Below are 111,730 nucleotides of genomic sequence, written 5' to 3' on the forward strand. Positions count from 1 at the left end.
CAGGCCACCGACCAGACCGGCACACAGATCCGACAGGATGTCGCCGAACAGGTTGGTGGTCACGATGACGTCGAACTGCTCGGGCTTCATCACCAGCTGCATGCAGGCGTTATCCACGATCATCTCGTTGAACTCGATCTGCGGGTATTCCTTGGCGATCTCACGAGCCACGTTGAGGAACAGGCCCGACGCCGTCTTGATGATGTTGGCCTTGTGCACTGCCGTCACCTTCTTGCGGCCCTTCTTCACGGCCAGCTCAAAGGCATAACGCACGATGCGGCTACTGCCCTTGCGGGTATTGCGCACCATCGAAATTGCGGTCTCGCCATCCTCGGATAGCGTCTGGCCTTCGGACAGGTACGCGCCTTCGGTGTTCTCGCGCACCGTGATGATGTCGATGTTCTCGAAGCGCGCCTTGGTGCCCGGGAAGCTGATCGCCGGACGCACATTGGCGTAAAGGTCGAAATGACGACGCAGGGTGACGTTGATGGAGGTGAAACCACCACCCACCGGCGTGGTCAGCGGGCCCTTCAGTGCCACCTTGTGCTTGGCAATGGAATCCAGCGTCGACTGCGGCAGGAGGTCGCCATGCTTCTCCAGCGCGACCATGCCGGCCTCGACGAACTCGTAGGACAGACCGCAGTCCAGTGCGTCGAGCACGCGCAGCGTAGCGTTCATGATTTCGGGGCCGATGCCGTCGCCCGGAATCACGGCAATGGTCTTGCTCATGGGGACACTCCTTGAAATAAGAATCGAGCATCCCTGCAGCGGGGGGCTTGCAGGGTGATAAATCCTGTCAATTATCGCCCATGGCCTGCGTCACGGCCAGTAAAAAGCACGTCACCGCCGTTGCAAATCCTCGCACGCTGCATTGCATAAACTCGTATGCGTCAAGGTGGCGACAAGGAGAGGGTCGCCACCCGGACTTTCACTCACGCATGGCTGGCACAGTCGGCCGCGGGCTCCGCCGCCTCACCCGACTCAAGCTGGTCGAGGAAATCCACCGCGCGCCGCAGGTGCGGAATGACAATGGAGCCGCCCACCACCAGGCCTACGCTGAACGTCTCGAAGAACTCCTCGCGCGTGACGCCGACTTCCTTGCATTGGGCAACGTGATAGCTGATGCAGTCGTCGCAACGCAGCACCATGGACGCCACCAGACCCAGCAATTCCTTCGTCTTCACGTCCAGTGCGCCGGCCTTGTAGGTCTGCGTATCCAGCGCAAAGAAACGCCGCACTACCTGGTTGTCCTCCGACAGGATGCGTTCGTTCATGCGATGACGAAACGCCGTGAACTCGGCAACCCGATCCTTGCTGCCCTGCTCGTCGATGGGCTTGCTCATGCGCTGGTCTCCAGCAGCTCGGCAAGTTTTCCGTTGCGGTCGGCGGCGACCAGATCGTCAAAACCGCCCACGTACTGGTCGTTGATGAAAATCTGCGGCACCGTACGACGGCCACCGCTACGCGCCAGCATCAAGTCCCGCTGGCCCGGGTCGATGTCGATGCGCACTTCGCTCCACTCCAGCCCCTTGGACTTGAGCAGGTTCTTGGCGGACACGCAGTAAGGGCAAACAGCAGTTGAATAGATCTCGATCTTGGACACGGGAAACTCCGGAACCGAAAAAATACGGCCGCTTCAAAATGGGGATAGCCCACCCCGGAAACAAGCCGCGGGATCACTGAACCGACGCTATAAGTGACGGTCACAAGTGGTATTGTCGCTGACCTATGCGCATGTCACCACGTATGCCCAACGCCTCTTCAGCCACCCCTCACAGTCCCCGCCTGGACCATCCGGTCCCCGGGCTCGAAAAACGCAAGAAGATGCGTGGTGGCGCGCGAGCGATGGGCGGGCTTTCGTGCTCCCGCCTGCTTGCCGCGCTGCTCTGCGCCGGCCTGACGCTCAGCGCGAGCGCCCAGGACAAGGATGTGCGCCTGCCCGACCTGGGCAGTTCGGCCAACGCCCTGATTTCACCGCAGGAGGCCCAGGATTACGGCGCCTCCATGCTGCGGCAGATGCGGGCGCTGGACATGATGGTGGAAGACCCGATGCTGGACGACTACATCAACGACCTCGGCTATCGCCTGGTCGCCGGCAGCGAGAAACCCAAGGACCACTTCGTCTTTTCCATCGCAAAAGATCCGGTCATCAACGCCTTCGCGGCGCCAGGTGGCTATATCGTGGTTAATTCCGGCCTGGTCATCATTACCGACAGCGAAAGCGAGCTGGCCGGCGTGATTGCCCATGAAATCGGGCATATCACGCAAAACCATCTGGAGCGCGCGTTCGAGGCCTCCAGGAAGGACACGCCGCTGATGGCGCTCGTCTTGCTCGGCGCCATCGCCGCGGGCGCCGGAGCCGGCGCCGGCGATGCCGCCGGTGCGATCCTGCTGGGTGGCCAGGGCCTGTTGATGCAGCGCCAGATCAATTTCACCCGCAAGGACGAAACCGAGGCCGACCGAGCGGGCATCCAGACACTCGCCAACGCCGGCTACGACCCCAATGCCATGGCCTCATTCTTCGGGCGCATGGAAGACACCATGCGTGTCGGCTCGGGTGGCGACCTGGGCGGTGTGCCCTCGTTCCTGCAGGACCATCCGGTGACACAGTCGCGCATCAGCGATGCCAAAGCCCGCGCCGCCGCACTGATCGCCGAGCAGAAGCGGCGCCCAGCGGGCTCCACCCTGGACAAGACCCAGTGGGAGAAAAGCACCGCGCCGATCCTCTACGTGAAGGACCCCACCAGCCTGTCCAGCAATACCCGCAAAGGGGATCTGGACACCTACCTGCTGATGCGCGAACGCGTTCGCGTGCTATCCGGCGACGCACTGCAACTGTCCACGTACTACGCGTCCAACCTGCAATCGAATCGCGACTTCAACACGCCATCGAACCACTATGGCTACGCCCTCGCGCTTATTCGCACCAATCGCGGCGCCAAGGCCATGGACGAGCTGCAGCCACTGCTGACCGCCCATCCCGACAGCCAGGTCCTGCGCCTGGCCATGGCCGACGCCAAGAACCAGGCCGGTCGTCGCGCGGAGGCACTGTCCCTCTATGCGGAGCTGAACACGCAGTCTCCTCGCAACCGCGCCATCGCCATGAGTTACGCCAAGGCCCTTACCGAAGGCGGTACCCAGGACGAAGCCAAGCAGGCAGCCACCATGTTGCTGCCAATGCTGGACAACAACGAGGAGCCCGAGCTCTACCGCACCTTTGCCCGGGCCAGCGACAAGGCCGGCGACCCCATACGCGCCGGCGAAGCCTTTGCCGATGCCTCGTACCTCTCCGGGCGTCCGTTTGACGCCATGGAGCAGCTAAAACGCCTGCTGCAGCGACCTGACCTGGACTACTACGCCCGAGCCCGCATCCAGGCCCGCATCAGCGACCTCACCCCGCTGGTGATGGAGCTGCGCAAGCGAAGGGTGCAGACCGACGACAACCCGGATGGCCGCAGCCAGCAACCCTTGCAGAACGGTGCCGCCTGCCAGGGGCGGCTCTGTTTCAGCGCCAACCAGGGCGGTTATTAACCTCCCCAAGTGACCTAAAGACGACACTGTCACGTTGTGACTGTGTGAATTGTCATCGCGGCGTAACAATATACCGCTGCAATAAATGCGTCATAGGCCATACAAAGCGGACTCACGCGTGCATAAACGCATACTGATCGTCGAAGATGAAGCTTCGATCCGCGACATGGTCGCCTTTGCCTTGCGCAAGGCCGGCATGGACGCCATTCACGCCGCTGATGCACGAGCGGCTCAACTGGCCATCGCCGAACAAGTGCCGGATCTGATCCTGCTCGACTGGATGTTGCCGGGCACCAGCGGCCTGGATCTGGCCCGACGCCTGCGCAAGGAAGAGCTGAGCCGGGAAGTCCCGATCATCATGCTCACGGCGCGCGGCGAGGAGATGGATCGCGTCAACGGCCTGGAGGCCGGTGTCGACGACTACGTGGTCAAGCCTTTCTCCACCCGCGAGCTGGTCGCACGCATCAAGGCCGTGCTGCGTCGCAGCCAGGGTGATGATGGCTCGGGCATGGTGGAACTCGGTGGTCTGCGCATTGACGGCCCTGCGCATCGCGTGTTCGCCGGTGACGAGCCAGTGACGATCGGGCCCACCGAATATCGCCTGCTGTACTTCTTCATGACCCATCCGGAACGCGTCTATTCGCGCGCCCAGCTGCTCGACCATGTCTGGGGCGGTAGCGTGTACGTGGAGGAGCGCACGGTGGACGTACACATTCGCCGCCTGCGCAAAACGCTTGAACCATGGAAGTTCGACGACATGGTGCAAACGGTGCGTGGCGCGGGTTATCGCTTCTCCGCCAGCGTTTGACGCACCCGCCTCTCTTGCGGGCGCGCCGGCTTTTGCCGATGCTGGGGAATCGCCAGCCGGCACGCTTGCCCTAGACGCCCATGCCAAAGCCTTTCGACCGCTCCTTGATGCTGCCGGCCGCACTCGCTGCCGGCTTGCTTGCGGGCGCCAGTGCCGGCTGGCTTGCAGGAGGCCATGTAGCGACGGGTGTGGCCTTGGTCGCGATCGCCGAAATCGTCTTGCTACTGACCCGAATCCGTCATCAAGCACGGCTCATGATGACCACGGGCTCCACGGTGACTTCTCTCCAACATGACCGCTTCATGACGCGCTCCCGCCGCATTGCCTCCAGTTTGCGCGATCTGCGCAGTGCCGCCGGCAGTCTGCCGGATGCGGTCGTCCTGCTCGATAACGAGCAGCATGTCCGCTGGTTCAATCACGCTGCTGAAGAACTACTCGGCCTGCGTCGCCCGCAAGACCGCGGCGCACATCTGGATGAGCGGCTGGGCACGACCGAGCTCGCCACCTGGTTGCAGGAAGGTGCGCGCGAGCCGCTCAACGATGTCGCGGCACCTGGCCATCCGAACCGGCACATCAACGTCACCTTGCTGCCATTCGGTCGCCGCCAACGTTTGCTGCTGGCGCGGGACATCAGCCACCTCACGCGACTGGAGCAGATTCGCCGCGACTTCGTTGCCAACGTGTCCCACGAACTGCGCACCCCGCTTACGGTGATTCATGGCTATCTCGAACTGATTGATCCGGAAGATGTGCCGGAGCTAGCGCCTGTACTGAACGAAATGCGCGCGCAATCCAAGCGCATGGGACAGATCGTCGAGGACCTGCTCACGCTGTCCCGCCTGGAAACCCAGGAGCACGTCCAGGACGAGCGCGTACCGATGGCGCCGCTGCTGGCTACCCTGCGCAAGGAAGCCGAAGCGCTCAGCCAGGGCCGCCACCAGGTCACCCTCGAATCCGCGGCCGATGTCGACCTGCTGGGTTCGCCCAAGGACCTGCACAGCGCCCTTTCCAACCTGGTCAGCAACGCGGTGCGCTACACGCCGACCGGCGGGCGCATCATGATTCGCTGGCGACGCACGACCGACGGCGCGGTGTATTCCGTGACCGACACCGGCTACGGCATCCCCGCCTCGCACCTGGCGCGTCTCACCGAGCGTTTCTATCGGGTGTCGTCCAGTCGCTCGCGCGAGAGCGGCGGCACGGGCCTGGGCCTGTCGATCGTCAAGCACGTCTTGAACCTGCATCAGGCTCGCCTGGACATCCAGAGCGAACCAGGCCGGGGCTCCACCTTCTCCTGCTGGTTCAACAACGAACGCCTGCTCGCACCGGGCGATCCGGAGTAAGCACGACGCGTAGGCGTAGCCGCGACTGAACCGCCGTCACGCTACGCGGCAGTGCGCCATGTACTAAGCCGCTGCTTGGGCCAGAATGGACGGATGCGCCGCAAACCCGCCACTCCCTTGCCTGTCCCCGATCGTGCCGCTCCCGAGCTGTACTTCAGCCGCGAACTGGCAGCGCTCGAATTCAATTTCCGCGTGCTGGCGCAGGCGCGAGACGCTCGCGTACCCCTGCTGGAGCGCCTGCGTTATCTGAGCATCGTCGCCAACAATCTCGACGAGTTTTTCGAGGTGCGCGTGGCCATGCTCAAGCATCACCACATGTTCGGCTCGGCTGCACCGGGGCCGGACGGACTGCCCTCAGGCGAACTGCTGACCCGCATCCGCAAGCGCGTGCTGGATCTGGTCACGGAACAATACGTGGCATGGCAGGAAGAGGTCGGCCCGGCGCTCGATGCCGAGGGCATCCACTTCCTCACCCGCCAGCGCTGGACGACGCGCCAGCGCCGGTGGCTGCAAGGCTATTTCGAGAACGAGGTCTTGCCGGTGCTTTCACCGCTGGGGCTGGATCCGGCGCACCCGTTCCCGCGCATCCTCAACAAGACGCTGAATATCGCGATCGTATTGAAGGGCCGCGATGCCTTCGGGCGCGAGGGCCACATGGCGCTGGTGCGCGCACCGCGATCGCTGCCGCGCATCGTGCGACTGCCCGATGAAGTCTGCGATGGCGGTGACAATTACGTCTTTCTCGCCGAGCTGCTGCAGGGCTTCGTCGATCTGATGTTCCCGGGCTTCAAGGTGGCCGGCTCGTATCAATTCCGCGTCACCCGCAACAGCGAGCTGATGGTGGAGGAAGCCGAGGTCGACAATCTCGCCCGCGCCCTGACCGAGGAGTTGGTGGGACGCGGCTATGCGCGCCCGGTTCGACTGGAGATCAACAACGATTGCCCTAAGGCGATCGTGGCCATGCTCATCGCCAATTTCGAGCTGGAGGAGACGGACGTCTATCGCTGTGACGGCCCGGTCAACATCATCCGGGCCGGCACCATCTATGACGGGCTGGATCGCCCGGAGCTGAAGTTCCCTCGCTTCATTCCGCAGCTCCCGGCGGCATTCAATGCCAGCCGCTGCAAGTTTGAAGTGCTGCGCCAACGCGACGTGCTGCTGCATCACCCCTACGAATCCTTCGCCGCCGTGGTGGATCTGCTGCGCCAGGCTACCCAGGACCCTGCCGTACTGGCGATCAAGCAGACGCTCTACCGCGCCGGCGTCGATACGCCCCTGGTGGATTTGCTGGTGGAAGCGGCGCGCAACGGCAAGGACGTCACCGTGGTGATCGAATTGCGTGCGCGCTTCGACGAGGAGGCCAACATCCGCCTCGCCACTCGCCTGCAGGAAGCCGGCGTGCAGGTGGTCTACGGCGTGGTCGGCTACAAGACCCATGCCAAGATGCTGCTGATCGTGCGGCGCGAGGACGATGTTCTGCGCCGCTATGTCCACCTCTCCACCGGCAATTACCACCAGGCCAACAGCCGCACCTACACCGATATCGGCCTGATGACGTCTCACCCCGGCATCGGCGAAGACCTGCACAAGGTGTTCCAGCAGCTGTCGGGCCTGGGGCCGGTGATCGAGTTGAAGCACCTGCTGCACTCGCCCTTCACGCTCTATCGCAGCGTGCTGGAGAAGATCGAGCGTGAGACCGCCCACGCGGAAGCCGGGCGTCCAGCACGTATCGTGGCCAAGCTCAATGCGCTCAACGAGGCGCATGTGATCCAGGCGTTGTACCGCGCGTCGCAGGCAGGCGTCGAGATCGACCTGATCGTGCGCGGCGCGTGTACCCTGCGCCCCGGCCTGCCCGGCATATCCGAGCGCATCCGCGTCCGCTCGATCGTCGGCCGCTTCCTGGAGCACAGCCGTGTCTACTGGTTCGCCAACGATGGTGCGCCGGAGATTTATTGCGCCAGCGCGGACTGGATGGAGCGCAATCTCAGGCGACGCATCGAGGTCGCGTTTCCGATACTTGAACCGGCCTTGGCCCAACGTGTCTACGACGAAACGCTGGCGAACTACCTGGCTGACAACACCGAGGCGTGGCTGCTCGACGGCGATGGTCGTTACGCCCGTGCCGAACCGGGCGATGAGGCACCGCACAGCGCCCAACAATGGCTGCTGTCCCTACTGATACCCACCGTAAAATGACGCCGGGGAATGCTCGCGTGAGTGAGCATCTCGCCTCAGCGCCCCACGAGCCATGCCCGAAACTCGACGCCAGGAAATAGCTCCCGCATACAATCAGCGCTTCGCGCATCCGGTGCTGCATGAGAGAATCCGCATTCAGCAGCCCGAAACGAGCCCCGCATGAGCCAAGGCGATCAGACCCAGATCAAGGACGGCGAGCTGATCGCCGCCGTGGACATGGGGTCCAACAGCTACCACATGGTGGTAGCCAGGGTCGAGCACGGCGAGCCACGCGTGATCGACCGCCTGCGTGAGACCGTTCGCATGGCCGCCGGCCTGCGCGCGGACGGCACGCTCGATGCGGAGCATCGTGCCCGTGCGCTCAATTGCCTGGCCCGCTTCGGCCAGCGCATCGCCGGTGTCCCCACGATTCGCGTGCGTGCCGTAGCGACCAATTCCGTGCGCCGGCTGGCCTCGCCGCAGTCCTTTTTGACGGCCGCGGAAACGGCGCTGGGACATCCGGTGGAAATTGTCTCCGGCCGCGAGGAAGGCCGCCTGATCTTCCTTGGTTCGTCGCACGACCTGCCCGCTTCGCGGGAAAGCCGGCTGATCATCGACGTCGGCGGCGGCAGTACGGAGTTCATCATCGGACGCGGCTTCGCACCATTGCACACAGAAAGCGTGCAGGCCGGCTGCATCGCCTCCACGCTGCGCTTCTTCCCCGGCGGCAAGCTCAATCGCAAACGGTGGCAGCGCGCGAATGGCGAAATCGGCGTCTTGCTGCAGCAGTTTGCCGAGGACTTCCGGGAATCCGGCTGGCTCGAAGCCTATGGCTCCTCGGGTACGGCCAAGTCCATCGGCTCGGTCGTGCAGGCGATGAAGTTTTCCGACGATGGCATCACCCCGGCCTCGCTTGCCCAACTGCGCGATGCCTTGCTGGCGCAGGGGCAAATCGGTGCACTGAAACTTCCGGGGCTGGGGGAGGACCGCGCGCCAGTCATCGCCGGCGGTGTAGTGATCTTCGAGGCCGCCTTCGAAGCGCTTGGCATCGAACGCATGCGTGTATGCCAGAGTTCGATGCGCGAAGGTCTGTTGTGGGACCTGATTGGTCGCGCCGGTGGTACCGACCCACGCACCGCCAGCATCGACTCGCTCGCTAATCGCTATGGCGTCGACCGCGCCCAGGCGCGTCGGGTGGAATCCACGGCGCTGATGTTCTTCGACCAGATCGCACGCTCCTGGAAACTCGATGGCGAGGCGCGCGAGTGGCTGTCCTGGGTGTCGCGCGTGCACGAGATCGGCCTGGCCATCGCGCACAGCCAGCACCATCATCATGGCGCTTATATCCTGCGGCATGCCGATCTGGCGGGCTTCTCCCGGCAAGAGCAGCAACTGTTGGCCGCCATCGTCGAGTCGCACCGACGCCGGCCCGACAAGGCCGTGTTCTCCTCGCTGCCGCAACGCTATCGCCAGTTGGCGCGTTACATCACGGCCCTGCTGCGACTGGCCGTGCTGTTCCGCCGTGCGCGCCGCGCCGAATCGATACCCCAGATGCAACTGGCCGCCACCAGCCATCGCATGCGCCTGACCTTGCCCTCGTCCTGGCTGGACCAACATCCCCTCAGCGAAGCCGATCTGGAGCAGGAACAGGCGCCCTTGAACGAACTCGGCCTGTTGCTGGAAGTCCATCCGTCCTGACTGTTTCCAGCACGTCCGGCCGAGCTCGCGAGCCATGCCACGCCTCGGCCGCGTATGATGTCCCGATGCCACATGCCGCCCTGACTACCATGTCCCGATTCCTGCTCGCCGCTCTCCTGCTGATTTCGCCGCTTGCGCTCAACGCGCAGACCGCCAAGCCTGCAACCGCGCCCGCCCCGCAGCCTCACCCGCAAGTGGTGCTGCACACGTCGCAGGGTGACATCACGATGGAGCTCTATCCGGACAAATCACCGAAGAGCGTGGCCAACTTCCTGCAATACGTGCGCGACGGCTTCTACAGCGGCACGGTGATGCATCGCGCGATCCTGGGTTATCTGGTGCAAGGAGGGCTGTATACGCGCGACCTGCAGCCCAAGCGGACACGCTCGGCCATTCCCAGCGAAGCCGACAACGGCCTCTCCAATCTGCGCGGCACGGTGGCGGTGGCGCGTGGCGCCGACCCCAACTCGGGCACCTCCCAGTTCTTCTTCAACCTGGTGGACAACCGCCGCCTCGACTTTGTCGGCAACCAGAGCGGCCTGACCTGGGGTTACGCCGTATTCGGCAAAGTCATCAAGGGCATGGATGTGGTAGACAAGATTGCCGGGTTGCCGACGCGCGGCCTCGGTCCGTTCTCCGGTGACGTACCCAACCCATTGGTCGTGATCGACGGCGCCAACGTGGTTGGCGAGGAAGCGCCGGCTGCGGCAAACAGCGCCGCCCAGCCCACCGCCCCCGCCGCCGACAAGGCTGCGAAGAGCGACAAGTCGCATGGCAAAGCCAAGAGTTGAGCACGCCGATGGCAACGCTGTTTATCTCTGACCTGCATCTGGACGATAGTCGCCCGCAGATCACTCGCCTGTTCGAGGACTATCTTGCGGGTGACGAAGTACGCTCCGCCGATGCCGTCTACATTCTCGGCGATCTGGTCGAAGCCTGGATCGGTGACGACGACGATGCCGAACTTCCCGGCCGCATTGCCAGCGCCACGCGTGCGCTGCGCGAAAGCGGCGTGCCGGTGTACTTCATGGTGGGCAATCGCGACTTCCTGCTCGGCGCGGATTTCGCGCAACGTGCAGGCTTCACCCTGCTCGACGACGGCACCGTGCACAACCTTTACGGCCGCCCCACCCTGCTGATGCATGGCGATGTGCTCTGCACGGACGACGTGGCCTACCAGGCCGTGCGTAAACAGCTACGCTCGCCGGAATGGAAGGCACAGGTTCTCAACATGCCAATGGATGCACGCCGCGCCTTGGCTGCCAAGGCGCGCGCGGAGAGCCGCGCGCACACCGGCAGCGCCATGGAAGCCATCATGGACGTCAATGCCGACGCCGTGGCCGAGACCATGCGCAAGGCCGGCGTGACCCGGTTGATCCACGGCCACACACATCGCCCGGCAACGCACCGCTTCGATCTGGACGGCCATCCGGCCGAACGCATCGTGCTGGGTGACTGGTACGAACACGGCTCCGTGCTTCGCGTCACGCCAGAAGGCACCGAATTGCGCGGATTAGCGCTGGCTTGAACCTGGCCCTCGCGGCCCACGACATCGACGCTGCACAAGCAGCCGCCGCTCACCCTGCGATGCGTCGGTTTTTTTATCCGCGAATGGATGCCTGGTGGAATCCCAGCACGTGGCGGAAACCCCATGCTATCGAGCACACCATGACTCCCCTTCAGCAGCGCCTGGGAGAAGGTCTCGTAACCGTTGCCCGGCCGGCAAGGACTCACCGTCTTCAGTGATGACCACCAGCATAAGCATGTCCGCCGCCGGCCGCCTGGACTGGGTGATTTGCGGGTGTCGCGTGCACAGCGGGCATTCGATAAGCGACCGGGCCGCTCATGGGACGGTTCGCATAGCCAGGAACTGTTCGTGTGTAGCTCGTAGCGCCATTTGCACCTGACGAAAAACCTCCTGCGACCCGTGCTACCGATGAGCGCGAGGTGCTGGAAGCGTACGGCACAGAACCCGCTGTGCTCAGCACCATGCCGCGGCGAAAGACCGGCACCTGCGGAAGCGTGCGCTGTGAGTTCACCGAGAGGCGAGCCGCCTGTCCGGTTACACCGCGCGTACTGGCCGCACCCAGCCCATCCGTCGCACTTGCCGGTGCCGCCACGACCAGCGGCGCTCCATGGTTGGCGGAGGTTCGCATCGATGGATTCTGGCTGGCCGCCGTTACGTGCTGGATTTGCGTGGCAACGGGTGCTACATGCGCCTCTCGTGCAACCGCCTCATCCTGCACGGACGGACGGGCAGTGACGCCGCCCTGGCCGCCATTGAAACTCGTTCGAACGAGCGCGCCGTTGTTCGCCGCCGCCCCGCCATAGACGTTCGTAATGCGAGGATCATTGATCCGATTGACCGAGCGGTTGTAGTAGAAGCCGCCAGCCCCCCAACGACCACCGGTATAGCCCTTGCCCGGATAGCCGGATCCATAGTTGATACCTCCGTAGAAGCCTACATGGCGCGCCCAGAACCCGCGGTGGAAGATACAGACACGTCCAAACCAGCCCCAATATCCCGGCGTCCATAAAGCGCCAACGAAAGGTGGCAGCTCCCAGTAACCCGGAACCCAGTAATAGCCATCCTCGCTCCAGGCCCAGTACCCCGGTATCCAAATGTAGCCAGGCCCGGGAATCGGTGACTGGTCGTCGAGCGGCAAGGGTGGTGGCGGGTAACCCACGAAGACACCCATGTCGGCCGATGCGTCGGCCCTGGCGATGGACGGCATTCCGGCGCCTACCGCCAGCACGATGGCCATCGCGACCAGGCCAGAAAATCGACGGCCTTTCCGCGAGGCTGGATGATCAAGCCGGAGCTTGTCCATGGCGCACCCTCCGCGAGGGTTGGGGTAGCTAAATTAACGCTGGAGGCCTCGAAAAGCGCACATGGATGCGGGGCTGGTTCTTCGGCGTTCAGCACGCGCTGACTGGTGCGCAAGAGCCGGGGCTTGGGATCTCGTCGGCCGGGGACGCGGTTACATGGAGTCTGAGATTGTTCGTGCGCACCTAACTCTCTCCGCCAGATGCGCTAGATCCCTGCTACTGGGCTTCGTCAGGCGGACGATTAGTCGCGTGAAGGCTGGGGGATCGTTCGGCCCATCCTTGGGCCTCACCCTTCCGCGCTTCGCGCTCCAGGGCCAGCCTGCGGCTGTCCTTGTTGTTCCTGACAAATTTGTCGAACCGGAGGGTTCGTCCACAACTCTCTCTCCGCCAGATACGCAAAAAGCCCCACTAGGGGGCTTTTTGCGTATCTGGCGGAGAGAGAGGGATTCGAACCCTCGATAAGGCTTTTGACCCTATACTCCCTTAGCAGGGGAGCCCCTTCGGCCTCTCGGGCATCTCTCCGGTTTTGTCCGCATCTCTGCGGAGCCGGCAAGGATACTAACCGGCACGCTCGAGGTAAAGCTTTAATTGATCGTCAGTGCTCGCCAGACTCACTGGAGGCGCTGCCATCCGGCTCGTGCTCGTTCTTGATCCGTTGATAGATCTCTTCGCGATGCACAGCCACGGTTTTGGGCGCGTTGATGCCGATACGCACCTGGTTGCCCTTCACGCCTAGGACGGTAACGGTCACCTCGTCACCGATCATCAAGGTTTCACCGACCCTGCGGGTCAGAATCAACATGTTTGCCACTCCATGAATACTTTGGTCATAGGCCAACAGACGGTTATGCCTCACCCCTGAGCTTCACCGTCTGGCAGTTCGACGATCTTACCCGTCGAAGGCCCTACCGCCTTCCCCGGTTTCACAGACCAGGCATCCCTCTGTAGATGCCATGTCGAGCGACACCGTCGCAACACTTCGGTGCCGGCAGTGTTTGGATACTAGCCGAGCGTCCGAGGGCAGCGCAATGCGTAAACGGGACCGTCGGCTTAATGGTTGACTGGCCTCAGGAGGCCAGCCGCTCGCCAATCCAGCCTGTCAGGCCACTTAGAATCCGCGGCAGTTCGCTGGTGTCGTTGCCACCACCCTGAGCCATGTCGGGACGACCACCGCCCTTGCCGTCGATCTGTCCGGCCACATGGGCAACGACGTCGCCGGCCTTGACTCGGCCCAAAGCCTTGCCATGCACGCCAGCCACCAACGACACGCGACCATCCACCGCACCGGCCAGCAAGATCACGCAGTCGGCAAGCTGCTGCTTGAGCTGATCCACGCTGTCACGCAAGGCCTTCGCATCCAGGCCTTCGAGGCGGGCGGCAACGATCTTGATCCCGTGAATGTCATGGGCCGTGGAAGCCAGATCGGCCGTGGCCGAACCGGCGGCCTTGGAACGCAGCGACTCCAGTTCGCGTTCCAGTTTCTTCTGCTTGTCGAACAGTTGGCGCAGTTTCTCGACAGCGTCGTCGCCATGGGCAGACAGCAGCTGCGAGAGTTCGCCAAGTCGACGCTCCTCTTCGGCCACATAACCCAATGCACCTGCGCCACTCACGGCCTCGATGCGGCGCACTCCGGACGCCACGCCCGCTTCGCTCACGATCTTGAACAGGCCGATATCACCCGTGCGGCCGACATGCGTGCCACCACACAGCTCCGTGGAGAACTCACCCATCTTGAGCACGCGCACTTCGTCGCCGTACTTCTCGCCAAACAAGGCCATGGCGCCGAACTCTATCGCGGCGTCGTAGGCCATCTGATGCACTTCGGCGGGCGCGTTGCGCCGCACTTCGGCATTCACCAGGGCTTCGATCTCACGCAGTTCGTCCGCGCTGAGCGGCTTGAAGTGCGAGAAGTCAAAGCGCAGACGCTCCGGCGCCACCAGCGAGCCCTTCTGCGTGACGTGCTCGCCCAGCACCTTGCGCAAGGCGGCATGCAGCAAATGGGTGGCCGAATGGTTGAGCACGATGGCCTGACGACGTGCCTGATCCACCGTTGCCTCGACCACGTCGCCAACGCGAAGCGGTCGCGCGCCGCGCCATTGACCGGCATGACCGAAGAACACGCCGCCCATCTTGAGCGTGTCGCCGACGCCGAAGCGGCCGGCGCCGTTCACCAGCGCGCCCGTATCACCCACCTGGCCACCGGATTCAGCGTAGAACGGCGTGCGGTCGAGGATAACCAGGGCCTCTTCGCCATCGCTCAGTTGATCAAGCTGTTTGCCGGCACGCACGATGCCGATGACCTTGCCCTCACCCGCCAGCGCTTCATAACCGAGGAATACCGTCGGCGCCAGCTGACTTGCGAGTTCGGCCGGCATCTGGCCCTTGGCTTCGAAGCGGCCGCCCTCGCGGCTGCGCTCCTGCTGTTCCTTCATGGCCAGCTCGAAGCCGTCCATATCCACCGACATGCCACGCTCGCGCGCGATATCGGCCGTCAGGTCCACCGGAAATCCATAGGTGTCATAGAGCCGGAACGCGTCGGCACCCGGAATCGTCTTCTCGGCCTTGGCGGCCACCGTGTCGAACAGACGCATGCCGTTTTCCAGCGTCTCGCCAAAGCGCTTTTCTTCCGTCCGCAGCGCTTCCTCGACGAAGGACTGCTTGGCCACGAGTTCGGGATAAGCCTCGCCCATCTCTTCGACCAGCGGCTGCACCATCTTCCAGAAGAAATCGCCACGCACGCCCAGCATCCAGCCATGACGCAGCGCGCGACGGATGATGCGGCGAAGCACGTAGCCGCGACCTTCGTTGGACGGCAGCACGCCATCGACGATGAGGAACGAACAAGCTCGAATGTGATCGGCTATCACGCGCAACGACTTGTTGGCCAGGTCGGCGGTGCCGGTCAGTTTGGAAGCCACCTTGATCAGGTGCTGAAAGAGGTCGATCTCGTAGTTGGAGTGCACGTGCTGCAGCACGGCGGCGAGGCGCTCCAGGCCCATGCCGGTATCCACGCATGGTGCCGGCAGCGGCGACAGCGTGCCGTCGGGCGCGCGGTCGAACTGCATGAACACCAGGTTCCAGATCTCGATATAGCGGTCGCCGTCTTCATCAGGCGAACCCGGCGGGCCGCCGGCGATGTCGGCGCCATGGTCGTAGAAGATCTCGGTGCACGGACCGCAGGGACCCGTGTCGGCCATCTGCCAGAAATTGTCGGAGGCGAACGGTGCGCCCTTGTTGTCACCGATGCGCACGATGCGCTCGGCAGCCACGCCCATGTCCTTGTTCCACAGGTCATAGGCCTCATCATCGGTGTGGTACACCGTGACCCAGAGCTTGTCCTTGGGCAGTTTGAAGACCTCGGTCAGCAGCTCCCACGCATAAGCAATGGCCTCGCGCTTGAAGTAGTCACCGAACGACCAGTTGCCGAGCATCTCGAAGAAAGTGTGGTGACGCGCGGTGTAGCCCACCGAATCGAGGTCGTTGTGCTTGCCGCCAGCGCGCAGGCAGCGCTGCACATCGGCTGCGCGCGTGTACGGCAGCTTCTCGCTGCCCAGGAACACGTTCTTGAACTGCACCATGCCCGAGTTGGTGAACAACAGGGTCGGGTCGCTGGCCGGCACCAGCGAACTGGACGGCACGATGGTGTGGTCTTTCGAACGGAAATAATCGAGGAAGGTCGAGCGGATTTCGGTGGTTTTCATGCGACTGGGGAGGGCCATAAGGAGGAGTCACGCCAGGACCGCACTGCCGCGGCCATCCCGCCATCATCCCAGGATGATGGGTTTCAGGAATCACCGTCGGCTGTGTCGTCCACATCGGCGTGGGTAACACTCCGTACTGTGGCGGCGGGAAAGCCTCGACGCAAGAGAAATTGCGCCCGGCGGGCCCTTTCCTCGTGGTCGAGCGTGGCTGCGGCGCCATAGCGGCGACGCAGCTGGGCGGCTGCCAAAGCTAGCCAGTCGACCTCGGCCGCATCCAGCAGCTCGCGGATGCGGGCATCGGCAAGCCCGTGGCTCTTCAGCTCGACCCGCAGCCGCATGGGGCCATAGCCCTGCGCGACCCGGCTGCGCACCAGCATCTCGGCGAAACGGTCGTCGTCCTGGTAGTGCTGCTCTCCCAGGCGATCGAGTGCCGCGCCAGCCTCCTCGCCCTCGTAGCCGCCCTGGCGCAGCTTGAGCTTCAGCTCGCGACGGGAGTGCTCCCGGCGCGCCAGCAAGCCCAGCGCCTTGCTATAGGCGCTGGGCTTGGGTTTCTTGCTGTCTTCCCCGTCGGGACGGCGCTTCATGGCGTCGGCCGCCGCCTCAATAGACCTTGTAGACCTGGCCGGTCTGCAGGCCTTCGACGCTGCGGCTGAACGCCAGCGCCGAGCGGGCGGCCGTTACCGGCTCGAAGCCGCGGAAGTACGGCGCGTAATCGCCCATCGCCTCGACCAGCACGTTCGGGCTGACCACGTTGATGCGCAAGCCACGCGGCAGCTCGATGGCCGCCGCCCGCACGAACGCTTCCACCGCGCCGTTGACCAGGCTGGCCGAGCTGCCTTGGGCGATCGGCTGCTCGGACAGGATGCCGGTGGTCAGCGTGATCGAACCGCCATCGCGCAAATGGTCACGCGCGGCTAGGGCCAGATTGACCTGGCCCATCAGCTTGTCGGTGATGCCGAGCGTGTGCTTGGACTCACCGAACGGCGCGGCCGCGAAGTCCGCCAGCGGTGCAAAGGTGACGCGACCAGCGGTGCTGATCACGGCATCCAGCTCACCGGCCTTGGCCAGCCCCTGACGGATGCTGGCCACATCAGTGAGGTCCATGCGCACGTCGCCGGACTGCCGTCCCGCCGTGATGACTTCATGGCGCTGCCCCAGCTCGGCCGCAACGGCGCTGCCGAGGGTGCCGGAGGCGCCAATCAGCAGGATGCGCAGACGTCGCTCGGTCATGCTCAGGCCTCTTCTGCCGTTTCTTCGGCGACTGGCGCGGGCTTGCCGCCGCTGGGGGCCAGCAGGCGCGCGCGCAGCTCGGTATCGACTTCATTGGCGATGGCCGGGTTGTCGCGCAGGAACTGGCGCACGTTCTCCTTGCCCTGGCCGATGCGGTCGCCCTTGTAGCTGTACCAGGCGCCGGACTTGTCGATCAGGTTCTGCGCCACGCCCAGCTCGATGATCTCGCCTTCGCGCGAGGTGCCCTCGCCGTAGAGGATCTCGAATTCGGCCTGGCGGAACGGCGGCGCCACCTTGTTCTTGACCACCTTGACGCGGGTTTCGGAGCCGACCACTTCGTCGCCCTTCTTCACCGCGCCAATGCGGCGGATGTCCAGGCGCACCGAGGCGTAGAACTTCAGCGCATTACCGCCGGTGGTGGTTTCCGGGCTGCCGAACATCACGCCGATCTTCATGCGGATCTGGTTGATGAAGACCACCAGGCAGCCGGACTTCTTGATGTTGGCGGTGAGCTTGCGCAGCGCCTGGCTCATCAGGCGGGCGTGCAGGCCGACGTGGGAGTCGCCCATTTCGCCTTCGATTTCAGCCTTGGGCGTGAGCGCGGCGACCGAGTCGATCACCACCACGTCCACGGCGCCCGAGCGCACCAGCATGTCGGCGATTTCCAGCGCCTGCTCGCCGGTATCCGGCTGCGAGACCAGCAGGTCGTCCACATTGACGCCCAGCTTGGCGGCGTAGGAGGGATCCAGCGCATGCTCGGCGTCGACGAAGGCCGCCGTGCCACCGTTCCTCTGGCAGTTGGCGATGACCTGCAAGGTCAGGGTGGTCTTACCGGAGGATTCCGGACCATAGATTTCCACCACGCGACCGCGTGGCAGGCCGCCGACGCCCAGGGCGATATCCAGACCCAGCGAGCCGGTTGAAACGGTTTCGATGGCGTCGTCGGTGCGGTCGCCCAGACGCATGACCGCGCCCTTGCCGAATTGCTTCTCGATCTGGCCGAGGGCGGAAGTGAGCGCGCGGCGCTTGTTGTCATCCATCGTCTTGGATCCTGGGGTGGCAGTGAATGAATGCATGATGCCCGTGGGTAGTCTCACGGACTGCGATCTGTAATTTGGGAGTATCCCATAACGGTCAAGCAGGTCAGGGCAGCCTTGGCGACTCAGTCCGTCAGGGCTTTGAGCACGCCATTGAGCGCCGCGGCCACAGTCTGCCGGCGCACGGCCTCGCGGTCGCCGTCGAAGCGGAATAGCTTGGCGTAGGCATAACCGCCACGGCGCTTCCAGCCGATCCATACCATGCCGACCGGCTTCTCCACAGTGCCACCGCTGGGGCCAGCAATGCCGGTCACCGCGACGGCCATGCCGGCGCCGAACCGGGCCAGCGCGCCCGACACCATTTCCAGCACGGTCTCTTCACTGACCGCGCCGGTGAGCTCCAGTGTGCGCGGGTTGACGCCCAGCAAGGTCTCCTTGGCTCCATAGCTGTAAGTCACCACGCCGGTATCGAACCATGCCGAGCTACCCGGCAGATCGGTCAAGGCCTTGGCGATCCAGCCGCCGGTGCACGATTCGGCCGTCACCAGCATGAGGCGCTGCTGTTGGACGCGCACCGCCACCTGCTCGGCCAGGGCCAGCAGGTCGGCGTCAGTAGGAACGGACAACTCCATGGGAGAACTCCTGGGGCGGGCGGACTTCGCGCCACGGCGAAGGCGCCCGTTCTACCCCCTTCCAACCGTCAGGCCAAGGCCTTGACGAACAGCGAAGTCAGCTGCCCCAGATGGTCTGGGCGTAGCGCAGGAAATTCGCACCGAGGATTTTCTCGATCCGCCCGCTTGAATAACCCTTCTGCGCGAGCAATTGCGCCAGCCTCTGGAACTGCTGCGGCCCGCGCAGATCGACCACGAACGGATAGGTATCCGGCCGTTCGCCAGCCGCGCTGATGCCAGCCGCCTGGCGCTGGGCAATCTCCTTCGCCAAGGCCGCCTGGTAGACGTTGAGGTCGTCGATCTGGGTCACCGAGCCATCGGTGCCGATGCCCACGTGATCCTCGCCACAGACCTTCACCGCATGGTCGATATGCGCCACCACATCTTCGGCATGGGCATGGCCTGAGACGTTGAGGAACGGCATGAAGTAGATGCCGACGAAACCACCCTTCTCCGCCACCAGCCTCAGCTCGGCGTCGGTCTTGTTCCTCGGCAGATTGGCCACGGCGCGGCAGCCGGTGTGATTGATCGAAATCGGCGCAGTGGAAGCCCGCGCGGCGTCCAGGCAGGTCTGTTCGCCACTGTGCGAAAGATCGACCATGACCTGGCGCGCATTGAGGCGTGCGACAACCTCGCGACCGAAAGGTGTCAAGCCGCGGTTTTCCGGCGCCATCGAACCATCGCCCAACTGGTTGGCCGGGTTGTAGGTAAGCTGAAACACGCGCACCCCAAGGTCGGCAAAGATGTCGACGCGCTTGGCATCGTTGCCCATCATGGCGCCATTCTGGAAGCCGTAAATCAGGCCGACCTTTTTCTCCGCCTTGGCCCGACGAATGTCGCCAGCCGTCAGTATCTTGATCACATCAGGGGCGTGCTGGCGCACTAGGGCATCGGTAGCGGCAATGTCGCGCACGCTGGCTTCGAACGGGTCGTCCGGCCCGGACACATAACCCAGCGTGATGTTTACCGCCGTGAGGCCTGAAGCGTGTGCTTCCGCCAGCACGCGCGGCGAGAGTTCCGGCACCAAGCCGTCCGAACCGCGGTTGGGATCGTCGAGGCCGCCCAGTGCGTTGATGATGATGCCGCCGTCGGCCATGCCCGTACCCTGCGAAACTGCGCCACGCGCTTCCCATGGCAGCATCGAAGCTGCCGCCGCCCACGTCACACCGGTTAGAAACGTCCGCCGATCAATCGTCATCGCCATCGCCCATCTCGTCCTTCGTCACCGGTCGGTAATCAGTACGCGGATACACGTGTCCGCGTTTCACCGTCATACGGACACTTCGCAGGTTGCCGATGTCCTTCAGCGGGTCGGCTGACAACACCGCGAAATTGGCCAGCTTGCCTGCCTCGATCGAGCCCATGTCGTGCGCCTGCCCGGCAGCCTCGGCACCGATCAAGGTGGCCGAGTGAATCACCTGCAAGGGCGGCATGCCCACGTCGTGCGCGAGGAAGAAGATTTCATCGAACACCGAGGGCCACGCATCGTCGACGCCAGGATCGTTGTCGGTACCCGTCGAGATCGGCACGCCCGCCTGCCAGGCCTGGCGGACCAGCCGAATGGTGGTCGGCCCGGTGCAACGCAACGGATGCCTTTCAGGGTGCGCCTTCCGCTCGGCGTCATAGCGAACGAACAGGCTGCCGGTCGCGTCGAGAATCGTGCCGTGCTTGAGCATGTCGCGGTAGAGACCCGCCATGACGGGATCGTCACCGCTCGGCGCCAGCAATGCCTCATGGAACGGCGTGTGGTCCTCGTAGGACTTCAGCATCACCGGTTCCAGCTGATAGGCCAGATAACAGGCGTGGCTGACCACATCGGCGCCGGCCGCAATGACATCGGCCGGACGCGTCGGGAACACAGCGCTGTGCGCCCACACCATCAGATGCTGCCGATGCGCCTCTTGGGTAATCGAGGCCACCAGATCCGGCGGCAAGTCGGCGTATACCTTGATGGCCGTGGCCGAGGTGCCACGCGCCAGCGTGACCGCCTCGCGCAAATCGGTCTTCTCGTCGATGGCCTGCATCCACGGGCTCTTGCCCGGCGCCACGCCGAAGCTAGCCGCACCCACGCGCGGATCGGCGAAGAACTCAGGCCCTGCCATCACGGCGGCGTAATAGATATCGGGTGCTGGAATCTCGCCTGCACGAGCCTCGCGAGCCAGCTCGCCGACCGAACGCAGATCGTCCGCCATATCGCGTACGCCTGTGACACCGGCATAGAGATTGCGACGCAAGTTCGCCTGGGCACGCTTCGCATTCGGTGGCGTGGCCATATGCACATGGCTGTCGATCAGGCCAGGAATCACGTAGCTGCCGTGCAGATCGACCGTGCGTACCCCCTTCCCCTGCGAGCCGGCCAGCGAACCATGCGGCCCCACCGCCACGATCCTTTCGCCGTGCACCAGGATGTCCTGATTGGGACGCGCTGCCGCGCCCGTACCGTCGATGACGGTTGCGCCAGCGTAGAGCGTGAGGGCATCGGCAGGTGATGGCTTGGGCGCCTCCTTCCCGGCGGAGAAGGCGACGGGAGCAGAGAGCGCGAAAACCAGCGCTAACACCAGAGATGAGACAGATCGAGAAAGAGTAGGCATAGCCGGCGATCCTACAGGCCGGATTCTCCGCGTCACAACCGTGCCAGAGGTCAAGGGAGGAACGCGCCACCCACTCGCAATTCCGTGCGCCAACTTCCCCACGAGTCTGCAAGGACTGCTTTGGGTTGCGCTGACTCATAAGCCTTCAGTGCGGTGCCCCGGATGGGATGCCGGGCCGCCGGCATACATGGTTGGGCAATTCGGTTATCTTGGCGAACATTTTTTGATCGACTCACACCGCCTCCCGCCACCGCCAACGTCACCGTTAGGCTCGACAGAACAGCTAGTTATGGTCGCCCAGGATTTCGAAAGCCACACGCCCTTCATGCGCCAGTACCTGGCCGCCAAGGCTGCGCACCCGGATGTGCTGCTGTTCTTCCGCATGGGCGACTTTTACGAACTGTTCTATGACGATGCGCGCAAGGCTGCACGGCTGCTGGACATCACGCTGACTCAGCGCGGGCAGTCGGCGGGCCAGCCGATTCCGATGGCCGGCGTGCCGTATCACGCGGCCGAGAACTATCTGGCCAGGCTGGTGCGCCTGGGTGAGTCAGTGGCGATTTGCGAACAGATCGGCGACCCCGCCACCTCGAAGGGGCCAGTCGAACGCAAGGTGGTTCGCATCGTCACCCCGGGCACGGTCACCGATGCAGCCTTGCTGGAGGAGCGTCGCGATAACCTGTTGATGGCGATCGCCGCCGGCGCCCATGGCGCTTACGGACTGGCCTGGGTGGACCTGACCAGCGGCCGCTTCCTACTCAGCGAAGTGCCAAGCGCCGAAGCGCTGGCATCTGAACTCGCGCGTCTGCAACCCGCCGAAACTTTGGTGGGCGAAGACGTGGCGTGGCCCAAGTTCGTCAGCAATCTGCCGGGTCTGCGGAAACGCCAGCCGTGGCACTTCGACAGCGATGCCGCAGGCCGCGAGCTCAACCGCTTCTTCGGTACACGCGATCTCGGCGGATTCGGCGTAGATCGCTTGCCGCTGGCGACTGCTGCAGCGGGCTGCCTGCTCGGTTACGTCGAGGAAACGCAGAAGAGTGCGCTGCCGCATCTTTCCGGCATGGCCGTGGAAAGCGCAGGCGACACCATTGCGCTGGACGCTGCGACCCGCCGCAACCTGGAACTCGATACGCATCCCAGCGGCCGCACCGAACACACCCTGCTCGGCGTGCTGGACGAAACGGTGACGCCGATGGGCGCGCGCCTGCTGCGCCGCTGGCTCAACCGCCCACTGCGTTCGCGCGAATTGCTGCGCAGCCGCCATCAAGCCATCGGCACGCTGATCGACAGTCGCCAATTCGAAACCTTGCGCGAGCAGCTGCGCGGCATCGGTGACCTGGAACGCATCCTCGCGCGCGTCGCCTTGCGTTCCGCGCGCCCGCGCGATCTGTCCACGCTGCGCGACGGCTTGGCCGCCGCCCCATCGCTGCGCGCCATCATCGAGTCGCTGGACAGCCCGTTGCTGCACGCATTGGTCGCGCGCATTGGCGACCATGCGGATACCGCTGCCCTGCTCGCCCGCGCCGTAGTCGCTCAGCCGCCGGTGCTACAACGTGATGGCGGTGTCATCGCCGACGACTACGATGCCGAACTGGACGAACTGCGCCGGCTCGCCACCAACGCCGACCAGTATCTGGTCGAACTGGAAGAACGCGAGAAAGCTGCCAGCGGTATTGCCACCCTCAAGGTGGGCTACAACCGCGTGCACGGTTACTACATCGAAATCAGCAAGGGCCAGGCGGACAAGGCACCCACGCATTACACGCGGCGCCAGACCACCAAGAATGCCGAGCGCTACATCACCGAAGAGCTGAAGACATTCGAGGACAAGGTGCTGTCGGCCAAGGAACGTTCGCTGATGCGCGAGCGTGCACTGTACGAGGCATTGCTCGATACGCTGATTGCCCAGTTGGAGCCGCTGAAACATGCCGCCTCGGCGATGGCCGAACTGGACGTCATTGCCAGCTTGACCGAGCGCGCCACGACGCTGGATTGGAGTGCGCCCGAACTGTCCGACGAACCCGGCATCGCGATCGAACGCGGCCGCCATCCCGTCGTGGAGAAAGTGCGCGAGGAACCGTTCGAGCCGAACGATCTCGTGCTCGATGACGCCCGTCGCATGCTAGTCATCACCGGCCCGAACATGGGTGGTAAATCCACCTATATGCGCCAGAACGCGCTGATCGTGCTGCTCGCGCATATCGGCAGCTACGTGCCAGCATCGCGCGCGGTCATCGGCCCGATCGATCGCGTATTCACCCGCATTGGCGCGGGCGACGATCTTTCGCGCGGCCAGTCCACCTTCATGGTGGAAATGAGCGAGACGGCCAATATCCTGCACAACGCCACCGCACACAGCCTGGTGCTGATGGACGAAGTGGGCCGCGGCACCAGCACCTATGACGGCCTGGCACTGGCACGCGCCGCCGCCGTGCATCTGGCGGCCAGCAGTCGCTCCTACACACTGTTTGCCACGCATTACTTCGAGTTGACCGAACTGGCCAACGAATATGCCTCCATCGCCAATGTGCATCTGGACGCGGTGGAATACGGCGAGCAGCTGGTCTTCATGCATGCCGTGAAGGAAGGTCCGGCCAATCGCAGCTTCGGCTTGCAGGTGGCCGCGCTGGCAGGCCTGCCCAAGTCGGTGATCGCCGATGCGCGCCGCACCCTGGCCGAACTGGAGCGCGGCATGTATCAACATGCGTCTTCGGCAACGACCAAGGCTCCCGCGCAAGAGTCGCCGCAACTGGGCCTGTTCGCGGCACAGCCTTCCGTAGTGGAGCGGGCATTGGAGGGCATTGATCCCGATACCATGTCACCGCGCGAAGCGCTTGAAGCGCTGTATCGGCTCAAATCCCTCGTTTGAATCAAGAGACGCGCATTTTTCGGCGGTGCGCGCCTCGAAACTTACGCAGGCAGGGCTTCCCGCCCATAGTTCTTGGCATAGGCGTTCTCCACGCCCGGCAAGATCTCCACGACCGCAAAATAACGATCCCAGAACGGTGTTTCGCGCAGCTCTTCCACTAGCAGCTCGTAGGCGTGGTGATCTACGGCCTCCCACACCCACACGTCGGTGACGCGCGCGGTATAGAACTCCACGTCGTAAAAGCGCAAGCGCACGCGGTCGCGATAGCGCTGGAGAATCGGTTCGACATGCTTAGCCAGCTGGCTGAAGCGCTCATCGATGCTGAAGCCCAGCCATTCCGGCAATGTCTTCACCAGCATGAAGACGGTGATGGCGGGCTGGTCAAGCGCAGGTGTCTGTTTCGTGGTCATATTGAACTCGTCGTTGTGTTGTGGTTGATGACGATTCAAAATATGAGCAATCGCTCATATTCACTACTCGCATTGTCGCCATGAGCACAAATCGCCGCCGCCCCACGCTGAAGCCAAGAAAGACGCCATCCCAGGCACGCTCTGGTGACACCGTGGCGGCGATGCTGGAAGCAGCAGCTCGCATTCTTGAAAGGCACGGCTTCGCCGGATACACCACCAATGCGGTCGCAGAGCGCGCGGGGGTCAGTATTGGCACGCTCTACCAGTACTTCCCCAACAAGGATGCGTTGACTGCAGCGCTGATCGATCGGGAGACAGCGCCCCTGGTCGATGCCCTGCAACAGGCCCGGCAAGCAACTCATTTCGCTGAGGGCATCGATGCCCTGGTCGGCGCAGCCGTCAGCCATCAGATGCGCCGACCCGAGCTGGCACGGCTACTGGATTTCGAAGAGCGCAGGCTCCCACTCGGCGCCCGCGACACCTATATCTTCAATCACCTGAGTGGTGCCATCGTCGAGCTATTTGGCCGCCGTGGCGCGCCATCCGTCGACGGCGCCATTTTGGTGGCGGCAGACATCATCGCCATCGTGAAGGGCTTGGTCGACGCGGCTGGCGAACGCGGCGAGCGCGATGCGGAGCACTTGAGGCTGCGCGTCGGCAAAGCCGTCCGTGGCTATCTGCGAGGTTAGCTCGCTAAGCCACTCGCCAGTAGCGCTCGACGAGGAAGTGGACGAGCCGCGTCCGCTCAATGCGGATATTCCGACTTCCTGGCGTTGCCGATGGCTTCGAGTACTGGTCGAGGTAACTCATCCAGGTTGAGGATGACCTTGCCGGAGTGAATGGCTCTCACTGCGGCCCCTGGAATGACAAAGTCGCCTGCATTCTCGATGTAGATGACCAGCGCCGATTCGTCCACCAGCACTTTGCGCACGGAGCCGATGCCATCCTCGCCATCAGCGACGAATACTAAAGCGCCTTCCTCGATTGTCTCAGCCACGGCCACTCTCCACGCCTTCGTAACAGCTCGTGATCGTCGGCAAGTGGCCGTTGCCCGGATGTGAAAGCCGGGCTATCGCCCGCCTGAAGCGCTCCGGAGCGCCAAAAGCCCCGCGGAGAATCCAACATCGCAGCCCTAAAGCAGTGCATGCCGGTGGAAATCATCCGTCGCCGGCTGGGACGTTCCCGCAAAATAGATCCGAGTTACGGTGTCGACGTGACGAAGGCGCCAGGCATCAAGCCCTAAACTCCAGGCGCTGAACAGGCAAGACGGTGATCCGAAAGGAGACTGCCCTGCTCCGAAGATCGCGAACCGGCTTGTCTCGGCTTCACGCTGCCAGGTCCGACACCTTCTGGGGCGGGCATTCCAACGTCGCATTGGCCAGCAATGCGGGGATCGTCTCGGCCGACGCGGACAGCGGTACCACTACGCCGGGCTGACGGGCCGACATGCGTCCAAACCCCACCAGTCGATCGATGCTACGCGCCACGTCAGCCTGTCCGAACGGCTTGCTGATGAAGTCGTCGGCGCCAAAGCGCTGAACGTAGAACTGCTCGGTAGCCTGCTGGTTGCCGCTGATCATCACGATCGGCACGTGCTGGGTGAGCGGGTCGTGGCGTAGTGCACGCAGCACCGCAAAGCCGTTGATACCCGGCAGCACGATATCGAGAAAGATCAGGTCAGGCGGCTCGCTGCGCGCCATCTCAAGAGCCCGCTCGCCATCGGCGGCTCGCGTCACCGCATAGCCCTCAACCTCGAGCATTCGCCCCAGCACGGCCCGGATGGTGGCCGAATCATCAACCACCAGCACGCGTGCGCCCTGTTCAGCTTTACGCAATACCCCCGGCGTCCGCCCCTCTGTCGCGCCAGCAAGCAGTCGCTTTAAGAATGCCAAGCCCGTCATCGCCTTCCCCTTCCACATCACGTCGAACCGAAGCCGCACTTTTGTGCGGCTTCTCGCCGGTGTTGATGCTCCCGCAGATTCGCGCCGGAATCTGCGATGGGTGACTCACATGGAATCCTTAAGCCGTCGCAATTTTCGACGTTCCTGCTTATCCGGCCGCCCCGGGGGTGCCATGGGGCCGACTAGCTTACGCTGAGCCTTCGCCGCCTCGCGCGCCGCTACGCTGGCCTCGCTCTCGCGATAAAGCGTTTGCGCCACGCTGGGCTGCCCTCGCTTTTCCGACAACGCCAGCACTTCAACCTCCAGACGCTCCACGCCTCGGCTGATGCGCAGCACATCGCCCACATGCACGGCCTTGGCCGGCTTGCAGCTGCTGCCGTTGAGGTCGATCTTGCCGCCGTCGATCGCCTGCTTGGCCAGGCTACGCGTCTTGAAGAAGCGGGCGGACCATAGCCATACGTCGGCGCGCACCGGCCCCGTGGTTTGCAATTGAGCTGATGACATGGGGTTATTGTCACCTATCGGGAGATCGCGAGAAGCCGTCCCTCGGTCTGAAGCCGCATGCTCTGATGAAACCCCGCTGCGATGCGTCACCGCGACGCTTCCAGATCGAGCCTCGCCTCAGCCGGCGAGCAACAGGTTACCCAGCGGAACGGTGATCAGCGACAGCACGATGCCGGCGCCGAGTATCGTGTTGGCCAAGCTAGGCTCCAGCTTGTATTCGTCGGCAAGGATCGCTGCCGAAATCATCGGCGCCATACCTGCCTGCAGCACGCCCACCGTCAGGGTAAGCCCGCCGACGCCCGCGGCCCTACCCAACAGCCAGCAGGCGAATGGCGCGAGCGCCAACTTCCAGCCAAGCCCGAGCGTCAGCGCAGAAAGCTGTCGCTCGCCGAGATGAAACTTGAATTGCATGCCCACCGAGAACAAGGCCAGGGGCGTCAGGGTTGCACCGACGGGCGTGAATACGCTGTCCAGCAGGGCCGGCCAACCACCTAGCGCGCCTACGATCACACTCAGGACCAGCGCAAGGAACGACGGAAAGGTAAGGATGCGCCGGGCGACCGCGCTCGCTTGCGGTGCTTTTCCCGCGTACAGGGATGCGACCGCCACACCCGCCGACGCCAGCAACGGGAAACAACCCAGTTGGTCGGCCACCACCGCCAGCGCAAGCCCTTCCTTGCCATGCAGCGCCTGCATCATGGGATAACCCATAAACGAGGTATTGCCCAAGCCGCAAACCAGGGTCAGCGCGCCGATCCGCGCGCGCGACCAGCCCAGCCAACGGCCCAGTGTGGCGAACAGCAGCCAGGCGCCGAAGAACACCACCCACATGGCCGCCACGGGAAACCACAGCTGCCTGTCGATGCTGACCTTTGGCACCAGCTCCAGCACCAAGGCCGGCAGCGCGATGTTGATGACCCACCAGTTGATGCCGTGAACGATGCCGACGGGCGGTTTCGCGTAGCGCGCGACCAGCGCGCCCAGGAGCAGGCAGACGAACAGCAACAGCAAGGTGCCCATGGACATCCCTTCGAGCGGAAGGGACGCAGTATAGCGAGCGCCTATAGGTGACTTTTGGTGCGACCGGGCGTAGCTTGCAGCCGAGCGACAGGCCCGCCATTCCGGCTTGCGCCCCACAGGGATTCCCTGCGGTCGCCGGAATGACGGGCATATCTCAGCCGACGATCAGCCGATTGAGCCGCTGCACGAAAGCCGCCGGATCGGGCAGCTGTGCGCCGGCGGAGATCTCCGCCTGATCCAGCAGCAGGTTGGCCAGGTCAGCGGCTTTGACCGGATCGCCTTCGGCTTCCACGCGCTTGAGCAGCGGGTGCTGGGGATTGATCTCCAGCGTCGGCTTGTTGTCGGGCACGTCGTGGCCGGCCTCACGCAACAAACGTGCGAGGTGCGGCGCCATCTCGTAGTCCGACAGCGCCAGGCACGAGGGAGAGTCGGTGAGGCGGGCGGACACGCGCACTTCGCTCACACGATCGCCCAGCAGCTCCTTGAGCTTCTTCACCACCGGCTCGGCAGCCTTGCTGGCGGCTTCCTGCTGCTTCTTGTCCGCCTCATCCAGCGGTAGCTCGCCCTTGGCGACATTCTTCAACTTTTTGCCTGCGTATTCATTGAGGCTGCCAAGCATCCATTCGTCGATGCGATCGAACATCAGCAGCACTTCGATACCCTTGGCCTTGAACGCCTCCAGCTGCGGGCTACCGACGGCCGCCGTGTAGCTGTCTGCCGTGATGTACCAGATCGTGTCCTGGCCCACCGCCATGCGCAGGATGTAGTCGTCCAGCGATACGGTCTGCGCTGCGACGTCGCCCTTGGTCGAGGCAAACCGCAGCAGTTTGGCGATGCGTTCGCGGTTCGCCTGGTCTTCGGCAATGCCTTCCTTGAGCGTGTTGCCGAAGGCTTTGTAGAAGGTCGCGAACTTCTCAGGCTCATCGCGCGCCAGCTTCTCCAGCAGATCGAGCACGCGCTTGATGCATGCCGCGCGAATGCGCTCGAGCTGTCGATTGTGCTGGAGAATCTCGCGGCTCACATTGAGCGGAAGGTCATCCGCATCGACGACACCACGCACGAAGCGCAGATAGTTCGGCAGCAACTCTTCCGCCGCATCCATGATAAACACGCGCTTGATGTAGAGCTTCAGTCCCTTGCGCTCGTCGCGCCCGCCCATCATCAAATCGAACGGCGGCTGCTCGGGGATGTAGAGCAGCGTGGTGAAGCTCTGGCTGCCCTCGACGCGGTTGTGCGTCCAGGCCAAAGCGTCGTTGAAATCGTGGCCCAACGACTTGTAGAAGCTTTGGTAGTCCTCGTCGGAGATCTCGTTGCGCGGCTTGGCCCACAGCGCGGACGCGTCGTTGACGGTTTCCCACTCCTCACCCGGCTTGCCGTCCTGCTCCTTCGGCATGCGGATCGGGAATGCGACATGATCGGAGTACTTGCGGATCAGCGTGCGCAGTTCCCAGCTCTTGAGGAACTCGTCCTCGTCGGCCTTCAAATGCAGGATGACGGCCGTGCCGCGCTCAGCCTGTTCGACCTGCGCGAGCTGGTATTCACCCTTGCCGTCGCTTTCCCACTTCACGCCCTCGCCAGCCGGCTGGTCGGCACGACGGCTGAGCACTGTCACGCGATCGGCCACCACGAAGGAGGAATAGAAACCCACGCCAAACTGGCCGATCAGGCGAGCGTCGGTCTTCTGCTCCGCGCTCATCGCTTCGAGGAAGCGGCGCGTGCCAGAGCTGGCGATGGTGCCGATATTGGCGACCACTTCCTCACGGCTCATGCCGACGCCGTTGTCGCGCACCGTGATGGTGCGTGCATCCGGGTCCCAGCTGACATCGATGTGCAGCTCGCCATCGCCCGCCAGCAACTCGGGGGTCGCGATGGATTCGAAGCGCAGCTTGTCGCATGCGTCGGAGGCGTTGGAGATCAGCTCGCGCAGGAAGATTTCCTTGTGCGAGTACAGCGAGTGCGTCACCAGGTGCAGCACCTGGGCCACTTCGGCTTCGAACTTGCGGGTTTCGGGCGCGGTAGTCGTCATGCGGAAAGACTCTTGAAGAGATCAGACAGGAAGGGGTTCGGCACACACAAAGGGGCCGACAAGGCGGCCCCTTATCTAACCCTCTCCCGGGTCGGGAGAGGGTGAAGGATCAAGCGTTCGAGGATGCGCTCTGCAGCGCGGCAATGCGCTCTTCCAGCGGCGGATGGCTCATGAACAGCCGCTTCATGCCGGTGGCCAGGTGCCCGGAAATGCCGAATGCGGCGATGGTCTGTGGCAGCGTGCTTTCGCCGTGCTGCACCTGCAGGCGCTGCAAGGCGGAGATCATCGCGCCGCGGCCGGCCAGCTTGGCGCCAGCGGCATCGGCACGGAATTCGCGCCAGCGCGAGAAGGCCATCACGATCATCGAGGCGAACAGGCCGAACACCAGCTGCAGCACCATGACAGAAACGAAGTAACCGATGCCGCCGCCATCGCGATTGTCGCGACCACCCGACAGCCAGCTGTCGACCAGGCGACCCACCACGCGCGCGGCGACGATCACCAGCGTGTTCACCACGCCTTGGATCAAGGTCAGCGTGACCATGTCACCGTTGGCGACGTGGCCGATCTCGTGACCCAGCACCGCCGCCACCTGCTCGCGGTCCATCTGCTGCAGCAGGCCGGTGCTTACCGCCACCAGCGAGCTGTTCTTGTTCATGCCGGTGGCGAACGCATTCATCTCCGGCGCGTCGTAGATGGCGACCTCGGGCATGCCGATGCCGGCGTTCTGCGCGTGACGGCGCACGGTATCCAGCAGCCAGCGTTCGGCCTCGTTCTGCGGCTGCTCGATCACGCGAGCACCGGTGGACATCTTCGCCATCCACTTGGACATGGCTAGCGAGATGAAGGCGCCGCCCATGCCGAAGATGGCGGCAAAGATCAGCAACCCACCCATGCCACCGTAACCACGGGAGGCGGCCCACGTATCGACGCCAAACAAATGGCAGACGATGCTGAGCAGGAACAGGACGGCGATATTGGTAAGCAGGAACAATGCGATGCGACGCATGGCTGTCTCTCGGGCAGTCATGAAAGGGAGTGCGGCTAAGGCCGCCTATCAAGATTCGGGGCTAGCGCACTCGGTTTCAAGGGCTTTTTGGCCTATGCCGGGTAGGCCGGGTTCCGCGTTCATCGCCTGTCCTGCTTAAAATGCCCCGATGAGTTATCACGGACGCTTTGCCCCTTCACCTACCGGCCATCTGCATTTCGGCTCACTGGTTGCTGCCGTGGGCAGCTGGTTATGCGCACGTCACGCAGGGGGGCAATGGTTGCTAAGGGTGGAGGACATCGACCCACCGCGGGAAATGCCCGGCTCCACCGAGAGCATCCTGGCGGCGCTGCCCGCCTTTGGCCTGATGGCCGACGCACCAGCGCTGTTTCAGTCCAAACGCATCGCGGCTTATGACCAGGCCTTCGAGCAGTTGAGGGCCGCCAACCAGGTATTTCCCTGCTGGTGCAGCCGCAACGATCTGGACGGCGGTCTGCACCTGGATGGCGCATGCCTGGCGTCCCCCGCCGAAGACCGGACGCCCGCGTGGCGACTGCGCGTCCCGGATATGGACATCGGCTTCGACGACGCCCTGCAAGGCCGGCAAACCCACAACCTGCGCAGCACCGCCGGCGATTTCGTGATACGTCGCGTCGAGGGCTACTACGCCTACCAGCTCGCTTGCGTCGTGGACGATGCCTTCCAGGGCATCACCCAGGTCGTGCGCGGCAATGACTTGCTGGACTCCACGCCCCGGCAAATCTACTTGCAACGATGCCTGGGCCTGTCCACGCCCACCTACCTGCATTTGCCGCTGGCGCTGGACGCCAGCGGCCGCAAGCTGTCCAAGACCGAGCGGGCCCATCCAGTGGACCCGACTGACCCTATGCCTGCGTTGCGACGCGCCCTCGCCTTTCTCGATCTTGCGGTCCCGCCCGACATCATCGAACCAGCCTTGGCACTGGCTTATGCGCTCGATCGCTTCGCCCCTGAAAAATTGCCGCACTGCAGCGAACGCGCGGCAGAATAAGACGCTATAAAGAAGCTCGGTGATGACCCGCCGCACATTGCGGTCAAACCGCGTGCTCCCCGTAGACGTTTTGCCATGTTAGATAGGTAAACATGGCCTCACCCGGTGGCACGACCCGGGTCGCAATGACATCAGGCACAATCGGAGACAAGGCATGACGCAGCGCACGGCATTGGTCACAGGCGGCACCGGCGGTATCGGTACGGCCATCGTTCGGTATCTCGCCAAGCAGGGACATCGAGTCGCCACCAACTATCGCGACCAGGCCAAGGCGGAACAATGGAAGGCGATGATGGCGAAGGAAGGCATCGAGGTGCTGCTGGTTCCCGGCGACGTCTGCGATCCGGATTCCTGCGAGGCGATGGCCGCGATCATCGAGAGCTCATTGGGGGCGGTGGAGATCCTGGTCAACAACGCCGGCATCACGCGTGACACCACCTTCCACAAGATGTCCTATCCGCAGTGGATGGAAGTGGTGAACACCAACCTCAATGCCTGCTTCAATGTCACCCGCCCAGTGATCGAGCGCATGCGCACCCACAAATGGGGCCGCATCGTGCAGATCAGCTCGATCAATGGCCAGAAGGGCCAGTACGGCCAGGCCAACTACGCGGCCGCCAAGGCGGGCATGCACGGCTTCACCATTTCGCTGGCCCAGGAAAACGCGAAGTTCGGCATCACGGTGAACACCGTATCGCCAGGCTACGTGGGTACCGACATGGTGATGGCGGTGCCGGAAGAAGTGCGCGAGAAGATCATCGCGCAGATCCCGGTGGGCCGCCTCGGCAAGCCGGAAGAGATCGCGCATGCGGTGTGTTTCCTCACCGGCGAGGACGCCGGCTGGATCACCGGCTCCAACCTTGCCATCAATGGCGGCCATTACATGGGTTGGTAAGCGCCTTACCCCCCTCTCCCCTTCGGGGAGAGGGTTGGGGTGAGGGGCCACGCCGCCTCAGTTCCCCAACAGCTTTTCCATCACTTTTGCTACCGCCGCAAACGCAAACGCGCCCGTGACATGCGTGGCCGCACCCAGCCCGCCACCACAGGCAAGATTCAAGGCGTCGGCGCCCGCAACGCCCGGCGGGCGGGTGCCGCATACCGTGCCGTCGGGCTGCGGATACTGCACGTTCTGCAACGAGTACACGGCCGACACGCCGAAGTACCGATCCGGGTTGCGCGGGAAATTGAAGTCCTGACGGAGCTTCTTGCGGATCAGGCTGAACATGGCATCGTGCTCGGTACGCGACAGGTCGCGCACACGGATCTGGGTGGGATCGGTGCGGCCACCCGCCGAACCCACCGACACCAGCGGCAGCTTGCGGCGACGACACCAGGCAATCGCTTCGAGCTTGACGCGAAACGCATCGCAGGCATCCAGCACGATGTCGTAGCCGCGATCGAGCAACTCATCGAGTGTCGAAGGTGTCAGGAAGCGCTCGATCGCATCGATCTTGATCGCGGGGTTGATCGCTTGCAGACGCTCCTCGATCACGCCGACTTTGGACCTGCCGTACTGGCCATCAAGCGCGTGCAGTTGGCGGTTGGTATTGGACACGCACACTTCGTCGGCATCGATCAGGGTGAGGTGACCCACGCCGCTGCGTGCCAGCGCCTCGGCAGCCCACGAGCCTACGCCGCCAATGCCAATTACGCAGACATGGCGTTGGGCCAACCGTTCGATCGAACCGACGCCGTAAAGCCGCTCCACGCCAGCGAAGCGCTCGTACGGAAAGGCGACTCCGTCGGCGGGTGCGTTTTGGGGCGCAGGACGCGCGGCGGCGGAACCTGCTGCGCCTTCGGGATGCATCACTGGACGAATTCCAAGACCTTGAACATAGGGCATTTTAGCGAGAGTGGGAGGTTATCGCAGCACCCGCCACGCGATCGGCAGGTTATGCTTGCCGGCCCTCAGCGTTCGCCACCGGAAGCCATTGCATGCGTGTTGCCATCTCGATCTTGCTGGGACTCGTCATCGGGATCATCGGCACCGTGTCCGTCATGAACGCGCTGCACGAACGGCACCCGCTACCCCACGCCGTGATGTCGGTCATGGCGCATCACGCAGGCGCGCTGCACACCGCCGTCAGGGCACAACGCTGCGATGCGGCGGAGGCACGCCAGCACCTGACCCGGCTACTGGAAACCCAGGCCGACATCAGCGAGGCGTTCCCTGGTGTCGACCAGCCCTTCCTGGATGAGGCGACCAAGCTGCACGCCAAGAGCCAGGCCGCACTGCTGGCCGCCCCGGCCAATTGCGCCGCCCTGGCGGCGGCGCTCAAGCCCATCGACGAGGTTTGCCAGTCCTGCCACCAGCAATATCGCTGAGCGGCGACAAACTGAGATTCAGATCGATACCTTGCCGCGCAGAATCTGCCAATACATCACCCAGTCACCCATCAGGCTGTAGAGCGGGTGGGTGAACGTCGCGGGCCGGTTCTTTTCGAAGACGTAGTGCCCGATCCACGCAAAACCGTAGCCGGCGACCGGCGCCAGCCATAGCCACCACGCATGGCGCGTGACCAGCGCGATGACGATCACCAACAACACCAGCGTACTGCCGGCAAAATGCATGCGCCGACAGCGAAGATCGCTGTGTTCGTTCAAATAGAACGGATAGAACTCGCGAAAGCTGGCGTAGCCGGACATGCGCTTGACCGTTGCTGAGTTGCGCTCAGGGTAATCTGCCAGCAAGGCCGATGCATGCGGGCCTGCAGCATGGTCACGTCGGCAGCGGAATGTATTCCTTATCGTCGCCGATCACGGTACCCATGCGCTGCGCCACCCAGTCCGCCTTGGCCTCCTCGATGCGCTCACGACTGCTGGACACGAAATTCCACCACAGGTGGCGCTCGCCATCCAGCGGCGCACCGCCGAACAACATGACCCGGCTGGCGCTACGGGCGCGCAATGGCGGCGCACTGGCGCCCGTCTGCACGGCGGCTTGCATCGGGGGCACGACCAAACCGTCCCATTCGACATCGCCATCCGTCACGCAGACGCCGCGTTCGACATGCCCTTCCGGCCAAGGCAATTCAGCACCCGCGGCCAGCGTCGCCTCGATAAAGAACATCGGCGCAAACACCTTCACCGGCGAAGACTGACCGTAGGCAGTGCCCGCAATCAGCACGAGTTCGGCACCCGGCAGGTTGATGCGCGGCAGCTCCGCTGCACCATGATGATGGAACTCCGGCTCCACCTCGGCATCCTTCTTCGGCAGCGCCACCCATACCTGGATGCCATGCGTGCGCAGGCCGCCGCCGCGGGCCTCGGGCGGGGTACGCTCGGAATGCACGATGCCGCGGCCCGCGGTCATCCAGTTCACTTCGCCGGGGCGAATGTCGGCGATGCTGCCGAGACTGTCACGGTGACGGATCACGCCCTCGAACAACCAGGTGACGGTCGCCAGACCGATATGCGGATGAGGCCGCACATCCATGCCCTTGTCCGACAGGAACGTCACCGGCCCCATGTAATCGAAGAACACGAACGGGCCGACATGTCGCGCCTGCAGTACCGGCAGCAGGCGCCGCACGTTGAAGCCATCACCCAGGTCGTGTACACGACCTTCGATCAACATCGGTTGCTGTTCCACTGTCTGGCTCCTTGGTTGCCAGGGCCATGGTTTACCAGGCCCGCTGATACTGTTCCGGCGCTTCGATGGTGATGCCCAACTCCTGCGCCGCACGCCGCGGGAAATAAGGATCGCGCAGGCTTTCGCGCGCGACCAGCACGACATCGGCTGCGCCATCGTCAATGATCCTGGCCGCCTGTGTCGATTCGGTGATGAGCCCTACCGCACCGGTGGCAACGTCGGCCTCGCGACGAATACGCGCGGCGAACGGCACCTGATAGCCGGGAACCAGCGGGATCTTCACCCCGGGAATCAAGCCACCGCTGGACACATCGACAAGATCCACGCCCAGCGACTTTACCGCCTTGGCCAACTGCACGCTTTGGTCGATATCCCAGCCGCCTTCCGCCCAGTCGGTAGCCGAAATGCGCAGCCACAACGGCAAGTGCTGCGGCCACTCTTCCCGTACGGCCACGATCACTTCGCGCACGAGCCGCATGCGATTTTCGAAACTGCCGCCATAAGCATCCGTGCGATGGTTGCTTAGCGGTGAAAGAAACTGGTGCAACAGATAGCCATGCGCACCATGGATCTCGATCAGCTTGAAACCCGCGGCCAAGGCACGTCTGGTTGCCGCGCGAAAATCCGCAATGACCTTGGCTATGCCCTGCTCGTCCAGCGCCTCCGGCACGTGCCAGTCTCGATCGAACGCCAGTGCGGACGGTGCAACGGTCGGCCACGGGCCTTCATCGGCAGCTAACGCCCTGCCGCCTTCCCAGGGACGCTGGGCGCTGGCTTTGCGCCCCGCGTGCGCCAGTTGCACCCCAGGAATCGCTCCCTGCGCGGCGATGAAGCGGGTGATCGGCTCCCATGCGGCCAGTTGCTGCTCGTTCCACAGGCCGACATCGCCCGGAGAGATGCGCCCTTCGGCGGACACCGCCGTCGCCTCGGCGATCACCAGGGCGGCGCCACCAACGGCACGACTGCCCAGATGGACCAGATGCCAGTGATCGGGCATGCCATCGACGGCCGAGTACTGGCACATGGGGGCGACCACGAGTCGGTTGCGCAATTGGAGGCTGCGCTGCGTCAGCGGCGTGTAGAGATTCATCGGTCCTGCCGGTGGGGAGATCCGCTACACATGCCGACGCCGAGGACGGGCTTCAAGTGCCAGCGTCGCCCCTCCCGCTCGAGAGCCCATCAAACCAGTCCGCCACCCGCGACGCGATCGGCGCCGGTGTCTTCATCCAGCTGAAGTGATCGGCGGGCTTGCCGCCCAGATCGGCGGCCGTAATGACTCGCTGTTCCCGCCAGCTACGGCGCATCTTGCCGAGCAGGCACGCCAGGGATGCTTCGGGTGCAAGCCAATCGTCCCGCAGGCGCAAGGCCAGCACAGGCAGATCGAGTTCGCCGAGTCGTTGCTCGAAATCATCGCTCATGCCCTGCGCAGCGTAGCGGCCGGTGCGGCCGCTGCGCGCCCAATCGGTCATTACTCGGCGGGCCTCATTGCCGCCAAAACCGATCCGACGCCCGGGAAACCGCCCAAATAACCGCGCCATCAAGGGTACGGCGAAAAAAGCCAGCCGTATGAAACGGCCGTAGCGGAACTGCCTCCAGTAAGGTGATCCGCTCGCCACGATCAGCAGAGCGGCGATCTCGTGGGGATGAAGGCTGGCGTATAGCGAGGAGAGTTGACCACCGAGGCTGTGCCCGCCCATGGCGTAACTCGCCCGCGGCAAATGTTTGCGTACGGCAGCAAGACCGGCCGGCACGTCGTGCTGCAGCAGCTCCCGGTATCCCCAGTCCTGCTGGCGACCTGCGCGACGATTACTGGAGCCCATGCCACGCCACTCGTGGATGGCCACGGCCACGCCGCGCTCCGCGAGTGCCTGCGCCAGTGGCAAATACTGCCTGGCAGACACACCTAGTGCGGGCAGCCAATACAACACATGGCGAACGTCCCCTGCAGGCAATTGCAAAAGCACTTCTGCCGCCGCGCCATCCGCGGCGACAGCGGGCAAGCTGATAGGCGCGGCTGTCGACGTCAGTGTCGATAATGGAGCGGACATTAAGACTGCTTTGGGCAAAGGAGCCTCGCAGGCTAACCAATCCGTGCACGGTGAAAAAGTGCGTCGCACGAAAAAGGCCGGCTTGCGCCGGCCTTTTTTTTCATCTGTGCGACTACGTCAGGCTGGGGCGACCTCGTCGGCCTGCAGGCCTTTCTGGCCCTGCACTACCTTGAAGCTCACCTTCTGCCCTTCCTTCAGACTACGGAAGCCCGAACCGCTAATAGCCCGGAAATGCACGAAGACATCAGGACCGCTTTCGCGACTGATGAAGCCGAAACCTTTAGCGTCGTTGAACCATTTGACTGTGCCAACTTCACGATCCGACATGACTCACTCCGATCTGACTCGATACTGAGACAAGTCAGCCTCCCCTATGGCCGACGGCTTACTGGGCATGCAGGGATCGGGTGAAGCGATGTGGACCCTTGCGAGTCGCGCACCGGGCACGCACGTGACCGAGCAAACACAGTGAACCAAGCATAACGGATTTCTTTAATGCAGGTGAATGACCCTAATCTCTTCACATTTCAATGACATTTACTTCAACAATAAAAAAAGCCAGGCATTTCTGCCTGGCTTTTTATTCTTGCGTGTTAACCGGGAATTAGGCGGCCATCACTTCGTCGGCCTGCAGACCCTTCTGGCCCTGCACAACCTTGAAGCTGACCTTCTGGCCTTCCTGGAGGCTCTTGAAGCCATTGCCCTGGATCGCGCGGAAATGCACGAAAACGTCCGGGCCATTGTCACGGCTGATGAAGCCGAAACCCTTGGCATCGTTGAACCACTTGACGGTACCGATCTGACGATCAGACATATTGAATCACTCCTTAGGATTGAAAGACTCAGCCTGCGCAACATGCGCTGGCCGGCTTACTGGTGTGCTAGGAAACCCTAGGGGTGAGGCGATGAGGCTAGATCGAGATCCGCTGCATCGGGTCACAAAACTCTGGTGACCCCGGCAAACACAGTGAGCGCATCATAGCTGCTTAGCGCCTACAACGCGAATAGGCATTTTTCCCAACCTGAATGGATACCCGGTGGGTCGGATAAAGGCCTATTTGATTTTCACGCCGTCTTCGCATTTCATCGCTCTTTAACTGACGGGGCTATTTCCCCGTAGCCTCCAAAATGCACCGAACTGCCACGCCAAGCGCCCAGGATAGGCCGTTTCCTGCGCAGGAGAAGGACCATGATGCCCCATTGCTGCCGACTTGCCGTTTTCGCCCTTCTCGCCACCGGCCTGTCCCTGGCGGGCTGCGCCAGCCACCCGAAAACCCGTCCGAACACGGCCACCAGCACACCTGCCGCTACCAGCGGAGCCGCACAAAGCAGCGTCGCCACGGGCATTGCCGCCTGCGACGAGTACCTGGCCACCTATGTGGTCTGCCATCGCGCCGCCGCGGTATTTCCGCCAGACCAGCTCGAAGGACGCTACCAAACCATGCGTGCCAGCCTGCTGAAGGACGCGCAGGACCCGAAAGTCCGCCCGCTACTTGGCGCACGCTGCGTGGCGATGGCCGGGCAGCTCAGCCAGATGCTGCAAGGGAAATCCTGCACGTCCGTAAGCCCTCCCCCAGCCGCGCCCGCCGGCAACGCGCGCTGACATCCTTGCTCAAGACTCCCGCAACAGTGGGCGCAGGGCCGTCGCCATGTTTGAGGGTCGGCTACGCGTCAGGCGCACGGCTGGCGTGCCATGCCATCGTGCCGTAGCCGTTATGGCCTTGGCCACATCGCGAAGCAGGCTCGGCGTAGGCTCGACCTCCGGCTCCAGGAACAACGCCTTGATTTCGAACACGCCATCGCTGCGATGCGCCTTGGCATCGAGGCGACCGATCAGGCGACCGCGATGCAGGATGGGCAGCACGTAATAGCCGTAAACCCGTTTGGGTGCCGGCACATAGCATTCGATGGTGTATTCGAAGCCAAACAGCGCCTGCGCACGCGGGCGGTCCCACACCACAGGATCGAACGGTGACAGCAACGCCGTGTGCGTGCCACGTAGCTTGCCGTGCGCGGCTTGCGCCAGCAGATCCGCATGCTCGGGATGCACGTAGGCTGGCACCTTCCAGTCCGCGACCTGCACGGCGAGCAGTGCTCCACTCGCCACCAGCGGCGCGAGTTCACGATCGGTAACAGACGGTTTTAGCCGAAAGTAGTCAGCGATCCAGCGTGCCTGGGCGACACCCAAGGCACGCACGCTGTCGAGAATAAAATGTCGACGCAAGGCGCCCTGGTCCAACTGCAGCAGGCCTGTGTCCATCGGTGGATCGAGCTTGGCCTCGACGCGCTCGCTCAAATCGTAAACGCGCTGGAACCGTTCACGGCGTGTCACCATCAACTCGCCCATGGCGAACAGCGCCTCCAGCCAACGCTTTTCGGGCTTCCATGACCACCAGCCACCCGCGCCACGCTTTTCGCCTTCGAAATCCGCCGCACGCATCGCCCCCGCGGCGCGAATGCGATCGAGCAGACCATCCATACCCTGCCGATGTTCGTGATGCATGCGCGCTGCATGCTTGTGAGCCCAATGCGTGGATCGCTGCATGCGCCAGGCCCGATGCAGTGGCAGATCGACTGAGGGCACGAAACAGGCTTCATGTGCCCAACTCTCCGCCAGCCGCCCTGCCTCCAATGCATCGTCCAGCCATTGTGGATCGTAGTCACCAAGGCGCGAATGAAGCACGAGGTAGGGACTGCGCGCGACGACATGAATGCTATCGATCTGCAGCAGACGCATGCGTGTGATGGCAGCAAGCACATCCACGGGTCGCGACCGTGCGCGCGGTGAATGCAACAGACCTTGCGCGGCAAGATGAAGCCGCCGCGCTTGTGACAAGCTCAGTGAGATGGCCGACATGGATGAAGGAATCGACAACGGTAACGAGGACTTCACGTGAACGCGATGCCTATGTTGGGGAGGCATTTAGTGTGCATTTGCTAGCGTTGGGCTTAGCGCGGAAGCCTTCAAAACACGACATCGCCTTGATCGCCTCTACCGCGCGTCCGTCCACAAGCCACGCATTCTGGCATGGAGTAACGACGATGAAATACCGCAAACCTCTTCTTGCATTGATTACCACCGGCTCGATGATGTTGGCCGGCTCATTGCTGGCGCAGGATCAGCCAGCACCCATTTCTCCCGCACCTGCCGCACCCATGCCAGCCGCTTCGCCTGGCGCTGTCACCGATAGCGCACAGCTCAGTACCCCAACGGGCCAGCTGACGGTGAAATCCACGGTTCCGACTGTCGTGGCTGGCCCGGCGCCCAGCTTCGAACAGCTATCCGGCGGCTCGCGCTATATCACCGCGGATCAGGCCACGGCGTATCCGCTATTGGCCAATGACTTCGCGTATGTCGACAAAGGCAAAACCGGCCACATCACGAAGGCCGAATACGAGCGCTGGCTCAGCAATAAATAAGTAAGATGAAGGCTCCGACGCGGGCCACATGCCTTGGTGGTCCGCGTCGTCACATGCAATGCATGCTTTTGATGGTATGCGGCTGGCGCGCATGCAGTGATCAGACCGATCGTTTGCCAGACATGGATGGAGCCCCCGATGATGCGACCGATCTCACTTGCGGCCCTGGCTCTCGCCTCAGGCTTCACAGTTGCCGCACGCGCACAGACGCCGGATCCGATGGATATTCGTGCGTGTACCGCGCTGGAAAACGATGCGCAGCGACTGGCCTGTTATGACCACGCCACGGGTCGCGAACATCTGCCCATGGCGCAAAAAAAGACCGAGGCACCTTCACCCCCAGGCACCGTATTCCGCCACGAGCAGGCGAAATCGAATACTGAAGTCCCTCCGACATCCAGCGAAAAAACCGTCTCGTTGTTCGACAGTCGCTGGGAACTGTCCCCCGACAGCAAGTTGGGCACCTTCAATGTTCGCGCCTACAAGCCGATCACCGTGATGCCGTTTTTCGCCAGCAGCAACCAGAACAGCCAGCCGTCCAGCCCCAACCCAGCGAATACAGTCAAAGAGCCGCAGGACCTGGACAACATCGAGAGCAAGTTCCAGCTCAGCCTGAAGACCAAGGTATGGCAAGGCGTGTTCGGCGACGAGGGCGACCTTTGGGTGGCCTATACCCAGTCCTCGCGCTGGCAGGTCTACAACGAAAAGAACTCGCGACCCTTCCGCGAAACGAACTACGAGCCCGAGGCCATACTCGCTTTCAATACCAACTACGAAGTGGCGGAATGGAACGGACGGCTACTCGGCATCGCGCTGAACCACGAATCCAATGGGCAGTCCGATCCGCTGTCGCGAAGCTGGAACCGCGTCATGGGCTACGTGGGGTTCGAGCGTGAGGACTGGACGGTGATGCTGCGCCCCTGGTGGCGCATTCCCGAAAGCAGCAAGACCAACGACAACCCGGACATCAGCAACTATATGGGTCGCGCCGATATGCAGATCGTCCACGAATGGCGTGGCCAGGAGTTCGGCCTGATGTTGCGCCACTCGTTACGCGGCGGCAGCGAGAGCCACGGTGCGGCGGAGTTCACCTGGGCGTTCCCCATCGTCGGCAACTTGCGCGGCTATGTGGAGCTGTTCAAGGGCTACGGCGAGAGCATGATCGACTACAACCACAACGCCACTTACCTGGGCCTTGGTTTGTCGCTGCTCGACTGGTACTGAACCGATGCGTGGATAGGACGGCGCTGCCCTGATGGCAACGCCGCCCAAGGGCATCAATGGTGATGGCCGCCTTCGCCGTGCACGTGGCCGTGGGACAGCTCTTCCTCGGTGGCAGCGCGCACGTCGGTCACTTCCACGTCGAAATGCAGTGCCTGGCCGGCCAAGGGATGGTTGCCGTCGATATGCACCTTTTCGTCATCGACCTTGGTCACCGTGACGTTGATGACGCCCTGCGGGCCACGACCCTGGAACTGCATGCCCGGCTGGATGTCCTCGACGCCCTGGAACGCCTCGCGCGGCACCTCCTGCACGAGCTCCGCGTGACGCACGCCGTAACCCTCTTCCGGTACCACGTCCACCTTGAACTGGTCGCCGACCTGACGGCCTTCCATCGCCTTTTCCAGACCGGGGACGATCTGGCCAACACCCTGCAGGTACACCAGCGGCTCACGACCCTGCGAGCTGTCGAGTACCTGACCCTGGTCGTCGGTCAGCGTGTAGTGGAAGGAAACAACCGTGTTCTCTGCGATCTGCATGATGTTCTCGTATGGGGAATGGGGCGCCGGCAGGCCCGGCACGAACCCCCAAGTTTAACAGACTGGGTCCAGCGGTATCGGCTAGGCAGCGACCCGGGCGATTGGCGATACTTGCCCCATGGTCATGCCGCGACGCCCGTTCTGCCGCCGTGCTGGCGCTGTTCTATGCGCCGGACTGATGGGCTTGCTCGTCGCGCTAGGGATCTTTGCGGCAACGCCACAGCCGACTTCCACACCCCCCGCTCCGGCCCGAGCTCCCTCGCTGGCGACCCAGATCAACGAGCTCATCGGCCAACCGCGCTTTGCGGGCGCCGACTGGGGCATCTCGGTCGTTTCGCTCGACAGCGGCCACACCCTCTTCACGCACCACGCCGACCAGCTGTTCCAGCCGGCCTCGACCGCGAAGCTCTTCACCGCTGCCATCGCGCTGAGCGAGCTGGATCCGGACTACCGCATTCCGACCCGTGTCATGGCCAGCGGTGAGATCCGCAATGGCCGGCTGGATGGCCCGCTCATCCTCTACGGCATGGGCGACCCCACGCTAGGCTCGGATGCATCGACCAGCGACTGGCCAGACCAGTTGGCAACCCAACTGGCCGCGCAGGGCCTGCGCCACGTCCACGGCGACCTGATTGCTGACGCCACCTACTTCGCCGGGCCCGTCATGGGTTCCGGCTGGGAGGCCGTCGACCTGCAGAGCTGGTTCGCCGTACCCGCAACCGCCTTGAGCGTGCGGGAAAACCAGGTCGACGTCACCGTGACGCCCGCGGCATCCGCCGGCGGGCATGCCGACGTCAGCTTTAGTCCCGCCGACGCCATGCCCCAGGTGATCAGCGAGGTCACCACCAGCGAGCCACGCACGCGCAACGACATCAATCTTTACCGCGCCCCGGGCGATGTCACGCTTTACGCCTTCGGCAACATCGCCGCGCGCTCGCCCGCACAAAGCTACAAGCTTGCCGTGCCCGATCCCGCGCGCTACGCAGGCAACCTGTTGCTGCAAGCCATGCTTCGCCATGGCATTCAGCTCGACGGAAAACTGACGTCCCTGCAGTGGCCTCGTCGGGATACGGCCCGTACCGCCCAGGCACGTACGCTGGCAGAAGTCCTGTCGCCGTCCGTGGTGGAGATCCTGCAGCGTGGGTTAAAGCGTTCGCAGAACCTGTACCTGCAGAACCTGCTTCTGCTTGCCGGTGTCCGGGCCCAGGCCTATGCAGAACAGACCGAGGGCAACACCGGTTTCATCACCACCGAGCGCTGGGGCATCCGCGCCATGCACGAGCTGCTTGAGCGCGCGGGCATCACGCCGTCGGCCAGCCTCATCGAGGAAGGCACCGGCCTGTCGCGACGCAACCTCGCTACGCCCAATGCGATGGCCCGCCTGCTGGCATTTCTTGCTGGACAGCCTTATGCGGCAGCCCTCAAGGAATCGCTGCCCATCGCGGGCGTCGATGGCACCCTGCAATGGCGCATGCGCAACACGCCTGCCGAAAACAACGTGCGCGCCAAGACCGGCAGCATGAGCTTCGTGCACTGCCTGGCCGGCTACGTCACCACGGCCGATGGCGAACGACTGGCATTCGCCATCATGCTCAACAATTACGATCCACCTTCCGGCGCTCCCAGCGCCAGCCGCGATATCGATGCCATTGCCGTGATGCTGGCCGGCTTGCGTAGCCACGGCGAAGCGACGGCCACGTCACCCAGTGTCGCGGCTCAACCCGCCAATTGAGACTGCAGATCCTTGCCGATCTTCTCCGGCGTATCGGTAGGCGCGTAACGCCTTACCACCTGCCCATCGCGATCGATCAGGAACTTGGTGAAGTTCCATTTGATCGACTCGCTGCCCAGGATGCCCTTGCCTTCGCTCTTCAACCACTTATAGAGCGGATGCGCACCGTCGCCATTCACCTCGATCTTGGAGAACAAGGGGAAGCTCACGTCGTAGCTGGTGGAGCAGAAGTTGCGGATCTCCGCCTCGTTACCCGGCTCCTGATGGCCGAACTGGTCGCAGGGAAACCCGAGCACGACCAGGCCCTTGTCGCGCGCGGCCTGCCATAGCGCCTCCAGCCCCGTGTATTGCGGCGTGAACCCGCATTTGGAGGCCACGTTGACGATCAGCATGGCCTGACCGCGCCACTCGGCGAGCGAACGCTCGTCGCCATCAATGTCGCGGGCGGAAAAGTCGTAGACGGAAGTCATCGCGGCGATCCTGCTGAAAGAGGCGCCAAGTCTAATCCCCAGTACGTCATCACGGCGATATCGATATAACGTTCCGTGATGACGGCGGGCAAGGAACCCGCCTGACACATGATTTATGCTTGTCGCCGGCCGGCATCGCTGGCTCCCACCCGAAGGTACCCCGTGATCAGATTTCAGGCCGTGCACAAGTCCTACCGCGTCGACGGCAGGGACGTTTCCGCCTTGCAGCCGCTGAACCTTGAGATCGCCGACGGCGAGGTGTTTGGCATCATTGGCCATTCCGGCGCGGGCAAATCGACACTTATACGCCTGATCAACCTGTTGGAGCGCCCGAGCGGTGGTCGCATTCTGATTGGCGACACCGACATGACGGCGCTGCCCGAAGCCGAATTGCGTCAGAGACGCCAGGGCATCGGCATGATCTTCCAGCACTTCAACCTGCTGGCCTCACAGACGGTGGCGCAGAACGTGGCGTTCCCGTTGCGGCTCGCGGGCGAGAACGATGCGGCGACCATGCGCAAACGGGTGGATGAGTTGCTTGCCCGCGTTGGCCTGAGTGCACACGCCGACAAGTACCCTTCGCAGCTCTCCGGTGGACAGAAGCAGCGCGTAGGGATTGCGCGAGCGCTGGCCAATCGTCCGTCGATCCTGCTGTGCGATGAAGCGACCAGCGCGCTCGATCCGCAGACCACCGCGTCGGTGCTGGACCTGCTGGCGGAGATCAATCGCGAACTCAAGCTCACCATCGTGCTGATTACCCACGAGATGGATGTGGTCCGCCGCGTCTGCGACCGCGTTGCCGTGCTCGATGCCGGCACGATCGTGGAAACCGGCTCGGTGGTGGATGTCTTCCTGCATCCGCAGCACCCCACGACGCGACGCTTCGTCAACGAAGCCTTGCCCGAAGAAGCAGCAGGCGAACAAGCACCTTTCGCGCATGTCACGGGGCAAGTGCTGCGACTGTCGTTCCGTGGCGAGACCACCTGGACGCCCGCCCTGGGTCGCGTCGCACGCGAGACTGGCGTGGACTTCAACATCCTCGCCGGCCGCATCGACCGCATCAAGGACCTGCCCTATGGGCAGCTCACGCTGGCCATGCAGGGAGCACGTGTCGACGAAGCGCTCGCCATCCTGCGTCAGGCAGGCATCGAGATCGAGGAAATCAAGCCTGCGTCGCCGGAGAATCAATCGTGAGCCTGCCACTGATGCAAAACCTGTTTCCCAATATCGACGACTGGAGCGAGCTCGGCCAGGCCTGTATCGACACCTTGCTGATGCTTGGTGGCTCGCTGCTGCTCACCGTCGCCATCGGCCTGCCGCTGGGCGTGCTGTTGTATCTCACCGGCAAGGGCCAGCTGCGCGCCATGCCCAGGTTGTACGCCGCGCTTTCGCTGGTAGTGAACATCTTGCGATCGATCCCGTTCATCATCCTGATGATCGTGCTGATGCCGGTCACCTACGTGCTGGTGGGCACCAAGCTTGGCATTCGCGGGGCGATTCCGCCGCTGGTGATCGGCGCCGCGCCGTTCTTCGCCCGACTGGTGGAAACGGCGCTGCGCGAAGTGCAGCGCGGCGTGATCGAGGCGAGCCAGGCGATGGGCGCCAGCACCTGGCAAATCGTGCGTCACGTACTGCTGCCGGAGGCGCGTGCAGGCCTGCTTGCCGGTACCACCGTCACCGCCATCGCGCTGGTGGGTTATACCGCCATGGGCGGCGCGATCGGCGCGGGCGGCCTCGGCGACCTGGCCTATCGCTACGGTTATTTGAGCTACAAGTCGGACTACATGCTGGTCACCGTGGTGCTGCTCATCGTGCTGGTGCAGCTGTTGCAGATGCTCGGCGACCGCATCGTGGCGCGCTACACCAGGAACTGACCACCCGCCCGCCTTTGCATTCAGCGGTATGGACGGCTATTCTTGTGCATTGCACCAAGGCATCCCACCATGAAGAAGCTGATCGCCATCGCTGCCGCCCTGCTCCTGCTGGCGGGCTGCTCGTCTTCCCAGCCTGGTGGTGACGCCGGCAGCCAGAAACTGGTGGTGGCCGCGACGGCCGTGCCGCACGCCGAGATCCTCAAGCAGGTCAAGCCCATCCTTGCCAAGGAGGGCATCGACCTTGAGATCAAGGTATTCGCGGACTACGTGCAGCCCAACGTCCAGGTGCTGGAAACGAGCGTCGATGCGAATTACTTCCAGACCAGGCCATACCTGGACGCGTTCAACCATGAGCGCGGCACCCACCTGATCATGGTGACGGGCGTACACATCGAGCCGTTCGGCGCGTACTCGCGCAAGCTCAAGTCCATCGACCAGCTGGCCGATGGCGCCACCGTGAGCCTGCCCAACGATCCCAGCAATGGCGGCCGCGCCCTGCTGCTGATCGCCAAGCATGGCCTGATCACCCTGAAGGATCCCGGCAACCCCTTGTCTTCACCGAAGGACATCGTGGCCAACCCCAAGCAACTGAAGTTCCGCGAACTGGAAGCCGCCATGTTGCCGCGCACGCTGGACGAGGTGGACCTCGCGCTGATCAACACGAACTACGCGCTGGCCGCCGGGCTCAATCCGATCAAGGATGCGCTGCTGATCGAGGACAAGGATTCACCCTACGTCAACGGCCTCGTCGCCCGCCCGGACAACAAGGATGATCCGCGCATTCAGAAGCTGTCGAAGGCGCTCAATAGTCCCGAGGTGAAGGCATTCATTGAGCAGAAGTATCAGGGCGCTGTGTTGCCGGCGTTCTGAGTTGGAGGGCTTCACTGGCGCTATACCGTAAAGCGCGTCATCCCAGCGTTCGCTGGGATGACGGTGAGGGATAGCAAGCGTGGTTGCCCCTACCCGGCCACCGCCATCTCCGGCTCTGCCGGAATCTCGAACACTTGTCGAAGATACGCCACGTAAGCGCCGTCCTCGCACATATTCTTCCCCGGCGAATCACTCAACTTCGCGACCGGCTGTCCATTGCAGCGGATCATCTTGATGACGATCTGCAATGCTTCCGGCCCCACGTCATTGGTCAGATTGGTGCCCACACCAAACGCCAGCTGGCAGCGTCCGTTGAAGTGTTCGTACAAACGCATCACCTTCGGAATATCCAGGCCATCGCTGAACACCAGCACCTTGCTGCGCGGGTCAACGCGATTGGCGCGGTAATGGGCCAGCACACGCTCGCCCCACGCGAATGGCTCGCCGGAGTCGTGCCGCGTGCCGTCGAACAGTTTGCAGAAATACATGTCGAAATCGCGCAGGAATGCGCTCAAGCCATAGACGTCCGACAACGCAATGCCCAGATCACCGCGATACTCCTTGGCCCAGGTTTCCAGTGCCGCGATCTGCGAATCGCGCAAGCGCGGCCCCAGCGCCTGATGCGCCTGAAGGTATTCGTGGGCGAGCGTGCCCAGTGGCGTCAAGCCCAGTTTTCGGGCCAGAAAGACATTGCTGGTGCCCGCCAATTGCTGCCCCAAGCCATCACGCAGCGTGGTCGCCACTTCTTCATGCCACTCGCGGGAGTAGCGGCGACGCGTGCCGTAGTCGGCGATTCGGCAGGCCTGATAGCCTTCGGTGTCACGCAGTAGCGAAATCTTCTCGCGCAGCCGGCGCCTGCCTTCGGTGAGATCAAGCCCTGGCTGGGTGTTGCGGAAATACACTTCGTTGACGATCGCCAACAGCGGCACTTCGAACAAAATGGTGTGCAGCCACGGGCCACGAATGCGGATCTCAATCTCGCCGGGACGATCTGCGGCAGGATGGATATCGACGTACTTCGCGTTGAGCTGGAACAGTCCGAGGAAATCGACGAAATCGCTTTTGATAAAGCGCCAGCTGCGCAGGTAGTCCAGTTCGTCCGTGGTGAAACGCAGCAAGCACAGCGCGTCGAGTTCGGCGCGAATTTCGTCGATATAGGGCACCAGGTTGATACCAGGGTTGCGGCATTTGAACTTGTACTCGACCTGCGCTGCCGGGTAGTGGTGCAGCACTACCTGCATCATGGAGAACTTGTACAGGTCGGTGTCGAGCAGGGAGGTGACGATCATGAGACGCTCAAGCGGCAAGGCGGCGCGCGGCGCAGCGGTAAGCATGATTATCCCCGTCCGGGTACTCGCGATGCGAGCGTGTCGTGATCGCCAGAAAAATTAAAACCTCGGTAGTCAGGGGAGGGACTACCGAGGTTCTGTCAGGCCGGTCTCAAAAAACAAAGAGGGGAATTGGACCGACCCCCCAGTGGCACGATCTTGCTGCACCACTTCTTGTCGCCGTCACGGCGATACGTGACATTAGTGTGGCCGCCCCTGATCTAGTTCAAGGGCTCCCTCGGTTTCATTCAGCTTCTGGCAAGCTGGAGCCGCTCACGGCGCTGGATACGCGCCCGTGTGGCCCACTAAATCATTGAACATAATGACTTCTTCCCCGCCAACGCGGCGCTCGGGATGTTACCCATATGCGGTCGCTGCGGGGCCCCATCCAGGCCCGCCGCAGGGAAGTTCGCCTGGCCCTACAATCCGCGGCGCTTACGACAGGAAATCCTATGACCTCGCTGCTGCGCCGGCTGTCCTTCATTGCGTTACTCCTCGCCCTCCCCGTGCACTCGGCGGAGTTGAAGATCGATCTCGGTCACGGCGTGCGGACTTACGACACCACGCAATTGCTCGCACGCGATGACGCGCGCACGATCAGCATTCCTGACGACGTGGCGTTCAAACGCGCCATGCGCTATCGCGCCGTTCCACTCAAGGCGTTGCTGGACGGCTCCTCCGCCCAGGATGCCCTGCTGTTCGTCGCCACCGATGGTTTCGCCGCCGAGATCCCCGCTGCGCTCTTTCGCCAGGCGCATGGCTCGGAAGCCTGGCTGGCCATTGAAGAGCCGGCGCATCCCTGGCCCGCGCTTGCCGAAGGCAAGGGTGATGCGGGGCCGTTCTATGTGGTGTGGACCGATCCGTCGTCGATGAAGATCGGCCCGGAGCAATGGCCCTACCAGTTGGCCGCCATCCGCAAGCTCGCACCAGTGGCAGAGCGCTTCCCGGGCATCCGGCCCGATCCCGCGCAGAAGATGGATGGCATCGTGCAGCAAGGTTTTGCGGTGTTCCAGCGCACCTGCTTCGCCTGCCATACGCTCAATGGCCAGGGTGATGCGCGACTCGGGCCAGACCTGAACATTCCGCACAATCCAACCGAATACCTGCGTGGGGATCTGCTGCGCGCCTATATCCGCGATCCGCAATCACTACGCCAATGGCCGCAGGCGCGCATGCCGGGTTTTGACCGGCAGGCCTTGTCCGATAGCGATATGGATGCGCTGCTTGCCTACTTGCGCCACATGGCCGGCCGCAAGACAACCAGCAAGCCGTGAGCCAACCCGCTAGCGAAGCGTACCCAGGGCGCTTCCGGCATCATCCTTGCCTTCCGGATTGACCGGAACCGCCGCGTCGAGCCGCTGTTGCAGGGCTTTTTCACGCTGCGCCGGTGCAAGCCGCGAAAGTTCGCGCACACTGGCATAGAACGCAGGCCACTGCTGCTCAGCCTGCGCGAACATCACGGCGAACGCTGGCGTCCAACGGTCATAAAGCCCAAAAGGCAGCAACCGCGCGTTGTTGATCGGCGCCGCCACCCACGCGTCATAGCTGTGATCGTTCGGCCACTCGCGCTCACGCCATTGCGCGTAGCGGATGCGAAAGGCCTCGATTTCATGCGCTTTGCCGGCGGCCAGGGCGGGTTCGTTCGCACCGCTCGCATAGAGGGTCTTCAGGCGATCGCGCAGGTCGAGCGCCAGCTTGGTGAACCCATCGTCCAGCGCCTTGACATGATCGTCCTGGGGCGGCAACCCGCGTGATCGTCGCCATTGGCGCAAGCCTTCTTCCTGCACGAAGGTGGCGAAGGACTCGTTGAAAGCGCTGTCGTCCCTCACATAGAGCAGTTGATGCGCCAGCTCGTGGAAAATCGTTCCCGCAAGTTCGTCGTCGTCCCAACGCATCATGCTGCTGAGGATCGAGTCGGCAAACCAGCCCAGCGTCGAATACGCACTGACGCCACTGACGTAGACATCGTTGCCCTTCGCCTCCAGCCGTGCTGCCTCGGTCTTCGCCTTGTCACGCTCGAAATAGCCCCGATACGCAACGCAACCGGCAATGAAAAAGCAATGCTGGACCGGCTCAACGGAGTAGCGCGGCGTCGCGAGGACGTTCCACACGACATAAGGTCGATCGAGCTTGACGTAGCTGGTATAGCTGCGGTTATCAGGCAAGCCGAGATGTTCGGAAGCGAATCGCCGCGCTTGCTGCGACAATGCCAGCCGCTGCTTCACCGCCGGATCGGTGGCCGGGTCATCCATGACCTTGGCGACTGGTTCGCGATGCAGCACAAGGGCACCCTGCCCGCCCGCCACATGGGCGTAGTAGCCCATCGTGCTGCAGGCGGTAAGCATAAAGCCCACCGCCAGAACGACGATGGGCCTAAGTAGGGGTCTGGTGAGCGGCAGCACGGCAATCAACCTCATGCCGCCATTGTGCACTGACTTCAGTGGCCGTTGCCGCCGTGGCCTGCGTGTCCGCCGCTCCAGCCGTGCCCGCCGTAGTGACCGTTGCCGCCGTGGCCGTAGTACCCACCGTGCCCGTAGTAACGGCCGTAGTAGCCCCCGCCGTACCAGCCACCCACCCCGACGGCCACCGTCGGTCCGTAGCAACAACCGTAATAGCCGTAGTAGCCCGGGTAGTAATAACCCGGGTAGCCGCCGCTATAGACCACGCCGGTACCGTAGTAAGCATCGCCACCATAGGCGACGCCGGGACGAACGTAGTTATAGCCCGGGTCGTAGTAACAGCCGGAAATCGCCAAGGTGGCGGCCACCAGGGCGATGCCGGCAAGCATGCGTTTCATGACCGAAGCCTCAGGGGTGGGTAGCTCTACGCTAGACCCCAATGGCTAAGTGCCCACTGAATGCAGACGACTGAACCAGGAATATTTACCTGCCAGCCTTGCCTGCCCGCAGGCGCTTCAGAATCGCGGCTGCGCGAGCTGGCCAAGGAAGTGCGTCAAGACGTCGGGGCGAATCAGCAAGGTGAAGATCACGCCGAACGCAGCACCCCATAAATGGGCACTGTGATTGACGTTGCCGCCGCCGCGCCGGTCCATGTAGACCGAATACGCCACATACAGCACCGCGTAGATGATCGCCGGCATGGGCAGCACGAGCACCACGATGCGCGCCCACGGCGCGATCAGGATGTATGAAAACAGCACCGCCGAGACCGCGCCCGATGCACCCAGGCTGCGGTAATTGGGGTTGCTGCGGTTTTTCAGGTAGGTGGGCAGGATCGAGACCACCAGCGCCGCGATATAGAACAGCGCGAAGCCCAGCGTGCCCAGGCTGGCCGTATACAGGCCTTCCATGACCCGACCAAAGAAGAACAGCGTGATCATGTTGAACAACAAATGGCTGCCGTCGGCATGAATCACGCCATAGGTCACCAGCCGGTGATACTCGCGATGGCGGGTGATCGCGGGCGGCCACAGGATCAGGTCGTTCATCAGGCGCGCGTTGTTGAACGCCATGAACGACACGACGCAGGTGATGCCAATGATGATCAGGGTGATCATTCGGTGTTCCAGAAGGCCCGAGGGGCGACGACAAAGAGCGCCATCTTGGCGGCGCGCGGACCACTTGTCGACTCCACCCGCGGCGAAATACCGCGCGTTCCGGGGCAATCCGGATTATGATTCGCGCCTTTCACGCGTTCCCCCCAACGCCTGTAGACCACATCCATGTCGATCCGTTACCTGCATCTGGACGTCTTTGCCGCCACGCGCGGCGGCGGCAACCATCTGGGCGTCGTCACTGACGCTAGCGGCTGGAGCGATGCTCGCATGCAAGCCTTTGCCCGCTGGACCAACCTGGTGGAAACCACCTTCCTGTTGCCACCGACGCAGCCGGATGCCAGCTACCGCGTGCGTATCTTCACGCCGCACAAGGAAATTCCCTTTGCCGGCCATCCCAGCATCGGCAGCGCACACGCCGTGCTGCTGTGCGGCCTGGCCGCCCCGGTTGACGGCGTGTTGTGGCAGGAATGCGGCGCCGGCGTGCTGCCCATCCGGATCGAGGGCAGCGGCGATTCGCGCCAGTTGCTGTTGAAATCACCCCATGCGACGGTCGAGAAAACCGGCCACGATGCCCACCCGCTGCTGCATGACGCACTGACGGGCATTGAACTGGGTACGCTGCCGCCCGCCTACGTGGCCGGCGGCCGTCACTGGTGGCTGGCCGAGTGCTCGGACGAAGACTGTCTGCGACGCTGGCAGCCCGACCACACGGCCATTGGCGAGCTGGCGCGCGCCACCGACAGCCTGGGCTTGTGTGTGTTCGCGCGCAGCTCGCACCCGGACTATCAGTTGGTGGTGCGAGCCTTTCCCGCTGGCGTCGGCCTGGTGGAAGATCCCGCGTCCGGCGCGGCGAACGGCTTGATCGCTGCCTATATAGCCCATGCCGAGCCCACCGGCCCGTTGGCTCGCGGTTACACGGTCAGCCAGGGCCGCGAGATCGGTCACGACGCCAGTCTCGTGGTACGTATCGATGGCAACACCGTATGGATTGGCGGGCGTACGCACACCATCATTGACGGCACCCTGCACTGGAACGGCCAGGATTGAACCCCGACGCACAAATTTGGGTCGACGCTGACGCCTGCCCCGTGGCGATCAAGGAGATTCTGTTTCGTGCCGCCGAGCGCGAACAGATTCCCGTCACCCTGGTAGCCAATCAATGGCTGCGCACGCCGCCCTCGCGTCTCATTCGATCCATCCAGGTACCCGCGGGACTAGACGTTGCCGATAACGAAATCGTGCAAAACGTCAGCGCGGATGACCTGGTGGTGACGCAGGACATTCCGCTCGCGGCCTTGGTGATCGAGAAAGGTGGCCTGGCCATTCATCCGCGCGGCGAGCTGTATACCGCCGAGACCATCGCGCAGCGATTGGGCATGCGCAACTTCATGGAAGAACTGCGCGGCGCCGGCATTGATACCGGCGGTCCGGCGGCGTTTCATGCTCGCGACAAGCAGGCGTTTGCGAACCAATTGGACCGCTGGCTCACCCAGCGTCGGCAGGCGCGTTAGAGCTCTCTCTCAGCCAGGCGGGCGCGACGCGCGGCCACTTCCGCCATCACCGACCAGTCGACGTCCTCGTCGCCCGCGGCAAGCGCTTCGAGCAGGCTGTCGCGCAGCAAGCCCGCCAACGGTAGTGGCACGCGCAAAGCGTCAGCGGCAGTCAAGGCAAGACCGATGTCCTTGTAGCCCAGCGGCAGCGCAAATCCAGCTGGCTTATAGCGCTGCGCTGCAATGAGCTTGGCGTAGCCCTGATAGGCCGGTGCGGCGAACAAGGTGCCGGTCATCACCTCCAGGAAATCGCCCGCACTGACGCCGTGCGCCCGCGCCAGCGCCGATGCCTCGGCCATGCTTTCAATCGCTGCGCCGAGCATGAAATTGCCCGCAATCTTCACCACGTTGGCGCGCTCCGGCGCGTCGCCCAGCGGCCAGATGCGACTGCCCATCGCTTCCAGCAAGGGCCGTACGCGTTCAATGATCATCGGCTTGCCTGCGGCCAGGATATTCAGCTTGCCCGCCGCGGCCACGTCGGGACGACCAAACACCGGCGCGGCGACATACTGGATCCCGCGCGTGGCATGCTCATCAGCCAGCTCCTTCGCCAGCGCGACGGAAATGGTGGCGTGATTCACATGCACCGTGCCTTGATCCATGCCATCGAGCAGGCCACCGACAAGCAGGACGTCGCGCATGGCCTGATCGTTGGCCAGCATGCTGAACAATACTTCGCCTTGCGCCGCGCGATCTGCACTCCTGACCACTTTGGCGCCGAGCGAGGCCAACGGCTCGGTCGCTCCCGGTGACCGGTTCCACACGGTCACTTCGTGACCTGCCTTGATCAGGTTGCTGGCCATGGCACTGCCCATGGCTCCAAGACCGATAAAGCCGACTTTCATGGGGAGCTCCTGCAGTCAGTGCACCGGGGGAGTGAAACACCTGCGGTGTTCAAGTCGTGCGAAACGGGCGCTCAGGCCGCCTCACCGGCGGCCTGCCCGGACGCCCATGCCCACTGGAAGTTGTAACCACCTAGCCAGCCCGTGACGTCGACCACTTCGCCGATAAAGAACAAGCCGGGCACGAGTTTCGACTGCATGGTCGACGAGGAAAGACCGTCGGTATCGACGCCGCCCAGGGTGACCTCCGCCGTGCGATAGCCTTCGGTGCCACTGGCGACGATGGGCCAGTCGTGCAACTGGGCACCGATGTTCGCCAGCTCCCCCTCGCGATACTGGCGCATGGGGCGACTCTCGAACCATAGCTCGCACAACCTCTGGGCGAGACGCTTTGGCAGCACGTCAGCCAGTACGTTCTTCAGTTCGGCGGCGGGCCGCGCGACTCGCTGTGACTGCAGCCACGCCGCGGCATCCTGGTCAGGCAGCAGATCGATACGCAGATCGTCGCCTGCTTGCCAGTAGGACGAAATCTGCAGGATCGCCGGCCCACTGATGCCGCGATGCGTGAACAGCATGCCAGCACGGAACGAGCGCTTGCCCACGCGTGCCTCCACCGCGGGCAACGCCACGCCGGCCAGGTCCTGATAGTGCTCTTGATGCTTGCCGCTGAGGGTCAGCGGGACCAGCCCTGCCCTGACCGGCAACACGGCATGGCCAAATTGTCGGGCGATGTCATAGCCAAGGCCGGTGGCACCCATGCTGGGAATCGACAGGCCGCCGGAAGCGACCACCAGGGACTCGGCATGCACTTCACCACGCGCCGTGATCACGCTGAACCCTTCCTGCGAACGCCGCACCCGCTCGACACCGCAGCTCGTTTCGATACGTACGCCGGCCTCGTGGCATTCGTCCAGCAACATGCGAACGATCTGCTTGGACGAGTCATCGCAAAACAACTGCCCGAGTTCCTTCTCGTGATAGGCAATGCGATGTTTCTCGACCAGCGCAATGAAATCCGATGGCGTATAGCGCGCCAGTGCCGACTTGGCGAAGTGCGGATTGGCCGAGAGGTAGCTGGCCGGGGTGACGCCGAGATTCGTGAAATTGCAGCGCCCGCCACCGGACATCAGGATCTTCTTGCCGACCTTGTTGGCATGATCCACCACCAGCACACGCCGGCCACGCTGGCCGGCCGCTATCGCGCACATCAGCCCGGCGGCACCGGCGCCAATGATAAGCACATCCACCTTCACGCCTGCACCGCCGTCATCACCCAATCCTCTTGCACAAGTCGTGCATTATCCGACAGCCGGCGCCACATCGCTTACACTGCATGGTCTTCACTGTTCACCGAGCCGCCATCATGCCTTCCTTTGACGTGATTTCCGAAGTCGACAAGCACGAGCTGACCAATGCCCTGGACCAGGCCAACCGAGAGCTGGCCAGTCGTTTCGATTTCAAGGGCACCGACGCCAAGTTCGAGTTGGACCAGTTCGTGATCACCCAGAGCGCCCCCAGCGAGTTCCAGCTGGAGCAGATGCTGGACATCCTGCGCGGTCGACTGACCTCGCGAAAGATCGATATTCGCGCGCTCGACGTTGCAGACCCGGATACCAACCTGGGTGGCGCCCGCCAGAAGATCACGGTCAAGCAGGGTATCGAACAGGCCGTGGCCAAGAAGCTCGTGGCCAGCCTGAAGGAAGCCAAGCTCAAGGTCGAAGCGCAGATCAATGGCGACAAGCTGCGCGTCACCGGCAAGAAGCGCGACGACTTGCAACTGGCCATGGCCGTGCTACGCAAGGCCGACGTCGAGCTGCCTTTGCAGTTCGACAATTTTCGCGACTGAGCGCTGCAGGTTATGCGCCCCGGCACACCCGGGGCGAAAGACGGGCTAGGCGGCCAAGCCTGCCGCGATATTCACGCTGATGGCAATAATAAATACATTGAAGAAGAACGCCATCACGCTGTGTAGCAGGGCCACGCGACGCAGGTAGCGACTGGTGATCTGCACGTCCGAAACCTGGAATGTCATGCCAATCACGATGGCGAAATAAGCAAAATCCCAATAGTCCGGCTGTTGGGTCCCTGGAAATTCCAGCCCTTCGTGCTTTTTCCCGTAGTCACCATAGAAGCCATGGGCGTAATGCATGGCGAACATGGAATTCATGAACAGCCATGACAGCACGATGCTGGCTGCGGCGACCAGTAATGCCTCGGCGCCACCACTACGGGCCGCATGCAGCTCCGTGGTCAGCGCCAGTGCCACGATGCCGGTGAGCGCCAGGCCACCCCACAGCACGCCCCAGCGCCCCGCATCCTGCGCCTTCGCCTGATGTCGCATCTGATCAATCGTCGTGCACTGGTTGAAGAGCACTGCAAGCGCGCTCAGATAAACCAGCGCCCCCACATCGAAGCCCAGTAGCAGTGCGGTGAAGGGCGGCAGATGAAAGCCGTTCCACAGCGCCAGTCCGACTGCGAGGAAGATGACGCCGGCAATCGCCAACCGTGGACGCCCCCGCAGGATGCGCAAGGGTCGCCAACGGTGACCCGCGACATCGTTCTCGTTGTGTTTGTCGATCGGGGCGTTCATGCACCAACCCCTGCTGCGGTCGAACGGCTCATTACCAAGACAGTCTCTCCCTGACCCGGCTTTCGGGCATCACGCATCTTAATTCCGTTTTCGGTGCGGTGCCGCGGCAGCAGGCTCCCGTGGAGCGCCTTGCCAGCCAGGTTCAGGACACGGGGATGGGGTGACCGCGTACTTCAGACATGAAGATCCGCGTACTCCGGATGGCGCGTCATCCAGATCTCCGAATAGGAGCAAGCAGGGTCGACCTTCCAGTGCTCTGCACGCGCCTTGTCCAACGCGGTGCGCACGAGATTCGAGGCAATGCCGCGACCACCCACCGCCGACGGCACGATGGTATGCGTTATCGTCATGACGCCATCCAAGAGCGTGTAATCGAGCACGCATGGAATGCCGTCGACCTTGACCTCGAAACGATGCTCTCTCGGGTTGTGATTGATCTCGGCGAACATGAAACGCTTCCGTGGATGGAACATGGGCGCGCAAGATTAAAGCATCCGTTGGCGAATCCGGCGTGAAGGTATCGACATCCGGCTTTCGCGTTTCGTGCATGACGATTTCGGCAAACTTCCACCGACATCCGTGACCCACGGCGAGGAAACGATCATGAAAAAAGCGGCTTCCGCCTCCTGGTCGGGCGGTCTGAAGGATGGCAAAGGCACGGTGTCGACGGATACGGGCGTACTGCGCGATGCGCCTTACGGGTTTCGTTCGCGATTCGAAGACGGCCCCGGCACCAACCCCGAAGAATTGCTGGGTGCGGCACATGCAGGTTGCTACACCATGGCACTCGCCGCGGGTCTCGAACAGGCAGGCTTTGCAGCGACGCGCATTGACACCAAGGCGGTGGTTACGCTGGATAAAGATGGCGATGGATTTTCCATCACCACCGTCGACCTGACGAATCGAACCAAGGCACCCGGTATCGACGCCGCCGCGTTCGACAAGATCGCCAAGGCCACCAAGGAAGCTTGCCCGGTGTCCAAGGTATTGAAGGCAAAGATCACGCTCGACGCGCAGCTGGAAAGCTAGGGATGCCCCTGGCGGCTGGAATACGCATCGCCTTGTCATCCCATCCGCCTTGAGCCGCGTTGTCTGGTGCTGCCATGTGCCCCCGCATGGCATGCCTTCCACGCGAGCGCTTTCCCGATGACCGTCCTGAATCGACGTCGTTTCGTGCAATTCTGCCTCGGCGGTATCGCCGTACTGCCTTGGTCGCGCATGGTGCGCGCGCTGCCCGACGGACGACCGGCGTGCCGACTGAGTGCGGAGCAGACGGAAGGCCCCTACTACCTCGATCGCGCGCTGTTTCGGCAGGACGTCACCGAAGGCAGATCCGGCCTGCCACTCACGCTTCGTTTCGAGGTGGTCGATAGCCGCACCTGTCGTCCACTCAGTGGTACCGCGCTGGAAGTGTGGCATTGCGATGCGCAGGGCGAATATTCCGGATTTACCGGCCATGGCGAACCGGGAGGCCCCGGCATGGGAGCGCCGCCTGGACCGCCACCGTCAGGCCGACCGCCGGGTCCACCACCAGGCGCCGATGGCCACATGGGCATGGGTACTCATCCGCCGAAGAGCGTGACGACCGACGAGCTCACCTTTCTTCGCGGTGTACAGGTTGCCGATGCACGCGGCGCGGTGACGTTCCACACGATTTTCCCTGGCTACTACATGGGGCGCTGCAACCACATCCACATGAAACTGCATGTCGGTGGCGAACTGACGGATGGCCATTACCGCGGTGGCCACGTCGTGCACACCGGCCAGCTGTTCTTCGAAGAGCAGGCCAGCATCGCCGCGATGGAAAACGCGCCCTACCAGCGGCACGGCATCGCCCGAACCACGCTGCAGGAAGACAACGTCTATACCACGCAGCACGGCGAACAATCGATCGCCGCCTTGACGCCTGCCCATGCAGGGAACGCGCAAGTCGCACGACTGACGCTTACCATCGATCCGGAAAACACGTCGCGCGAAGGCTGGGGCTGACCGGTCAGTCAGACACGTACAGCCAGCTTGCGCGGCGCGAATGCCGCGCGACGTGCACGCACGCCCTCCGCCAAACGCTCAAGCACGGTGAGCGACGTGTCCCAATCGATGCAACCATCGGTAATGCTCTGCCCGTAGCGCAGCAACTGCCCGGGCACAAGGTCCTGGCGCCCACCGAGCAGGTGGCTCTCCACCATCACGCCGACGATGCGCTGCTCGCCATGGGCGAGCTGGGCTGCGATATCAGCCACCACCGCGGGCTGGTTTTCCGGCCGCTTACCGCTGTTGGCATGACTGGCGTCGATCATCACCCGCACGCCCAAGCCCGCGCGCGCCATGACGGCACAAGCCGCATCGACACTGACGGCGTCGTAATTCGGGGCGCTGCCGCCGCGCAGGATGACGTGGCAATCCTCATTGCCCGTGGTGGCGGCAATGGCGGTCTGGCCATCCTTGGTGACCGCCAGGAAATGATGCGGCTGCGACGCCGCCTGCACCGCATCAACGGCGATCTTGACATTGCCATCGGTGCCGTTCTTGAAACCCACCGGACAGGAAAGCCCCGAGGCCAGCTCACGGTGCACCTGGCTTTCTGTCGTGCGCGCGCCAATCGCGCCCCACGCCACCAGGTCCGCGATGTACTGGGGCGTGATCATGTCCAGGAACTCGCAACCGGCCGGTACGCCGAGTTCGTTGATGTCGCGCAGGAGGCCTCGCGCCAGCCGCAGGCCTTTGTCGATGTGAAAGCTGCCATCCAGGTCCGGATCATTGATCAGTCCTTTCCAGCCCACCGTGGTACGCGGCTTCTCGAAGTACACGCGCATCACGATCTCCAGTTCGTCGGCGTAGCGATCGCGCTGGGTGGCAAGGCGCCTTGCATAGTCGATGGCCGCGGTCGTGTCGTGAATCGAGCATGGACCCATCACCACGGCGAGGCGGTCGTCGTCCCCGGCCAGAATGCCATGCAGCGACTGGCGGGAAGCAGCGACGGTGTTGGCGGCGCGGCCCGTCAGCGCGCAATCGCGCATGACCTCAGCGGGCGTGCTGAGCGTGGTAAGGGCACGGATGCGCAAATCGTCGGTGGGCTGGTTCACGGTGTTCTCCTGGAGGATCCCACTCGCGGCCCAAAAAAAAGCCGCCAGTAGTGGGCTGGCGGCATGTTCGGGAATGGTGTCTTGTCGTTACGACAGTCGCGCCCAACCCTCCGCCAGCGGCATCGGATAGCCGTGATACCAAAAATACTGGCGGGCGGAGGTGGTCGTCATGGGCGATAGAGATAACACAGCGATTTGTCGCGTGCAAAAGATGCATTTGCAACTACACGCTAAACTTGGGCCATGCCCTCGCCCTGGACATTGCTGGCCCTGCCGGCCCGAGAACCCATCCGCCGCTGGGTGCTGAGCGCCTTTCCGCGTGGCGGCGGAGGTCACGTCGATTACGATCATCCGCACGGCGACCCTGGCCTGTTCGGCCCGCACAGCGCCACTTGGCGCGTGCATGCGGATTTTCCGGGCATGCTTGCGGGTGGCCTCGCCGCGCTGATGTTGCAGACCCTGCACCCCTTGGCACTGGCCGGCGTATGGGACCACTCGAATTTCCGCGACGACCTGATCGGACGCTTGCGCCGTACCACGTCTTTCGTCAGCGGCACCACGTATGCGCCCCGCGATCAAACGGCTGCACTGATCGCGCGCGTCAGAACCATCCACGGACAGGTTCGAGGCATCGCCGAAGATGGACGTCCATACTCCGCCGACGACCCTCACCTGCTGACCTGGGTGCACGTGACCGAGGCCTATAGCTTCCTGCAGGGCTATCGGCGATACAGCCACATTAACTTGCCGGCCGGTGCCGCCGATCGCTACTACGACGAGGTGCGACGTGTCGCCGAAGCGCTGGGCGCGCGTGATGTGCCGGCGTCGGAGGCCCAGGTCAACCACTACTTCAGGCGAGTCCGACCCGATCTGCATTTCAGCGGGCGCTCGCGCGAAGTGCTGGACGTATTGTCGCGCGTGCGTCTGCCGGTGCCTATCGCCGGCCTGTCACGTGACGTGTTCCTCCAGGCGGGCGCTGCCCTGTTGCCATCGTGGGCGGAGACCCTGCTGCAGCGCTCGCCGTTGCAGCGCGCTCAGGCGCGGCTCGCGGCGCGCGCGCTTTGGTCGGTGTCGCCCATCTTCCGGGCCGCCCTGCACGATGGCATTGCCAGCCGCGCATGCGCGCGCGTGGGCGTCCCTGCCGAGGGGCTGCAACGCTGGGACTAGGCCCCGCACGAGCGAAGCCTTGCGATTGACAGGCCGCGCCGATCGGCTAACGTCGCCCGGATCGGAACGTCAGGGGGGCGGAAGAGCTCCTGGCGCAGGCCACGCAAAGGCATCAGGAAGACTCTCATTGGCGACGCTCATTCCCACCCGCAACAGCTGTCTGGCGCAGATGACCAGCGGCGAGAAACGTCTTTCGGAGCGGCTGGAACATAAGCTCGAAGACGATTACCTGCTCTGGTACGACGTAGCCGTCGGCCCCAGCCAGCGCCGCCCCGACTTCATCGTGTTCCATCCACGCCGTGGCCTGTTGGTGCTGGAGGTCAAGGACTGGAAGCCGGGTACCATCCAGCAGGCCGACCGCACCCAGTTCACCCTGCTTGCCGGGAACAGCAGCGTGAAGGAGCACAACCCGCTGATGCAGGCGCGCGACTACGCCAACGAGATCTGCAAGGTGCTGCAGCGCGACCCTGCGCTGCGTCACCCGCCTGGCCACACATACGAGGGCAAGCTGCTGATGCCCTGGGGCTACGGCCTGGTGCTGGCCAATATCAGCCGCAAGCAATTCGAGGCGGGACAGCTTGAGACAGTGATTCCCGCGCACCTGGTGATCTGCCAGGACGAGATGTACGAAGCGGTGGAGCCCGAGGCATTCCAGGAGCGGCTGTGGGCGATGTTCCCGCAGATCTTCCCTACGGCCCTGACCTTGCCGCAGATCGACCGCGTGCGCTGGCACCTGTTTCCGGACATTCGCGTGGAGCTTGGCGAGGGCCAGTTCGGCCTGTTCGCGCAGGGTGACCGCAGCAGTGCGAAGACACTCGAGATCCCCGACCTGGTCAAGGTCATGGATGCGCAGCAGGAACTGCTGGCGCGCTCACTTGGCGACGAGCACCGCATCATTCATGGCGTGGCCGGTTCGGGCAAGACCATGATCCTCGGCTTTCGCGCGATGCAACTGGCGCGCGCCCTGTCCAAGCCGATCCTGGTGCTTTGCTACAACAAGACGTTGGCGGCACGGCTGGACCAGCTGATGGGCGAGCGCGGCCTCAGCGACAAGGTGCAGGTCTACAACTTCCACAAGTGGTGCCGCAGCATGCTCACGGCCTACCACGTGCCGCTGCCGGCGGACGGGCCGCACTACGCCGAGGAACTACCGCCGGCGGTGATTGCCGGCGTCGACAGCGGACAGATTCCGCGCTTTCAGTATGGTGCCGTGCTGATCGACGAAGGCCATGATTTCGAGCCGGACTGGTACAAGCTGATCGTGCAGATGATCGACCCCCAGACCAATTCGCTGCTGGTGCTGTACGACGATGCGCAAAACATCTACGGCCAGGCCAGCCGCAAGAAGCTCAGCTGGAAGAGCCTCGGCGTGCAGGCGCAGGGCCGCACCACCATCTTGAAGCTCAACTATCGCAACACGCTGGAGATCCTTTCGGTGGCACGCGGCTTTGCCAACGAACTCTTGCTCGGGCGTGCAGAAGAGGACGACGGCGTACCGCTGATCGCACCCGAAAGCGCAGGGCGTCGCGGCGCGCTGCCGGAGCTGATCCGTGTGGAACGCATGGAAGACCAGCTGCCAGCGATCATCCAACGACTGCGTGACGAACACGCAGGCGGGCGTCGCCTGTCCGACATGGCGGTGATTTTCCGCAATGGCTGGGAGGGTGAGAAGCTGCATGAGGCCTTGCAGCGCGCGCAGATACCCAGCCGCCTCGCGGAGGGCAACGGCAAGAGTTCGCTGTTCGTGGTCGACGACACGGTGAAACTGGTGACGATGCACTCCAGCAAAGGGCTGGAATTTCCGTTGGTGATCATCCCCGGTCTGGGTTCGCTCCCGAAGCCCGGCAAGGACGAGGTCGACGAAGCACGTCTGCTCTATGTCGCCATGACCCGCGCAACCGAGCGGCTGGTGCTGATCCACCATGAAGACTCCATCTTCAGTCAGCGCATTCGCCACTCCATCAACGAGGTGCAGGGACAGTTGGCCGAAATCGCGTGAAACGGGCCGCATGATGGCCTCCAACGCACCGGCGTGCAGCGTCTGGCCCGTGCCTGTGACGGCACCGAAGCCTTGCCATGTGGCGCCGTGCCGTTGCGGCGCTGAATGACCTGTCCAGCCTTGGCAACAGCGCAAGACGGCGCGCTGAACAGCTAGCTAATCGCGCGCAGCAAACGCGCCGTTTGCATTGACGTCGACTCCGCCGGCGGCGCAGTCTCCTGCTTGCGTCTACCCGGAGATGCGTCGATGAAGCGATTCGTCTGCACTGTCTTGCTGTCGCTAGGCGTGGCCACTCCCGCCTTCGCGCAAATATTGAACGGTGTACTCACCGCTTACACCGATCTGTACGCAGGACCGGATCCGGGCTACCCCACCATCGCGCAATTGCCCGCCGGGACCAGTGTCGCCGTGCAGGGATGCACCGCGGGCTGGGGATGGTGCGACGTCATCACCATGGGCATGCGTGGCTGGGTGCCCGGCACCTTTGTGCAGTACTTCTATCAGAGCCAGCCGGTGATCATCGCTGACTATGGTGCGCAGATCGGCATTCCGATCGTCGCGTTCGCGATCGGCTCGTATTGGGGCAGTTACTACCGGGACCGGCCGTTCTATCGAAATCGCGACTATTGGTACGGCCGCCCCTACCCGACCCGACCGCCACCGCGCCCACCGGGTTACCTGCCGGGCTATCGCCCGCCGGGCCCGGTCGCCTATCCGCCCGGGCCGGCTTATCGGCCGCCGCTCGGTCAGGCGCCGCGACCGCCGAATCCTGGCGCGCGTCCGCCGCCCATCGCCACGCAGCCGCCGCACCAGGGCCGCCCACCACACAACCAGGGCAACCGGCCACCGGCGAATCCTGGGCAACCGCCTCCAGGCGGCAGCCGCCCGCCGCCGAACCAGGGCAACCGGCCGCCCAGCCAGGGCAATCGACCACCGACGAATCCTGGACAGCCGCCCCCAGGTGGCAGCCGCCCGCCACCTAACCAGGGCAACCGGCCGCCCGGCGATAACCACGCGCCCCGACCGCAACCACGACCCGCGCCAAGCAATAACGGCGGCAGCGGCCCATAAGCAAAGCGGGGATGCCGTCCGCCGCCGCGACTCCCCCGCCGTGGCCTATCCAACGCCATCTCAGGACGCCTATGAAGGCCACCACCCTCGTCCACTTTGCGCATAGCGGTCTGCCGAGCGTTCGAACGGATTGCGCGCGCTTACGCCACCGCAGAGCAGGTACACCGGAAGAAACAGCGGGCCCAGCAGCATGAACTGGTAGACATGCGCTCGCTCGTGGTCAGCCAGCGAAATAACGGCTTCACGGCGCTCGCCCGCGCGATGCGCGTAGGTATAGCAGGGACTATCCAGCTCATCGCTCGTGTAAAGAATCACGTTGCCCAGGGTCAAGGCGCCGCCAGCACCGCGCCATGGCATGCGACGAAACGCGAGCGCCAACTCACGACCGCGCCACTGCAAGCGCGCCCCAAACGGGAGGCAGACCACGCCAACCAGCAAGCCCAGCAAGGTGTTGGGCAAGGTCCAGCACGCTCCCAGCAATGCCACCACACAGCGGATGGCTGGAGCATGCATCGGCTTGCGCTTGCCGCATTTTTTGCCGCGTGCATTCATTGTGGGCCGCCCATGCACACCTTGTTTCGACACCGCGCCAGCACCATTTGATGTGCCAGTGAGTTTCGGACCTGGAGTCCATCGTGTCCAACGTACTGAGTGTCCCATGCCCTCATTGCAGCGCCCTCAATCGTGTTCCCGACGAGCGGCTTGGCGAGCACCCCGCGTGCGGCCGATGCAAGCAACCGTTGTTCGAGGGCAAACCGATCGAACTGAGCACCGCCAACTTCGATGCCGTGGCCGGTCGTGGCGACGTGCCCGTGGTGGTGGATTTCTGGGCGCCATGGTGCGGCCCGTGTCGCGGCTTTGCTCCCGTCTTTGCCGAGGCAGCACGCAAGCTTGAACCGCAGCTGCGGATGGCGAAGGTGGATACTGACGCGCAACCTGCCCTGGCCGCGCGTTTTGGTATACGCAGCATCCCCACCTTGTTGGTGTTACGCGACGGACGCGAGGTCGCGCGACAAGCCGGTGCACTCAGTGCATCGCAGTTGGGGCAGTTCCTCGATGGCGCGCTTCGTTAGGAACTGCACGACAGCATCGAGCAGCCTGCTTTCTGACGCGCCCAATCCGGGCGCTTCTGGGCATAACGCTCCCGGCCTGGCTGTTCGTCGTAGGGGCGGCGCATGACATCCAGCAATTCGCGGACGCCGTCGTAATCACCTTCCGTGGCGCGATCGATGGCTTCCTGCGCGAGGTAATTGCGCAGCACGTAGCGCGGATTGGCGTTCTGCATGCGCGTGCGGCGCTGCTCAAGCGACAACGGGTCGGCGGCGACGCGCGCTGCATAGCGCGCCAGCCACGCGAGAAACGCGGGCTCCGCATCGCTTCGTTTCACCTCGTCGTAGAACGCTTCCCGCAGCGGCACGAGTGATGGCGCCTGCATATCGATATCGCCCAGTGCACGAAAGAATAGCGTCATGTCGACCTCCGCGTCGCTCAGCAGCACATGCAACGCACGCATCAGCTCGACGTCGTCATCACGGCATTCGGCCAGGCCCAGCTTCGCGGCAATCGACTCACGATCCGCGGCGGCGTAGGTCACCGCATAGCGATCCAATCCTGCCTGCAACATCTCCACGCCTTCGAATAGCGGCGCCAGCGCCATCGCCAGGCGGCTCAGGTTCCACCACGCCACATTCGGTTGCTGGCCAAAACGATAGCGGCGACGGCCTGCATCCGTCGTATTGGGCGTCCATTCCGGATCGAAATTGTCGACCCAGCCGTACGGGCCGTAATCGATGGTGAGTCCGAGGATGGACATGTTGTCGGTGTTCATCACACCATGCACAAAACCTACGCGCATCCAGTGCGCCACCATCACCGCCGTGCGCTCGCATATCTGGCCGAACCACTCGGCGTACAGCGCCTGCCCCTGGCCTTGCAGTTCGGGGAAATCGCGGCGAATGGTGAAGTCCACCAATTGCCGCAACAGTTCGATTTCACCGCGCGCTGCGGGCAGCTCAAAGTTGCCGAAACGAATAAACGACGGTGCCACGCGGCAGACGATGGCGCCGGGCTCTTCCTCCGGATGGCCGTCGTAGAACATGTCGCGCACGACGGCGTCTCCGGTAACGATAAGGCTCAAAGCCCGTGTGGTCGGCACGCCGAGGTGATGCATCGCCTCGCTGCAGAGGAATTCGCGAATGGAGGAGCGCAAGACAGCGCGACCATCGGCACCTCGCGAATACGGCGTGCGACCGGCGCCTTTCAGCTGCAACTCCCAACGCATTCCGTGCGCGTCGAGGACTTCGCCCAGCGAGATCGCGCGTCCGTCGCCCAGCTGATCGGCCCAGACCCCGAACTGATGGCCGCCGTAGTTCGCGGCATAGGGTTGCATGCCTTCCAACAACGCATTGCCACCGAATACGGCTGCAAAATCCGCGCTGGCGATATCAGGCTCACTCAGACCCAGCGTCCGCGCCATCTCCTGTGAATAGGCCACGACACGCGGTGACACGACTGGCGTCGGATCGACGCGCGAGTACAGCGCTCCCAGCACCTGTCGCTGACGCGCTCCCGTTTCCGGGTCGCCAGGAAGTTCACGAGTGAAAGCATTGTCGAAACGCAAATGATGCATGTGCCGCCCAATTCCCGCGATGTGAAGCGTCGTGCTCTGATGTTTGGCTAGGGTTCGTTTGATGCAAGACCTGTCGTGAAATATGCCAGGGACGTCGCGTCTTCACTTTTGTGAACGGCGCATGCCGCGCTGCAATATGCAGCTGCCCTCGTTCAGTTACCGTTGGCATTTGTATATGACGGGTGAAGATGGTTAGAGTGCATTCACGCGGCTACACAGGGGTAGCCGGGAGTCTGACTATGCACATGCTTCTTGCCCGTTCCGCCTTTGAGCGCGGAATGCAGCTGGTAGCAGGGATGCTCCCCCACCGGGACACGCAGGATGCGAGGATTTCTCAAGACCACGATTCCGGCCATTTTCAGTTGGTGTCCTGGCAGCCTGGCGCCCACTCGCGCCGGGAAGACGAACTGGCCCGCCGCCGCGAGTATCTGACCGGCTGAGTCGCGCTCAACCGGTCGATGTCGGCCCCGCGAAAATCGTTGCCACATCGCCCTCGTCCAGCGCACGCCACTTGCCTGCCGGAAGATCACCGAGCGTGAGACCGCCTACCGAAATTCGCGTTAGCGTTTCCACGTGATTGCCGACGGCAGCGAACATGCGGCGTACCTGGTGATAGCGTCCCTCGGTCAGGGTCAGGCGCACATGGCGCGGCGACAACACCTCCAGCATCGCTGGCTCCAACGGCTCCTTTTCCGACTCCAGCATCATGCTGCCGCTGGCGAACAATTCGCCCTCGTTGCCACCCAGATCCTGTGCGAGCGTGGCTTCATACACTTTCGCCACCCGCGACTTCGGCGAGATGATCCGATGCAGCAGCGCGCCGTCATCGGTGAACAGAAGCAGGCCGGACGTGTCGCGATCAAGCCGACCCACGGTTGAGAGTGCCGGATCGCGCACCCGATAGCGTGGCGGCAGCAAGTCATAAACCACGCGCCCCTGATCCTTGCGCGAGCAGGTGGCTCCCAGTGGTTTGTTCATGATCAGGATCAGGCCCGCAGGCGGATCGAGCGGTTCGTCGTCGACGCGGATGTGCTCATGCGGCACCTTGTCATCGGCGTACAACACGTCGCCATCGGGATCGGTGATGCGTCCTTCGCGAAACATCAGCGCGACGTCCTTGCGGCTGCCATAACCGAGATTGGCGATCAGCTTGACCAATTTCATGCGCGTACTCCGCGTGCTTCGATCACCTTGAAACCTTCCTGCGTTGTCACCGTACGTACTTCGGTAAAGCGTGCGGCCAGCGTGGCCTCATAGGGCAGATGGCGATTGGCCACCAGCCACAGGCGTCCGTGCGGCAACAACGCGGCGGCCGCCGTATCGATAAACGCGCGCCCCAGTTCGGGCAGGTCGGCGCGGCCTTGATGGAACGGTGGATTGCTGACGATGACGTCGTAACGATGAGGCAGTCCCTGCGTCACGTCATGCCAATGGATGGCGAACGTTACTGGCCTGCCGCACGCACGCTGGCCGTCTTCCAGATTGAATCGTGCCGGCTCCAGCGCGCGTCGTTCCGCTTCGTACAGGTCGATGCCCGTTACGCCTGCACAACGTGCCAGCACCTGGGTGGCGAGATAGCCGTAGCCCGCGCCAAGATCCGCCAGCCTCCCGGAAAGATCGGCTGGCAAGTGCGCTGCCAACAAGGCTGAAGCGGGGTCGACGCGATCCCAGGCGAACAGGCCCGGGCGGCTGATATAACCGGCGGCGTTGCGTCGCGGGGCATCGAGCGCAGACCATTCGTCGAGGAGCTGCGAACCAGCCGCATCGCCCAAGGGCGAAGTCCAGAACACGCGGCATTTATGCTTGGAGATCACCTGCAGCGAGCCGGCCAGGCGAGCGAGGTCCGCTTCGCCCGACCTGGCCCCCTCGGTATTGGGCATCGCCGCGAGCACCACCCCACCCGGAGCGGCACGGCGCATGGCCTGTGCGAACAGCGCGCGCGCCTCGTCGCGTTGCCGCGGCGGCAACACCAGCACCAAGGGGTAACGTTCGTCGCTATCGGGCGCACCCAGCTTCAGCCCGCTGCGTTCCAGCGCATCGGCGAACGGCTTGAAGCTCTGCTCGCAGACCCAGCCCGGACGCGCCATCTCGCGCAGACGGAAGCCATCTCGCGCGCGCATGAATAACGCGCGCCCGTCCGCCGGCAGGCTCAGCAGCCCCGTCTCAAACGGAACGAACAAAGCCTCCAGCGCCGCATCGGGAGCAGCAGCGGAGAACACGGCAGCCATCACGCAGGGAATATCCAGCTCATCGGTAGTAGCGCATTTTAGCTGGCCGCCAGGCCAAACGCCTTCACTCAAGTGAAAGCAGCTCGCGCTCGCTGTTGAACTGACGCCGTTTGCCGCTCAGCGGATCAACAAAGGAGAGCGCCTGGGCCAGCAGTTGCAGCGGGTGCGCATAATCGTCCGCCGCCTGCTCCGTCAGCCCCGGGTAGAACGTGTCGTGCCGAATCGGCGCACCCAAGCCGCTCATATGCACGCGCAGCTGGTGCTTCTTGCCGGTGACCGGCTGCAGCGCATAGAGCCAGTGGTGGCCGGCGCGATCCACTACATCGATTCGCGTCTCGCTATTGGCTTCGCCCTCCACCTCCTGCATCCGGAAGAACGGCTCGCCGGCAACGATGCGCGAGCGCCGAACGTGAGGGAACGCCAGTTGCGGCAAGGCAGGTGCCCAGGCGCGGTACTGCTTTTCGATGCGTCGCTCGCGAAACAACGCCTGGTAGGCAGAGCGGCTGGCCGGATCGGCGGAAAACATCACCAGCCCCGCCGTATGCCGGTCGATACGATGCAACGGCACCAGATCGGGGTTGTCGAGCGTGCGAATGAGCCGGGCCAGTACTGTTTCCTGAACAAAACCGCCCGCTGGCGTGACCGGAAGAAAATGCGGCTTGTCGACCACGACCAGGTGCGCGTCGACATGCAGCAAGGTCTCGTGGAAGGGAATGGGCGCCTCGTCCAGCACCTCGCGGAAGTAACGCACGCAAAGGCCGGCACGGTACGGCGCATCCACCTGCAGGGCGCGGCCCTCCTCATCCTGCACCCGCCCCCGCTCAAACCGGTCCAGCCAATGTGCGCGTGGGATTTGCGCAAACTGTGCACATAAGCCATCGAGCACCGTCGACCAGGGTCCGGGCGGCAGATGGAACGTGCTGGCGGCGATCGAACGGGACATGCGGGCTCCACCAAGAAGGCTCCAGCTTATAGCCTGTCGCCCGCTTTTTTGCGCAGCGTGGCGTGGCCGGTCACCGACTCATTCGAGGCAACGTCCTGGCAGCTGCATCCACCCGTTTCCCCAGCCAGAACCTTCGCTACACTTCCCATCGAATGGGCGCAGGCCCGGGGATGGCGCCCCCAAGGCGTCACGGATATGCGACTGGGGCGGGACATGGAAAAACGGGTAGGCAGCGCTCGGAAAATGCTTTTCCCGCATCGGCTGGCGTCGCGGCCCACGGTGGCCTGGCTTGCCTGGCTGGCCCTATGGGTCGCCCCAGCGGTCGGCGCGGCGACGCTCGACCCGGCGGTACTGCCCAGGGTGCAGGCAGCGACGTTCGAGGTCGTGGTACCCAAGCCGGTCAACGACACGCTCACCTACGAAAAGCCATTGCCGTTGGACCAGCTGCCGTTCCAGTTGCGCAACGACAAGTACTACTCCGTGGGCACGGCGTTTGCCGTAGGTGACAACCGCTATGTCACCGCCGGCCACGTACTGGCGATAGGCATCAGCAACCTGATGGGCGAACCGGCCGTGCGTGATGCCAGCGGCAACGTCTACGCCATCGACAAGATCACGCGCTACTCGCTGCAGGAAGACTTTGTCGAGTTCACGCTGAAGAACGCGCCGAAGATCGCGCCGCTGGAAGTGAATACGCAGCCCGCCATGAACGATGTCGTCTACGCCGTCGGCAATGCGCTGGGTACCGGCATCGTGATTCGTGATGGCTTGTATACCTCGCAGACGCCCGAAGAGGAAAACGGTCGCTGGAAATGGATGCGCTTCTCTGCCGCGGCATCACCCGGCAACAGCGGCGGCCCTCTACTCGACAAGGATGGCAAGGTCATCGGCGTCGTGCTGATGAAATCGCCCGACGAGAATCTCAACTACGCCTTGCCCATCGACATGGTGCTGAAGGCACCGGCCGATCTCGCCGTCGCGGACACGCGCCAGCTGTACCAGCTGGACGCCATCGACGACAAACACTCGGGTACGTTCAAGGCGCAGTTCCCGCTGCCCAAGAGCTTCGCGGATTTCAGCGCGACGTTTCAGAAGCTGTACGACGCTTACGTCGACCAACAGCTGCACGACCTGTTGGCGGAGAACGCCGACACGATGTTCCCGAAAGGCTCGGGTTCCAGCCGCATGCTGCATGGCAACTCCACTCTCAACCCGTTCCCGACCTTGCTTCATCGCAACAGCAGCGGCACCTGGGTGGCCACCAGCACCAGCGAAAGCAAGGGCACGCTCCCGCACAACGGCTACGTGTCCAAGGCGGTCGTCGGCAATCAGCTGATGTTCCATCTACGCAAGCCTGATGACGTGTCGAGCAAGCAGCTCTATAGCGATCCCAAGCTGGTCATGGATCTCTTGCTCAAGGGCGCGCCGCTGCAACGCCGCGTGGGTCCGGAGCAGGTCAAGGTGACATCGCTGGGCAAGCCCACCGAGGAACAGACGTTTACGGATGCCTACCAGCGCCACTGGCAGGTACGTGTCTGGCCGATGGCCTATGACAACTCCAAGCTCATCGCCTTCATGCTTCCGGTTCCCGATGGCTACGCCGCGATGGTTCGCGTCGTCACGGCAAAGTCCGCGCATGAAGAGATGGGCGACCTCAAGGCCCTCACCAACTTCTTCTACGTCGCCTACAGCGGCACGCTGGCGCAGTGGAAGGAGTATCTCGCCAATACCGAACTGCTGCCGGCGGTGCTGTCAGATATCGCGATCCACTTCGACTACGACAACGACTTCCGCTATCAATCCAAGCGCATAAATTTCTCCTATACGCCCGCGCTGCAGAAGATCGACAAGGACAGCCAGCTGGTGCTGGGCATGTCCTACTTCGAAGACCACGGCAAGGTCGTGTGGGATGTTTCCAACGTCACGGTTAAATCCAATATCGACAATGCCGAGAAGATCACGGTCAACCGCCACATTGCACCGTCCGACGACCTGGACGACAGCTACCGCAACTACTGGGGCAAGGTGCTTCGTCGCAGTCACCCGGACGATGGCGTGCCGTACAGCGAAAACGATATGACCTTCATCGGCACGGTGGGCGGCACGCCGGTGTCGGCGGATGCCAAGCCCGAGGTGCTGTATACGGCGTTCTATGGGGTGGATGGACCTCGGCCGGAAGACGCCATGAAGGGCAAGCTCAATCTGCTGCTGGAGAAGCTGCAGATCAATGAGCATTGAGGCGTCGTCGGGTTGATGGACAGCGGGCCCGACCGAGTGGTTACATCGGTCGGGCTTGTACGAGTACCTGGTGATTCTCCATGACCAAATGTCTGGCTAAGCGCAAAACGCCGCCGCTTCCCTCACCGTCATCCCCGCGAACCGCCGTCAACGCCCCTCACCGTCATCCCGGCGAACCGCCCTCAACTCCCTCACCGTCATCCCCGCGAAAGCGGGAGGCGCTTTACAACAGCGAAGCTGGTCATCCAGCGCCTTTCGCTCTGTCTTGACGTGGCCGCGACCTGGCTCGCCTGCCGCGGGCTTCCGTCCTCCTGCCGGAGGCCGGTTTACTTCTCTTTGCGTGGCCACCCGCGTGCAGGAGCACGCGTGAACGGCGAAGCCGGCCCGAAGGGCGGAGGGCAGGATGCCCGGAGTAAAGAGAAGTAACCAAGAGAAAGGCCACCCCGATGGCGCGCCTTCCGGGCTGCGCCCTCCAGGTGCGCGGGTGGGTTACGGAGGTTTGTCGACAGGGCCTCCTGCCCTGACGCCAAGCTGGCCGGCATCCCTGCCGGCCACCCTGCGGGCTTTTTCCTCCACCCACCCGCCGCGCCATAGGGGACCGGAGAGCGGTAGAGCAACCCCCAAAGCCAATGCAAAAGCAAAAGCAAAAGCAAAAGCAAAAGCCAACCACGACTTGCCAAGTTACGCCTGGCAGGCTGTGCTTGGCTTTATTTAGCGCGCAGCGCTTGCGATGAGCAGCGCCAGCTGCTCGAGCCTTCGGCTCTGCTTTTGACTTTAGGGGCCCCTGTGCGGCGGTGAGGGGCGGACGATCTGGCCCCGCAGGGGGCATCGGCAGGGATGCCGATGCCTTTTCGTCAGGGCAGGAGCCCTGTCGAAAAGCCAGGCCGACCCTCACGGACTTGCCGAGCGTGAGCTCGGCAAGCGCCAACGGGGTGCCCTTCTCCGTTGGTTACTTTCTCTTGGGCACGCAAGAGAAAGTGACCCGGCCTCCGGCAGGAGGACGGAAGCCCGCGGCAGGCGAGCCAGGTCGCGGCCACGTCAAGACAGAGCGAAAGGCGCTGGATGACCAGCTTCGCTGTTGTAAAGCGCCTCCCGCTTTCGCGGGGATGACGGTGAGGGGAGTTGCGAGTGTGCGGCGCGCTTCGCATCTGTCCTGCGTTAGCTGGCATGACGGTGAACGGTAGCTACGCAATCCAGCCGACCGGGCACCCCGTCTCACACCGAAACAACATCTCTCAGTGCAATCTGATATCGCCACCGATGAGGAGGCACTGCGTGACGCGATGGATCGGGATGGTGGGAAGCGCCCTGCTCGTCGTGGCGTTTGCCGTGTCCACAGCAGCCGGACAGGCCGCTGGCGGTGCCGTGCGCACCAGCGGGTTCGTGGCGCGCATCGAGCTCAGCGGCCCGATCGGCCCGGCGGCTGCCGAGTACGTCGACGACACCCTCAACCGAGCCACCCGCGACGGGGCAACGGCCATCGTGCTGCAACTGGATACGCCCGGAGGCCTGTCCGATTCGATGCGGCAGATCATCGCCAGCGTCCTCGCGGCGAAACGTCCTGTGCTGGGTTTTGTCGCGCCGGAGGGCGCGCGCGCCGCTTCCGCCGGCACCTATATTCTCTACGCCTGCCACCTGGCGGCGATGGCCCCAGCCACGCATCTTGGCGCGGCGACGCCGGTGCAGCTTGGCGGTGAAAACCCGTTGCCGTTGGGTAACGCCCCGTCTCCCGCTGGCTCGTCCGCGAAGCCCGTGTCCGATGCCGAGCAGACCAAGGTCCTCAATGACGCCATCGCCTCGATCCGCTCGCTGGCCCAGCTCAACGGCCGCAATGCCGAATGGGCGGAGCAGGCAGTGCGTGGTGCAGCCACGCTGACCGCGGACGAGGCGCTACAGAAGCACGTGATCGACCTGATCGCCGCCGATACCGATGCCCTGTTGGTGCGCGCCGACGGACGACGCGTGCGCGTGGCGGGCAACGAGCTGGTCCTCAAGACCGCCGGCCTGCCCGTACGAGACTACGCGCCGAACTGGCGCACGCGTTTCCTCGGCATCATCACCAACCCGACCATCGCCTACATGCTGCTACTCGCTGGCGTGTACGGGCTGGTGCTCGAGGCGTTTCATCCTGGCGCGCTGTTCCCCGGCGTGGCCGGTGCCATCTGCCTGCTGATTGGCTTGTATGCGCTGCAACTGCTACCGGTGAACTACGCGGGCCTGGCGCTGATGGTACTCGGTGTCGGATTGATGCTTACCGAGGCGCTGGCGCCTTCAGTCGGCGCGATCGGCATCGGCGGACTGATCGCCTTCGTGGTCGGCTCGATCATGTTGTTCAACACCGGTGTGCCTGGTTATGCGGTGAATCTTGGCGTGATCGGTGGCATCGCGTTTTCCGCAGCGGCGCTGCTCACGCTGCTGCTTCGACTCGTCACGCGATCACGACGGGCGCGCCCGTTCAACGGCGATGCGCAAATGTTGCTGGCGTCGGGAGAACTGCTGCAGCCGGTGGATGCCGGCGGGGAAAGTTGGGCGCGGATCGGCGGCGAACAATGGCGCGTTCGATGTGAGTCTGCGCTGCCTGCCGGTGCGCGTGTACGGGTGGTGGGGCGTGATGGCCTGTTGCTGCGGGTAACGCCTGCCTGATATCCGGATGGCCAAAGGAGACGTTTATGCTCGGCTTTGTCGGTGTCATCGTGGTGTGGATCGCGGCGCTGCTGTTCCTCTCGATCAAGGTGCTGCCGGAATACCAGCGTGGTGTGGTGCTGACGTTGGGCCGCTATACCGGCACCAAGGGGCCAGGTTTGGTGATCCTGATACCCATCGTGCAGCGGATGATGCGCGTGGACCTGCGCGTGACGGTGATGGACGTGCCGCCGCAGGATGTGATCTCACGCGACAACGTGTCGGTGCGCGTGAATGCCGTGGTGTATTTCCGCGTGATGGAGCCGGACAAGGCGATGTTGCAGGTGGCGGACTTTTTCCAGGCCACCAGCCAGCTGGCGCAGACCCGCCTGCGCTCCGTGCTCGGCCAGCACGAACTCGACGACATTCTTTCGCAACGCGACTCGATCAATCACAGCCTGCAGCAGATCCTCGACGAAGCCACCGACCCCTGGGGCATCAAGGTGAGCAATGTCGAGATCAAGGACGTGGACCTGAACGAAACCATGGTGCGCGCGATCGCCCGCCAGGCCGAGGCCGAGCGCGAGCGCCGCGCCAAGGTGATCCACGCCGAAGGCGAACTGCAGGCTGCGGAAAAGCTGCGCGATGCCGCCGCCATGCTGTCGCAGGAGCCGCAGGCCCTGCAGCTGCGCTATTTGCAGACCATGGCCGACATGTCCAACAGCGGCAAGGCCTCCACCATCGTTTTCCCGTTGCCGATGGACCTGATCAAGCCGCTGATCGATCGTCTGACGGCCAAATAGACCCAGCCAGGCAGCAGAGCCACGTACAATGAGCGGTTGACCCTCACCGGATGCCCTCATGGCCCTGAACGCCACCATCTACAAGGCGGAGCTGCAAGTCAGCGACATGGACCGGCATTACTACGCCACCCATGCGCTGACCCTGGCGCGCCATCCCTCCGAGACCGAGGAACGCCTGATGGTGCGCCTGCTCGCGTTCGCGCTGTATGCCGACGAACGGCTGGAATTCGGCAAGGGGCTCAGCGCGGATGACGAACCCGATCTCTGGCGCAAGGACTACAGCGGCGATATCCAGCAATGGATTGAGCTGGGCCAGCCGGACGAAGCACGTATCCGCAAAGCCTGCGGCCGCGCCGAGCAGGTGGTGGTGATCAATTACGGCGGCCGTGCCTCCGATATCTGGTGGGAGAAGAACGCCAGTGCACTCGCCCGTCACCGCAACCTCACCGTGCTGGACGTACCTGCCGATACGGTGGCCACGCTGACCGCCATGGCCGAACGCACGCTGCGCCTGCAGTGCCTGATCCAGGATGGCGAGCTGCAGCTGATGGGCGATTCCGCCGGCACCGGCGCCGCGGTACAACCGCTGAAGCGCATGGCTCCGGCCAATTGACTGGGGCCAGCCCGGCTCGTCAGCCGGGCACCGTCGCCCTATCGTCTTACTCACGGTCACGAATTCATCCCATGCCTGCATCGTCCCCCCTACCCGGCCTGATCATCATTGGCGGCGGTCCGGCCGGCCTGATGGCGGCTGAGACCGCGCGCGCGGCCGGCTTGGACGTGGATGTCTACGAGGCGAAGGGCTCGGTAGGGCGGAAATTCCTGATCGCCGGCAAGGGCGGCATGAACCTCACGCATGGCGAACCCAAGGCCGATTTCGTGCAGCGCTACGGTGCGCGCGCGAACGAAGTAGGCGCGTGGCTGGAGAGCTTCGACGCCGATGCACTACGTTCATGGGCCCGCGGGCTGGGTGTGGAAACCTTCGTCGGCAGCTCGGGCCGGGTCTTTCCCAGTGATTTGAAAGCCGCGCCGCTGTTGCGTGGGTGGGTCCATCGCCTGCGCGAAAGCGGCGTGCGCTTCCATGTGCATCACCGCTGGCTGGGCTGGACGGACGACGGCGCCCTGCGCATGGCCACGCCCGATGGCGAGCGCATCGTGAGCGCCGATGCGGTCGTGCTGGCCCTGGGCGGCGGCAGCTGGCCGCAACTGGGTTCCGATGGGGCGTGGCAAGCGTGGCTGGCTGCACGTGGGGTCGAGCTTACGCCGCTGCTACCGTCCAACTGCGGCTTCGATATCGGCTGGAGCGAGCACCTTGCCAGTCGCTTTGCCGGCGCCCCGCTCAAGCCTGTCGCCATCTACTTTCGCGACGCGAAGGGCATCGAGCACACGCGCCAGGGCGAGTGCGTGATCACCGCTACAGGTATCGAAGGCAGTCTTGTCTACGCCTTCTCCGGTCCGCTGCGCGATGCCATCGCCGCGCATGGCCAGACCAGGCTGGAGCTCGACCTGGCCCCCGACCGCCCGCTCGAACGCTTGCAGCGCGACCTCGCCAAGCCCCGCGGCAGTCACTCGATGAGCGACCACGTGCGTCGCCAGACCGGCCTGACCGGGGTCAAGGCGGCCCTGCTGCACGAGGTGCTGACCCGCGAACAGTTCCACGATACCGACGTGCTGGCCCGCACGATCAAGCGCCTGCCGCTCACGCTGACGCGGGCACGCCCCATCGCGGAGGCGATCAGCAGCGCCGGCGGCGTCCAGTTGGAAGCGCTGAACGACCAACTGATGGTAACCGGCCTGCCTGGCGTGTTCTGCGCCGGCGAAATGCTGGACTGGGAGGCGCCCACCGGCGGCTACCTGCTCACCGCCTGCTTCGCCAGCGGCCTCCTTGCTGGTCAGGGCGCCGCCCACTGGCTAAAGCATTCGCGGGTTCGCGCCGATTACTGAATAACGCGTCGCAGGCCGGGAAATCCACGCTACATCTTTCTGGCGAGGTGCCGATACATAAGCGACGCGAAGGCGTGCACGGGGAGCGGAGGGCAAGATGAAGGGCAATTGGTGGCGACTCTTCGCACGTGAACGCGCGCCGACAACCCCGGCGCCGCGTCAGGCTGCGTTCGATCGCAACACGCCGAACCCGATCGAGGCCGCGCATGGCACGGTGTCGGGTGACGAGGTTGAGGAACACTTCCACCGCTTCATCCTGAACCTGCCACCCAGCACGGGGGACAACGCGGCGTCCGCCGGGGAACAAGCCCTGCTGCAGCGCCTGACGGAGCTCTGCGACAGTGGCCGCTTCGATGTGCGCACCCTGCCGCGCATGCCCACCGTGCTGCCCCAGCTGATGCGCGCCATGAAGAGCGACAACCTCAATGGCGCCCAACTGGCCAACCTTATTCGCCGCGACCCGGTGCTGGTGGGCGAAGTCATGCGCGTCACCGGCAGCATCACCTACCGCACCGCCCATCCGGTCGGAAGCCTGCAACACGCCGTGGTGCTTCTCGGCCAGATCGGCCTGCGCCACGTGGTGACCTCCTACGTGATGAAACCCATCCTGATGGCCAGCGCGGGCGCGAATGGGCAGCTCGTGGGGCAGCGCCTGTGGGACCACGCCGAACGCAGCGCCCATGCCGCCGTTTTTCTCAGCAAGAGTCAGTGCGACCCTTTCGAGGCTTATCTTGCTGGCCTGGTCGGGTATAGCGGCCTTGGCGCCGTGGCACGCCTGCTGGAAAAAGACCTAGAGGTGACGCTGACCGGCTGCTCGTCCGCCTTTGTCGCCGGATGTGCCCAGGTCGCCATGCGACTCACCGTGCAGGTGGGCCGCCATTGGGACTTGCCGCCACCGGTGCTGGATGCGCTGATCGAACACGCCGACACCGGTCGAAACGCCATGACCCTGCCGATGAGCCGCGTGCTGCATGCGGCGCAGCGACTGGCCATGCACCAGCTGCTTGCCGAACATCGACTGGTGGACGCCGAGGCCGACTTCGCCGACGGCTCGATTGCCCAATTCCCGTCCATGCTGCTGGTGCGCTGTCAGCAGGATCTGCGCAAGAACTTCGCTACGCAGTAACAGGGCCGTGGGTGCGCATCACTCAGCTGCCGCGATACTCGCCCTGACCTGCGCCACGATCTCGAACGAACGGCAACGCGCCTCGTGCTCGAACACGTTGGCGGTGACCATCAATTCATCGGGACGATGCCGCGCCACAAACGCCTCGATGCCTTGCTTCACCGTGTTTGCATCGCCGATCACCGCGCAGGCCAAGGCGCGTTCCACGCCGAATTTTTCGGTGGGCGTCCAGTAGTTTTCGATGTCGTCGATCGGCGGCGGAATCAGCCCCGGCCGTCCACGACGCAGATTGATGAAACTCTGCTGTTGTGTGGTGAACAGGCGCCGCGCTTCGCCATCGCTGGTCGCAGCGACCACGTTGACGCCAAGCATCGCGTGGGGTGCCTGCAACCGCGTGGACGGGCGGAAATCCCGGCGATACAGCGCCAGCGCTTCATCCATCGCATCCGGCGCAAAGTGCGAGGCAAACGCAAACGGCAGCCCCATGGCCGCAGCGAGGCGCGCGCTGAAAAGGCTCGACCCCAACAACCACACCGGCACCTCGACGCCGGCGCCCGGCACCGCACGCACCGGCTGCTCGGGCGTGGCCGGCTCGAAGTAAGCGAGCAACTCCTGCACATCAGCGGGGAACGCATCCGCACTCTCGAAGTAACGTCGCAAAGCCCTCGCGGTAGCGTGATCCGTACCCGGCGCCCGCCCCAGACCCAGGTCGATGCGGCCCGGATAGAGCGACGCCAGCGTGCCGAACTGCTCGGCTACCTGCAGCGGCGCATGGTTCGGCAACATGATGCCGCCGGCGCCCACCCGGATGGTCGAGGTGCCACCCGCCACATGCCCAATCAAGACCGCCGTCGCCGCGCTGGCGATACCCGGCATGTTGTGATGTTCGGCCAGCCAGTAGCGCTTGTACCCCTGGCGTTCGGCACGGCGCGCCAGATCCAGCGTATTGGCAAAGGCCTGGGTCGCGTTGCTGCCTTCGGTCACCGGTGCCAGATCGAGTACAGAAAAGGGAATCATGCTTGCGTCCTCGGCAAGGAAGCCAACGATGTGGGGACAGCTGCCGCAAATGCCACCCCTGCCTCCCGTTGGCGCCCCGCCCCACGGCTCAATTAGGCGTAGTCTTTGCGCACCATCGCCGGGAGAGTCACGCCATGCTCCACCGAACCTGCACAGCGCTTGCCCTGCTTGCCGTTACCCTGCTGTTCCCCGCCGCGGCCAGCGCTGCCTCCACCGACGACACCACCGCCTTGCTCCAGCAAGCGGTCAACGGTTCATGGCGTTCGGCACCGAACAAGGCACGCGATGCCTACCGGCACCCGATCGAGACCCTGCAATTCTTCGGTATTCGCCCGGACATGACGGTGATCGAACTGTCGCCCGGCGGTGGTTGGTATACCGAGATACTCGCGCCCTTTCTTTACGAGCGTGGCCATCTGATCGAGGCCACGTCGCCGAAGGCGGAAAAATTTGCCGCCAAGCTCAAGGGCAATCCTGCCGTGTTCGGCCATATCGCCGGGATGGTTCCGTTCGCGCCCCCCGAGCACGTGAGTCTTGGTCCCGCAAACTCGGCCGATATGGTGCTCACGTTTCGCAATACCCATGACTGGCTCATCGATAATCCCGACACACTCGAAGCGGTCTTCAAATCCGCGTTTGAGGTACTCAAGCCCGGCGGCGTACTCGGACTGACCGAACACCGCGCCAAACCATTCGCCGATCCACGCGTGACCGCAGGCGCGCTGCACCGCATCCCTGAGGACTATCTGATCGCGCTGGCACTCAAGACCGGTTTCCAGCTCGCCGGCGTCTCGGAAATCAATGCGAACCCGAACGACCCTGAGGACATCAATATCCATCGCCTGCCGCCCGACCTGGCCGGCCCCGAGGATGAACACGAAAAGATGAAAGCGATCGGTGAATCCGACCGCATGACGCTTCGTTTCGTAAAGCCCTTGGCCGGCAATTCGCGAGCCAGTCGTTAGAGCCGAAAAAAAGAGCGGCCCACGAGGTGGGCCGCCAACGCGTCGCTCCTATTGCTTACTTGCTGGTCGGCTTGTAAGTCAGATCGGCGTTATAGCTATCGACGTGCGAAGACGATTCCTGCACGACTTCGTTCAACGACTTGCGTAATGCCGCGGCGTCGTCCTTGCCATAGACGCCTTCGACCATCTTCCACAAGCTTGGATTGGTCTCGTTACCCACTTCCCCCCAATTCTTGGCGGGAAACAACACGATGAAATCCGGCGCGCCTTCCGCGCCCATGCGCACCTTGCCGACCACGTAATGGCCGGGCCAGTTCGACTTGTTCGCGGCGGCGGTGATTTTCTTGACGTCATCGGTGAAGGTTTCCGAGGCATCATGGCCCGGCTTGAGCTTGAAGTACGTCACTTCGATGAAAGGCGACGTCATGCCAGCGCCCTTGGCCATGTGCGTCAGTTCCGGCATGACCTCCACGAACGCGCTGGTCTCGCTCTTCAGATGCGGATTGACGCTGGTGCGAACTGCCTGGTCGCAGGCCTTGCCTGCCGCCTGCATCGCATCAAACGTTTCCCAGCTCACGGGCTGCGACGTATACGAGTAGCTGTACGTATCGCCCGTCTCGTGCGTCCAGGCATCCCAGCTGAACTTGAAGCCATGTTGGGCCAGGCATTGGTTGAAGGCCTTGGTGCCCGCTTCATAGGCTTGCTGGTCCGGCGGCGCCACCACGTCGGAGTAGACGCGGATGATGTTCGCCTTGCCCGTGTCCTGCGCGTACGCGGAAGACATGCCTGAAAGTGCGATCGCGAGCGCCAGCCAGCATTGCGTGCTCTTCATGAAGACTCCCTCGGGGCGTCTGCCCCATGTGGTTTGGGTTGGTTTGACGACGGCACCCGTAAGACGCGAAGGCCGCCCACGACGACATCTCACAACAGGAGTGACTTGCTTGCCTTGATGGGTGCCCTCTTACGCATGGACGCAAGGGGAAACGAGCGGCACGCTGCGCACGCACCGGGCACGCGTAAGCGCAGCCAGGCAGCGCGAAACCGCTGGCAACAGGCAGGCGGCGAACGGCGACATACGGCGCATGACGTTTCTGGTTTCCCCTTGGCAACACCACGGATGCAATACGTCCGGCCAGGCCGAAGCGACGCGTCCTACGTCAAGGCGTATCAGTTGGTTGGAGCAACGGCCAGACAGCGGCGCTCATTAGGGAGTTGTCGGGCTGGCCCGAAAATAGGCCAGAAAGCCTAGGCCGGCTCGTTGCGGCTGCTTCCCGGCCAGCTGGCGCGTCGCTGCGCGCTAGCAGAGCATCAGTCGTGCAGTTGGGGCGCGCCCATGGCGAACGATGCCTTGGCGATGCGGCCCTCGGCGATCTCGTAGATGCACAGCATCTGCATGCTGCCCTTGCCCTCGGGAAAGTTGCGGGTGACCTGTTCCAGATCCACCACTACCTGTCCCATCACGACCCGGCTAAGCAGCCGGGCGTGCAGGTCGGGCTCCGCAAAGCGGACCTCGATGCGGCGGCGCAACTCGTCATGGCCGCGCGCCAGCCTTTCGCCGTGCAGCACATACTGCTCGGCGTCGGCTGCGTAGGTGGCGAGCCAGGCCTCGACATCCTTGTCGTAAGAGCCTGTTTGCGATCTCCGCGTGGCCCGCGCCGGGAGCTGTTTGCGCGCAGACCAAGGAAGAAGGAAGGAGTGTACGTCCGTACACGACTGAGTGATGACGCCGGGCTGCGGGCAAACAGACCCGGCGCGGGCCACGCGGAGATCACAAACAGGCTCCTAGCCTGCAGCTGACGCTGGATCAGCGCAGCCGGATCGGCGCTCATGCTCAGCGCATGATGCCGGTATGGCCCAGCGAGTAACGGCCCGGCTGCGGCCACACCGTAAGACCGTGCGGCTCCTGGCCCACCTTGATGGAGCGGACCTGGCCGGTGGTCGTGTCGAACGCATAGACCACATCGTCGAAGCGGCCGGACAGCCACAGCGTCTTGCCATCTGCGCTGACATTGCCCATGTCCGGGCTGCCGCCGCCGGGGATCGGCCAGTTCGCCACCACCTTCTGCGTCGCGAAGTCGATCACCGACACGCTGCCCTTGCCATTGCGCGGGCCATGGATCTTGTTCGAACCACGGTTGGAGACGTAGAGCTTGGTGCCGTCACGGCTCGGGTAAAGGCCATGCGTGCCCACGCCGGTCTTGATGAAACCGACCTGCTTGAAGCTGGCACTGTCGATCAGGTAGACGCCATCGGCCATCATGTCGGCCACGTAGAACGTCTTGCCATCGGGCGAGGAGCGGATGTCCTGCGGCATGCCACGCTTGGCCAGGTCCAGGTAACCCACTACCTGACGCTTCACCAGGTCGATCTTGGTCAGCTTGCCGGTGAATTCGCAGGTGAAGATCGCGTAGGTACCGTCGATGGCAAATTCGGCATGGTTGATGCCCTTGCACTCCGGCGCCTGCAGGCTGGAGTGCATCGCCATGGTGTGCGCATCGCGGAAATCCAGGCGCGCGTGCGCCTCGACCACGACGATGGCTTCCTTGCCGTCCGGCGTGAAGTACATGTTGTACGGGTCATCGACTGGCACGTTCGCGCCAGGCTTGCCCGTATGGGCGTCGATTGGCGTGAGGCTGCCGTCGGTGCCGCGCTCGGCGTTATTGGTCACCCACAGCGTGCGCATATCCCACGACGGCACCACGTGCTGCGGGCTGCGGCCGACCTTGAACTTGTCGACGACCTTGTAGGTCGCCGGATCGATGACGTAGACATCGTTCGAGCGCAGGTTAGGCACGTAGATTCGCGCCGGGTCCTTCGCCACGGCGGGGCTCAGGTGATCGAGCCCTGCCTCGGTGTACATGTTGGCGGGATTGATCACCGGCGGCATGCCGGGAACGGTGGTGACGGACGATGCCGCCAGGGCGTTGCCGCCCAGGCATGCTGCGGCAAGCGCAAACGATGACAGGCGGAACAGACGGGATGAGCGCATAGAAGTAGCGATGGCCATGGCAATCAGCAGTGATTTGAGGGAGTGGGGATGTCGTTCCCGCGAGGGAATCAGCGGTCCTGGGTATCTTTCCGGAGCGCGTCGACGGTATGTAACACAATAGCATCGATGCCGATCTGACCGAGCTCAGCCGAGGCCTTGCGCGGGTCGCCGCCGTAGACGCCATCGGCGGGGCCCAGCTTGGGGCCGTGCTGGAGGCGATCCAGCCGCACCATCTGCGGCGCGGCCGCCAGCTGCAGCGAGGTGTCTGCCAGACCCGCGTGGGTGCCGATTTCGTCGTCGCGGAAACCGCGCTGGCGCAGCATCTGCGCATAACCATCCGACGAGGTCTGGTAGTACGCCGGCGGCACGATGGCGTGCAACTTGGAGCCGGACCACGCCTTGTTGAGCCGTGCGGCGACCTGGTCGAGATCCTTCTGGTAGCCGCCGTGGTCACCCAAGAACACGATGTTGCGGAAGCCATGCGCGGCAAAGCTCTGCGCGGCGGACTCCAGCATCTGTTCGAACGCGGCGTCGGAAATCGTGATGGTTCCGGGAAAACGCATATGCGAGGTCGGCGGCGCATAGCCGCCTTCCGGGACGTACGCGATCACCGGCGCGACCAGCGCGTTGCCCAGCCCTTCCGCGATCTTGCGCGACAGATAGGCTGCACGCGCATTGTGCTTGCCGACGGCGATGCCGGGCCCGCTCTGCTCGGTACCGCCGATGGGAATGATGATGGTGGTCTTGCCGGCCTGTACCTGGTCGCGGATTTCCGTCCAGGTCAGGTCCTCCAGCACGACGGTCTTCGGCGTCGATTGCGCCAACGATGCCTGCGTGGCGAAGAACAGCATGGCAAAGGCGAACGCACGCAACGATGGGTGGCGCATCTTGGAGAGTCCTTCCGACAGGCAGCGGGCCGGCATCGTGATCGCTCAGTGGCGCTCACGTCTGCACACAGTCGCATAGCTTGCCGCATATGGCCGCGATCGACGAGATGGTTCGCGCATGGCGCTACACGATTCCTTCATGTAGGCCGTGGTTCGGCCCGCGGAAAACGAGGCGCGCAGGCCAGCGTCAAAGGGGCTGATCAGTCCGGCGCTTGCCCCGGATGCCGTTCCTTCCACGCCGTCAGCGCCTCGTAGTACTGCGTCAGCGCGTCCTCGTAGAAGTCGAAGACGCAGGGCACGCAGCCTTGGCCGCAGCAGTCCTCGGCATCGGGTTCGACAGGCTTTACCGGGGGCGGATCATCGGAGGGCGCGCACGCACCCTCCGTCGTGTTGGGTCGTTCTGAATCAGTCAAACCATTATCCAGGCTTGCGGAATCGATAGACGAACTGGTCCGTATGACCGCGTATCGACTTGTCGAATACCTTGATGTTGTGCGGATCGGCCGGATTGCGCAGCGCATCGCTCTCGCCGTCGAACACGAAACCGACCGATTCGACCTGCTTCTTCACGATGGCCGGATCGATCCGGTGCAGCGTGTCGGTGTCACGCATGCCGGAGCCTGCTTCGGCCACGTGGTCCACGACCACGAACACGCCGCCAGGCTTGAGCGAATCGAATACCTGCTTGTCGAACGCCACCGGGTCAACCTTGCCCATGAAGGCGTCCGGATAGTCGTGATAGTTCTGCGAGGTGAACACGAGGTCGACCTTCTCCGGCGTCTTGAACTGCGCCGCCGGCACCATCAGCACACCGACGTTGTCGTAATGCGGCATGGCCACCAGCGCCTTGGATGCCTGCACATCGGACTTGGCCTCCTTGCCGTACTCGTTCGGCCACACGGCATAAACGCGCCCCGTCGGCCCCACGATGGCGCTGAACACGCGCGTGAAATAGCCACTACCGGGGATCAGGTCCACCACTTTCTGGCCCGGCTTCACCTCGGCGAAGGTGGCCAGTGCGGCGACCTTGCGGCGATCATCGTTGGCGGTGTCGTCTTTGCGCGCCGGATCGTTGATGGCCGCGACGACGTACGCCGGGACGGCGCCACCCGAGGCGGCCTGTGGCGCGGCCACCGCGACGGTGACAGGGAAAGCGAGAGCAACCAGCACTGCGAGAACGGTCGGACGCATGAGGAACTCCGTAGTCAGGTGAGGGGCGCCATTGTGCGCCCCGACAGGGTAACCCGCGCCATGCCCTTTGGCATAAGAGCCAGGTCAAAGAATCCGCGTAACCCGCGCGGAGCCTTGAACTGACTTCAAGCGCCTGCTCACGATCCACGCATGGGCATGCGCGAAGCGTGAACAGGCTTCAATGGCTTATTTGGCTGAAGACGGACCCGCCACCGTGGTCAGCAACACATGCCAGTAGGCCAGGTCGTCATAGAACGACGACACCGGAATGCGCTCGTTGAGGCCATGCGCAAACGCGTCGCTGTTCTTCATGAACAGGCCGCTGACGCCGTAGGTGGGAATACCCGCGGCGCGGTAGTAAAGGCCATCGGTGGCACCCGATTCCTGCTCCGGGGTAATCGTCACGCCAGGGCGAATCGTATGCACCGCCTTGGTGACCGCCGCCAGCACGTCAGGGCGCAATGGCGAGGCGTCACTGGAGATGGCCTTGCCGACCAGGTTGACTTCGACCTTCGGACCCACCAAGTCCTGCACCGTCTTCTGCACGGTGGCGACGGCCACGCCGGGGAAGATGCGGCAGTTGATGGTGGCCGTCGCCGACTGCGGCAGCGCGTTATCGGCGTGGCCGCCGCGCAGCAGGGTCGCCACGCAGGTGGTGCGGGTCTTGCCCACTTCCGACGGCTCGGCGGCCAGCACATCAGCCGCCGCCTGGTTGTGCGGATCCTGGGCAAACGCGCGCATGGCCTCACCCACCTTGCCTTGCGTAGTGGCGCCCAACGCCTTGAACGAGGCCAGCGTGGTGTCGTTCCACATCACCGGGAAGCTGTAGCCCTGGACCTTCTTCAACGCGTCGGCCAGTTCATAGATGGCGTTGTCCGGGCGCGGCAACGAGCTGTGGCCGCCCGGATTGCGCGTGGTCAGCTCAAAACTCGCGTACGCCTTCTCCGCCGTCTGCAGGCCATAGACCAGGGGTTTGCCGGCATCGCTCAGCTCGCCGCCGCCCGCGTCGGTGTTGAGTGCGAAGTCGGCATCCACCAGGTCACGATGATGTTCGACCAGATCCTGCATGGTGTCCTGCGTGGTTTCCTCATCGCCGGTGTAGACGATGATCAGGTCACGCGTAGGCACGAAACCCTCTTTCTTCAGGCGGATGAAATTCGCCGCCAACACGGTGACGCCGCTCTTGATGTCCTCGGTGCCGCGGCCGAAGAAGTAGCCATTTTCCTCGGTCAACTTGAACGGGTCGCGCTGCCAGTCTTCCGGCTTGGCCGTCACCACATCCATATGCGCCATCAACGCGATCGGCTTGCCGCCGGTGCCGTTGCCGCGATAGCGCACCACCATGGCCGCCGTCTCGCCGTGCGGAATGATGTGGATGTCCGACTCCGGAAAGCCAGCTGCGCGGAACTGGTCGGCCAGATACTTGACCATCACCGGCACCTGCCCTTGCCCGATCTCGCTCTTGAACGCGATGAGATGGCTGAAGATGTCGCGCGCCTGAGCCTGGTTCGGGTCCAGCGTGGCCGCTTGCGCGGAAATGGTGACCGAGGCGGTCAGCAGTGCAGCGAACAACGGTTTGAACATGGAGCATCTCACCTGCGTCGGAAGGAGGCGTGAGTATGTCGTGTTCCAGAGCCGGGATGCACCACTTGTTGCAAAGATATTTCACACCGTTTTGGGCGGCCGAGCGGCGATGGCTAGCCCGCGGGAAACCGCCACGCATCCAGGGTACGGTACTCGCCTCCCCCCACCACGCTGTGCAGTAGCGCAAATCCTTCCACGCGCCACGTAATGGGGTCGATCGGTGCCGGCTGCGGCAGCGCACCACGGCTATAGGCAAACGTCACATGCGGGGTGAAGTTGCGCGACAGTTGCGCCCCCAGCCCGGCCAGCATCAACGATTGGCGCAAGTCCTGCCACAGCGTTTGCAGCGCCGATGGCATGTTCGAGCAGCGCAGCACGCACGGCGGCTCGCGACCGTGGAAGCCTGCCGCGTGGTCCAACACCAGCTCGAACGGCGAGCTGTGCACCTTGCCCGCCGCGGTGATCGCCGCAGTGACGATATCGCTGCGCAGCAACGGGTGGTCGCCAAGAAAATGCAGGGTGGCGTGATAGCGCGAAGGACGGATAAGCCGTGCTCGCAGATGTTGCGTCGCCGCCACGTCGCGAGCAGCACGTTCGATCCGACCGCTTACCGCCTCGCCCGGCAGCAAGGCAAAGAACAGTCGATGGATCGCAGCAGCTTCAGTCGACCCGCCTCCCAGCAGATCGGGTTGGCTTTCAGGAGGCGAGGAACGACGAGAGCCCATACGCGAAAACTTCGAAGGAAAGCAGCACAACATAGCGCAAACAAGCACACTAGATAACGGTCCACCGTTGGCTTGACGGGAAACATCCCGTCTACGGGAACGCCTGGCCTAAACGGCGCCCCTCGGGTTCGAGCAGACGCGATGTCGGGTTGGATCCGCCCCCGTGATAACAATGCCATCACGCAGCGTTGCCGCTATCGCGCAAGAATGCAGCCAGGTTCCCAGCCTGCAGCCATGTACGGCACCCAACCAGTTCCACCCCTGGCATGTGGGCACCTTGCGCCGACGTGGCTGGAGGGTCATATGAAATCCCGTTGCGTTTTCAGCACGCCGGACCTTGCTGGCGCGCGCGCCGCCATGGACGCCGCCTTCCGGGCGGGCATACCCGACAACGACATTTCGCTTATCGCCCGCGACGATATCGAGCACGACGACATTCCCGATCACCTGATGACTGGCCGCACCGACTTTTACCCCGCCGCTCTGCGCGGCGTCGCCTGCGGTGGCGGTACCGGGGTGGTGCTTGGCCTGGTCGCCGTCGCGATTCCGCCCCTAGGCGTCACGCTGGCAGGCGCCGGCGCGATTGCCGTCGCCGCCGCTGCCATGGGTTGTTGGACGGGCGCCCTGGTCGGCTCCGAAGTGCCCGACGTCATCCATCGCAAGTTCAAGGCCGAGATTGCCTCGGGGCATATCCTGGTGGTCATCGATGGCAACAAGGAAACGCTGTCGCGAGCCGAGCCGGCCATCGAGAGCACAGGCGCCACGCACCTGCCGTTTCATGCACACACCTTGCTTACCTGAAGGCCGGACGGCCTCGGCGGAACATCCGCGCGTCCAGACGACCGACGGAATCGCTCTCGACGGAACGCCGACACGCGCGCAAGCGCGTTTTACAACGCCGCTTCGTTGATTCGCCGACCAGGGCTATGCCACCGAAAGTCGCTCTAGCCGCCCCCACATCCAGTCACTGACGGGAGCGCGATACGATGATGGCTCTCCAACGGCCCAAAGTGGGCCTGTGCGCTGTAAGTGGCGTAATGCAACTCGGTCACCCTGAGCGACGTGGGCGGTGAGTCAAGTTCTCCCAGCCGTGCCCGCACATGCTTCGCCGTCAGCTTGCGTCGGTACAGGCCCAGGGTGATGTGGGGAACGTAGGCGGCCTGGCGTATCTCGCGGCCGGCGCATCCTAGTGCATCGCGCCATCGTGACAGTCGCCCCTCCGGGTCGCCAACGGGAATGAAAGCCGCACTCGCGAAGCTGTCCACCGGCCCCAGGGGCAGCACGCAGGGCTCGCCGCGTACGCGATTCAACCGCTCGATCTGACGGCTCAGCTGCGCTGGCGTGAAGTCATCATCCGCCACGCTCGTCGGCTGTTCGAAGCCGCACACGAAGAGCGTCAGGTGCAACTGCCGTTGCGGCATGGGGTGTAACAAGTCGGACAGCCGTTGCCGCACCGCCTCGGCATAGCCGTGCAACGCTTCGTCCATCACCGGAGCCAACCACAGGCCGAAACGGAGCCTACCCCGATGCCATTCGGGGTAGTCGCGCAGGTCCGCGACGAGCGTTTCGGAGGGCCCGTTCGTGGCATCTGAAAACAGCATGGGTGACATGGTGTCGGCGCGACGCGGGAAAGTAAATTGGCCGTCCCCACGTCCGCGCCGCCTCGGTCTCGGGGCTCAACGTGAAAATCACGGCCTTGGGAATAGCTTCCGTGCTCGCTGGGGAGCTGCATCTCGAGCTCTTGTCCGGCACCCTTGATGTCTTTTGGTAGGGCCAGCCGAAGCTCGTGACGAGACTCGCGGCATCGGCAAGGACAGGACCATGCGCGAGATCATGCTGAGATCGGCTGACGCCCCGGAGAGTCCGTGGTCTTCGCTTATCGCGTTGCTCCCGCATGTGTTCTGGGCGCTGGTCCTGGTGGGCGTGTTGCTCTGGGTGGGTCGCGATACCGTTCGCGAGCTGCTCAGGCGCGTGGACAAGGTGAGCATCGCGGGCGTCGAGCTCGAACTTCGCGATGATCTGGAAGCCGCCGCAACGGCGCGGGGGCAAACCATCGGCAACGATGCACTCAGCAAGGCGGCCCGTCGATTGGCAGCGTCTGCCAACCTGACCAAGGGCGCCAGAATTTTATGGGTGGACGACATACCCGCTGGCATCGTCAACGAGTCGCGCCTGTTCGAACAGGCCGGCATGGATATCACGCGGGCGCTCACGAGCGTCGACGCCTTTGCCAAGCTCGACATGAACAACTACGACCTGGTGCTATCCGACATCAGCCGCGGCGGCGATGACCAGGCAGGCATCCAGTTCTCCACCGCGCTGGCCGGCCGACCGAACGCGCCGCCGCTGATCTTCTATGTCGGCTCAGCGAAACGCCCCTGTCCGGCGCATGCCTTTGGAATCACCGACCGCCCCGACGAGCTGATTCATCTCGTGCTGGACGCGCTGGCCCGGTTGAGGAGCTGACGCATGTACATCCAGAAATTCATCAAGGGTATTTCGGGCGAGGACCCCAGGGGGCTGAGCTGGGCGGACGCGCGGCAATGGCTCGATGACGATACCGGCATCCAGTCGAACTGGCTGCGCAGCGTCAAGAACGGTGTGTTCCAGCCTTCCGATGTCGTTCCCGAATTGACCGATCACCATCTCGATCGTCACCTCCATGACTACGACAACTTCGGCCACCAGAGCCCTTTTATCTCGCTTGCTTCCGGCTGCATCGAACGCGATGCGCTGCTCAGCGCAAACTTCATGTATTCGGCCAAGGACACCGCACTCGACTTTGCCACCCATGCTTTTGAACACCCGGGCACGTTGTTCTATGGGTGGGTCATCGTCGGGTTGAACCCCGCGGTCGACTTAGCGGCCGTCGCCGAATCCGTGCGGGATCTCAATGTCTACCATCGGTGGTCACGCTATCAGCTGGAAGGCGAAATCACGGCAAAGGTCTATATACCGGCCAATCAGATCGAGCGCATCGAATGGTGGGATCCATCGAACGACCCTACGGCTCCCACCGATGTCTATGAGAACCCGCAATACGCGCCTCCCTCGGCCATTACCAATATGCGGGAGTACTTCTGATGGAAGCCCTGCAGGATCCGCCGATGGGCACCACGGCGCGTATCGACTTTCTGGTACACCGCGCCGACGCGCAGAACCACAATGGCTATGTCGCGAACTCCGTCAGGCAGGGTTGCCGCGGGACCCTGTTGCGCGATGCGGCGTCGCTCGCCCTGATGCTCGAACAGTACGAGCAGGCGACTGCCCTGTTGCGCGAAGCGGGTGACGCCTGGGCAGGGATCGGCCTGTTTGCAGGGTACCTGCTGCTGCATGTCGCCGAAGGCCCCGCCTGGGTGTCGCGGTACGAGGACGATCTCCAGCAGATCGCAAGCCTGTTTGAGTGGCGCTACTCGAAAACCACGACGCCATCGCCGCGAGTAAAGGGACGCGCCTACCTTGCCGCCGCCTCGTGGTCGCCCCGCCAACTACTCAACCTCTATCAGGCCTTGCCGGATGATCCGCGGGCGAACGAACTCATTAAAATCACGCGACACCACGCCCGACGTAGTCTCGATGATCTCGCGGCCACCGCGACCATCGGCGAGCTTCCGGTATCGGATTATCTGCTGGTATGGGATGCCGCCGCCCAGGGAGACTTCGACGCGCGCGCGCAGGATGCCCTGATCGCGCTGCTGGAGCACCGCGCCATGCGCTTACAGGCTGCGCAAGCGGATACACATCATTGGTATCGAGGCGTCAATCCGGCGGGCCTGGTGGACTTCGATCTCATGGCCTTGGGCATCAAGGCCATCGAGAGCAACGCCGCCGACAAACTCGCCAACATCCTTCACCATGCGCCACCGCTGGTCGCCCTGCCGTGGATCGCAGCCCAGCGACTCCGCGCCATGGTCAACTTGTAATCGCCCGGGCTCATCTGGCCGCGTACGCGTTCACGGAACCATGGAGCCCCCTGAAAGAAGGCCTATCGCCATCGGCGTGACAGCTCACTAGAGTAGCGGCCCTGGACGCACGCCCTTGGAGACTCCCATGACCCGTACGCGCCACCCCGTTCTCGCCGCCACACTCTGGGGCGGTTTCATTGCAGGCACCGTGGATGTTGGTGCGGCTTCCGTTATCAGCGGCTACAACCCGCTGGTGATCCTCAAGTACATTGCAGGCGGAGTGCTAGGCAAAGCCTCGCTTGCAGGGGGCCCCGCCTTGGCTGTGCTGGGGATGCTGTTGCAGTGGGCCATGTCGTTCATCATCGCCGCCATCTTCGTGCTCGCCACGCGCCGTCGCATCGCACAGACGCGCAACTGGCCCACTTGGGGCATCGCCTACGGCGTGGTGATCTTCTTCATCATGAATTACGTGGTGGTGCCGCTCTCGGCATTGCATGTCACGCCGCATTTCACCACCTACAGCTTTATCGCCAACCTCTCCGCCATGCTGGTATTCGGCTGGATCGTGGCGCTGATTGCCAAGATATTCCTGACCTCCAGGAATGCGACCGAAAGCCCGTCGCTTTCGCGCTCGGCGTGAATCGAGCATCGTGACGAGCAAGAAAATCGCGCCACTGGATGCGCGCCAATGGTGCCTCTACCTGATCGAATGCCAGGACGGCTCGTTCTACGCAGGCATCACCAACGACCTGGCCGCGCGTTACGAGGCACATGCTGCCGGGCGTGGTGCGCGCTACACCCGCGCTCATCCGCCGCGACGACTGATCGGCGCGAAGCCCTATGAGAACCGGGCCGCGGCGTCGCGCGCCGAGTGGGAGATCAAGCAGCTACCGAAACACCGGAAACTGGCGTACCTGACGGCGTCGGAACGAGAAGACTAGGCTCGACCCGAACAAGTGAGGACGTGGGCGCCGCGCCTATCAACGCGATCGAAGCCTCCCTCGTGCCAAGGCGACGCTATCGGTCCGCCGCCACCAGCAACATCATCGGGCGCTCTTTTTCCTCGGCGAGCTCCGGACGCGAGGTGACTTGCGCTTCGGTCGGCCCCCACTCCTCGACGTGGGCAATGGAAAACCCGGCTTTGATCAGGAGATTGAGCAGCGAACCGATCCTGCGGTGCTGTTTGACGACAGCCTTGCCGAGCCAGTCCGTGACTCGCCTCCCTTCCGCCTGATAGCTGTCGACGGGCCAGACCTTGCGACCGCAGGCGCCTTCGATCCATCCCGGATGCATGGACGCCATATAGATCGGATGCTCGATGGAGAAGACCATCCGACCTCCCGGTACCAGGGCGCGATAAACGTTCTTCCACAACCAGGACAGGTCCTCGACGTAGTGGAACGCCAGTGAGCTATAGGCCAGGTCACAGCTGGCTGCGGGCAGGTCCACCATCTCCAGATCGGCTTGTTCGTAGGTGATGGCCTCGTCCGCGGTCAGTGCCCGTGCCTGCTCGAGCATCTTCTCTGACACATCCAGGCCGAGCACATGCTTCGCCCCCTGCTCTCGAGCCCAACGACAAAACCAGCCGTAACCACAGCCGAGATCCACCACGTTGGTGTCTCGCAGGTTCGGCAGGAGCTCCCTTAGAACAGGCCATTCCGGTGCGCCATCCAGCCCCTCGATCGAGCGGTTAAGACGGCTATAGCTGTCGAAGAAGTCCTGGTTGTCGTAGATGTTCTGCGTCATGGGCGTAAGCCTGCCTGCGAGCTTCGATGCGCGACTTTCTCAAAAATATCGGAGTTCCGCCACGGCCCGCGAATGGATATGTCGACCCTGTCAAATCACCGGCCCGAGGCGAAGGAACGCGCTTCCCAAACCGCGAGCCCAGGGCCCGGAAGCGGGGACGCCGAGCACCGCAAGCCACCCTCAGGAACGGGCCCGAAAGTGTGACCTGCACTACTCACAACCGAATCAGCCACTCATCTCAGCCGCCTTCCGGCGAAGCCGTGCCGGCGATTCAACTATCGATGGGCTCTTCCCCATCGTGCCTCGCAACGAAAAAGGCGATCCATCGCTGGATCGCCTTGATTTCCGTGGTCAATGGCAATCGATAAATTACGACGTCTTTTTCAACAACGCCGTCAGTTGGTCGAGTTGCGCACGGTAACGGTCGAGTACCTTGGCGGTAACGACTGCGTATTGATTGGCCTCATTCCAGCGACGCGCTTCAATCGCTTCACGCACGCCGGGCACGGTCTTCACGCCATAGCCGGTCAACATGCCCGGCGCATAGATCATGTGCTTGAACCACGGACGCGTGGGCAGGCCAGCCGGGTCGCCCAAGGCCTGCTCCATCTTCCCCATCAGCGCATTCAACTGGCGCTGCTGTGCCTCGGGCATGTCAAAGCCAGTGCTGGCGCGTTCGTTGTACGCCACGTCGTAGGCCTGTGCGCTCTGCTTCAGCTGCTTGGCGGCCTGATCCAGCGGAGCGAGATTGATGTCCGCCATGTCGGAATCGCGCGCCGGCGGCGCCACGGGACGCGCTGGATCAGCGGCCAGCTCGAACGCGTGCTGATCGAGCAACTGGTGCTGCTCCTGAGTGTCGGTGCGGGTGCTGTCGACCAACTGGTGCAACTCGGCCACGTAACGATCCAGCGTGTCGCTGAAATCGCCGAAGCGCATCGGCACGATGCTGGCATCAGCCGTGCGCAGCACGATGTGGCCGGCTACCTTGGACAAGGCCACGCCGTACTCGAAGGTCGGATCACCAAAGCGCGCGTAGTGATCGAATGAATCGTAGCGCGAGTGGTAGATGCCGCCGTTGTCGTCCTCGCCGCTGAAGCCAAGGTCGAGCGAGGCGACGCCCAGATGCTCAAGGAAGGCGCTGAAGTCCGAACCCGAACCCAGGGCCTCGATCGGCAGGTCACCGCCCTGCGCCGCCAGCTTGGCGTCGTCCTTCTCCCCAGGATTGGCTTGTTTGCTGCTGCCTTGCACCAGCATGCGGGCGCGCATGCGTTCGCGCACGCTGACCTTGGTTTCCGGGTCGCTCACGCCAGCCGCGACCTGGTTTACCAGATTCTGCAGCGAGTGACTGCCGCCGGCATTCAGGAAACCACGGCCGTTGGTATCGGAGTTGAGGTAAAGCACGGCCTTCTGCTGCAACTCCTTGGCATGCGTTTCGGCCCATTCGGTCGATCCGAGCAGGCCCGGCTCCTCCCCGTCCCAGCTGGCGTAGACCAGGGTGCGCTTCGGCCGCCAGCCTTCCTTGTACAAAGCGCCAATGGCCTTCGCTTCGGCCATCAGGGCGACATTACCAGCCAGCGGGTCCCATGCGCCGAACACCCAGCCGTCATGATGATTGCCGCGCACGATCCACTGGTCGGGCTCGGTGGAGCCCGTGATGGTGGCGATCACGTCGTACACGGGCTTCTGCCCCCAATCCGACAGCACCGTCATATGTACCGGAGCCGCGCTTGGGCCCACGTGGTAGGTCAGCGGCAGGGAACCGCGCCAGCCCGACGGCGCCATCGGCCCGGTCAGCGACTGCAACAGCGGCGTGGCGTCCGCATAGGAAATCGGCAGCACCGGAATCTTCAGGATGGTTTTTGCATCCTTGAGCGCCAGTCGCTTGGCGCCCGGCGCCGAACCAATGCCCGGCGTCAGCGGATCGCCCGGATATTGCTGCATATCCGCGACCGAACCCCGCTGCACGCCATCGGCCGGACGCCAGCCACCGTTCGGATAGGTATCGCCCTCGCCATAGCCGTCATCGCGCGGATCGGAATAAATCAGGCAGCCTACGGCGCCGTGTTCCTGCGCCAGCTTGGGCTTGAGCCCACGCCAGCCACCGCCATAGCGCGTAATGACGATCTTTCCACGCACGTCGATGCCGCGGCGGGCCAGCTCTTTGTAATCGTCGGGCATGCCGTAGTTGACATAGACGAGAGGCGCCGTGATGTCGCCGTCACCGCCATACACGTTGTACGGCGGCAGCACGCCCTCCTTGATGCCCGAGGTGGCATCGCCATCCACGGCCGGCTCGCTCAACTTGGCGGTGTAGGGATGCGGGCCCTGCAATTCCAGTGCGACCTTCTTCGGCGTGGGATACAGCACGCTGAAGGTTTCGATATGCGCGTCCCAACCCCATTCGCGGAACTTCGCCAGCATGAACTCGGCATTCGCCTTGTCGTGCGGCGCGCCCACCTGGTTCGGCTCGGACGACATCTGCTTGAGCCAGGCGCGCTGGTCGGCGGGGTCGAGCTGGGCGTCGAAGCGTTGCTCGAGGCTGCGCTGATCATTGGCGCCAAAGGGGGTAAACCCAAGCATGCCGCCGTCACCGTGACCTTCTTCGCCACTTGCCATGGCACTGCCACATGTCGCCAGCAGGCAGGCCACCGTCAGCAGCGGCCGCATCTTCAATCGAGTCATGCCGTTCTTCACTCCCCAGGGGTTGATGGGCACGCAGTTCACCGTGTCGGCAAGCGCCGGCGCACTGACTGCAGCCGTCCAAAAGCATTCGAAACAATCGCAAGCTCGTCCTACCCGTGAAGGCGATGAGCACTCCACAGCGACAAAACCCGTCACCCGGGCGGCAGACTCGCGCGATTCCTGGCTTCGCAAGGATCGCGACGGAATCTGTCTTCCCTGCCCTGTCCTTATAGCTTGCGCGACCCTGAAGCCGCCGTAGGGCAGAAGTCATGCCTGCCCGCAAGCGGGCGGCCGGGAGCCGCTGAAGTTTCCCGCGCTGGCGCCGATAACCCGATCATGCCTCGACAACGAGGAGCCGCGTGGCCCGCCTATCCGGCCACAGGGCGCTCGGACCCACCAGGACGGAACACGCATGCTGCAGTCAGCGCCAAATATCGCTTACCTCAAAGCCGCCTGGGCCGCTTTCGCCGGCATCAGTGGGCACAATGCCAAGCAGAGCTACGAGGCGGCGGGACTGACCTTCACGCGCATCAACCACTCGACCCTGGTGCGCAAGGACGACGTCCAGGTATCCACGATGCCGGTGCGCTATACGCGCCAGGATTTGCGCACGGGGTTTCTGGGACGCATCGAGAATGAAGTGCGCAAGATCGTTTCCGAAATGGAATCGGTATTCTTTCGCGACCTCCAGCTGCCGGAAGGGCACCGCCTGGTCGTCGAACTGGAGGAATGTCTCCGTCAGCTCCGCCGCAAGGGCAATCGTTCGCTCTCGATCATGATCCTGCCGGACGATGCCGAAGCTATCACCGCCGCCGCCATCATCGAGATGCGCGTCTTTCTGGATTCACCGCGCGCCTGCGTGTTCGCCTGCCTTTCCGACGCCAGCGGCAGCCACCAGATCGACCTGCTTGGCGGCGCGCCCAAACGGGCACGCGTGCCTCGCGCCGAGGGTTATGCCGAGTTGGCGCGCCAGATGACCGAAACCCTCAACGAGGCACTGACCGGCGCCTACATCAACCAGCTGGCTGCTTGAGCGCCCGTCATTCGATGGGAATGTAGAGGTCGGTTTCCGAGTTCGGATCGTCCGGCCCGATAAAGCGCGCGTCATAGCGTTCGAATTCCACGCCAGCACTGGCGCGCAGCCCCAGCTTGGCAAGCAGGCGCGAATGGATGGCCTGGAAGCTGTCGCCGATCTGCGGCGCCGTGCCGCGATGCGTGAACACCACGTATTTTTGCGCCGGCACGTCGAACTTCACCATGCCCGCGGGTGGCGATGCATCAGCATATACGGGCAAGCCAGCTACGTAGCGCGCGCTGCCGTCCGTCAAAAGACTGCATACGCCATAGGCGGCATCCGGCTCCGCGCGACCGACGATTTCGTGTTCGCGTGGAATGAAGCGCTGCCACAGCTGGCCAATGCCATCGACCGAACCTCGCACCAGGTGATCCATGCCAACCACGGTGAACGACGGCAACGTCACGATCCGATGTTCCATGGGAACTATCTCCTGGCTGAAACGCGACATTGGGGGCCAGGAAGCGTACGCGACCCAGGGGGCCGGGCGGCACCATGCAGCCAGCCACTTGCGCAACCGTTGGCATTCCCATTACGCATGGCTGATGGGCGGGGCTCGTTGGATGCTTGGAGTGCGCGCAACCCAGGGCCGTAATTCGCTACGATGTCGCCGGACCTTAGGTGGCAGGAAGTAGTGGCCGGCCGAAGCGCCGCTATCATGAATGATTAGGTCTACCAGGGGGCTGGTTGTGGAACGATTGATTGGTGATAGAGCCAAGGTCTTGCTTGTGCGCTGTTTTTTGTTGGGTTCGATGCTTCCCGTCAGCGCGACAGCTGACATTTATAAGTGTACGAAAGGTGGCGACGTTGCTTATCAGGAAACGCCCTGCGAAGGCGCAAACGTGCAGGCCGCCCACATCGAAGTTCACGGCCTGGACCAATTCGTCGGCTGCTTCGTGACCACTCAAGGCCGCATTTCCCGATCCATTGAAGTGCGTGCCAACGGTGCCGGGGCATACGAATTGGTTGATGAAGGCAACCCGCTTGGGTCGGGCGTTGTGTTGAAGCAGGCCACCAGTGAAGAGTTGGCAGCTGTGAGCAATGGGCTTCACATCAACATCAGTAGTGGCTTGAGTCGGCGGAGCAACCAGACCAGTGCTTACGCGTATACGACGCGTGTGGGCAATCGCTATGTCACACGCACCACGCCAGTCGCACAACCCATAACGGGCGCAAGCCTGTACGGCATCTACAAGGGTTCCGATTCTACGGGCAGGTCCATTGTCCTCTTGCACACAGGAGGCGGCGTACCTCAAGTGATCGATAAGGCCACCTGCCCTTCGTACTGACGAAACGTGACTTCGGCTTGTCACGGCTGCCGGAGCAATTTGAGCAGACGGCCAGGCGCATCGAACAAAGAGCACACTTAAGGCGACAGGGGAAGTTATGGAGTACTGGAGATGGCTGGCGGTGTGTCTTCTATCCAGCGCTATTGCTGCTTGCAGCCAATCTGGCGAACAGACACAGGCCCAGACGCTGGCGCGGTTGCAAGAACGGGTGATGGGGCTTGAGGCGGGCCAGCAGCAAACGCAGCAAAGGCTTGTAGACATGCAACGGCTGCTCGATGACACCGCAGGAAGATCCAATCGCTGGATACTCTGGCGCTCACCCAGGGCCGTTGCATCTTTCGCCCCCTCCATGGCCTTCTATCCGGAAGATGCTTTCTCGGAAAAGACGGCCTGCGTGGAATCGGCACATAACCGGGTCAATACTTCGGGATGGATGACCACCACCCAGGAGCCACTGACCGCCACCGACCCCACGAATCCCAGGGCATCCGTTGTCTATCTTTGCTTGCCAGGAGGCATCCGCCCTACTTCGTCCATTTAATTAGGGTGACGCCTTGCATGCAACGCTCGCTCAAGGCTTTGGAACGCTGGCTGGCGGCGGCTCGTTGGATGCGTGATCGACAACATAGACCCAGCGGCCCTCAATTTGTCGAGACAGCTCGGTATAACGCCCGCTTTCGGATTTAGGCGTACCCCCAGCCTTGGGCGTGTAGGTAATCGAATACGTGCCCCAGCCGACCGAGTCAGTACCTACTGTCTTTTCGCCGAGTCGCTTGAGATCGACATTCGTCACCTTGTTGTCGGCGAAGAACCTTGCGTAACTGTCACGGATGGCCTTGGTGCCCATGGCCATCGACCCGCCTGGTGGCCACATGATGGCGTCGGCTGCGTAACAGGCGGCAGTCGCATCCGCGTCGCTGGCGCGAAACGCCTTTCGCCAGCACGTATTCGCCTGATCGGTGCCGGAGTCGGATGCCTGACTGGGAAGCGCAAAGATACACAGCAGCATGGCTGCGGCGATGGGCAATTGTCGGTGCATGATCGATTCCTCCGCGTCGGGTGTTCTATGGGGTATTGAGGATTGCAGCCCAACGACGGCGACCATAGGCGCCCCGGCGTGAGGGGTTGTCCATAACGCGTTCGTTCTATGCCACGATGGACAGCACTTCCGGTCTGCGAAAATTGCGTAAGGGGGCGGTGGGCCATGGGGTCTGCGGGGAAATGTTCCTGCTCCTGTTTTGCCTTGGGCACGAAGAGCGGTCCAACTAGGGGTGCAAGGTCAGCCTTCGACCCGGATCGGAGACTTTGAATCCGTCGATCTCACTGCGCATTAGAGTCTGCCAATGCTCTGGATCATGACCAAGTACTTCATAACTGCCGCCATCGTGGTGGCTGTCTCGGAAGTCGCCAAGCGCAGCGACCGGGCAGGTGCCCTCCTGGCATCGCTGCCCCTCGTGACGTTACTGGCGCTGACTTGGCTTTACATCGAAAGGCAGCCGGCGGAGAAGATTGCCAACCATGCCTGGTATACCTTCTGGTACGTGGTGCCGACCCTGCCGATGTTCCTGGCGTTCCCCCGGCTCTTTTCGCGATTCGGGTTCTGGCCGGCACTCGGCCTGAGCGCGGTCATCACCATCGTATGCTTTGCCTTGTTTGCCTGGGCTGTCCGCCCATGGGGAATCAAGTTGATGTGATCCGGGGAGAGTCAGTGAAGTTCGGGCTTGCGTCCGATTCCGCAGCTGCCCCATAAAGCCGCCGCCCGCTGCCGTCATCAGAGATACCTGCTTCGCTCAATGGCTGATCGAGTGCAGGGCATCAGCCAAACGTTCTGAATCACTGACCCAGCCAAAGTTATCGCCCTCGCTATACATCACGCGTATGGAAGCCTCGTGATCTGCGGGGTCATAGGCCGCGCAAGCATCTGCCAGAAGAACACAGGCGTAGCCCAAGTCGACGGCGTGGCGCAACGTCGACGCGACGCAGCATTGCGTCGTATAGCCCATCAGCAACAGGGTATCGATGCCACGCACGCGCAATACGGTATCCAGGGTCGTTTGATGGAAGGCACTGAACCCCGCTTTGTCGATGACAGGCTCCCGCTCCGAGGGGGACACGTCGGGAATGATCTCGGTCCCCTTCTCGCCCTTCACCAGGAAGCGCCCCAGAGGCCCGGGCGAACCAATGGCCAGATCGTTTTGACGGCGAAACGTATTGAGATCGGACAGGTCGGGCGCATAGCACTCACGGGTGAAGAACACGAGCATGCCAGCCTCACGAGCCGCGGACAGCGCACGCTGGGCGGCAGGTATGGCCGCCATCAGTGCATCGATGGGCAAGCCCAGGGCTCCTGCACGACCCTCTGGCAATACAAAATCGGCCTGGAAGTCGATGCAGCCGAGTGCGGTGCGCGCTGTGTCCAGTTCGATCGAGCGTCCACGCTCGCAGGAAAGCTTGATGCGGGCCAAGAGCTGCCTCCGGATTGATTATTGAAGCGAGCCTAGCCGATTGTGGCCTTGAACCCATCGGCGTGGATGCAAGCGCCTGCATGACGTGGCTTGCACCGACCCGCGCCACGGCTCCCGCTTGCAAGGGCATTCCATTCACCCTGGCCGAAAGGATGGAACGGCGGCCTCTCCCGCCAGCGATCGCTCCGCGTGCATCGCAGCCCGATCGCTGGATGCTCAGCCGCCCGGCGTCCTCAGGCAATTGACCATCCACGCCTTGCCATAGCGATCCGTGAGCATGCCGAAGCGATGGGCCCAGAACGTTTCATGCATATCCATGCCCACGTCTCCGCCCACGGCCAGGGCCTTGAATGCGCGCTCGGCCTCGTCGGGCGTGTCGACCAGGATATTCACGAAGCCCTTCTGCGGCGGGCTGTTGGGCGGACCGTCGGCGCCCATCAGGACGCCGCCCGCGCTTTCCAGCTGCGAATGCATGACGCGACCATGGAACTCGGACGGCAACTCGCCAGCCATGGGGGATTCGCCGTAGGTCATGCGCGTAGTGACCTTGCCATGAAGTGCGGCGGCGTAGAAATCGAAGGCTTCACGGCACTGACCGTCGAAGTTGAGGTACGGAATGAATTGCATAGTGCTTACTCCTGCGAGGGGACAGTATGAATAAGTCGTGGTCCCGACATGCTTGAAAGCCCTGGGGCTGGTCACGCCGGTACGGCAGGCATGTACACCACGGAGACACGGCGCTGGTTACCCATGAGCGCGTGTCTCACGACTATGACGAACGGCAATGGAACAAATCGACAAACCATCGCGAGGCGGCGTGAAACCAGCCTTCAAGACTGTCGTGACGTCCGGCGGCCATGCCCCACTTTTATCTCTGCGATGCGATGAAGCACACCACGCCATCGTAAGAGGGACATGCAGTCGCATGCGTACACAAGTCGTGAACACTTTATCGTCTCGCGGCTGGGTGAGCCTAGCCGGCCAACCCAGGACTTCGAGCCACTCAAAGGCGATCCCTGGTAGGGCACGTAAGCCAAGCTTCACGCGCCCGCATTGCACGGTCTTCACGCCGCCCTATGGTAAACAGCGGCACTCTTCCGCTGTCGACGGAACCTCTGATGACGACCCATTGCAGCCATCTCCCCACCATCCAGCATGTCACGCCTAGCGCGCGTGGTTGCGAGGAATGCCTGAAGTCCGGTGGCGTCTGGCTTCATCTGCGCATCTGTCGCACTTGCGGACACGTGGGCTGCTGCGACGATTCACCGAATCGGCATGCGACCAGGCATTTTCATCAGACGCAGCATCCGATCATCGAAGGCTACGATCCGCCGGAGGGCTGGGGCTGGTGTTACGTCGACGAAGTCATGTTCGACTTGCGCGACCGCATGACGCCGCAGCTCGGTCCGATTCCACGCTACTACTGATCCGAGGACCGGCGCCATGGCGACACCAAGCAGGATCCTTCTACAAACGACCATACCCACGTTCGACGATGACTGGCACGTCGGACGCTTCAGTCTTCTGCACGACTATCTCTCCAACCTGCGCGATGCTGCCGGTGACAACCTGTTTGAAGTCGTTGCGCGTGACCGCGATCCACCCGGCTCGCCTGACAGTGTGCTGTCCCAGCTCGACACCACATCATTCGATGAGATGTGGCTGTTTGCCGTGGACACGGGCGACGGCCTCACCACAGAAGACTGCGAGGCGATCACGCGCTTTCGCCAACGCGGCGGCGGTTTGCTGGTGACGCGCGACCACATGGACCTCGGTTGCTCGGTATGCACGCTGGGTGGGGTCGGCGCCGCGCATTTCTTCCATTCGAAGCATCCCGATCCCGATGCGTCACATCATCATCGTGATGACACGTTCACTCTGGACATTCTCTGGCCCAACTATCACTCGGGCGCGAATGGCGACTTCCAGCATGTCGACATCAGCGGGCCGCTACATGCGGTGTTGACCGATCCGGATTCACCGGGCGGCATGGTGCATTGCTTGCCGGCGCATCCGCACGAAGGCGCCGTGGACAAACCAGCTGACGATCCGTCGGCTCGCGTGATCGCCAAAGGTTGCAGCAAACTCAGCGGGGCGGAGTTCAATCTCGTGGTGGCATTCGAGCCGTCGCCCGATGGGGGGCCAGCCATTGCCGAGTCCACCTTCCATCACTTTGCCGACTACAACTGGAATCCATCGATGGGCGCGCCAAGTTTCGTCACGGAAGCACCTGGCGACGCCCTCGCGCACGCACCGGAGGCACAGCGCTCGATCGAGCGCTATGTCAGAAATCTCGCGTTGTGGCTGGCAGGCAGGCCCGTGAGCACGCCGATCGCGGCGTAACCACCGCAGGCAGGCGGCAGCCACGCCGGAGCTCGCCCCAGGGGCTGCCTAGCCAGGCAGCTTCGCGGCAAGTACGTCGACCTTCTCGATCGATGGTGGCGCGGAGAACAACTCGCCCGCTTTTGCCATCAAGGCCGCCGCGACCTTGCCGGAAAGATGGGCCTGCCGACCGGCCTCGTTCGGGAAGGCGTCAAATATGCCGAACGTCGACGGCCCCAGACGGATGCCAAACCACGCCGTGGTCGCCGGCTCCTCCTGTACAAGAGCAAGCCCGCTCAAGAGAAAGGCTTCGACGTCCTGCTCTTTTCCGGGTTTCGCCTCAAGGCGAACGAACAACGCCACGTTGACCATGACATGTCTCCCGTTGGGATAACGAGGCCACGATACTCCTCGCTGTTCAAATAACCGAGCCAGCCAGGTCGTCTCGACGCTGACTCACTAGATGTAGCGATCGGCAAGCGTATCCGTAGCCTGTATCAAGACGTCAACGATCGCCGGATCGGCGGCACTGTGGCCAGCCAGCACGATATGCAGGCCGGCCTCCGGCCAGGCCCCGGCCAGGTCACAGGCATTCTTCACCGGGCAGATGATGTCGTAGCGCCCGTGCACGATAGTCGCCGGAATCTGGCGGACACGTTCGATATCGCGCAGCAGCTGGTCGGGCTCGAGAAACACGCCGTGGCGGAAATAATGAACCTCCGCGCGCGCGACGCCGATCGCCGCCTGCGGATCCTCGAAAATTCCAGGCTCCTCTGGATCGTGTACGAGCGTCGTGCTGCCGCCCTCCCAATAGCCCCAGGCGCGGGCGGCCGCCAGGCGCTCGGCCTCGTCATCGCTATCGAGTCGACGCCAGTAAGCCTCAACCATATTGCCGCGCTCTTCCACCGGGATATGCGCCAGAAACTGGGCCCAACGCTCCGGGAAGATCCAGCAGGCACCGCCATCGAGCTCGTTGAACCAGCGCACTTCGGCAGGACGGCCAAGGAAGATACCGCGCAGCACCAGGCCGAGCGCCCGTTCGGGATGCTTCTCCGCATAGGCGAGTGCAAGCGTCGAGCCCCAGGAGCCGCCGAAGACCACCCAGCGCTCGACACCGCAGTGCTCGCGGATCGCTTCGATATCGTCGACCAGATGCCATGTCGTGTTGTTGCGCAAGTCCGCATGCGGCGTGGATTTGCCGGCGCCGCGTTGATCGAACAGCACGATGCGAAAGCGCTGTGGATCGAAGAAACGACGATGATAGGCAGATAGACCCGCACCGGGGCCGCCGTGCAGAAAGACCACGGGCAAGCCATCCGGGCTGCCGCACTCTTCCACATACAGCTCATGGATATCGTCGACGGCCAGCCGATAGCTCAAGTACGGTTCGATCTCTGGATACAGTTCGCGCACGGCATGTCTACCCCAGGGTTTACGCGAGCATAACCATGCCATGGCTGAACTTGGAAGCGCTGGACTGCCCCAAATCTCACGAATCTTCGTGATGGTTAGGCCCCGCTCGGCTCAAGACACTTTCCCTGCGCGCCAACGGGCGCCCACGAGGGAAACCACAGGTATGAGTCCACCAGGCCCGGTCGCTCGGGCGCTTGCCGTGACACATGCGTTCTGGACGCTCGCCAACGATGTCGTCGTTGGCGGCGAACTGCCCAAGGCCACCGCCGAGACGATGTCGATGGCTGCAAAAGAGGTTTCCTCGGACCTTTTTGCCTTGCTACGTGACGATCGCCAAAAAACCTCAACGCAAACACTGAGGATGATCAGACACGCGCAAGTCGACCTGGAAGCGCTTGGCGACCTGGCCTGTCTCGCGCTGCGCTACGACCTGACACCCAAGAATGCCGTGCACCTCGCGCTTGCGCTGCGCTTTACGGCCGAGAGAATTATCGACGCGCTCAAGCTACTGGAAAGCGATACTGCTGGCTGAGTCGTTCCTGGCGGGAGACGAAGGAGCCGGCGTGCTCCCTGCCCTCCTCTACGGCAGCATGCTATCGAACGTGGGTTTTGCGGCTGCATTCTGGGCCGCGTGCGCTTCCCTCGAGGCCTTCGCGCGAAACGTTTGCCGAGCGGTGAGGCATTGCACTCGACCTGCCCGCGATCGGCCCAAAGCGAACGGCATGCGCATGCTCACGGCGTCGATGCATCCACGACTTCGATCGTCGTGACGAAACTCACCCAACGATCGCTGCGCTTGTCCTTGGGAACGATCAGCCTGAAGGGGCTGTCCGGTGCAAGCGGTTTGCCGTCTCTCGAGTCCGCCAGGATCACTTGGGTATTGCCAAAGTCGGGGTGAAGCTCGGCCGCGCTGAACACGACTTGATGGCCGTCCGCCGCGGTGACACGGATGAGCCTCGCCAGGGCGCGCCCCTCCAGCGCATCACCCGACGCCACGCAGGTGCGGCTCACGATGTCTTCGAGCGCCACGCCTTGCCACGTGCTCGGCTGTTCGTCTTGCGCAGCGGCTTTCACGGTAGCCCGCGGCATGGTCGCCAAGGCCGCCTGATCGAGAAGATCCGCCGGCTTGCCGTCCAACACCAGCTTGATCGTCGGATGATCGGCCTGACGCGACGCAGGCTCCGCCGCATACGCCGACAGGGCGAGACAAGAAAGGCAGCTGAAGATCCATCGAAGATGCATGGCCTGGCCATCCTGCGGCACGCCGCAATCGTCACTTCATCGCGCCATGGGTACTTTCATATGACCCACGACACAGCAACAGCTTACGCCGCTCCGGCGCGAAGGGCGCTGCCAAACTTCGTATCGACTGGCCGGCACAGCCAGCTGGCCTCTCGAAGAGCCTGGCTGGCGATTCCGGCTTACTTCCGCTTTCTCAGCGGATCGAGCAGCGACTTCAGGCCGTTGTGATCAAGCTCAAGCGCCAAGGCCAGCAAGTTGCCCAGGTCGCCGGGCGGAAAGCCCTTGCGGGCGTACCAGGCGAGGTAGGCGCCGGGCAGGTCGGCGATCAGGCGGCCTTGATACTTGCCGTAAGGCATGCTGATGGTCACAAGTCGCTGCAGGTCTTCCGCCTTCACTTGGCGAACAACCGCGAACGGTCGGCGAAGGCCTTGAACTCCAGGGCATTGCCACACGGGTCGAGCAGAAACATGGTGGCCTGCTCGCCGGGCTGCCCTTTGAAGCGAATGTGCGGGGCGACGACGAAGCGCGTGCCCCTGGCTTCCAGTCGTGCTGCCAACGCCTGCCAATCACCCATCGACAGCACCACGCCGAAGTGGCGAACCGGCACATCGTCGCCGTCCACGTCGTGCGCGGCGACAGCGCGCGCTTCTTCAGGCGCGAGATGCGCCACGATCTGGTGTCCGTAGAAATCGAAGTCCACCCAACTTTCGCTGGATCGGCCTTCCGGACAACCCAGCAGCTCGCCATAGAACGCACGCGCATTCGCCAACGAGGTGACCGGAAAGGCGAGATGGAATGGAGGCAGGTCGACCATGTCTGGGCTCAGCTGTAAGGGTACGCTTTATTACCATCCTGCCGCATTTTTACAAACTTCCTCGCGACGCCGCCCGAGCCACCGATGTGGCCAGCGGATTCAATGGGGCCTTTCAACATACCCCCTACTCCCGAACTCTATGGGTATTGCAACGACCGGATGGTTCCGCAGTCAAAACGGCGCCAGGTTCGCTATGCTGCGAGCGCGGAGTCGGGTTCACTCCCGGGTCTGAGAGGATGGAACCCGACCCTGTTTTGAAAGTCGACCCTGACCCTGTTTTGATGCGAAAGCCCGGGAGCTTCGTGATCCAAGTGAACTGCAACGTGAGCGATGGGCTTTGTGCACGCCATGGGTGAACGCAAGTCGGATTCCCGCTGGGCGGCCGCCATCTTCATCGCTTTGCTCATCCTGCTCACGCTGGCTGTCCTTTATGCGCCGCGCTTCCAGCTTCCCGCGGCAGGACCCAAAGTCGTCCCTTCGCCGCGGCCGATCATACCTAGCGTCAACCTGTGGCTGAGCACGGCAGATCGCCGACTGAAGCTGGAACAGCAACCGGACATTGAGCTGAGCGCCCGCGGTGCGTCGCCGGCCGACGTGGTCATTGACGTCCAGCGGAAATATCAATCCATGGTCGGTTTCGGGGCGGCCATGACGGACTCGTCGGCGTGGTTGCTCCAGAACAACCTGAATGAGCGGCAGCGCCGTGCCTTGTTGCAAGAGTTGTATGGCCCACCACCCAACCTCAACCTGACCATGATGCGCCTGACCATTGGCGCCTCGGATTTCTCGTTGCAGCCTTATACCCTGGATGATGTTCCCTTCGGCCAGGTCGACCCACAATTGCTGCATTTCAATGTGACTTCGAATTTGCGCGACGTGATCCCGACCGTGCGCGAGGTCCTTTCCATCGATCCGGAGCTGCGCATCATCGCGTCGCCATGGAGCGCGCCGGCGTGGATGAAAACCAGTGAAAACCTGATTGGCGGGGACTTGCTGGAGCAGTACGAAAGTACGTACGCGGACTATCTCGTCAAGTACCTCGACACTTACCGCGGCTATGGCATCCCGATCTTCGCATTGACCTTGCAAAACGAGCCCGGCTTCATACCGATCACCTACCCCGGCATGGAAATGACTGCGGCGACGCGGGCACGCATCGTTGCGCAATACCTCGGCCCGAAGCTGGCAAACCGCAGGCCGAAGACACGCCTGCTGGAATGGGATCACAACTGGAGTCATCCCGAGCAGCCCTTGGATGTGTTGGCCGGTCCGGACGCTGCGCGCTATATCGATGGCGTTGCCTGGCATTGCTACGAAGGCAGCCCCTATGCGGAGGGTCGCGTCCATCGCGCGTATACCCAGAAGGACGCCTATATCACCGAGTGTTCCGGGGGCGACTGGGCGTCGAGCATAAACGGCGAGCTGCTGTGGTTTTCGCGGGACCTGCTGATCGCCGGGATCAGGCAGTGGGCTCGCGGCGTCGTCTACTGGAACCTGGCGCTCGACGAAAATCACGGTCCACATTTCGGCGGGTGCGCAGCCTGCAAGGGCGTGATCACGATCGACTCGCACACGGGGGCGGTGAGTCGCAACGACGAATACTACGCCTTGGCGCACTTCAGCAAGTTTGTCTTGCCCGACGCCATCCGGGTGGGATCCACAGCTATCGACAACGGCATCGACAATGTGGCATTCCAGAATGCCTCCGACGGATCGATTGTGCTGGTTATGGTGAACAGCAATGCGGAGGCTCGCCTCGTTTCGGTGGCGGAGGGCCAGACCCGTTTCGAATACACGATGCCGCCGCAAAGCGTGGCGACCTTCGTGTGGAACCCGGACCAGGCAGGCGCATGGATGCGACGCATCCGCTCGTGGTTGAAAAAGACCCGCTAGTGGGACTTGATGGTGGGCGCGAAACCAGGACACCTACGCGCACTTCCGATGGCCATCCGCTAAGCGTCTCGCCAAGCATTGACGCTACTCAGGGAAGCGCCTGATGACGGGGACTTCCTCATCATTGAACGGCAGCGCGAGAGCGTCCGCTTCGGGTGGCGGACCAGGACAGCTCACCAACGTGTCGGCCCAGCCGCAGGGGCCACCAGGTTCGAACCGTCGTACCTCAGGGGCGCAGCGAAAGTTCGCCCTCAATTTCTACGGGGATGTTGAATGGCAGCTCCGCCATGCCAACGGCACTGCGGGTATGGGCTCCGCGCTCAGGTCCGTACAGCTCGAGGATGAGGTCCGAGAATCCATTGATGACCTGCGGCTGTTGCGTGAATCCGGGCGCAGAGTTGACCATGCCAAACACACGGTGCCAGCGATGCACGCGATCCAGATCGCCGATGCTGCGCTTGAGGCTGGCGAGCATGGAGAGCGCGACCAGTCGCGCCGCCTGATAGCCCTCGCTGACCGATAGTTCGGTGCCGACCTTGCCGAAAGGTCCTGCCATCAGGCCATCTGCACCCTGAGGTCCGTGGCCAGAGATGAGTACTCTTGTGCCGCACACCTGGACGAACTCGAACGGCAGGCTCAGTCCGGCGGGTATCGTGAAGGGAGGCGGCAGCGTCAATCCCAAGGTCGCCAGACGGACGTCGATCTCGCTCATAGGTTCTTCCTGATAACACACGTTTCGTTGGCGACAGACCCAGGGGCGAGCCCGATCCGAAACCGTTTCAGAAAGTGCGCCCGGGCCGCAAGCAGGCATTCTAAGCCAGCGCGGCGAAAGTGCGGATCATCTGCGCTTCGCTATGTCTTCCATGCTTAGCGTGCCCTGCTGCCCGCCGAAGTGATTAACGACGTAGTTCGACAAGGCGGCAATTTCGGCGTCTGAATACGCGCGACCGAACGACGGCATGAAGACATGTCGAGCGCCCACACGCAGCTGAGAACCATGCAGGATCACCTGGGTAAGGTTGGTTGCATGGGGATCTCTGACCGAGCGTAGCCCAGCGAGTGAGGCATAGTCGGTTTGCCGGCCCTGCCCGTTGTCGAGATGGCATCCTGCGCAAGCACCCACGAACAATTGTTCGCCGAGGCCGGACGTGCCTTTGGCCGATCCGTCGCCCGTGGCCGTTGCCAGCGGAAGTGCGGTGCCGCCCTGCTGTGGCTTCACATCACGCAGGTAGGTGACAAGGGCGGATATGTCCTCTGGCGTCAGGTATTGCAGGCTGTTCTCGATCACTTCGCCCATGGGACCGGAAGCGGTGCCGCGCCCTGCTGCGTGTCCCTTGGCCAGGTAGTCGGCCAGCTCCTGGTCACTCCATGCACCGATACCATGATCCTTGTCCGAGGTTATGTTGTAGGCAATCCAACCCTGCAACTCGGCGCCCGCAAGATCCTCGCCGGTTTTTAGCGCAAAGGCGCTGTTTCTTGGCGTATGGCATTCGCTGCAATGACCAAGCGCCGTGGCCAGATAGGCACCGCGATTCCACGCTTCAGATTTGCCTTGGTCCTGCACAAAGCGCTGCTTCTTGAGGAACAACGCATTCCAGAAGCTAACGGCCCAGCGGTGGTTGTAGGGGAACGAAAGGTCGTTGCTCCGCGCCGGCGCGTGAACCGTGGGAAGGCTGAACAAATAAGCCTTGATGGCCAGAATGTCCTCGCGACTGAGC

117 protein-coding genes and 1 tRNA gene (2 of these 118 running past the window's edge) are annotated in these 111,730 nt (G+C 63.2%); 51 read left to right on the forward strand and 67 right to left on the reverse strand.

The genetic code is table 11. The annotated features are described in order from the left end of the window. The 3 genes from OUZ30_RS13135 to grxC all read right to left on the reverse strand — a co-directional run. Nucleotides 1-729 carry the 5' portion of an isocitrate dehydrogenase gene (locus tag OUZ30_RS13135; RefSeq protein WP_266182755.1) on the reverse strand. The gene continues 288 nt to the left of window position 1, outside the view, so the window shows 729 of its 1,017 coding nt (coding positions 1-729); its start codon is at nt 727-729; its stop codon lies off the left edge, out of view. A 203-nt stretch (nt 730-932) separates the two neighbouring features. Continuing rightward, a complete protein-coding gene (locus tag OUZ30_RS13140; protein WP_266182756.1) occupies nt 933-1,343 on the reverse strand; it encodes a carboxymuconolactone decarboxylase family protein in 411 nt (136 codons plus the stop codon). Continuing rightward, on the reverse strand, nt 1,340-1,603 hold the full coding sequence (gene grxC, locus OUZ30_RS13145; RefSeq protein WP_266182757.1) for a glutaredoxin 3: 264 nt from the start codon (nt 1,601-1,603) through the stop codon (nt 1,340-1,342). Before grxC ends, OUZ30_RS13140 begins: the two co-directional genes overlap by 4 nt. A 242-nt stretch (nt 1,604-1,845) precedes the next feature. Here grxC and OUZ30_RS13150 point away from each other — a divergent pair, with 242 nt between their 5' ends. From OUZ30_RS13150 to OUZ30_RS13180, 7 genes are all read left to right on the forward strand, one after another. Continuing rightward, nucleotides 1,846-3,531, forward strand: a complete 1,686-nt coding sequence (locus OUZ30_RS13150; protein WP_266182759.1) for a M48 family metalloprotease — start codon at nt 1,846-1,848, stop codon at nt 3,529-3,531. A 118-nt stretch (nt 3,532-3,649) separates the two neighbouring features. Beyond that, nucleotides 3,650-4,339: a phosphate regulon transcriptional regulator PhoB gene (gene phoB, locus OUZ30_RS13155; protein WP_266182760.1), complete on the forward strand. Its 690-nt coding sequence runs from the start codon at nt 3,650-3,652 to the stop codon at nt 4,337-4,339. An 80-nt stretch (nt 4,340-4,419) separates the two neighbouring features. Then, complete coding sequence (gene phoR / locus OUZ30_RS13160) at nt 4,420-5,682, forward strand: phosphate regulon sensor histidine kinase PhoR (RefSeq protein ID WP_266182761.1); 1,263 nt, start codon at nt 4,420-4,422, stop codon at nt 5,680-5,682. Between the two features lie 93 nt (nt 5,683-5,775). Then, nucleotides 5,776-7,878: a polyphosphate kinase 1 gene (ppk1, locus tag OUZ30_RS13165; RefSeq protein WP_266182762.1), complete on the forward strand. Its 2,103-nt coding sequence runs from the start codon at nt 5,776-5,778 to the stop codon at nt 7,876-7,878. A 159-nt stretch (nt 7,879-8,037) separates the two neighbouring features. After that, on the forward strand, nt 8,038-9,555 hold the full coding sequence (locus tag OUZ30_RS13170; RefSeq protein ID WP_266182763.1) for a Ppx/GppA phosphatase family protein: 1,518 nt from the start codon (nt 8,038-8,040) through the stop codon (nt 9,553-9,555). A gap of 89 nt (nt 9,556-9,644) precedes the next feature. Continuing rightward, nucleotides 9,645-10,346 carry a peptidylprolyl isomerase gene (locus OUZ30_RS13175; RefSeq protein WP_266182764.1) on the forward strand — a complete coding sequence of 234 codons (702 nt, stop codon included), beginning with the start codon at nt 9,645-9,647 and terminating at the stop codon, nt 10,344-10,346. Between the two features lie 8 nt (nt 10,347-10,354). Continuing rightward, complete coding sequence (locus tag OUZ30_RS13180; RefSeq protein ID WP_266182765.1) at nt 10,355-11,083, forward strand: UDP-2,3-diacylglucosamine diphosphatase; 729 nt, start codon at nt 10,355-10,357, stop codon at nt 11,081-11,083. A gap of 211 nt (nt 11,084-11,294) precedes the next feature. Here the strand turns inward: OUZ30_RS13180 and OUZ30_RS13185 are convergent, their stop codons facing one another. From OUZ30_RS13185 to OUZ30_RS13230, 10 genes are all read right to left on the reverse strand, one after another. After that, nucleotides 11,295-12,386, reverse strand: coding sequence for a YXWGXW repeat-containing protein (locus tag OUZ30_RS13185; protein WP_266182766.1), 1,092 nt, complete (start codon nt 12,384-12,386; stop codon nt 11,295-11,297). 427 nt (nt 12,387-12,813) lie between these two features. Continuing rightward, a tRNA-Ser gene (locus OUZ30_RS13190) sits at nt 12,814-12,906 on the reverse strand. Between the two features lie 73 nt (nt 12,907-12,979). Then, nucleotides 12,980-13,186 (reverse strand): carbon storage regulator CsrA, encoded by a 207-nt coding sequence (gene csrA, locus OUZ30_RS13195; protein ID WP_266182767.1) that lies wholly within the window; start codon nt 13,184-13,186, stop codon nt 12,980-12,982. A gap of 265 nt (nt 13,187-13,451) precedes the next feature. Then, nucleotides 13,452-16,085, reverse strand: a complete 2,634-nt coding sequence (alaS, locus tag OUZ30_RS13200; RefSeq protein ID WP_266182768.1) for an alanine--tRNA ligase — start codon at nt 16,083-16,085, stop codon at nt 13,452-13,454. A gap of 83 nt (nt 16,086-16,168) precedes the next feature. Beyond that, entirely contained in the window at nt 16,169-16,669 is a 501-nt protein-coding gene (locus OUZ30_RS13205) for a regulatory protein RecX (protein WP_266182769.1), read from the reverse strand. 16 nt (nt 16,670-16,685) lie between these two features. Beyond that, nucleotides 16,686-17,300, reverse strand: coding sequence for a short chain dehydrogenase (locus OUZ30_RS13210; RefSeq protein WP_266183174.1), 615 nt, complete (start codon nt 17,298-17,300; stop codon nt 16,686-16,688). A gap of 17 nt (nt 17,301-17,317) precedes the next feature. Continuing rightward, the gene (recA, locus tag OUZ30_RS13215) at nt 17,318-18,355 is read right to left on the reverse strand and encodes a recombinase RecA (protein WP_266182770.1); all 1,038 of its coding nucleotides are present in this window, start codon (nt 18,353-18,355) and stop codon (nt 17,318-17,320) included. Between the two features lie 122 nt (nt 18,356-18,477). Continuing rightward, a complete protein-coding gene (locus tag OUZ30_RS13220; protein WP_266182771.1) occupies nt 18,478-18,984 on the reverse strand; it encodes a CinA family protein in 507 nt (168 codons plus the stop codon). Nucleotides 18,985-19,081: 97 nt separating this feature from the next. After that, on the reverse strand, nt 19,082-20,227 hold the full coding sequence (locus OUZ30_RS13225) for a dipeptidase (RefSeq protein ID WP_266182772.1): 1,146 nt from the start codon (nt 20,225-20,227) through the stop codon (nt 19,082-19,084). Then, nucleotides 20,211-21,614 (reverse strand): amidohydrolase family protein, encoded by a 1,404-nt coding sequence (locus OUZ30_RS13230; RefSeq protein WP_266182773.1) that lies wholly within the window; start codon nt 21,612-21,614, stop codon nt 20,211-20,213. The genes OUZ30_RS13225 and OUZ30_RS13230 overlap by 17 nt, the downstream gene beginning before the upstream one ends. A gap of 289 nt (nt 21,615-21,903) precedes the next feature. Here OUZ30_RS13230 and mutS point away from each other — a divergent pair, with 289 nt between their 5' ends. Beyond that, nucleotides 21,904-24,483: a DNA mismatch repair protein MutS gene (gene mutS, locus OUZ30_RS13235; RefSeq protein WP_266182774.1), complete on the forward strand. Its 2,580-nt coding sequence runs from the start codon at nt 21,904-21,906 to the stop codon at nt 24,481-24,483. Nucleotides 24,484-24,524: 41 nt separating this feature from the next. Here the strand turns inward: mutS and OUZ30_RS13240 are convergent, their stop codons facing one another. Next, entirely contained in the window at nt 24,525-24,893 is a 369-nt protein-coding gene (locus OUZ30_RS13240) for a darcynin family protein (protein WP_266182775.1), read from the reverse strand. 80 nt (nt 24,894-24,973) lie between these two features. Here OUZ30_RS13240 and OUZ30_RS13245 point away from each other — a divergent pair, with 80 nt between their 5' ends. Beyond that, the gene (locus tag OUZ30_RS13245; RefSeq protein WP_266182776.1) at nt 24,974-25,582 is read left to right on the forward strand and encodes a TetR/AcrR family transcriptional regulator; all 609 of its coding nucleotides are present in this window, start codon (nt 24,974-24,976) and stop codon (nt 25,580-25,582) included. Between the two features lie 56 nt (nt 25,583-25,638). On the opposite strand, the gene OUZ30_RS13250 is transcribed toward OUZ30_RS13245, so the two are convergent. The 6 genes from OUZ30_RS13250 to htpX all read right to left on the reverse strand — a co-directional run bounded on the left by OUZ30_RS13250 (nt 25,639) and on the right by htpX (nt 31,353). Then, nucleotides 25,639-25,890 carry a hypothetical protein gene (locus OUZ30_RS13250; RefSeq protein WP_266182777.1) on the reverse strand — a complete coding sequence of 84 codons (252 nt, stop codon included), beginning with the start codon at nt 25,888-25,890 and terminating at the stop codon, nt 25,639-25,641. Between the two features lie 328 nt (nt 25,891-26,218). Next, nucleotides 26,219-26,794: a response regulator gene (locus OUZ30_RS13255; RefSeq protein ID WP_266182778.1), complete on the reverse strand. Its 576-nt coding sequence runs from the start codon at nt 26,792-26,794 to the stop codon at nt 26,219-26,221. Nucleotides 26,795-26,899: 105 nt separating this feature from the next. After that, nucleotides 26,900-27,298: an RNA-binding S4 domain-containing protein gene (locus OUZ30_RS13260; RefSeq protein WP_266182779.1), complete on the reverse strand. Its 399-nt coding sequence runs from the start codon at nt 27,296-27,298 to the stop codon at nt 26,900-26,902. A 117-nt stretch (nt 27,299-27,415) separates the two neighbouring features. Then, complete coding sequence (locus OUZ30_RS13265; protein WP_266182780.1) at nt 27,416-28,318, reverse strand: AEC family transporter; 903 nt, start codon at nt 28,316-28,318, stop codon at nt 27,416-27,418. A 154-nt stretch (nt 28,319-28,472) separates the two neighbouring features. Continuing rightward, nucleotides 28,473-30,344, reverse strand: a complete 1,872-nt coding sequence (gene htpG, locus OUZ30_RS13270) for a molecular chaperone HtpG (protein WP_266182781.1) — start codon at nt 30,342-30,344, stop codon at nt 28,473-28,475. A gap of 109 nt (nt 30,345-30,453) precedes the next feature. Beyond that, nucleotides 30,454-31,353: a protease HtpX gene (gene htpX / locus OUZ30_RS13275; protein WP_266182782.1), complete on the reverse strand. Its 900-nt coding sequence runs from the start codon at nt 31,351-31,353 to the stop codon at nt 30,454-30,456. A 148-nt stretch (nt 31,354-31,501) separates the two neighbouring features. Between htpX and gluQRS the strand changes: the two genes are divergently transcribed. Both gluQRS and phbB read left to right on the forward strand, forming a co-directional pair. Continuing rightward, on the forward strand, nt 31,502-32,362 hold the full coding sequence (gene gluQRS / locus OUZ30_RS13280; RefSeq protein ID WP_266182783.1) for a tRNA glutamyl-Q(34) synthetase GluQRS: 861 nt from the start codon (nt 31,502-31,504) through the stop codon (nt 32,360-32,362). 154 nt (nt 32,363-32,516) lie between these two features. Then, nucleotides 32,517-33,257, forward strand: a complete 741-nt coding sequence (gene phbB, locus OUZ30_RS13285; RefSeq protein WP_266182785.1) for an acetoacetyl-CoA reductase — start codon at nt 32,517-32,519, stop codon at nt 33,255-33,257. Between the two features lie 57 nt (nt 33,258-33,314). Here phbB and OUZ30_RS13290 read toward each other — a convergent pair whose 3' ends face one another. Beyond that, nucleotides 33,315-34,169 carry a tRNA threonylcarbamoyladenosine dehydratase gene (locus OUZ30_RS13290; RefSeq protein WP_283256074.1) on the reverse strand — a complete coding sequence of 285 codons (855 nt, stop codon included), beginning with the start codon at nt 34,167-34,169 and terminating at the stop codon, nt 33,315-33,317. Nucleotides 34,170-34,297: 128 nt separating this feature from the next. On the opposite strand from OUZ30_RS13290, the gene OUZ30_RS13295 reads away from it, so the two are divergent. Continuing rightward, on the forward strand, nt 34,298-34,687 hold the full coding sequence (locus OUZ30_RS13295; RefSeq protein ID WP_266182787.1) for a cytochrome C: 390 nt from the start codon (nt 34,298-34,300) through the stop codon (nt 34,685-34,687). An 18-nt stretch (nt 34,688-34,705) separates the two neighbouring features. On the opposite strand, the gene OUZ30_RS13300 is transcribed toward OUZ30_RS13295, so the two are convergent. The 6 genes from OUZ30_RS13300 to OUZ30_RS13325 all read right to left on the reverse strand — a co-directional run bounded on the left by OUZ30_RS13300 (nt 34,706) and on the right by OUZ30_RS13325 (nt 38,816). Next, the gene (locus OUZ30_RS13300) at nt 34,706-35,008 is read right to left on the reverse strand and encodes an Mpo1-like protein (protein WP_266182788.1); all 303 of its coding nucleotides are present in this window, start codon (nt 35,006-35,008) and stop codon (nt 34,706-34,708) included. Between the two features lie 73 nt (nt 35,009-35,081). Then, nucleotides 35,082-35,954, reverse strand: coding sequence for a pirin family protein (locus tag OUZ30_RS13305; RefSeq protein WP_266182789.1), 873 nt, complete (start codon nt 35,952-35,954; stop codon nt 35,082-35,084). A 31-nt stretch (nt 35,955-35,985) separates the two neighbouring features. Then, the gene (locus OUZ30_RS13310; protein WP_266182790.1) at nt 35,986-37,044 is read right to left on the reverse strand and encodes an NADH:flavin oxidoreductase/NADH oxidase; all 1,059 of its coding nucleotides are present in this window, start codon (nt 37,042-37,044) and stop codon (nt 35,986-35,988) included. 52 nt (nt 37,045-37,096) lie between these two features. Continuing rightward, on the reverse strand, nt 37,097-38,002 hold the full coding sequence (locus OUZ30_RS13315) for an alpha/beta hydrolase family protein (RefSeq protein ID WP_266182791.1): 906 nt from the start codon (nt 38,000-38,002) through the stop codon (nt 37,097-37,099). 117 nt (nt 38,003-38,119) lie between these two features. Then, nucleotides 38,120-38,329 (reverse strand): cold-shock protein, encoded by a 210-nt coding sequence (locus OUZ30_RS13320; protein WP_019465668.1) that lies wholly within the window; start codon nt 38,327-38,329, stop codon nt 38,120-38,122. A gap of 277 nt (nt 38,330-38,606) precedes the next feature. Next, the gene (locus OUZ30_RS13325) at nt 38,607-38,816 is read right to left on the reverse strand and encodes a cold-shock protein (protein ID WP_114823570.1); all 210 of its coding nucleotides are present in this window, start codon (nt 38,814-38,816) and stop codon (nt 38,607-38,609) included. A gap of 375 nt (nt 38,817-39,191) precedes the next feature. Between OUZ30_RS13325 and OUZ30_RS13330 the strand changes: the two genes are divergently transcribed. Continuing rightward, nucleotides 39,192-39,605, forward strand: a complete 414-nt coding sequence (locus OUZ30_RS13330) for a hypothetical protein (protein ID WP_266182792.1) — start codon at nt 39,192-39,194, stop codon at nt 39,603-39,605. Between the two features lie 9 nt (nt 39,606-39,614). Here the strand turns inward: OUZ30_RS13330 and OUZ30_RS13335 are convergent, their stop codons facing one another. After that, on the reverse strand, nt 39,615-40,739 hold the full coding sequence (locus OUZ30_RS13335; RefSeq protein ID WP_345781049.1) for a winged helix-turn-helix domain-containing protein: 1,125 nt from the start codon (nt 40,737-40,739) through the stop codon (nt 39,615-39,617). A 305-nt stretch (nt 40,740-41,044) separates the two neighbouring features. Between OUZ30_RS13335 and OUZ30_RS13340 the strand changes: the two genes are divergently transcribed. Both OUZ30_RS13340 and OUZ30_RS13345 read left to right on the forward strand, forming a co-directional pair. Next, complete coding sequence (locus OUZ30_RS13340) at nt 41,045-41,422, forward strand: hypothetical protein (protein WP_266182793.1); 378 nt, start codon at nt 41,045-41,047, stop codon at nt 41,420-41,422. A 141-nt stretch (nt 41,423-41,563) separates the two neighbouring features. Beyond that, a complete protein-coding gene (locus OUZ30_RS13345; protein WP_266183176.1) occupies nt 41,564-42,646 on the forward strand; it encodes a phospholipase A in 1,083 nt (360 codons plus the stop codon). A 53-nt stretch (nt 42,647-42,699) separates the two neighbouring features. Here the strand turns inward: OUZ30_RS13345 and OUZ30_RS13350 are convergent, their stop codons facing one another. Then, nucleotides 42,700-43,182: an FKBP-type peptidyl-prolyl cis-trans isomerase gene (locus OUZ30_RS13350; RefSeq protein ID WP_283255905.1), complete on the reverse strand. Its 483-nt coding sequence runs from the start codon at nt 43,180-43,182 to the stop codon at nt 42,700-42,702. Nucleotides 43,183-43,360: 178 nt separating this feature from the next. On the opposite strand from OUZ30_RS13350, the gene dacB reads away from it, so the two are divergent. After that, the gene (dacB, locus tag OUZ30_RS13355) at nt 43,361-44,914 is read left to right on the forward strand and encodes a D-alanyl-D-alanine carboxypeptidase/D-alanyl-D-alanine endopeptidase (protein WP_266182795.1); all 1,554 of its coding nucleotides are present in this window, start codon (nt 43,361-43,363) and stop codon (nt 44,912-44,914) included. On the opposite strand, the gene OUZ30_RS13360 is transcribed toward dacB, so the two are convergent. Further along, nucleotides 44,899-45,384: a glutathione peroxidase gene (locus OUZ30_RS13360; protein ID WP_266182796.1), complete on the reverse strand. Its 486-nt coding sequence runs from the start codon at nt 45,382-45,384 to the stop codon at nt 44,899-44,901. The genes dacB and OUZ30_RS13360 overlap by 16 nt on opposite strands. A 162-nt stretch (nt 45,385-45,546) precedes the next feature. Between OUZ30_RS13360 and OUZ30_RS13365 the strand changes: the two genes are divergently transcribed. From OUZ30_RS13365 to OUZ30_RS13375, 3 genes are all read left to right on the forward strand, one after another. Continuing rightward, a complete protein-coding gene (locus tag OUZ30_RS13365) occupies nt 45,547-46,578 on the forward strand; it encodes a methionine ABC transporter ATP-binding protein (protein WP_266182797.1) in 1,032 nt (343 codons plus the stop codon). Nucleotides 46,579-46,589: 11 nt separating this feature from the next. Beyond that, nucleotides 46,590-47,258: a methionine ABC transporter permease gene (locus tag OUZ30_RS13370; RefSeq protein ID WP_266183178.1), complete on the forward strand. Its 669-nt coding sequence runs from the start codon at nt 46,590-46,592 to the stop codon at nt 47,256-47,258. A 69-nt stretch (nt 47,259-47,327) separates the two neighbouring features. Beyond that, a complete protein-coding gene (locus OUZ30_RS13375; protein WP_266182798.1) occupies nt 47,328-48,128 on the forward strand; it encodes a MetQ/NlpA family ABC transporter substrate-binding protein in 801 nt (266 codons plus the stop codon). Nucleotides 48,129-48,217: 89 nt separating this feature from the next. On the opposite strand, the gene pncB is transcribed toward OUZ30_RS13375, so the two are convergent. After that, a complete protein-coding gene (gene pncB / locus OUZ30_RS13380) occupies nt 48,218-49,417 on the reverse strand; it encodes a nicotinate phosphoribosyltransferase (RefSeq protein ID WP_266183179.1) in 1,200 nt (399 codons plus the stop codon). A 491-nt stretch (nt 49,418-49,908) separates the two neighbouring features. On the opposite strand from pncB, the gene OUZ30_RS13385 reads away from it, so the two are divergent. Beyond that, nucleotides 49,909-50,730 (forward strand): cytochrome c, encoded by an 822-nt coding sequence (locus tag OUZ30_RS13385; protein WP_266182799.1) that lies wholly within the window; start codon nt 49,909-49,911, stop codon nt 50,728-50,730. A 9-nt stretch (nt 50,731-50,739) separates the two neighbouring features. Here OUZ30_RS13385 and OUZ30_RS13390 read toward each other — a convergent pair whose 3' ends face one another. From OUZ30_RS13390 to OUZ30_RS13400, 3 genes are all read right to left on the reverse strand, one after another. Further along, entirely contained in the window at nt 50,740-51,801 is a 1,062-nt protein-coding gene (locus tag OUZ30_RS13390) for an aminopeptidase (RefSeq protein WP_266183180.1), read from the reverse strand. 92 nt (nt 51,802-51,893) lie between these two features. Beyond that, nucleotides 51,894-52,253, reverse strand: coding sequence for a hypothetical protein (locus OUZ30_RS13395; RefSeq protein WP_266182800.1), 360 nt, complete (start codon nt 52,251-52,253; stop codon nt 51,894-51,896). 117 nt (nt 52,254-52,370) lie between these two features. Further along, nucleotides 52,371-52,973, reverse strand: a complete 603-nt coding sequence (locus tag OUZ30_RS13400; protein ID WP_266182801.1) for a rhomboid family intramembrane serine protease — start codon at nt 52,971-52,973, stop codon at nt 52,371-52,373. Nucleotides 52,974-53,138: 165 nt separating this feature from the next. On the opposite strand from OUZ30_RS13400, the gene OUZ30_RS13405 reads away from it, so the two are divergent. Together OUZ30_RS13405 and OUZ30_RS13410 are read left to right on the forward strand one after the other, a co-directional pair. Further along, nucleotides 53,139-54,020: a PhzF family phenazine biosynthesis protein gene (locus OUZ30_RS13405; RefSeq protein WP_266182802.1), complete on the forward strand. Its 882-nt coding sequence runs from the start codon at nt 53,139-53,141 to the stop codon at nt 54,018-54,020. Next, a complete protein-coding gene (locus OUZ30_RS13410; RefSeq protein WP_266182803.1) occupies nt 54,017-54,484 on the forward strand; it encodes a YaiI/YqxD family protein in 468 nt (155 codons plus the stop codon). The genes OUZ30_RS13405 and OUZ30_RS13410 overlap by 4 nt, the downstream gene beginning before the upstream one ends. Here OUZ30_RS13410 and OUZ30_RS13415 read toward each other — a convergent pair. Both OUZ30_RS13415 and OUZ30_RS13420 read right to left on the reverse strand, forming a co-directional pair. Beyond that, the gene (locus tag OUZ30_RS13415; RefSeq protein WP_266182804.1) at nt 54,481-55,368 is read right to left on the reverse strand and encodes an NAD(P)-dependent oxidoreductase; all 888 of its coding nucleotides are present in this window, start codon (nt 55,366-55,368) and stop codon (nt 54,481-54,483) included. The two genes, OUZ30_RS13410 and OUZ30_RS13415, sit on opposite strands and share 4 nt — an antisense overlap. A 71-nt stretch (nt 55,369-55,439) precedes the next feature. After that, a complete protein-coding gene (locus OUZ30_RS13420) occupies nt 55,440-56,618 on the reverse strand; it encodes a BaiN/RdsA family NAD(P)/FAD-dependent oxidoreductase (protein ID WP_266182805.1) in 1,179 nt (392 codons plus the stop codon). A 110-nt stretch (nt 56,619-56,728) separates the two neighbouring features. Between OUZ30_RS13420 and OUZ30_RS13425 the strand changes: the two genes are divergently transcribed. Beyond that, the gene (locus OUZ30_RS13425) at nt 56,729-57,211 is read left to right on the forward strand and encodes a YajQ family cyclic di-GMP-binding protein (protein WP_266182806.1); all 483 of its coding nucleotides are present in this window, start codon (nt 56,729-56,731) and stop codon (nt 57,209-57,211) included. Nucleotides 57,212-57,256: 45 nt separating this feature from the next. Here the strand turns inward: OUZ30_RS13425 and OUZ30_RS13430 are convergent, their stop codons facing one another. After that, nucleotides 57,257-57,955 carry a DUF1345 domain-containing protein gene (locus OUZ30_RS13430; RefSeq protein ID WP_266182807.1) on the reverse strand — a complete coding sequence of 233 codons (699 nt, stop codon included), beginning with the start codon at nt 57,953-57,955 and terminating at the stop codon, nt 57,257-57,259. 173 nt (nt 57,956-58,128) lie between these two features. Continuing rightward, the gene (locus tag OUZ30_RS13435) at nt 58,129-58,404 is read right to left on the reverse strand and encodes a GNAT family N-acetyltransferase (protein ID WP_266182808.1); all 276 of its coding nucleotides are present in this window, start codon (nt 58,402-58,404) and stop codon (nt 58,129-58,131) included. A 154-nt stretch (nt 58,405-58,558) separates the two neighbouring features. Here OUZ30_RS13435 and OUZ30_RS13440 point away from each other — a divergent pair, with 154 nt between their 5' ends. Then, nucleotides 58,559-58,984: an OsmC family protein gene (locus OUZ30_RS13440; RefSeq protein WP_266182809.1), complete on the forward strand. Its 426-nt coding sequence runs from the start codon at nt 58,559-58,561 to the stop codon at nt 58,982-58,984. A gap of 117 nt (nt 58,985-59,101) precedes the next feature. Continuing rightward, on the forward strand, nt 59,102-59,944 hold the full coding sequence (locus OUZ30_RS13445; RefSeq protein WP_266182810.1) for an intradiol ring-cleavage dioxygenase: 843 nt from the start codon (nt 59,102-59,104) through the stop codon (nt 59,942-59,944). Between the two features lie 8 nt (nt 59,945-59,952). Here OUZ30_RS13445 and OUZ30_RS13450 read toward each other — a convergent pair whose 3' ends face one another. After that, nucleotides 59,953-61,038: a 3-deoxy-7-phosphoheptulonate synthase gene (locus tag OUZ30_RS13450; protein ID WP_266182811.1), complete on the reverse strand. Its 1,086-nt coding sequence runs from the start codon at nt 61,036-61,038 to the stop codon at nt 59,953-59,955. Between the two features lie 243 nt (nt 61,039-61,281). Here OUZ30_RS13450 and OUZ30_RS13455 point away from each other — a divergent pair, with 243 nt between their 5' ends. From OUZ30_RS13455 to OUZ30_RS13465, 3 genes are all read left to right on the forward strand, one after another. Continuing rightward, the gene (locus OUZ30_RS13455; protein ID WP_266182812.1) at nt 61,282-62,205 is read left to right on the forward strand and encodes an oxygenase MpaB family protein; all 924 of its coding nucleotides are present in this window, start codon (nt 61,282-61,284) and stop codon (nt 62,203-62,205) included. Between the two features lie 169 nt (nt 62,206-62,374). Then, complete coding sequence (locus tag OUZ30_RS13460) at nt 62,375-64,204, forward strand: 3'-5' exonuclease (protein ID WP_266183181.1); 1,830 nt, start codon at nt 62,375-62,377, stop codon at nt 64,202-64,204. A gap of 246 nt (nt 64,205-64,450) precedes the next feature. Beyond that, the gene (locus tag OUZ30_RS13465) at nt 64,451-65,275 is read left to right on the forward strand and encodes an SH3 domain-containing protein (RefSeq protein ID WP_266182813.1); all 825 of its coding nucleotides are present in this window, start codon (nt 64,451-64,453) and stop codon (nt 65,273-65,275) included. Nucleotides 65,276-65,344: 69 nt separating this feature from the next. On the opposite strand, the gene OUZ30_RS13470 is transcribed toward OUZ30_RS13465, so the two are convergent. After that, the gene (locus OUZ30_RS13470; protein WP_266183182.1) at nt 65,345-65,788 is read right to left on the reverse strand and encodes a hypothetical protein; all 444 of its coding nucleotides are present in this window, start codon (nt 65,786-65,788) and stop codon (nt 65,345-65,347) included. Nucleotides 65,789-65,910: 122 nt separating this feature from the next. Here OUZ30_RS13470 and trxC point away from each other — a divergent pair, with 122 nt between their 5' ends. Continuing rightward, on the forward strand, nt 65,911-66,348 hold the full coding sequence (gene trxC / locus OUZ30_RS13475) for a thioredoxin TrxC (protein WP_266182814.1): 438 nt from the start codon (nt 65,911-65,913) through the stop codon (nt 66,346-66,348). Here trxC and OUZ30_RS13480 read toward each other — a convergent pair. After that, nucleotides 66,345-67,904 carry a protein adenylyltransferase SelO gene (locus tag OUZ30_RS13480; RefSeq protein ID WP_266182815.1) on the reverse strand — a complete coding sequence of 520 codons (1,560 nt, stop codon included), beginning with the start codon at nt 67,902-67,904 and terminating at the stop codon, nt 66,345-66,347. The two genes, trxC and OUZ30_RS13480, sit on opposite strands and share 4 nt — an antisense overlap. A 239-nt stretch (nt 67,905-68,143) precedes the next feature. Here OUZ30_RS13480 and OUZ30_RS13485 point away from each other — a divergent pair, with 239 nt between their 5' ends. Continuing rightward, nucleotides 68,144-68,344 (forward strand): hypothetical protein, encoded by a 201-nt coding sequence (locus OUZ30_RS13485; protein WP_266182816.1) that lies wholly within the window; start codon nt 68,144-68,146, stop codon nt 68,342-68,344. Between the two features lie 7 nt (nt 68,345-68,351). Here the strand turns inward: OUZ30_RS13485 and OUZ30_RS13490 are convergent, their stop codons facing one another. The 3 genes from OUZ30_RS13490 to OUZ30_RS13500 all read right to left on the reverse strand — a co-directional run bounded on the left by OUZ30_RS13490 (nt 68,352) and on the right by OUZ30_RS13500 (nt 71,075). Beyond that, the gene (locus OUZ30_RS13490) at nt 68,352-69,068 is read right to left on the reverse strand and encodes a pseudouridine synthase (RefSeq protein WP_266182817.1); all 717 of its coding nucleotides are present in this window, start codon (nt 69,066-69,068) and stop codon (nt 68,352-68,354) included. Next, nucleotides 69,065-70,132 (reverse strand): class I SAM-dependent methyltransferase, encoded by a 1,068-nt coding sequence (locus OUZ30_RS13495; protein WP_266183183.1) that lies wholly within the window; start codon nt 70,130-70,132, stop codon nt 69,065-69,067. Before OUZ30_RS13495 ends, OUZ30_RS13490 begins: the two co-directional genes overlap by 4 nt. Nucleotides 70,133-70,196: 64 nt before the next feature. Then, nucleotides 70,197-71,075: a pseudouridine synthase gene (locus tag OUZ30_RS13500; RefSeq protein ID WP_266182818.1), complete on the reverse strand. Its 879-nt coding sequence runs from the start codon at nt 71,073-71,075 to the stop codon at nt 70,197-70,199. A gap of 243 nt (nt 71,076-71,318) precedes the next feature. Between OUZ30_RS13500 and OUZ30_RS13505 the strand changes: the two genes are divergently transcribed. The 6 genes from OUZ30_RS13505 (at nt 71,319) to OUZ30_RS13530 (ending at nt 79,808) form a co-directional block, all read left to right on the forward strand. Continuing rightward, a complete protein-coding gene (locus OUZ30_RS13505; protein WP_266182819.1) occupies nt 71,319-73,313 on the forward strand; it encodes a S1 family peptidase in 1,995 nt (664 codons plus the stop codon). Nucleotides 73,314-74,588: 1,275 nt separating this feature from the next. After that, a complete protein-coding gene (locus OUZ30_RS13510) occupies nt 74,589-75,956 on the forward strand; it encodes an NfeD family protein (protein ID WP_266182820.1) in 1,368 nt (455 codons plus the stop codon). Between the two features lie 26 nt (nt 75,957-75,982). After that, the gene (locus OUZ30_RS13515) at nt 75,983-76,738 is read left to right on the forward strand and encodes a slipin family protein (RefSeq protein ID WP_266182822.1); all 756 of its coding nucleotides are present in this window, start codon (nt 75,983-75,985) and stop codon (nt 76,736-76,738) included. A gap of 58 nt (nt 76,739-76,796) precedes the next feature. After that, nucleotides 76,797-77,351 (forward strand): YaeQ family protein, encoded by a 555-nt coding sequence (locus OUZ30_RS13520; protein WP_266182823.1) that lies wholly within the window; start codon nt 76,797-76,799, stop codon nt 77,349-77,351. A 71-nt stretch (nt 77,352-77,422) separates the two neighbouring features. Further along, entirely contained in the window at nt 77,423-78,682 is a 1,260-nt protein-coding gene (locus OUZ30_RS13525; RefSeq protein WP_266182824.1) for a TIGR03862 family flavoprotein, read from the forward strand. Nucleotides 78,683-78,779: 97 nt separating this feature from the next. Continuing rightward, entirely contained in the window at nt 78,780-79,808 is a 1,029-nt protein-coding gene (locus tag OUZ30_RS13530; RefSeq protein ID WP_266182825.1) for an HDOD domain-containing protein, read from the forward strand. Nucleotides 79,809-79,826: 18 nt separating this feature from the next. Here OUZ30_RS13530 and OUZ30_RS13535 read toward each other — a convergent pair whose 3' ends face one another. Continuing rightward, the gene (locus OUZ30_RS13535; protein ID WP_266182826.1) at nt 79,827-80,825 is read right to left on the reverse strand and encodes an LLM class flavin-dependent oxidoreductase; all 999 of its coding nucleotides are present in this window, start codon (nt 80,823-80,825) and stop codon (nt 79,827-79,829) included. A gap of 134 nt (nt 80,826-80,959) precedes the next feature. Here OUZ30_RS13535 and OUZ30_RS13540 point away from each other — a divergent pair, with 134 nt between their 5' ends. Next, the gene (locus OUZ30_RS13540; protein ID WP_266182827.1) at nt 80,960-81,790 is read left to right on the forward strand and encodes a class I SAM-dependent methyltransferase; all 831 of its coding nucleotides are present in this window, start codon (nt 80,960-80,962) and stop codon (nt 81,788-81,790) included. Nucleotides 81,791-81,845: 55 nt separating this feature from the next. Here the strand turns inward: OUZ30_RS13540 and OUZ30_RS13545 are convergent, their stop codons facing one another. The 8 genes from OUZ30_RS13545 to OUZ30_RS13580 form a co-directional block, all read right to left on the reverse strand. Then, nucleotides 81,846-82,622: a hypothetical protein gene (locus tag OUZ30_RS13545; protein ID WP_266182828.1), complete on the reverse strand. Its 777-nt coding sequence runs from the start codon at nt 82,620-82,622 to the stop codon at nt 81,846-81,848. A 476-nt stretch (nt 82,623-83,098) separates the two neighbouring features. Next, nucleotides 83,099-83,551, reverse strand: coding sequence for a nuclear transport factor 2 family protein (locus OUZ30_RS13550; RefSeq protein WP_266182829.1), 453 nt, complete (start codon nt 83,549-83,551; stop codon nt 83,099-83,101). Between the two features lie 70 nt (nt 83,552-83,621). Next, on the reverse strand, nt 83,622-84,779 hold the full coding sequence (locus tag OUZ30_RS13555) for a YncE family protein (RefSeq protein WP_266182830.1): 1,158 nt from the start codon (nt 84,777-84,779) through the stop codon (nt 83,622-83,624). 68 nt (nt 84,780-84,847) lie between these two features. Further along, nucleotides 84,848-85,666: a creatininase family protein gene (locus OUZ30_RS13560; RefSeq protein WP_266182831.1), complete on the reverse strand. Its 819-nt coding sequence runs from the start codon at nt 85,664-85,666 to the stop codon at nt 84,848-84,850. Between the two features lie 200 nt (nt 85,667-85,866). Next, on the reverse strand, nt 85,867-86,079 hold the full coding sequence (locus OUZ30_RS13565) for an oxidoreductase-like domain-containing protein (protein ID WP_266182833.1): 213 nt from the start codon (nt 86,077-86,079) through the stop codon (nt 85,867-85,869). 4 nt (nt 86,080-86,083) lie between these two features. Next, nucleotides 86,084-86,857 (reverse strand): class I SAM-dependent methyltransferase, encoded by a 774-nt coding sequence (locus tag OUZ30_RS13570; protein WP_266182834.1) that lies wholly within the window; start codon nt 86,855-86,857, stop codon nt 86,084-86,086. Nucleotides 86,858-87,043: 186 nt separating this feature from the next. Further along, nucleotides 87,044-88,441 (reverse strand): M20/M25/M40 family metallo-hydrolase, encoded by a 1,398-nt coding sequence (locus tag OUZ30_RS13575; protein ID WP_266182835.1) that lies wholly within the window; start codon nt 88,439-88,441, stop codon nt 87,044-87,046. A 113-nt stretch (nt 88,442-88,554) separates the two neighbouring features. Next, on the reverse strand, nt 88,555-89,166 hold the full coding sequence (locus OUZ30_RS13580; RefSeq protein ID WP_266182836.1) for a 2'-5' RNA ligase family protein: 612 nt from the start codon (nt 89,164-89,166) through the stop codon (nt 88,555-88,557). Between the two features lie 303 nt (nt 89,167-89,469). Here OUZ30_RS13580 and OUZ30_RS13585 point away from each other — a divergent pair, with 303 nt between their 5' ends. Further along, nucleotides 89,470-89,967 carry a hypothetical protein gene (locus OUZ30_RS13585; RefSeq protein ID WP_266182837.1) on the forward strand — a complete coding sequence of 166 codons (498 nt, stop codon included), beginning with the start codon at nt 89,470-89,472 and terminating at the stop codon, nt 89,965-89,967. Nucleotides 89,968-90,110: 143 nt separating this feature from the next. Here the strand turns inward: OUZ30_RS13585 and OUZ30_RS13590 are convergent, their stop codons facing one another. Then, nucleotides 90,111-90,767, reverse strand: coding sequence for a 2'-5' RNA ligase family protein (locus OUZ30_RS13590; RefSeq protein WP_266182838.1), 657 nt, complete (start codon nt 90,765-90,767; stop codon nt 90,111-90,113). A 220-nt stretch (nt 90,768-90,987) separates the two neighbouring features. Between OUZ30_RS13590 and OUZ30_RS13595 the strand changes: the two genes are divergently transcribed. The 5 genes from OUZ30_RS13595 to OUZ30_RS13615 all read left to right on the forward strand — a co-directional run bounded on the left by OUZ30_RS13595 (nt 90,988) and on the right by OUZ30_RS13615 (nt 94,012). Then, nucleotides 90,988-91,632: a response regulator gene (locus OUZ30_RS13595; RefSeq protein WP_266182839.1), complete on the forward strand. Its 645-nt coding sequence runs from the start codon at nt 90,988-90,990 to the stop codon at nt 91,630-91,632. Between the two features lie 3 nt (nt 91,633-91,635). Continuing rightward, on the forward strand, nt 91,636-92,250 hold the full coding sequence (locus OUZ30_RS13600) for a hypothetical protein (RefSeq protein WP_266182840.1): 615 nt from the start codon (nt 91,636-91,638) through the stop codon (nt 92,248-92,250). Then, entirely contained in the window at nt 92,250-93,089 is an 840-nt protein-coding gene (locus OUZ30_RS13605) for a hypothetical protein (RefSeq protein WP_266182841.1), read from the forward strand. The genes OUZ30_RS13600 and OUZ30_RS13605 overlap by 1 nt, the downstream gene beginning before the upstream one ends. A gap of 127 nt (nt 93,090-93,216) precedes the next feature. Further along, a complete protein-coding gene (locus OUZ30_RS13610; RefSeq protein WP_266182842.1) occupies nt 93,217-93,711 on the forward strand; it encodes a hypothetical protein in 495 nt (164 codons plus the stop codon). A gap of 25 nt (nt 93,712-93,736) precedes the next feature. Further along, entirely contained in the window at nt 93,737-94,012 is a 276-nt protein-coding gene (locus OUZ30_RS13615) for a GIY-YIG nuclease family protein (RefSeq protein ID WP_266183184.1), read from the forward strand. Nucleotides 94,013-94,088: 76 nt separating this feature from the next. Here OUZ30_RS13615 and OUZ30_RS13620 read toward each other — a convergent pair whose 3' ends face one another. Continuing rightward, nucleotides 94,089-94,817, reverse strand: coding sequence for a class I SAM-dependent methyltransferase (locus tag OUZ30_RS13620; protein WP_266182843.1), 729 nt, complete (start codon nt 94,815-94,817; stop codon nt 94,089-94,091). 369 nt (nt 94,818-95,186) lie between these two features. Continuing rightward, entirely contained in the window at nt 95,187-97,499 is a 2,313-nt protein-coding gene (locus OUZ30_RS13625) for a transferrin receptor-like dimerization domain-containing protein (RefSeq protein WP_266182844.1), read from the reverse strand. 412 nt (nt 97,500-97,911) lie between these two features. On the opposite strand from OUZ30_RS13625, the gene OUZ30_RS13630 reads away from it, so the two are divergent. Further along, entirely contained in the window at nt 97,912-98,532 is a 621-nt protein-coding gene (locus OUZ30_RS13630) for a hypothetical protein (RefSeq protein ID WP_266182845.1), read from the forward strand. 7 nt (nt 98,533-98,539) lie between these two features. On the opposite strand, the gene OUZ30_RS13635 is transcribed toward OUZ30_RS13630, so the two are convergent. Further along, nucleotides 98,540-98,995 (reverse strand): GyrI-like domain-containing protein, encoded by a 456-nt coding sequence (locus tag OUZ30_RS13635; RefSeq protein WP_266182846.1) that lies wholly within the window; start codon nt 98,993-98,995, stop codon nt 98,540-98,542. Between the two features lie 268 nt (nt 98,996-99,263). Between OUZ30_RS13635 and OUZ30_RS13640 the strand changes: the two genes are divergently transcribed. Together OUZ30_RS13640 and OUZ30_RS13645 are read left to right on the forward strand one after the other, a co-directional pair. Continuing rightward, nucleotides 99,264-99,863 carry a hypothetical protein gene (locus OUZ30_RS13640; protein ID WP_266182847.1) on the forward strand — a complete coding sequence of 200 codons (600 nt, stop codon included), beginning with the start codon at nt 99,264-99,266 and terminating at the stop codon, nt 99,861-99,863. 97 nt (nt 99,864-99,960) lie between these two features. Continuing rightward, complete coding sequence (locus OUZ30_RS13645) at nt 99,961-100,404, forward strand: hypothetical protein (RefSeq protein ID WP_266182848.1); 444 nt, start codon at nt 99,961-99,963, stop codon at nt 100,402-100,404. A gap of 30 nt (nt 100,405-100,434) precedes the next feature. Here OUZ30_RS13645 and OUZ30_RS13650 read toward each other — a convergent pair whose 3' ends face one another. After that, nucleotides 100,435-100,968, reverse strand: coding sequence for a YybH family protein (locus OUZ30_RS13650; protein ID WP_266182849.1), 534 nt, complete (start codon nt 100,966-100,968; stop codon nt 100,435-100,437). A gap of 238 nt (nt 100,969-101,206) precedes the next feature. On the opposite strand from OUZ30_RS13650, the gene OUZ30_RS13655 reads away from it, so the two are divergent. After that, nucleotides 101,207-101,557, forward strand: a complete 351-nt coding sequence (locus OUZ30_RS13655; RefSeq protein ID WP_266182850.1) for a DUF3147 family protein — start codon at nt 101,207-101,209, stop codon at nt 101,555-101,557. Between the two features lie 96 nt (nt 101,558-101,653). Here OUZ30_RS13655 and OUZ30_RS13660 read toward each other — a convergent pair whose 3' ends face one another. Both OUZ30_RS13660 and OUZ30_RS13665 read right to left on the reverse strand, forming a co-directional pair. After that, nucleotides 101,654-102,328, reverse strand: coding sequence for a cysteine hydrolase family protein (locus tag OUZ30_RS13660; RefSeq protein ID WP_266182851.1), 675 nt, complete (start codon nt 102,326-102,328; stop codon nt 101,654-101,656). A 216-nt stretch (nt 102,329-102,544) separates the two neighbouring features. Further along, nucleotides 102,545-102,955, reverse strand: a complete 411-nt coding sequence (locus OUZ30_RS13665) for a VOC family protein (RefSeq protein WP_266182852.1) — start codon at nt 102,953-102,955, stop codon at nt 102,545-102,547. Between the two features lie 491 nt (nt 102,956-103,446). On the opposite strand from OUZ30_RS13665, the gene OUZ30_RS13670 reads away from it, so the two are divergent. Both OUZ30_RS13670 and OUZ30_RS13675 read left to right on the forward strand, forming a co-directional pair. Beyond that, nucleotides 103,447-103,755 (forward strand): UBP-type zinc finger domain-containing protein, encoded by a 309-nt coding sequence (locus tag OUZ30_RS13670; RefSeq protein ID WP_266182853.1) that lies wholly within the window; start codon nt 103,447-103,449, stop codon nt 103,753-103,755. Between the two features lie 16 nt (nt 103,756-103,771). Then, nucleotides 103,772-104,671, forward strand: coding sequence for a hypothetical protein (locus OUZ30_RS13675; RefSeq protein ID WP_266182854.1), 900 nt, complete (start codon nt 103,772-103,774; stop codon nt 104,669-104,671). Between the two features lie 48 nt (nt 104,672-104,719). Here OUZ30_RS13675 and OUZ30_RS13680 read toward each other — a convergent pair whose 3' ends face one another. After that, nucleotides 104,720-105,022: a putative quinol monooxygenase gene (locus tag OUZ30_RS13680; protein WP_266182855.1), complete on the reverse strand. Its 303-nt coding sequence runs from the start codon at nt 105,020-105,022 to the stop codon at nt 104,720-104,722. Nucleotides 105,023-105,109: 87 nt separating this feature from the next. Continuing rightward, the gene (pip, locus tag OUZ30_RS13685) at nt 105,110-106,063 is read right to left on the reverse strand and encodes a prolyl aminopeptidase (protein ID WP_266182856.1); all 954 of its coding nucleotides are present in this window, start codon (nt 106,061-106,063) and stop codon (nt 105,110-105,112) included. Between the two features lie 199 nt (nt 106,064-106,262). Between pip and OUZ30_RS13690 the strand changes: the two genes are divergently transcribed. Next, nucleotides 106,263-106,595, forward strand: coding sequence for a hypothetical protein (locus tag OUZ30_RS13690; protein WP_266182857.1), 333 nt, complete (start codon nt 106,263-106,265; stop codon nt 106,593-106,595). A 200-nt stretch (nt 106,596-106,795) separates the two neighbouring features. Here OUZ30_RS13690 and OUZ30_RS13695 read toward each other — a convergent pair whose 3' ends face one another. From OUZ30_RS13695 to OUZ30_RS13705, 3 genes are all read right to left on the reverse strand, one after another. Beyond that, a complete protein-coding gene (locus OUZ30_RS13695) occupies nt 106,796-107,305 on the reverse strand; it encodes a molybdopterin-dependent oxidoreductase (RefSeq protein WP_266182858.1) in 510 nt (169 codons plus the stop codon). A 179-nt stretch (nt 107,306-107,484) separates the two neighbouring features. After that, nucleotides 107,485-107,700 (reverse strand): DUF3820 family protein, encoded by a 216-nt coding sequence (locus OUZ30_RS13700; protein ID WP_266182859.1) that lies wholly within the window; start codon nt 107,698-107,700, stop codon nt 107,485-107,487. Next, nucleotides 107,697-108,119, reverse strand: a complete 423-nt coding sequence (locus OUZ30_RS13705; RefSeq protein ID WP_266182860.1) for a VOC family protein — start codon at nt 108,117-108,119, stop codon at nt 107,697-107,699. Before OUZ30_RS13705 ends, OUZ30_RS13700 begins: the two co-directional genes overlap by 4 nt. A 348-nt stretch (nt 108,120-108,467) precedes the next feature. Here OUZ30_RS13705 and OUZ30_RS13710 point away from each other — a divergent pair, with 348 nt between their 5' ends. Continuing rightward, entirely contained in the window at nt 108,468-110,012 is a 1,545-nt protein-coding gene (locus tag OUZ30_RS13710; RefSeq protein WP_266182861.1) for a glycoside hydrolase family 30 protein, read from the forward strand. A 226-nt stretch (nt 110,013-110,238) separates the two neighbouring features. On the opposite strand, the gene OUZ30_RS13715 is transcribed toward OUZ30_RS13710, so the two are convergent. Further along, nucleotides 110,239-110,724: a RidA family protein gene (locus OUZ30_RS13715; protein ID WP_266182862.1), complete on the reverse strand. Its 486-nt coding sequence runs from the start codon at nt 110,722-110,724 to the stop codon at nt 110,239-110,241. 126 nt (nt 110,725-110,850) lie between these two features. After that, on the reverse strand, nt 110,851-111,730 hold the 3' portion of the coding sequence (locus OUZ30_RS13720; RefSeq protein ID WP_266182863.1) for a c-type cytochrome. It continues 410 nt past the right edge of the window; only the last 880 of its 1,290 coding nucleotides appear in the window; its start codon lies off the right edge, out of view — the gene reads right to left on this strand; the stop codon is at nt 110,851-110,853.

It is taken from the genome of Dyella humicola (assembly GCF_026283945.1).
GTDB classification, from domain to species: Bacteria; Pseudomonadota; Gammaproteobacteria; order Xanthomonadales; family Rhodanobacteraceae; genus Dyella; species Dyella humicola.

Bases quoted from the DNA above. Each gene is read 5' to 3' on its own strand.
- OUZ30_RS13500 (WP_266182818.1), bottom strand. From the start codon at position 71,075: ATGTCCCGTTCGATCGCCGCCAGCACGTTCCATCTGCCGCCCGGACCC.
- OUZ30_RS13485 (WP_266182816.1), top strand. From the start codon at position 68,144: ATGCACATGCTTCTTGCCCGTTCCGCCTTTGAGCGCGGAATGCAGCTG.
- OUZ30_RS13390 (WP_266183180.1), bottom strand. From the start codon at position 51,801: ATGCTTACCGCCTGCAGCACGATGGGCTACTACGCCCATGTGGCGGGC.
- OUZ30_RS13170 (WP_266182763.1), top strand. From the start codon at position 8,038: ATGAGCCAAGGCGATCAGACCCAGATCAAGGACGGCGAGCTGATCGCC.
- OUZ30_RS13310 (WP_266182790.1), bottom strand. From the start codon at position 37,044: ATGAATCTCTACACGCCGCTGACGCAGCGCAGCCTCCAATTGCGCAAC.
- OUZ30_RS13265 (WP_266182780.1), bottom strand. From the start codon at position 28,318: ATGGGCACCTTGCTGTTGCTGTTCGTCTGCCTGCTCCTGGGCGCGCTG.
- OUZ30_RS13480 (WP_266182815.1), bottom strand. From the start codon at position 67,904: ATGCATCATTTGCGTTTCGACAATGCTTTCACTCGTGAACTTCCTGGC.
- phoR (WP_266182761.1), top strand. From the start codon at position 4,420: ATGCCAAAGCCTTTCGACCGCTCCTTGATGCTGCCGGCCGCACTCGCT.
- OUZ30_RS13370 (WP_266183178.1), top strand. From the start codon at position 46,590: ATGCAAAACCTGTTTCCCAATATCGACGACTGGAGCGAGCTCGGCCAG.
- OUZ30_RS13655 (WP_266182850.1), top strand. From the start codon at position 101,207: ATGCTCTGGATCATGACCAAGTACTTCATAACTGCCGCCATCGTGGTG.
- OUZ30_RS13605 (WP_266182841.1), top strand. From the start codon at position 92,250: ATGGAAGCCCTGCAGGATCCGCCGATGGGCACCACGGCGCGTATCGAC.
- OUZ30_RS13530 (WP_266182825.1), top strand. From the start codon at position 78,780: ATGAAGGGCAATTGGTGGCGACTCTTCGCACGTGAACGCGCGCCGACA.
- OUZ30_RS13455 (WP_266182812.1), top strand. From the start codon at position 61,282: ATGCCCTCGCCCTGGACATTGCTGGCCCTGCCGGCCCGAGAACCCATC.
- OUZ30_RS13520 (WP_266182823.1), top strand. From the start codon at position 76,797: ATGGCCCTGAACGCCACCATCTACAAGGCGGAGCTGCAAGTCAGCGAC.
- OUZ30_RS13465 (WP_266182813.1), top strand. From the start codon at position 64,451: ATGAAGCGATTCGTCTGCACTGTCTTGCTGTCGCTAGGCGTGGCCACT.
- OUZ30_RS13535 (WP_266182826.1), bottom strand. From the start codon at position 80,825: ATGATTCCCTTTTCTGTACTCGATCTGGCACCGGTGACCGAAGGCAGC.
- OUZ30_RS13245 (WP_266182776.1), top strand. From the start codon at position 24,974: ATGAGCACAAATCGCCGCCGCCCCACGCTGAAGCCAAGAAAGACGCCA.
- ppk1 (WP_266182762.1), top strand. From the start codon at position 5,776: ATGCGCCGCAAACCCGCCACTCCCTTGCCTGTCCCCGATCGTGCCGCT.
- OUZ30_RS13150 (WP_266182759.1), top strand. From the start codon at position 1,846: ATGGGCGGGCTTTCGTGCTCCCGCCTGCTTGCCGCGCTGCTCTGCGCC.
- OUZ30_RS13240 (WP_266182775.1), bottom strand. From the start codon at position 24,893: ATGACCACGAAACAGACACCTGCGCTTGACCAGCCCGCCATCACCGTC.
- OUZ30_RS13630 (WP_266182845.1), top strand. From the start codon at position 97,912: ATGCTGCAGTCAGCGCCAAATATCGCTTACCTCAAAGCCGCCTGGGCC.
- OUZ30_RS13525 (WP_266182824.1), top strand. From the start codon at position 77,423: ATGCCTGCATCGTCCCCCCTACCCGGCCTGATCATCATTGGCGGCGGT.
- OUZ30_RS13505 (WP_266182819.1), top strand. From the start codon at position 71,319: ATGCTTTTCCCGCATCGGCTGGCGTCGCGGCCCACGGTGGCCTGGCTT.
- OUZ30_RS13580 (WP_266182836.1), bottom strand. From the start codon at position 89,166: ATGGGCTCTCGTCGTTCCTCGCCTCCTGAAAGCCAACCCGATCTGCTG.
- OUZ30_RS13430 (WP_266182807.1), bottom strand. From the start codon at position 57,955: ATGAACGCCCCGATCGACAAACACAACGAGAACGATGTCGCGGGTCAC.
- OUZ30_RS13395 (WP_266182800.1), bottom strand. From the start codon at position 52,253: ATGAAACGCATGCTTGCCGGCATCGCCCTGGTGGCCGCCACCTTGGCG.
- OUZ30_RS13295 (WP_266182787.1), top strand. From the start codon at position 34,298: ATGCGTGTTGCCATCTCGATCTTGCTGGGACTCGTCATCGGGATCATC.
- OUZ30_RS13620 (WP_266182843.1), bottom strand. From the start codon at position 94,817: ATGACGCAGAACATCTACGACAACCAGGACTTCTTCGACAGCTATAGC.
- OUZ30_RS13220 (WP_266182771.1), bottom strand. From the start codon at position 18,984: ATGGAGTTGTCCGTTCCTACTGACGCCGACCTGCTGGCCCTGGCCGAG.
- OUZ30_RS13460 (WP_266183181.1), top strand. From the start codon at position 62,375: ATGACCAGCGGCGAGAAACGTCTTTCGGAGCGGCTGGAACATAAGCTC.
- OUZ30_RS13360 (WP_266182796.1), bottom strand. From the start codon at position 45,384: ATGACTTCCGTCTACGACTTTTCCGCCCGCGACATTGATGGCGACGAG.
- OUZ30_RS13570 (WP_266182834.1), bottom strand. From the start codon at position 86,857: ATGCGTCCGACCGTTCTCGCAGTGCTGGTTGCTCTCGCTTTCCCTGTC.
- OUZ30_RS13230 (WP_266182773.1), bottom strand. From the start codon at position 21,614: ATGCCTACTCTTTCTCGATCTGTCTCATCTCTGGTGTTAGCGCTGGTT.
- OUZ30_RS13595 (WP_266182839.1), top strand. From the start codon at position 90,988: ATGCGCGAGATCATGCTGAGATCGGCTGACGCCCCGGAGAGTCCGTGG.
- csrA (WP_266182767.1), bottom strand. From the start codon at position 13,186: ATGTTGATTCTGACCCGCAGGGTCGGTGAAACCTTGATGATCGGTGAC.
- OUZ30_RS13415 (WP_266182804.1), bottom strand. From the start codon at position 55,368: ATGAAAGTCGGCTTTATCGGTCTTGGAGCCATGGGCAGTGCCATGGCC.
- OUZ30_RS13345 (WP_266183176.1), top strand. From the start codon at position 41,564: ATGCGACCGATCTCACTTGCGGCCCTGGCTCTCGCCTCAGGCTTCACA.
- OUZ30_RS13175 (WP_266182764.1), top strand. From the start codon at position 9,645: ATGTCCCGATTCCTGCTCGCCGCTCTCCTGCTGATTTCGCCGCTTGCG.
- alaS (WP_266182768.1), bottom strand. From the start codon at position 16,085: ATGAAAACCACCGAAATCCGCTCGACCTTCCTCGATTATTTCCGTTCG.
- OUZ30_RS13300 (WP_266182788.1), bottom strand. From the start codon at position 35,008: ATGTCCGGCTACGCCAGCTTTCGCGAGTTCTATCCGTTCTATTTGAAC.
- OUZ30_RS13675 (WP_266182854.1), top strand. From the start codon at position 103,772: ATGGCGACACCAAGCAGGATCCTTCTACAAACGACCATACCCACGTTC.
- OUZ30_RS13575 (WP_266182835.1), bottom strand. From the start codon at position 88,441: ATGTTCAAACCGTTGTTCGCTGCACTGCTGACCGCCTCGGTCACCATT.
- OUZ30_RS13260 (WP_266182779.1), bottom strand. From the start codon at position 27,298: ATGTCATCAGCTCAATTGCAAACCACGGGGCCGGTGCGCGCCGACGTA.
- mutS (WP_266182774.1), top strand. From the start codon at position 21,904: ATGGTCGCCCAGGATTTCGAAAGCCACACGCCCTTCATGCGCCAGTAC.
- OUZ30_RS13710 (WP_266182861.1), top strand. From the start codon at position 108,468: ATGGGTGAACGCAAGTCGGATTCCCGCTGGGCGGCCGCCATCTTCATC.
- OUZ30_RS13225 (WP_266182772.1), bottom strand. From the start codon at position 20,227: ATGGCGATGACGATTGATCGGCGGACGTTTCTAACCGGTGTGACGTGG.
- pncB (WP_266183179.1), bottom strand. From the start codon at position 49,417: ATGATCGTCACCTCCCTGCTCGACACCGACCTGTACAAGTTCTCCATG.
- OUZ30_RS13185 (WP_266182766.1), bottom strand. From the start codon at position 12,386: ATGGACAAGCTCCGGCTTGATCATCCAGCCTCGCGGAAAGGCCGTCGA.
- OUZ30_RS13435 (WP_266182808.1), bottom strand. From the start codon at position 58,404: ATGTTCGCCGAGATCAATCACAACCCGAGAGAGCATCGTTTCGAGGTC.
- OUZ30_RS13515 (WP_266182822.1), top strand. From the start codon at position 75,983: ATGCTCGGCTTTGTCGGTGTCATCGTGGTGTGGATCGCGGCGCTGCTG.
- recA (WP_266182770.1), bottom strand. From the start codon at position 18,355: ATGGATGACAACAAGCGCCGCGCGCTCACTTCCGCCCTCGGCCAGATC.
- OUZ30_RS13350 (WP_283255905.1), bottom strand. From the start codon at position 43,182: ATGCAGATCGCAGAGAACACGGTTGTTTCCTTCCACTACACGCTGACC.
- OUZ30_RS13255 (WP_266182778.1), bottom strand. From the start codon at position 26,794: ATGACGGGCTTGGCATTCTTAAAGCGACTGCTTGCTGGCGCGACAGAG.
- OUZ30_RS13540 (WP_266182827.1), top strand. From the start codon at position 80,960: ATGCTCCACCGAACCTGCACAGCGCTTGCCCTGCTTGCCGTTACCCTG.
- OUZ30_RS13400 (WP_266182801.1), bottom strand. From the start codon at position 52,973: ATGATCACCCTGATCATCATTGGCATCACCTGCGTCGTGTCGTTCATG.
- OUZ30_RS13385 (WP_266182799.1), top strand. From the start codon at position 49,909: ATGACCTCGCTGCTGCGCCGGCTGTCCTTCATTGCGTTACTCCTCGCC.
- OUZ30_RS13610 (WP_266182842.1), top strand. From the start codon at position 93,217: ATGACCCGTACGCGCCACCCCGTTCTCGCCGCCACACTCTGGGGCGGT.
- OUZ30_RS13405 (WP_266182802.1), top strand. From the start codon at position 53,139: ATGTCGATCCGTTACCTGCATCTGGACGTCTTTGCCGCCACGCGCGGC.
- OUZ30_RS13470 (WP_266183182.1), bottom strand. From the start codon at position 65,788: ATGCATGCTCCAGCCATCCGCTGTGTGGTGGCATTGCTGGGAGCGTGC.
- OUZ30_RS13585 (WP_266182837.1), top strand. From the start codon at position 89,470: ATGAAATCCCGTTGCGTTTTCAGCACGCCGGACCTTGCTGGCGCGCGC.
- OUZ30_RS13680 (WP_266182855.1), bottom strand. From the start codon at position 105,022: ATGGTCAACGTGGCGTTGTTCGTTCGCCTTGAGGCGAAACCCGGAAAA.
- OUZ30_RS13695 (WP_266182858.1), bottom strand. From the start codon at position 107,305: ATGCATCTTCGATGGATCTTCAGCTGCCTTTCTTGTCTCGCCCTGTCG.
- OUZ30_RS13325 (WP_114823570.1), bottom strand. From the start codon at position 38,816: ATGTCTGATCGTCAGATCGGTACCGTCAAGTGGTTCAACGATGCCAAG.
- OUZ30_RS13445 (WP_266182810.1), top strand. From the start codon at position 59,102: ATGACCGTCCTGAATCGACGTCGTTTCGTGCAATTCTGCCTCGGCGGT.
- phbB (WP_266182785.1), top strand. From the start codon at position 32,517: ATGACGCAGCGCACGGCATTGGTCACAGGCGGCACCGGCGGTATCGGT.
- dacB (WP_266182795.1), top strand. From the start codon at position 43,361: ATGGGCTTGCTCGTCGCGCTAGGGATCTTTGCGGCAACGCCACAGCCG.
- OUZ30_RS13205 (WP_266182769.1), bottom strand. From the start codon at position 16,669: ATGAAGCGCCGTCCCGACGGGGAAGACAGCAAGAAACCCAAGCCCAGC.
- OUZ30_RS13560 (WP_266182831.1), bottom strand. From the start codon at position 85,666: ATGCGCCACCCATCGTTGCGTGCGTTCGCCTTTGCCATGCTGTTCTTC.
- OUZ30_RS13340 (WP_266182793.1), top strand. From the start codon at position 41,045: ATGAAATACCGCAAACCTCTTCTTGCATTGATTACCACCGGCTCGATG.
- OUZ30_RS13650 (WP_266182849.1), bottom strand. From the start codon at position 100,968: ATGGTCGCCGTCGTTGGGCTGCAATCCTCAATACCCCATAGAACACCC.
- OUZ30_RS13705 (WP_266182860.1), bottom strand. From the start codon at position 108,119: ATGGTCGACCTGCCTCCATTCCATCTCGCCTTTCCGGTCACCTCGTTG.
- OUZ30_RS13590 (WP_266182838.1), bottom strand. From the start codon at position 90,767: ATGCTGTTTTCAGATGCCACGAACGGGCCCTCCGAAACGCTCGTCGCG.
- OUZ30_RS13495 (WP_266183183.1), bottom strand. From the start codon at position 70,132: ATGGCTGCCGTGTTCTCCGCTGCTGCTCCCGATGCGGCGCTGGAGGCT.
- OUZ30_RS13645 (WP_266182848.1), top strand. From the start codon at position 99,961: ATGGAGTACTGGAGATGGCTGGCGGTGTGTCTTCTATCCAGCGCTATT.
- OUZ30_RS13440 (WP_266182809.1), top strand. From the start codon at position 58,559: ATGAAAAAAGCGGCTTCCGCCTCCTGGTCGGGCGGTCTGAAGGATGGC.
- OUZ30_RS13665 (WP_266182852.1), bottom strand. From the start codon at position 102,955: ATGCAATTCATTCCGTACCTCAACTTCGACGGTCAGTGCCGTGAAGCC.
- OUZ30_RS13315 (WP_266182791.1), bottom strand. From the start codon at position 38,002: ATGTCCGCTCCATTATCGACACTGACGTCGACAGCCGCGCCTATCAGC.
- OUZ30_RS13290 (WP_283256074.1), bottom strand. From the start codon at position 34,169: ATGCATCCCGAAGGCGCAGCAGGTTCCGCCGCCGCGCGTCCTGCGCCC.
- OUZ30_RS13715 (WP_266182862.1), bottom strand. From the start codon at position 110,724: ATGAGCGAGATCGACGTCCGTCTGGCGACCTTGGGATTGACGCTGCCG.
- gluQRS (WP_266182783.1), top strand. From the start codon at position 31,502: ATGAGTTATCACGGACGCTTTGCCCCTTCACCTACCGGCCATCTGCAT.
- OUZ30_RS13335 (WP_345781049.1), bottom strand. From the start codon at position 40,739: ATGCGTCTGCTGCAGATCGATAGCATTCATGTCGTCGCGCGCAGTCCC.
- OUZ30_RS13635 (WP_266182846.1), bottom strand. From the start codon at position 98,995: ATGGAACATCGGATCGTGACGTTGCCGTCGTTCACCGTGGTTGGCATG.
- OUZ30_RS13320 (WP_019465668.1), bottom strand. From the start codon at position 38,329: ATGTCGGATCGTGAAGTTGGCACAGTCAAATGGTTCAACGACGCTAAA.
- OUZ30_RS13555 (WP_266182830.1), bottom strand. From the start codon at position 84,779: ATGCGCTCATCCCGTCTGTTCCGCCTGTCATCGTTTGCGCTTGCCGCA.
- htpX (WP_266182782.1), bottom strand. From the start codon at position 31,353: ATGCGTCGCATCGCATTGTTCCTGCTTACCAATATCGCCGTCCTGTTC.
- OUZ30_RS13425 (WP_266182806.1), top strand. From the start codon at position 56,729: ATGCCTTCCTTTGACGTGATTTCCGAAGTCGACAAGCACGAGCTGACC.
- htpG (WP_266182781.1), bottom strand. From the start codon at position 30,344: ATGACGACTACCGCGCCCGAAACCCGCAAGTTCGAAGCCGAAGTGGCC.
- OUZ30_RS13490 (WP_266182817.1), bottom strand. From the start codon at position 69,068: ATGAAATTGGTCAAGCTGATCGCCAATCTCGGTTATGGCAGCCGCAAG.
- OUZ30_RS13625 (WP_266182844.1), bottom strand. From the start codon at position 97,499: ATGACTCGATTGAAGATGCGGCCGCTGCTGACGGTGGCCTGCCTGCTG.
- OUZ30_RS13670 (WP_266182853.1), top strand. From the start codon at position 103,447: ATGACGACCCATTGCAGCCATCTCCCCACCATCCAGCATGTCACGCCT.
- OUZ30_RS13140 (WP_266182756.1), bottom strand. From the start codon at position 1,343: ATGAGCAAGCCCATCGACGAGCAGGGCAGCAAGGATCGGGTTGCCGAG.
- OUZ30_RS13180 (WP_266182765.1), top strand. From the start codon at position 10,355: ATGGCAACGCTGTTTATCTCTGACCTGCATCTGGACGATAGTCGCCCG.
- OUZ30_RS13375 (WP_266182798.1), top strand. From the start codon at position 47,328: ATGAAGAAGCTGATCGCCATCGCTGCCGCCCTGCTCCTGCTGGCGGGC.
- OUZ30_RS13600 (WP_266182840.1), top strand. From the start codon at position 91,636: ATGTACATCCAGAAATTCATCAAGGGTATTTCGGGCGAGGACCCCAGG.
- OUZ30_RS13545 (WP_266182828.1), bottom strand. From the start codon at position 82,622: ATGAAGAGCACGCAATGCTGGCTGGCGCTCGCGATCGCACTTTCAGGC.
- OUZ30_RS13330 (WP_266182792.1), top strand. From the start codon at position 39,192: ATGATGCCCCATTGCTGCCGACTTGCCGTTTTCGCCCTTCTCGCCACC.